The 81787-nt window shown below is 64.3% G+C and carries 72 protein-coding genes and 1 tRNA gene; 35 read left to right on the top strand and 38 right to left on the bottom strand.

Annotated elements, in window-relative coordinates; genetic code table 11:
* The first annotated feature begins 1131 nt into the window (after positions 1–1131).
* A complete protein-coding gene (locus ACS5Q0_RS04980; RefSeq protein ID WP_473125493.1) occupies positions 1132–1887 on the top strand; it encodes an outer membrane protein in 756 nt (251 codons plus the stop codon).
* Positions 1888–1966: 79 nt separating this feature from the next.
* On the opposite strand, the gene ACS5Q0_RS04975 is transcribed toward ACS5Q0_RS04980, so the two are convergent.
* Positions 1967–2179, bottom strand: coding sequence for a sugar phosphorylase (locus ACS5Q0_RS04975; protein ID WP_473125492.1), 213 nt, complete (start codon positions 2177–2179; stop codon positions 1967–1969).
* Between the two features lie 146 nt (positions 2180–2325).
* Here ACS5Q0_RS04975 and ACS5Q0_RS04970 point away from each other — a divergent pair, with 146 nt between their 5' ends.
* Both ACS5Q0_RS04970 and ACS5Q0_RS04965 read left to right on the top strand, forming a co-directional pair.
* Positions 2326–2919 carry a hypothetical protein gene (locus ACS5Q0_RS04970; RefSeq protein WP_473125491.1) on the top strand — a complete coding sequence of 198 codons (594 nt, stop codon included), beginning with the start codon at positions 2326–2328 and terminating at the stop codon, positions 2917–2919.
* Between the two features lie 263 nt (positions 2920–3182).
* Positions 3183–3259, top strand: a tRNA-Arg gene (locus tag ACS5Q0_RS04965).
* A 166-nt stretch (positions 3260–3425) separates the two neighbouring features.
* On the opposite strand, the gene ACS5Q0_RS04960 is transcribed toward ACS5Q0_RS04965, so the two are convergent.
* The 6 genes from ACS5Q0_RS04960 to ACS5Q0_RS04935 form a co-directional block, all read right to left on the bottom strand.
* On the bottom strand, positions 3426–6125 hold the full coding sequence (locus ACS5Q0_RS04960) for an AMP-binding protein (RefSeq protein WP_473125490.1): 2700 nt from the start codon (positions 6123–6125) through the stop codon (positions 3426–3428).
* A 298-nt stretch (positions 6126–6423) separates the two neighbouring features.
* Positions 6424–8664, bottom strand: a complete 2241-nt coding sequence (locus ACS5Q0_RS04955; protein ID WP_473125489.1) for a PAS domain-containing sensor histidine kinase — start codon at positions 8662–8664, stop codon at positions 6424–6426.
* Positions 8665–8896: 232 nt separating this feature from the next.
* Positions 8897–9727 (bottom strand): TonB family protein, encoded by an 831-nt coding sequence (locus tag ACS5Q0_RS04950; RefSeq protein ID WP_473125488.1) that lies wholly within the window; start codon positions 9725–9727, stop codon positions 8897–8899.
* Between the two features lie 39 nt (positions 9728–9766).
* Positions 9767–10210 carry an ExbD/TolR family protein gene (locus ACS5Q0_RS04945; RefSeq protein ID WP_473125487.1) on the bottom strand — a complete coding sequence of 148 codons (444 nt, stop codon included), beginning with the start codon at positions 10208–10210 and terminating at the stop codon, positions 9767–9769.
* The gene (locus ACS5Q0_RS04940; protein ID WP_473125486.1) at positions 10210–10896 is read right to left on the bottom strand and encodes a MotA/TolQ/ExbB proton channel family protein; all 687 of its coding nucleotides are present in this window, start codon (positions 10894–10896) and stop codon (positions 10210–10212) included. The genes ACS5Q0_RS04945 and ACS5Q0_RS04940 overlap by 1 nt, the downstream gene beginning before the upstream one ends.
* 10 nt (positions 10897–10906) lie before the next feature.
* Positions 10907–11371, bottom strand: a complete 465-nt coding sequence (locus ACS5Q0_RS04935) for a Tat pathway signal protein (RefSeq protein WP_473125485.1) — start codon at positions 11369–11371, stop codon at positions 10907–10909.
* A gap of 638 nt (positions 11372–12009) precedes the next feature.
* Here ACS5Q0_RS04935 and ACS5Q0_RS04930 point away from each other — a divergent pair.
* A complete protein-coding gene (locus tag ACS5Q0_RS04930) occupies positions 12010–12207 on the top strand; it encodes a hypothetical protein (protein ID WP_473125484.1) in 198 nt (65 codons plus the stop codon).
* 150 nt (positions 12208–12357) lie between these two features.
* Here the strand turns inward: ACS5Q0_RS04930 and ACS5Q0_RS04925 are convergent, their stop codons facing one another.
* Positions 12358–13320, bottom strand: a complete 963-nt coding sequence (locus ACS5Q0_RS04925; RefSeq protein WP_473125483.1) for a catechol 2,3-dioxygenase — start codon at positions 13318–13320, stop codon at positions 12358–12360.
* A gap of 237 nt (positions 13321–13557) precedes the next feature.
* Complete coding sequence (locus tag ACS5Q0_RS04920; RefSeq protein WP_473125482.1) at positions 13558–14445, bottom strand: LysR family transcriptional regulator; 888 nt, start codon at positions 14443–14445, stop codon at positions 13558–13560.
* Between the two features lie 549 nt (positions 14446–14994).
* Between ACS5Q0_RS04920 and ACS5Q0_RS04915 the strand changes: the two genes are divergently transcribed.
* From ACS5Q0_RS04915 to ACS5Q0_RS04890, 6 genes are all read left to right on the top strand, one after another.
* Positions 14995–16170, top strand: a complete 1176-nt coding sequence (locus ACS5Q0_RS04915) for an ABC transporter substrate-binding protein (protein ID WP_473125481.1) — start codon at positions 14995–14997, stop codon at positions 16168–16170.
* Between the two features lie 64 nt (positions 16171–16234).
* The gene (locus ACS5Q0_RS04910) at positions 16235–17089 is read left to right on the top strand and encodes a branched-chain amino acid ABC transporter permease (protein ID WP_473125480.1); all 855 of its coding nucleotides are present in this window, start codon (positions 16235–16237) and stop codon (positions 17087–17089) included.
* Between the two features lie 31 nt (positions 17090–17120).
* Positions 17121–18143 carry a branched-chain amino acid ABC transporter permease gene (locus ACS5Q0_RS04905; protein ID WP_473125504.1) on the top strand — a complete coding sequence of 341 codons (1023 nt, stop codon included), beginning with the start codon at positions 17121–17123 and terminating at the stop codon, positions 18141–18143.
* 1 nt (position 18144) lies between these two features.
* Entirely contained in the window at positions 18145–18897 is a 753-nt protein-coding gene (locus ACS5Q0_RS04900) for an ABC transporter ATP-binding protein (protein WP_473125479.1), read from the top strand.
* Positions 18890–19624: an ABC transporter ATP-binding protein gene (locus ACS5Q0_RS04895; protein WP_473125478.1), complete on the top strand. Its 735-nt coding sequence runs from the start codon at positions 18890–18892 to the stop codon at positions 19622–19624. The genes ACS5Q0_RS04900 and ACS5Q0_RS04895 overlap by 8 nt, the downstream gene beginning before the upstream one ends.
* Before the next feature lie 24 nt (positions 19625–19648).
* Positions 19649–20749 (top strand): 5-methyltetrahydropteroyltriglutamate--homocysteine S-methyltransferase, encoded by a 1101-nt coding sequence (locus ACS5Q0_RS04890; protein WP_473125477.1) that lies wholly within the window; start codon positions 19649–19651, stop codon positions 20747–20749.
* Between the two features lie 79 nt (positions 20750–20828).
* On the opposite strand, the gene ACS5Q0_RS04885 is transcribed toward ACS5Q0_RS04890, so the two are convergent.
* The 4 genes from ACS5Q0_RS04885 to bglX all read right to left on the bottom strand — a co-directional run bounded on the left by ACS5Q0_RS04885 (position 20829) and on the right by bglX (position 26049).
* A complete protein-coding gene (locus ACS5Q0_RS04885; RefSeq protein WP_473125476.1) occupies positions 20829–21668 on the bottom strand; it encodes a DUF1206 domain-containing protein in 840 nt (279 codons plus the stop codon).
* A gap of 82 nt (positions 21669–21750) precedes the next feature.
* Positions 21751–22848 carry an AI-2E family transporter gene (locus ACS5Q0_RS04880; RefSeq protein ID WP_473125475.1) on the bottom strand — a complete coding sequence of 366 codons (1098 nt, stop codon included), beginning with the start codon at positions 22846–22848 and terminating at the stop codon, positions 21751–21753.
* An 84-nt stretch (positions 22849–22932) separates the two neighbouring features.
* Positions 22933–23733 carry a YoaK family protein gene (locus ACS5Q0_RS04875; RefSeq protein WP_473125474.1) on the bottom strand — a complete coding sequence of 267 codons (801 nt, stop codon included), beginning with the start codon at positions 23731–23733 and terminating at the stop codon, positions 22933–22935.
* A gap of 81 nt (positions 23734–23814) precedes the next feature.
* Positions 23815–26049, bottom strand: coding sequence for a beta-glucosidase BglX (gene bglX, locus ACS5Q0_RS04870; RefSeq protein ID WP_473125473.1), 2235 nt, complete (start codon positions 26047–26049; stop codon positions 23815–23817).
* A 142-nt stretch (positions 26050–26191) separates the two neighbouring features.
* On the opposite strand from bglX, the gene ACS5Q0_RS04865 reads away from it, so the two are divergent.
* The gene (locus ACS5Q0_RS04865) at positions 26192–27664 is read left to right on the top strand and encodes a response regulator (protein WP_473125472.1); all 1473 of its coding nucleotides are present in this window, start codon (positions 26192–26194) and stop codon (positions 27662–27664) included.
* Positions 27665–27670: 6 nt separating this feature from the next.
* Here the strand turns inward: ACS5Q0_RS04865 and ACS5Q0_RS04860 are convergent, their stop codons facing one another.
* Both ACS5Q0_RS04860 and ACS5Q0_RS04855 read right to left on the bottom strand, forming a co-directional pair.
* Positions 27671–28372 (bottom strand): gamma-glutamyl-gamma-aminobutyrate hydrolase family protein, encoded by a 702-nt coding sequence (locus ACS5Q0_RS04860; RefSeq protein ID WP_473125471.1) that lies wholly within the window; start codon positions 28370–28372, stop codon positions 27671–27673.
* Entirely contained in the window at positions 28369–29346 is a 978-nt protein-coding gene (locus ACS5Q0_RS04855) for an amidoligase family protein (RefSeq protein WP_473125470.1), read from the bottom strand. The genes ACS5Q0_RS04860 and ACS5Q0_RS04855 overlap by 4 nt, the downstream gene beginning before the upstream one ends.
* A 141-nt stretch (positions 29347–29487) precedes the next feature.
* Between ACS5Q0_RS04855 and ACS5Q0_RS04850 the strand changes: the two genes are divergently transcribed.
* Positions 29488–30909, top strand: a complete 1422-nt coding sequence (locus ACS5Q0_RS04850) for an MATE family efflux transporter (protein WP_473125469.1) — start codon at positions 29488–29490, stop codon at positions 30907–30909.
* On the opposite strand, the gene ispH is transcribed toward ACS5Q0_RS04850, so the two are convergent.
* From ispH to crtI, 9 genes are all read right to left on the bottom strand, one after another.
* Complete coding sequence (gene ispH, locus ACS5Q0_RS04845) at positions 30888–31856, bottom strand: 4-hydroxy-3-methylbut-2-enyl diphosphate reductase (protein WP_473125468.1); 969 nt, start codon at positions 31854–31856, stop codon at positions 30888–30890. The genes ACS5Q0_RS04850 and ispH overlap by 22 nt on opposite strands.
* A complete protein-coding gene (locus tag ACS5Q0_RS04840; protein WP_473125467.1) occupies positions 31853–33142 on the bottom strand; it encodes a hydroxysqualene dehydroxylase in 1290 nt (429 codons plus the stop codon). The genes ispH and ACS5Q0_RS04840 overlap by 4 nt, the downstream gene beginning before the upstream one ends.
* Positions 33139–34797 (bottom strand): squalene/phytoene synthase family protein, encoded by a 1659-nt coding sequence (locus tag ACS5Q0_RS04835; protein ID WP_473125466.1) that lies wholly within the window; start codon positions 34795–34797, stop codon positions 33139–33141. Before ACS5Q0_RS04835 ends, ACS5Q0_RS04840 begins: the two co-directional genes overlap by 4 nt.
* A gap of 4 nt (positions 34798–34801) precedes the next feature.
* Positions 34802–35905: a glycosyltransferase family 2 protein gene (locus tag ACS5Q0_RS04830; RefSeq protein ID WP_473125465.1), complete on the bottom strand. Its 1104-nt coding sequence runs from the start codon at positions 35903–35905 to the stop codon at positions 34802–34804.
* A complete protein-coding gene (locus tag ACS5Q0_RS04825; protein ID WP_473125464.1) occupies positions 35902–36642 on the bottom strand; it encodes a lysophospholipid acyltransferase family protein in 741 nt (246 codons plus the stop codon). Before ACS5Q0_RS04825 ends, ACS5Q0_RS04830 begins: the two co-directional genes overlap by 4 nt.
* A 95-nt stretch (positions 36643–36737) precedes the next feature.
* Positions 36738–38273, bottom strand: a complete 1536-nt coding sequence (locus tag ACS5Q0_RS04820) for a phytoene desaturase family protein (RefSeq protein WP_473125463.1) — start codon at positions 38271–38273, stop codon at positions 36738–36740.
* A 114-nt stretch (positions 38274–38387) separates the two neighbouring features.
* The gene (locus tag ACS5Q0_RS04815) at positions 38388–39425 is read right to left on the bottom strand and encodes an SAM-dependent methyltransferase (RefSeq protein ID WP_473125462.1); all 1038 of its coding nucleotides are present in this window, start codon (positions 39423–39425) and stop codon (positions 38388–38390) included.
* A gap of 52 nt (positions 39426–39477) precedes the next feature.
* Positions 39478–39885: a DUF2141 domain-containing protein gene (locus ACS5Q0_RS04810; protein ID WP_473125461.1), complete on the bottom strand. Its 408-nt coding sequence runs from the start codon at positions 39883–39885 to the stop codon at positions 39478–39480.
* A 10-nt stretch (positions 39886–39895) separates the two neighbouring features.
* Positions 39896–41446 (bottom strand): phytoene desaturase family protein, encoded by a 1551-nt coding sequence (gene crtI / locus ACS5Q0_RS04805; protein ID WP_473125460.1) that lies wholly within the window; start codon positions 41444–41446, stop codon positions 39896–39898.
* Between the two features lie 395 nt (positions 41447–41841).
* Here crtI and ACS5Q0_RS04800 point away from each other — a divergent pair, with 395 nt between their 5' ends.
* The 7 genes from ACS5Q0_RS04800 (at position 41842) to ACS5Q0_RS04770 (ending at position 48301) form a co-directional block, all read left to right on the top strand.
* Positions 41842–42156, top strand: coding sequence for a septal ring lytic transglycosylase RlpA family protein (locus tag ACS5Q0_RS04800; RefSeq protein ID WP_473125503.1), 315 nt, complete (start codon positions 41842–41844; stop codon positions 42154–42156).
* 169 nt (positions 42157–42325) lie between these two features.
* Positions 42326–42592: a hypothetical protein gene (locus tag ACS5Q0_RS04795; protein ID WP_473125459.1), complete on the top strand. Its 267-nt coding sequence runs from the start codon at positions 42326–42328 to the stop codon at positions 42590–42592.
* 103 nt (positions 42593–42695) lie between these two features.
* Positions 42696–43001, top strand: a complete 306-nt coding sequence (locus ACS5Q0_RS04790) for a hypothetical protein (protein WP_473125458.1) — start codon at positions 42696–42698, stop codon at positions 42999–43001.
* A 171-nt stretch (positions 43002–43172) separates the two neighbouring features.
* Positions 43173–43484: a polyhydroxyalkanoic acid system family protein gene (locus tag ACS5Q0_RS04785; RefSeq protein WP_473125457.1), complete on the top strand. Its 312-nt coding sequence runs from the start codon at positions 43173–43175 to the stop codon at positions 43482–43484.
* 208 nt (positions 43485–43692) lie between these two features.
* Positions 43693–44895, top strand: a complete 1203-nt coding sequence (locus ACS5Q0_RS04780; RefSeq protein ID WP_473125456.1) for a glycosyltransferase family protein — start codon at positions 43693–43695, stop codon at positions 44893–44895.
* Positions 44896–44900: 5 nt separating this feature from the next.
* A complete protein-coding gene (gene glf, locus ACS5Q0_RS04775) occupies positions 44901–46055 on the top strand; it encodes a UDP-galactopyranose mutase (RefSeq protein WP_473125455.1) in 1155 nt (384 codons plus the stop codon).
* Between the two features lie 71 nt (positions 46056–46126).
* Positions 46127–48301 carry a family 1 glycosylhydrolase gene (locus ACS5Q0_RS04770; protein ID WP_473125454.1) on the top strand — a complete coding sequence of 725 codons (2175 nt, stop codon included), beginning with the start codon at positions 46127–46129 and terminating at the stop codon, positions 48299–48301.
* Between the two features lie 76 nt (positions 48302–48377).
* Here ACS5Q0_RS04770 and ACS5Q0_RS04765 read toward each other — a convergent pair whose 3' ends face one another.
* Complete coding sequence (locus ACS5Q0_RS04765; protein ID WP_473125453.1) at positions 48378–51128, bottom strand: glycoside hydrolase family 2 protein; 2751 nt, start codon at positions 51126–51128, stop codon at positions 48378–48380.
* Positions 51129–51474: 346 nt separating this feature from the next.
* Here ACS5Q0_RS04765 and ACS5Q0_RS04760 point away from each other — a divergent pair, with 346 nt between their 5' ends.
* From ACS5Q0_RS04760 to ACS5Q0_RS04735, 6 genes are all read left to right on the top strand, one after another.
* Complete coding sequence (locus ACS5Q0_RS04760) at positions 51475–51765, top strand: hypothetical protein (RefSeq protein WP_473125452.1); 291 nt, start codon at positions 51475–51477, stop codon at positions 51763–51765.
* A 141-nt stretch (positions 51766–51906) separates the two neighbouring features.
* Complete coding sequence (locus tag ACS5Q0_RS04755; RefSeq protein WP_473125451.1) at positions 51907–54459, top strand: DUF3772 domain-containing protein; 2553 nt, start codon at positions 51907–51909, stop codon at positions 54457–54459.
* Entirely contained in the window at positions 54456–54953 is a 498-nt protein-coding gene (locus ACS5Q0_RS04750) for a CAP domain-containing protein (RefSeq protein WP_473125450.1), read from the top strand. The genes ACS5Q0_RS04755 and ACS5Q0_RS04750 overlap by 4 nt, the downstream gene beginning before the upstream one ends.
* A 134-nt stretch (positions 54954–55087) precedes the next feature.
* Positions 55088–57034: an ABC transporter ATP-binding protein/permease gene (locus tag ACS5Q0_RS04745; RefSeq protein ID WP_473125449.1), complete on the top strand. Its 1947-nt coding sequence runs from the start codon at positions 55088–55090 to the stop codon at positions 57032–57034.
* A gap of 108 nt (positions 57035–57142) precedes the next feature.
* The gene (locus tag ACS5Q0_RS04740) at positions 57143–58945 is read left to right on the top strand and encodes a glucan ABC transporter ATP-binding protein/ permease (RefSeq protein ID WP_473125448.1); all 1803 of its coding nucleotides are present in this window, start codon (positions 57143–57145) and stop codon (positions 58943–58945) included.
* A complete protein-coding gene (locus tag ACS5Q0_RS04735; protein WP_473125447.1) occupies positions 58942–59844 on the top strand; it encodes an alpha/beta fold hydrolase in 903 nt (300 codons plus the stop codon). The genes ACS5Q0_RS04740 and ACS5Q0_RS04735 overlap by 4 nt, the downstream gene beginning before the upstream one ends.
* Positions 59845–59851: 7 nt before the next feature.
* Here ACS5Q0_RS04735 and ACS5Q0_RS04730 read toward each other — a convergent pair whose 3' ends face one another.
* Genes ACS5Q0_RS04730 through ACS5Q0_RS04720 form a run of 3 tightly spaced genes read right to left on the bottom strand, consistent with a single transcriptional unit; the run spans position 59852 to position 62924 of the window.
* A complete protein-coding gene (locus ACS5Q0_RS04730; protein ID WP_473125446.1) occupies positions 59852–61153 on the bottom strand; it encodes an HlyC/CorC family transporter in 1302 nt (433 codons plus the stop codon).
* Positions 61150–62298: a 3-dehydroquinate synthase gene (gene aroB, locus ACS5Q0_RS04725; protein ID WP_473125445.1), complete on the bottom strand. Its 1149-nt coding sequence runs from the start codon at positions 62296–62298 to the stop codon at positions 61150–61152. Before aroB ends, ACS5Q0_RS04730 begins: the two co-directional genes overlap by 4 nt.
* A complete protein-coding gene (locus ACS5Q0_RS04720; protein WP_473125444.1) occupies positions 62295–62924 on the bottom strand; it encodes a shikimate kinase in 630 nt (209 codons plus the stop codon). Before ACS5Q0_RS04720 ends, aroB begins: the two co-directional genes overlap by 4 nt.
* 134 nt (positions 62925–63058) lie before the next feature.
* Between ACS5Q0_RS04720 and ACS5Q0_RS04715 the strand changes: the two genes are divergently transcribed.
* Together ACS5Q0_RS04715 and xerD are read left to right on the top strand one after the other, a co-directional pair.
* Positions 63059–63208 (top strand): histidine kinase, encoded by a 150-nt coding sequence (locus ACS5Q0_RS04715; RefSeq protein ID WP_473125443.1) that lies wholly within the window; start codon positions 63059–63061, stop codon positions 63206–63208.
* On the top strand, positions 63205–64134 hold the full coding sequence (gene xerD / locus ACS5Q0_RS04710; RefSeq protein ID WP_473125442.1) for a site-specific tyrosine recombinase XerD: 930 nt from the start codon (positions 63205–63207) through the stop codon (positions 64132–64134). Before ACS5Q0_RS04715 ends, xerD begins: the two co-directional genes overlap by 4 nt.
* A 6-nt stretch (positions 64135–64140) precedes the next feature.
* Here the strand turns inward: xerD and metW are convergent, their stop codons facing one another.
* The gene (metW, locus tag ACS5Q0_RS04705; RefSeq protein WP_473125441.1) at positions 64141–64785 is read right to left on the bottom strand and encodes a methionine biosynthesis protein MetW; all 645 of its coding nucleotides are present in this window, start codon (positions 64783–64785) and stop codon (positions 64141–64143) included.
* Entirely contained in the window at positions 64785–65954 is a 1170-nt protein-coding gene (gene metX, locus ACS5Q0_RS04700; RefSeq protein ID WP_473125440.1) for a homoserine O-acetyltransferase MetX, read from the bottom strand. Before metX ends, metW begins: the two co-directional genes overlap by 1 nt.
* 840 nt (positions 65955–66794) lie before the next feature.
* Between metX and ACS5Q0_RS04695 the strand changes: the two genes are divergently transcribed.
* The 3 genes from ACS5Q0_RS04695 (at position 66795) to ACS5Q0_RS04685 (ending at position 69794) form a co-directional block, all read left to right on the top strand.
* Positions 66795–67634: a chorismate mutase gene (locus ACS5Q0_RS04695; protein ID WP_473125439.1), complete on the top strand. Its 840-nt coding sequence runs from the start codon at positions 66795–66797 to the stop codon at positions 67632–67634.
* Positions 67635–67747: 113 nt separating this feature from the next.
* On the top strand, positions 67748–68851 hold the full coding sequence (gene hisC / locus ACS5Q0_RS04690) for a histidinol-phosphate transaminase (protein ID WP_473125438.1): 1104 nt from the start codon (positions 67748–67750) through the stop codon (positions 68849–68851).
* The gene (locus ACS5Q0_RS04685) at positions 68844–69794 is read left to right on the top strand and encodes a prephenate/arogenate dehydrogenase family protein (RefSeq protein WP_473125437.1); all 951 of its coding nucleotides are present in this window, start codon (positions 68844–68846) and stop codon (positions 69792–69794) included. Before hisC ends, ACS5Q0_RS04685 begins: the two co-directional genes overlap by 8 nt.
* Positions 69795–70021: 227 nt before the next feature.
* On the opposite strand, the gene ACS5Q0_RS04680 is transcribed toward ACS5Q0_RS04685, so the two are convergent.
* Together ACS5Q0_RS04680 and ACS5Q0_RS04675 are read right to left on the bottom strand one after the other, a co-directional pair.
* Complete coding sequence (locus ACS5Q0_RS04680) at positions 70022–70321, bottom strand: hypothetical protein (RefSeq protein ID WP_473125436.1); 300 nt, start codon at positions 70319–70321, stop codon at positions 70022–70024.
* A gap of 20 nt (positions 70322–70341) precedes the next feature.
* Entirely contained in the window at positions 70342–71391 is a 1050-nt protein-coding gene (locus ACS5Q0_RS04675; RefSeq protein WP_473125435.1) for a DUF2125 domain-containing protein, read from the bottom strand.
* Positions 71392–71514: 123 nt separating this feature from the next.
* Here ACS5Q0_RS04675 and ACS5Q0_RS04670 point away from each other — a divergent pair, with 123 nt between their 5' ends.
* On the top strand, positions 71515–72051 hold the full coding sequence (locus tag ACS5Q0_RS04670; RefSeq protein WP_473125434.1) for a gamma-glutamylcyclotransferase: 537 nt from the start codon (positions 71515–71517) through the stop codon (positions 72049–72051).
* On the opposite strand, the gene ACS5Q0_RS04665 is transcribed toward ACS5Q0_RS04670, so the two are convergent.
* From ACS5Q0_RS04665 to ACS5Q0_RS04645, 5 genes are all read right to left on the bottom strand, one after another.
* The gene (locus ACS5Q0_RS04665) at positions 72039–72437 is read right to left on the bottom strand and encodes a hypothetical protein (protein ID WP_473125433.1); all 399 of its coding nucleotides are present in this window, start codon (positions 72435–72437) and stop codon (positions 72039–72041) included. The two genes, ACS5Q0_RS04670 and ACS5Q0_RS04665, sit on opposite strands and share 13 nt — an antisense overlap.
* A 95-nt stretch (positions 72438–72532) precedes the next feature.
* Positions 72533–73297, bottom strand: a complete 765-nt coding sequence (locus tag ACS5Q0_RS04660; RefSeq protein WP_473125432.1) for a lysophospholipid acyltransferase family protein — start codon at positions 73295–73297, stop codon at positions 72533–72535.
* A gap of 230 nt (positions 73298–73527) precedes the next feature.
* Positions 73528–74319 carry a YdcF family protein gene (locus ACS5Q0_RS04655; RefSeq protein ID WP_473125431.1) on the bottom strand — a complete coding sequence of 264 codons (792 nt, stop codon included), beginning with the start codon at positions 74317–74319 and terminating at the stop codon, positions 73528–73530.
* Positions 74320–74400: 81 nt separating this feature from the next.
* Positions 74401–75381, bottom strand: coding sequence for a cell division protein FtsX (locus ACS5Q0_RS04650; protein WP_473125430.1), 981 nt, complete (start codon positions 75379–75381; stop codon positions 74401–74403).
* Between the two features lie 5 nt (positions 75382–75386).
* On the bottom strand, positions 75387–76010 hold the full coding sequence (locus tag ACS5Q0_RS04645; RefSeq protein ID WP_473125502.1) for a cell division ATP-binding protein FtsE: 624 nt from the start codon (positions 76008–76010) through the stop codon (positions 75387–75389).
* Between the two features lie 371 nt (positions 76011–76381).
* On the opposite strand from ACS5Q0_RS04645, the gene hpt reads away from it, so the two are divergent.
* Complete coding sequence (gene hpt / locus ACS5Q0_RS04640) at positions 76382–76951, top strand: hypoxanthine phosphoribosyltransferase (protein WP_473125429.1); 570 nt, start codon at positions 76382–76384, stop codon at positions 76949–76951.
* Here the strand turns inward: hpt and ACS5Q0_RS04635 are convergent, their stop codons facing one another.
* Positions 76952–77461, bottom strand: a complete 510-nt coding sequence (locus ACS5Q0_RS04635; protein WP_473125428.1) for a TspO/MBR family protein — start codon at positions 77459–77461, stop codon at positions 76952–76954.
* Between the two features lie 71 nt (positions 77462–77532).
* On the opposite strand from ACS5Q0_RS04635, the gene ACS5Q0_RS04630 reads away from it, so the two are divergent.
* From ACS5Q0_RS04630 to ACS5Q0_RS04620, 3 genes are all read left to right on the top strand, one after another.
* Positions 77533–78687, top strand: coding sequence for a trans-sulfuration enzyme family protein (locus ACS5Q0_RS04630; protein WP_473125427.1), 1155 nt, complete (start codon positions 77533–77535; stop codon positions 78685–78687).
* 158 nt (positions 78688–78845) lie between these two features.
* Entirely contained in the window at positions 78846–80789 is a 1944-nt protein-coding gene (locus tag ACS5Q0_RS04625) for a bifunctional 2',3'-cyclic-nucleotide 2'-phosphodiesterase/3'-nucleotidase (RefSeq protein ID WP_473125426.1), read from the top strand.
* A gap of 268 nt (positions 80790–81057) precedes the next feature.
* Positions 81058–81780 (top strand): hypothetical protein, encoded by a 723-nt coding sequence (locus tag ACS5Q0_RS04620; RefSeq protein ID WP_473125425.1) that lies wholly within the window; start codon positions 81058–81060, stop codon positions 81778–81780.
* Positions 81781–81787 lie beyond the last annotated feature (7 nt).

Here is an 81787-nt window from a genome sequence, read left to right as displayed (position 1 = left end):
AGGTCAGTGCGCTCGCGGCGGGTGAGATCGACAAGATAGCGCTTGAGCATGGGAGAGCCCTCCCTCAGATCCGCTCAGTTTACACCCCCTCGAACCATCCCGCAGCTCCCCTGTGGCAAAGGACTAGCGATTGACGATTTTCTTGGGGGCATTGCTCTGCTCCGGCTTCAGGTTGACGATATGCCCGTAGGGGCCGGCGACGCCCGTTCCATCGATGAAGCGGCGCTGCATGTCGCTGCTGACCTCCAGGTTGCCGAGCAGGAAGAACTCCGCATCGTTGCTGGGCTTCGCGGCATCGAGCGGTGTGCGCAGAGGCTGCCCTGGCTTCGCGGGGCGAACCAGATGGGGCGTGACCTATACGCATGGTCTTCTCCAGTGCTTGTGCATGGGGGCGATCGCAATGCAGCCGGCGAGCGGGCTTGGACTTCGTGAGCCGGTCCACGCTCAACGGCGCTTAGAGATCGTTCTGCGATTACAATGATATAATGTTATGATGTGTCGAGGCTAAAAACAAGCATCCCTCGGCCAAGTACGCGGCAGAAAAGGTCCAGATTCCAAGGTGATTAGATCGGCTCGCAGACTGGAATAGTGTAGTGCTTGTTACAAACTCGCCTTATATGCACCTTGAACTAAATTGCGTTACAAATGGACTTGGAAAAAGCCTAAGCCGCATCAATCGCTTAGAAGGGTTAGCCGAGAAGGACCCCCAAAGGACGATATTAAAATCCTAGGAATATTCCGTAACGAGAGAATGGCCATAACGCGTCACAATATTTGCAATCTTGCACGTTTCCTATTGCTGAAACGCACAAGCTTCGCATCGATCATGGCTCCGCGGCACCTCGTTAGGAGCGCCTGAGGCGTCCCAGACCTGAACTCTTTCTTTTGAGCGAAGAGGCCTGCGTCGGAAGCATTCCTGGCTTTTGTGCAAACTGAGAGAGAAAATGCCTAAAACATTGCCTTCAGCCGGGCTTCAAGCGCTGGACATCGAGCAGGGAGCGCTTCGCCTTCGAGCAATCTGCGCGCCTGAGCATTAAGCTTAACGTTCTCTTTACATCAATAGACACATCATAACGTTGCTGTCCAATGTCGCAGCAGCATGTGTGTTTCGTTGAGTAAAGAAGAACTTCCATGAATGTGATCAGGATCGTGGCCTTGACCGGCCTTTTCGCAGCAACGGGTTCGGCTGCCTCGGCCGCTGACCTGACCCGGGCTTTCCTCCCCTCGACGTCGGTCGTCATGCGGGACACGAGGGAGAGCCCCCTCGGCTGGTATCTGCGAGGCGAAGTCGGCTATGCCGGCTACAAGCGTCCTGACGCAGACTTCGCCATCCAACCTTTCACCGACAGTTTCAGCCATGAGAACCTGGGCAATGCCGCTGTGGTCGGTGCCGGCCTGGGGTATCGCTTCAATCCGAATGTCCGGATGGATTTGACGCTGGATCATACCTTCGATGCCCGCTTCAAGGGGATTGTCCCTGCCACTGCCGCGGCACCGATGATGGATCGGGCGGCGTTCGAAACCTCAACCTTCATGGTGAACGGTTATCTGGATTTCAGGCCCGTCATGGGCTTTACGCCCTATGTCGGCGCCGGTATCGGAATAGCGCACAACGTGCTCTCCCACCATGTGCTGACGACCTATGATCCGGTGACGGGAGACGAGGTGTCGGAGCGTTTTGCCGGCGGTGATGCCTTCAACTTCGCCTGGGCGCTCATGGCGGGCTTGGGATACCAGATGTCGTCGAACTTCACGCTCGATCTCGGCTACCGCTATGTCAACCTCGGGGATGTGAAAACGCGCTCCTACGGGGATGGCACCGGGGTCGATGTGGGTTCGATCGGCGCACACGAAGTCCGGATGGGCGTCCGCTATACCTTCAGGTGAGGATGTCGGCGTCCTCGCTTCAGCCTTGGCCCGCAGCCCCTGCTGCGGGACCAATGCGTGGTCGAGCAGGGTTGATCCGCTACCAGCGGATCACCACGACCGTCTGATTTCCGTTGCCGAGCTCGACGGCTTCCAGCCCTTCGGATCTTTTGCTCTGCCGCTTGGCGTTCTCGACGACCTCGAACTCTTCCACATGGGTGGCAAAAGCCTCGTCCACCTCCGCAACGCAGAGCAGGGTGTCGGGGGGAAGATTCTCAACCTTCCTGAGAAAATCGCGCAGGGTCTGAGCCATGGAATGCCTCCGGTTCCTGTCACAAACCGATCCGCAGGGAGGGAGTTCCGGCAAGCGTGGCGCTTTCACGCTCAATCGGCCATTCTCTGGGTCGACGGAGAGGAGTAGACTGGGCGGGCCGGTCGCGCAGCAATAGGAGGTGAGCCATGAAAAGGCATCACACTCTCGCGTGGTTTGCGTGCAGCATCACGACCTTCTCCTGCATCGGCATGGCATCGGCGCAGCACCAGCATGCGACAGGCTCCATGAGCGACGAGGATCTCATCAAGAGCGCCATGGCGGCGGCCCCTCCGGCCGTGGCAAAGGATGCGACCATCGTAGTCATTTCCGAGAATGGCCAGACGCGGGTCCTGCGGAAGGGCACCAACGGCTTCACGTGCCTTCCGGACAATCCGAGCACGCCGGGCCCTGACCCCATGTGCGGCGATCAGAATGCCATGGAATGGGCCAAGGCCTGGATCGAGAGGAAGGATCCGCCGCAGAACAAGGTCGGCTTCCTCTACATGCTCTCGGGCGGCACGGATGCCAGCAATACCGACCCTTATGCCCAAAAGCCCGAGGCTAACAACAATTGGATCGAAACGGGTCCGCATGTCATGATCGTGGGGGCCAAGGGGATGATGGAAGGCTATCCCAGGACCCCGAAGCCCGACACGTCGCAGCCCTATGTCATGTGGCCGGACACGCCCTACGAGCACCTCATGCTCCCGGTTCACATGCCGGAGGCCACAAATCGCTGACGTCCCGATCCCGCCGTGTCGGCGACCGGTGCACGGCGGCTCCTCGGCTTCGTCCCAGGGCGCCTCAAGGCCTGCCCCTCGGTCCATCGAGGCGGTGACGCCTGTCGCCTCGATGCAGGCGGCTTTTGGGCAGAGGGCCGAGCGTACTGCCGGGCAGAGTTGAGCAGCATGCCGCCAGCCCGGACACCGGGTCTCCCGTAGAGGGCATTCCGCCACAAAGATCTGGTCGCTTGGGAATGACCGTGCTATCTGAACCCGAGTGCGGTCCCGTAGCTCAGCAGGACAGAGCAGCGGTTTCCTAAACCGAAGGTCGGAAGTTCGAGTCTTCCCGGGATCGCCAGCCCTTCTCGGGCGTCGCAATTGGCATTGGCTGTTTACTGGAACGGCTGCGGCAGGTGCTGTCGACAAGGCTCGGCTTTATGCTGTCGGAGATAGCGCTCGAGCATGGCCATGGCATCCACTCGGAAAGCCTCCATTGCCGTCATCGAAAAGCAGGACGGTTCAGTTCAGCGCTCGTCCTTTGGGGCCAAAGGGAGCAACCTGGCATTGTTCGCTGCGGCCGGGCCCCGTCGGGAAAGAGCGCCGAACCGCCGTCGCAGATCTTCCGCCAGGACTTCGGCCCCCACTGAGACGCAGGAATTGTGCTCGCCTGGCAGCTGAACGACCGCAAGGTCGGGGCTGAGCCGACGCCATCTACGTCCGTCGAATTCCGCTGCGTAGAAGACCACCGGTGCGGCGAAAGGACGAGGCCTGTAGCGCGCCATGATCGGCGTGTAGATTTCGTTGAGCGCGGACCATGGAATGTCGACGCCGTCGCGAATTTTGGCCATCAGTGACTTCGCTTTGTTCAGTCGCTGTTTCCAAGGTATCTTCGGCAGCTTCTCATACCGGTTCAGCTGCTCGTAGACCCATGCCAAGCCAGCAGAGGGCGTGACATGGTCGACCAGCGAGAGGATGAGGCGCTGGAACGTGTGCGCGCTGGTGGTGGGGACATCGACCAGTCCCATGAACTCGACCCTTCGGCCCGCCCGCGTCAAAAGATGAGCCACTTCAAACGCGACCAGTGCTCCCTTGCACGAACCGATGATCCGGTATGGTCCGGCGGGTTGCCGCTCGAGAATCAGCTTCAGGCGATCCGCCGCCATTGCCTCGATCGATTGAGGAGCAGGCTCTCCGCGCGAGCCATGGGGCTCGATCAGGACGATGGGCTGATCCGGGGGCAGCAGATGCACCAGCCTGCGGACCAGCAGGCTGCCCATGTCCAGATCGCCATGGAGGAAGAAGAACAGCGGAGGCTGGCTCCCCTCGGCGTTGAAGACAGCGCAAGGCCCTTCAGGGAGGCTGGCCTGCTGGGCGATCTTCGGCGCGAGGAGGCGGATGGTTTCCCCCTGAAACAGGAGTGAGGCTGGAAGCGGGTGGCCTATCGTTTTCTCAGCCTCCAGCAGCATCTCGATGGCCAACAGGGAGTCGCCGCCGCGCTCGAAGAAGTCGTCATCGATCGTCAAGCTCTCTAGCCTCAGCACCTTTCGCCATATTCCCAGCAATTCGCGTTCGATCTGCTGAATATGCGCGCCGAGGGACGGAGCATGGGAGCCTTTGGCCGCATCCAGGTTTGCTGCGAGAATGCTCGCCAGGTGCCGGCGCTGAACCTTGCCCGTTATGCCCTTCGGCAAATGTTCCAGGATGAGGATGTTGCGTGGAATCTTGTAGGGCGTCAGTTTGTCTTCAAGGAACTGGCGCAGGTTCGACGGCGTAGCGGATGCGCCGGGATGGAGCACGACGGCCGCCGCGACATCCTCACCGTAACGGGGGTGGGAGACCGCGAAGGCTGCTGCTTCCGCCACCGCCGGATGGCGCAGGAGCGCATGATCGATCTCAACGGGCGAGACTTTCTCGCCGCCGCGATTGATCAATTCCGTCATACGCCCATGGAGGGAGAAGAAGCCGTCCTCGTCGACGCTGCCGAGGTCGCCCGTGCGCAGCCAGCCGTCAACGAAAGCGCGCTGGTTGAGTTCGGGATCATCGAGATAGCCGGCCGCCACCGTGGGGCCGCGGACCCAAACCTCACCTTGCTCGCCGTGCGGCAGCGGACGCCCCTCTTCATCGACGATGGCAACGGTTCCTGGCCATGGCATGCCACAGGTCCCCGGCTTGTTCGGGCCCGGTGGCGGGAGATTGGCGGCGATCTGCGCGGCTTCACTGGAGCCGTAATGCTCCAGGACCGGCACCTTCAGGATCGCCTCCAGCTCCTCGCGCACGGCCTGGGGAAGTGGCGCGCCGCCCGACGTAATGAACCGCAGGGTATGCCTCGTCGCGACATTCGCCATCGTTTTGGCCCTGTCCAGCACGGCACGGTGGAGCGTTGGCCCTGCCGAGTACCAGGTCGGACGGAGTCGCTCGAACCACTCTGTCAGATCGACTGCGGAGGCATCGGATGGAAGTGCGATGCTCCCGCCGGTGAGCAGGGGCGTAAACGCCGTCACCTTCAGGCCGTGCGAGTAGTAGGGTGGCGATACGCTGAGGCAGCGGTCCTGGGGCGTCAGCCCGAACCAAGCCTGGAGCCGGGCCGCCGCTGCCAGCATATTGGCGTGACTGAACGGGATCAGCTTCTGGCGCGCGGTCGTTCCGGAGCTCTGCAGGATGAAGGCCGGGTCGTAGGGCGTAGGCTCGTCATCGATCGGGGAGGCGAGCGAAGCCGGAACGTTCAGCTCCAGACCGAGCTGGCCACCTCCTTTGGGGGAAACCTCGATGATGGCAACTTTGCGCCGCTCTGCCGCAAGCCGCAGTTCGGGGCTGCCGCCTTGCAGCATCAAGAGCGCATTCAATCGCAGGGCCTCGATGAGGCGATCGAATTCGGCGGTTGTTTGCCTTGGATCGAGCGGCACTGCCACGGCCGTACAGGCAACGGCGACAATGGTGAGGACTGCCTCCGGCCCGTTCGGCAGCAGCACTCCGACCCGGGCGTGGTGGGACAGGCCGCCTTCACGCAATTGTCTATGGATCTCGTCGATCTGGCTTTGCAGGTCGAGGTAGCTCAAGGGGGCCAAGCCCGGGGCGAGAATGGCCGGATTATGTGGTTGCAGGGCGGCAAAACCGCTAATGACTTGGCGCAATGTAAGCTGCGTCTTCGCGGCAGCCACGCCACTCGATTGAGATAGGGTAGAGGACGCCAGGGCGGCCTGCAGGTTGTGGTTTTCGCTTGTCACCGAGGCCGTCCTTGAAGGTTACACGCATGCACGCGGCAGATCACGGATACGTGAAGAACGTCCTAGGGCAAGGTTTTCTTCTGGGGATACTTCCAAAGAGATGATCGCCACCCCAAAAGGCTATGATCATTTCACAGGAGCATGGAGTGCGTCGTCGTCCGATCCTGCATGAGGCTCCCTTGGACCCGGCCGGTTCGCTCGTCCTCAGGCTTATGGTTCCAGTTGCGTCCGCGACGCATTCGCCTTCGACAGCGCAGGCCAAGCGGCCTCTCGCCGTGCTCTCGATTGGGCAGCCGGATCACGAGGGCTTGGGAGAGGAGCTCAAGGGAAAATCGATGCAGCAGACGACGCCCGTGGGTTCATAGCAAAGGCGAACTTCGCCGTTCAATTCGCGGGCCAGACCGCGCTCGAGCAGGCGGGTCCCGAAGCCGCTGCGGAGAGGCGGCGATACGACAGGACCATCGTGCTCCTCCCAGCGGATCGTAAGGAATGAACGATCTGCGGACAGGCGCTCGGTCCAAGTAATCCCGACGCGCCCCCTAGGCCTGCTCAAGGCACCGTGTTTGACGGCATTGGTGCTGAGTTCGTGAAAGGCCATGGAAAGGCTGAGCGCGGTTTGAGGTGGCAGGCGGATGTCCGCGCCCGACAATTGGAAAGGATCGCAGCCTGTCATTCTCCCCTGATAGGGAGCGATCGCCTGCCTGAGAAGGTCGGCGAGGCTGACCGTGTCCCAGTTTTCCCGCGTCAGAATGTCGTGAGCCCTGGCCAGCGCGAAGAGACGCTCCTCGAATGCGCTCTTTGCGGCGAGCGCCGCTCCTTCGTCGGACAGCCGGACCTCGCGGAGGCTTTGGGCGGCGAGCGACTGGACCGTCGCGAGGGTGTTTTTGACGCGATGGTTCAGCTCGTTGATCAGCAGGCGTTGGTGCTCCTCGGCGCGGGTTCGCTCCGTGACGTCGTAGAACGTGCTCATGGCCAGGGTTTCGTTGCCGATGCCTTCGACCGGTGTGGAATTGACAACGAGGCTGATGGCCCGACCGTCCGCCCGGTGATAGATGACCTCATCCTGATCCACGCATTCCCCGCACAGGATGGCCTGCGTGATAATTTCCTTTCCCTCGCCGAAAGACTCGTTGCCACGCAATGCTTCGAACCTTGCCTCTCCCGGATCCTGAATGAACGCCGTCCTCTGCCCGAGAAGGTCGACGGCCATCGCGTTCTGGAAGAGAATTTCACCCGATGGAATTCTCGCCAGGGTCACACCGACAGGCATGCGCTCCAGCAATCGCCTGAGGCGCTCTTCGCTGGCTCTGACCGCGTCCTCGGCGCGTCTATGCTCGGTCACATCGATCTGCACCCCGTCCCAGATCACTTCGTCCTCGGATGAGAGGCGCGGGGCCCAGATGAGCCGGCACCAGCGGATTTCGCCGCTTTGGGCATGCCGGATGGCGATCTCGACATCCAGCGGCTTCAGATCGCGCAGAGCCGCAATTTCCGCCGCTGCGAGCACTGAGACGTATTCGGGCAGAACCAGCTTGTAGAGCAGGGATGGGTCCATCAGGACGTCTTCCGGCGCCACGCCGTTCACGGGCAGGCAGCTGCGCGAGATATAGACGAACTTGCGCTGGGTCCCGTCTCGGGAGCTCACGATCTGGTAGATCATCGTCAGCGGGATGTTATCGGCCACGGCCATCAGCCTTGCTTCGCTCTCGCGAAGAGCATCCTCCACCGCTTTGCGATCCGTGATGTCCAGGAGCACGCCGAGAATCCGGACCGGCATGGCCTTCTCGAAGAGGATCTCCGCCCGCAGGAGGAACCACCTCCACACGCCGTCCCCGCAGCAGAACCGGAATTCGGCGTCGAAGTGCCTTTCGCCGCGAGAGACTGCCTCCTCGGCGATGGCATGAAGGCGTTCCCGATCCTCCGGATTGTAGCGGCTCTGGAGCTCCTGGGTGGTGAGGTCCTGGTCGGGGCGAAATCCCAGGAGCACTCGGAGCTCCCGCGAGGGGTGAAGAATCCTCCCCACGACATCGTATTCCCAGACAGCAAGGCGACCCGCATTGATGGCCAGGCGCAGCCGGGTCTCGCTATGGCGCAGAGCCTCTTCCGCCCGGCTTTCGCCGGTCTTGTCCCTGAATTGGACTCCAAGGCCGTCGCCATATCGGAATAGGCGGACCTCGCAGATCCTGTCCGGAAGCCGGGTGGATGCCGTCGTGAACGTGGCGGGGATGCCTGTCTCGAGAACCTGCACGCAGCGGGTTCTCAGATCGGATCCATCGGTCCAAGGGACAGCCTCCCAGATCACCTTTCCCAGAATCGCGTCCCGCGGCGTGCCGCAATAGGCTTCGGCGGCTCGGTTGACATAAATGGAGCGCCAATTCCGATCGAGGGCGCAAAAGGCGTCGCCCATTCCTTCGAGCATGTCGGCGAGGCACGTCTCCGCTGTACTGCGCCCTGAAGGCGTCCCGCGCATCTCAGACGCCGCCGGTTCAGCGCCGATCGCGCTCTCGTCGTCTACGCGCTCGTAAGAGTTTAGGGTCACGGCCGATCCAGACGTCATTGCCATTCAGATGACAGGAGTGAATCTGGTTGAGCCATGATCACTCCGGACTCATTGTGAATCCGCTTTATATAACGATACAACAAATCTGGCTATATCGAGCCGGGCCTAAAGCGCTCAGGAACAGACCAGGGCCAGTGTGTTCACCTCACGAGGGAAAGAAGGCCTTGAAACGGAGCAGGGTGGTAGCCTCTGGAGGCCTTGGGGCTCTCACTCAACGAACGTCGAAGCGCAGTGGCACCGCCAAGGTGAATTGCTGCTGCGGGAGAGAATCCGGCGCTGCGGGAAGGGATGAGCCCGGACGTGCCGCCGCCAGTGCGGCGTCGTCGAGCATGGGATGACCGGCGCTGCGGACGATGGCGGCGCTGGCGATCCGCCCGGAGCGATCCATGAAGACCTGGATGGTCGCGACTCCTGAGATGCCCTGGCTTCGCGCCGCATGGGGATAGCGGAGGCGGTTGCGAAGGGCAGCCGCCAGACGCGCCTTATAGCGGTTGAGCACCGTCAGGTCCGCCGACGCGGCCGCCCCTTGCATGTTCTCGCGAGAGGACGATGCCTGTCCCTGGCGAGGATTTGCGGGCGGCGGGCTGCGCTCGGCCGTTACGCGGCGGGGCTTGGGCGGGAGCTTGCGGGCCACCTCCTTCGGCGCGGACTTCACGGGTTTCGGCGCAGGCGCCGCCTCGACCGGCTGGGCGATAACGGCATCCGAGGGATCCAGGGCCGGCACGGCGTCGGGTGCGAGGCTCTCCTCCACAGGCTCGGCCTCGGCCTGCGCCGCCTCCGTCATCTCCAGGGAAGTGTCCTCGGTCCTGTCCTCAATGGGCAGCGCCTCGGCCTCGACCGGCGGGACCTCCGGCGCGGAGACTTCGGCGGGTGCGACCGAGTCGATGATCTCCATGGCGGGAGCAAGATCAATCGTGATCTGTTGCTCGCCGGGCGGATGCGTGGTGTCCTGCGACCGCCAAAGCGTCGCCGCCAGCAGAACCCCCGCATGGAGGGCAAGCGCCGTCAGAAACGCCACTCCCACGCGGCCCGATTCCCGCATCGATCCTATGCTCTGTGCAAACATGAGAAAGGCGGCCGCTTACCGAGTGGACCCACTGGGGGCCTGCGCGATCAGCGAGACTTTCTGAAAGCCCGCCGCGTTGATCTGGCCCACGATTTCGACGATGCGCCCGTAAGGCACGGCCGTGTCTCCGCGCACCAGAACCACTTGCGTGGGATCGGCGCCAGCAAGCTCCCGCAGACGAGGCATGACGGCATCGGCGGCCAGCGGCTCCTTGTCGAGGAAAGGCTGACCCTGAGCGTCGATGGTGACGACGACGGGCTGCTTCGGCTGCGAAACCTTCGGTGCGGCGGTCTTCGGCAGTTGCACCGGAACGCCGACCGTCATGAGGGGCGCCGCGACCATGAAGATGATCAGCAGCACGAGCATCACGTCGACCATGGGCGTGACGTTGATCTCGGACAGGGGGGCTGCGGTGAACTCGTCCCCGGAATCCGTCGTGCGGAGCGGTCCCATGCCCATTATTCGGCCGCCTCCGACCGGACGTGAAGCTGGCGGTCGCGCGCCAGGCGGTCGCCGAGCGCTGCGATGCCCGCTGCGAAGGATTGTTGAAGGCGCCCGAGATCGGTCGTGAGCTTGTTGTAGGCGATCACGGCGGGAATGGCCGCCACGAGCCCGATGGCGGTGGCGAAGAGAGCTTCCGCAATGCCCGGAGCGACCACGGAGAGGCTCGTGTCCTGGCTCGAAGCGATGGCCGAGAACGAGTTCATGATGCCCCAGACCGTGCCGAACAGACCGATGAAGGGAGCAGCCGAACCGGTGGTCGCAAGGAATGCGAGGCCGGTCTGAAGTTGCCTCAGATCCCCGGAAAGCGCCGCGCGCATGGCGCGCTCGATCCGCTCGCGGCGCTCCGCGCGGGTTTCCGAGGGGTCCTGATCGCGCCATGCCTCGTAGCCCGCCGCCACGATGCGCCCGTTGGTGCCTGGCGTCTGCGGATCGAGCTTGCCGCTCGTGCGGGCGGCCAGCTCGAAGGCGCGGGCCTGGCGGCGAATGGTCATGAAGCGCAGGCCCTTGTCCAGAATGATGGTCCAGCAGCCCAGGGATGCGAGAACGAGCAGGATCATCACTCCTTTGACGATGGGATCCGCCTGCAGAAACAGGCTCAGGAAGGAAAGATCATGCGATGGAGCGGCGGCAATCTGATCCATGGTGCGGTCCTCACTTGGCAAAGGTGACGGCTTCGATCTTCGACGCCATTTCGATCGCAGCGAGGCACTCCTCTCGTGACGCGGTCGCGCCGTCGCAGGCCACGACGTCGTTGAGGAGGACGCTCCCGATCTGGGGGCAACTCAGGTCTGGGAAGTCGAAGAGCTTGATGAGCGTCTTGCCGGCCGGCACAGGACCCATTTCCACGGCAAGCCGCTTGACGGCGACGCCGCCCTTGTCGATGGCGAAAAGATCGAGCTTGAGGGAGCGCCAGGCTTCCTGACGCCGGTTGCCGATCAGGAAATAGGTGCGGCAGTTTTCTCCGGCCGCCTCGATCTTGTTCAGCTCGATGCGCAGGGGCGCGACGATTGTCGCGGCTTCCTGAGCGATACTCATGGCGCTGAAAGAGATGATCGCGGAGAGGCAGGCCGCGCCCTCGATGACCGACTTCAGGGCATTCCGCCTGTTCCAGCGCATGGACACAATCTCCTTGGACCTTCAAGCATTTCGGATGCGGCATGCGCTGGATCGGCGTCCAATAAAGACGCTGATCACACGAGCACGTCGGCAGCTTCGATGAATCGCAGGTTGCCTGACCGAGATCAGGTGGCGACAATCGGGAGATATCTGAAAGAAGACGGTAAGATCAAGGGTTTGAATATAGGTCAGATATATTCTAAAAGAGCTTCTATTGCTTTGATATTTGACTAATAATGGCCTCTTTATAAAATCTTCAAAGTATTTTTCTTCTCTGTTCGAGGCAATTTGCTGTGCAGATGACGTCCTTTCGATCGTAAGCGCTCGCCGCCTTCAGTCGTGAAGGTGGCCGAACAAGGCCGCCGAGTGCCTGAGAGCACCGCCATGAAAGAACCGATCCATTACAGATCCGTAATGCGATCGTAAGCATGGCGTTGCCTGGGTGCGCCTAGGCTCATGACGAAGCCGTGGAGCCTTCGAACGACCGGTTCATATGCTGATGGGCGACGAGGGCTCGGGCGGCTGGCGAGATCGGCGGTCCGAAAGCCTCTCGATCATCCACCGGGCGCTTTCAGGATGGGCACGATAGCCTTGAACCAAGTGGAGCCTTGCAGATGGTTGTGGAACGGAGTTCGCTCATGGACGAAGCCCGGCCCGTCGCGGCTCATTCCATGAGCGATATCAAGGATGCGGTGCGGGAGCTGAGAAACGCGATGCCCGACAGCGTTCTGGCCGAGTTGGCGGAGCAGAAGATCGAGCGGATCGAACGGGACCGGTCGAGGGACCCTGGCCCCGGCATCGGTGATGGGAGTGGGGCCGGTCTGCGCAACCTGTGAAGCGCACCCGTCGGATGGGTCCTGGAGGGAGGCCTATCTCGTTCCGGGAGATTCTTGGGACCCGTGGTCATCATGAACTCTCGCGGCGTCCCGCTCGATCCTGCGAGCAGGCCCCGCCCTGCCCACCGATCGACGGATGCCGGCGACTGATCACTCCATCGCCTCGATGGGAGGAGTTCCATAGGTGTGGAAGGATTCTACCGTCTTCATGCCCCAGGCCTGCCCCTTCTTCCGCTCCTCCTCCGTCCAGACGATCGGCTTCCAATCCGGGGCGAGGATCAGGCGTGCGCCCGCGTTGCACACCTCGACGCGGTTGCCGCCCGGCTCGTAGACATACAGGAAGAACGTCTGCTGCACGGCATGCTTGTGCGGGCCGGACTCGATCGGAACGCCGGCTTCCAGGAAGATGTCGGCCGCCCGCAGGACGTCCTCGCGGCTGTCGAGGGCATAGGTCAGGTGGTGAAAGCGCCCCTTGGTCCCCGTGTGATCGCGCGTATATGCGAAATCGTAGCTCTTGTTGGTGACCGTCATCCACATGCCGGCTTCGGTGCCGTCATTCATAACAATCTGTTCGGTGAGGCGGCATCCCAGATACTCTTCGAAAAAGAGGCGGTTTGCCCGAACGTCGGCGGCAAGGCAGTTCAGATGATCGAGCCTGCGCACGTTGATGCCGCGAGCCGGGAAACGTTGGGCTTGGTTTTTCAGGGCCGGCTTCAGCTCGGGCGGCGCGACATACCATTCGGTTTCGTAATAGAGCTCGATCACGTGTCCGTCTGGATCCTGGCAGCGGAACGCGGGCCCATGGCCGAGATCGCCGTCAGTCCACCCGATGTCGTAACCAGACCCTTTGAGGGCGGCGACCCGCCGTTCCAGCGCCTGCGGGCTGCGCGTGCGGAAGGCCATGTGTCCCATGCCGGGCTTCTTCGCCGCCGTGAGCTTCAAGGTATGGTGCTCGTAATCGTCCCAGCCGCGAAGATAGACGGAATCGCCCTGGCGGCCGCTTTCCGTCATGCCCATGACATCGATGAAGAAACGCAGGCTCTCCTCCGGTTTGGGCGTGAGCATCTCGAGGTGGCTCAGATGGGCAAGATCGAGGATGGGTTCGGGCTGCATTCTCAAAGTCCTTCGCGGAAGACTTCGTAAGGCTCCACGCTTTCACCAATGCCGAGGGGCAGAATGGGAAGGTGGAGCGCGGTTTTCCGCACCTCTCCGGGGATGACGTGAGCCGCCTGGGGCGCGATCGTCGAACGTCCTCACCCTGCCTGATCCCGCAAGATGCAACAAATGGCTTTTTTGGCGCTTTGCGTGAATTCAATTCATAAATGATCGGCGTCGCGGCGGGCGGCGTCCTCACGCGAAAGTGCGGACGATGATCCTTCGAAACTCATCGGCGAGTGGGGACAGGGGAACGCCGCGCTTTGACACGATGCCGAGCTGGCGGGTCACGCTCGGATTCTTCAGCGGAATCAGCTTGAGGCCCCGGTCGTCGATCGTATCGACGGAGAGGCGCGGCACCACCGTCAATGCAACGCCGGTCCGAACCAGGGCGACGGCCGTTTGGATGTGTTGGACCTCGAAGCGCCAGCGCTGTGCCTCGCGCCGGCTCCCCAGGGCATCGTCGATGATGATCCTGTTGCCCGCCCGCGCACTGATCCGGATCAACGGCTCATCGGCGAGATCCGACCAGCTCAGCGAGGCGTGCGAGGCCAGGGGATGATCCTCCGGGCACACCAGCACGAAGGAATCCTTGATCAGCAGCTCGATGTCGAAGTCCCAGCGATGGGCCGCCACCATGGTGATGCCGAATTCGACCGCGCCCGACTGCACGAGTTCGGCGATCTCGGAGGCGGAGTTGTCGTAGATACGGACGAAGACATCCGGGTGCTGCTCCTGAAAGACTTGCAGCGCATGCGGCAGCCGCCCGGACGCGACCGTGGGAAGGCAGCCGATCGCGAGGGTCTCCTGGCGGCTGCGGCCCGTCCGGCGGAGCTCTTCCAGCGAGCCCGCCAGCCCCTCGATGGTTTCCTTCACCTTGGGCAGGAGAGTCAGGCCTGCCTGTGTCAGCGAAACCTCCCGTGTCGTCCTGGACAGGAGCTTGACGCCGAGGTCTTCTTCGAGCTTGCGGATCCGATGGCTGAGGGCCGTCTGCGACAGGTTGAGATGCGCCGCCGCGTGCTGAAAGCTGCCGCGCTCCGCGATGGCGACGAAAGCATGAAGACCCAGAAAATCGATGCGCATTCCAAGATCCACCGGCGGCTGCTCCCGATGCGCCGGATGGCCGGGCCTCGCCGAATGCATGATTTATATTCATAAATAGCGCAAAATAAACCATTTGCTTCAGGTCCTTTTTGCTGGCGTCCTGACGCTGAAACCATGCCGCCATGACCCCGCGCAAAGACGGGGGCGGGGGGAGGGGACTTGGAATGACAGATAGCCTGCCTGAAGGACCGATCCGTCCGGGCGTCACGCGCGGTGACACCTGCTCGAGAGTGACGGCCTGCGCCGACGGCCGCTCTCGGAATCGCCGAAAGATTGTCTCTTGAAGGCGCTGAAGTCCGGACCAATACTCCAGAGGAGTTCCGGCAGCACATCACCATGGACATGGCGCGCTGCGGGCTTGTGAAGCGGATCGGCATCGGCCTGAGGGCCTGGAGGGGAGGCTGGGGAGAGAACATGTCCCGACCGGGACCGAAGAGCTTTTCGCTCGGCCCCCGATGATTGCAGATCGCGAGATGCTGCGGAATTTAAAAGAGAAGGCAGAAAATGCCGAAGAGGGAAGGAAGAACCATGCGACGTAGAACCGTTCTGAGTGCGGCGGGTGCTGCTCTGGCCTTGATGGCTCTCGGGGGCGCGGCATCGGCCCAGGAGGCGATGAAGATCGGCCTGATCCTGCCGATGACCGGCCCCTTCGCCTCGACCGGGCGGCAGATCGAGGCCGCCGCCAAACTCTACATGCAGCAGAATGGCGATACGGTCGCCGGCAAGAAGATCCAGCTCATCGTCAAGGACGACACCGGCGTCGCCGACGTCACCAAGCGCCTGGCGCAGGAGCTGATCGTCAACGAGAAGATCTCCGTCATGGCGGGTTTCGGCCTCACGCCGCTGGCTCTGGCCCCCGCGCCGCTCGCCACCCAGGCGAAGGTGCCCGCCGTCGTCATGGCGGCCGCGACCGCCACGATCACCGAGGCGTCTCCCTACATCGTGCGCACGAGCTTCACGCTGCCGCAGGCCACCGTGCCGATGGCGGAATGGGCTTTGGAAAACGGCATCAAGAAGGTCGTCACCCTCGTCTCCGATTACGGTCCGGGCATCGACGCCGAGAAGGCATTTTCCGGAGCTTTCTCGGCCAAGGGTGGACAGGTGGAGAGCCTGCGCGTGCCGCTCGCCAATCCCGACTTCTCGCCCTTCCTGCAGAAGGTCGCCGATGCGAAGCCTGACGCGCTCTTCGTGTTCGTGCCCTCCGGCGTCGGCGCGCAGTTCATGAAGCAGTTCGTCGAACGCGGCCTCGACAAGAGCGGTGTCAAGCTCATTGGCCCCGGCGATGTGACGGACGACGATATCCTCAACGGGATGGGCGATGTCGCTCTCGGGGCCATCACCACCCAGCATTATTCCGCGGCGCATGACAGCCCCGAGAACAAGGCCTTCGTCGAGGCGTTCAAGAAGGCCAACAACGGCATGCGGCCCAACTTCATGGCGGTGGGCGGCTACGACGGCATGCACCTGATCTACGAGGGCCTGAAGAAGACCAACGGCGCCGGTGGCGAGGCGCTGATGACCGCCATGAAGGGCATGAGCTGGACCAGTCCGCGCGGTCCGGTCAGCATCGACCCGCAGACCCGCGACATCGTCCAGAACATCTATGTGCGCAAGGTCGAGCGGGTGAACGGCGAGCTCTACAATGTCGAGTTCGCCACGATCCCGAACGTCAAGGACCCGGTCAAGGCCGCCAAGTCCAACTGATCGCTCCAAGGTATGGAAGCGCCGCCCCGGTGGTGGCGCTTCCGTCAGTATTTCCGGAGACGCCGTGCTCACTATTCTCTTCGACGGCATCGCCTATGGCATGCTGCTCTTCGTCTTGGCCTGCGGGTTGGCCGTGACGCTCGGGCTGATGAACTTCATCAATCTGGCCCATGGCGCTTTCGCCATGGCGGGCGGTTACGTGACGGCCGTTCTGATGAATCGCTACGGCGTGCCGTTCCCGGCAACGCTGCCGCTCGCCTTCATCGTGCCGGCGCTTGCAGGCCTCGTGCTCGAGCGGGCTCTCTACAGGCAGCTCTATGCGCGCAGCCACCTCGACCAGGTTCTGTTCTCGATCGGCCTGGTCTTCATGGCCGTGGCCGCCGTCGATTTCGCCATGGGTTCCCAGCAGCAGTTGATCCAGTTGCCCTCCTGGCTTCAGGGGCGTGTCGAGGTGTCCGGCGTTCAGGTCGGGCTCTATCGCAGCTTCATCATCGCCGTTTGCGGAATCCTCGTCGTCTCGTTGCAGCTCATCCTGACCAGAACGCGCTTCGGCAGCCGCCTGCGGGCGGCCGTGGACGATCCTCGGGTGGCGCGCGGGCTTGGGATCAATGTGAGCCTGATCTTTGCCACGACCTTCGCGGTCGGCTCAGGCCTCGCAGGGCTCGGCGGCGCGCTTGGCGCGGAAATCCTGGGGCTGGATCCCACCTTCCCGCTGAAATTCATGATCTACTTTCTGATCGTCGTCACGGTTGGCGGGACAACGAGCATCACCGGTCCGTTCCTGGCTTCTCTCATTCTCGGCATCGCCGACGTGGCGGGCAAATATTACGTCCCGAGCCTGGGAGCCTTCGTCATTTACACGCTCATGATCGTCGTTCTCATTCTTCGACCGCAAGGACTCTTCGCCCGTGCCCGCTGATCCGACTGCAAAGGCCGCGCCATCGCCGGAACTGGCCGATTTCGTCCGCAGGAGCCTGGTCCGGAAAGGTCGATGGGGGGCTACCGAGATCGCCTTCTGGGCCGTGGCGGCCGCGACTCTGTTCTTCCTGCCCGAGCGCCATCTCATCCTCAACGAGATCGCCATCATCGGCCTGTTCGCGGTCTCCCTCGATCTCATCCTGGGTTATGCCGGCATCGTGTCCCTGGGCCATGCGGCCTTCTTTGGGCTGGGCGCCTACGTGGCCGGCATCGTGGCGAAGCATGGATGGACCGATCCATTGCTGGGATTGGCGGCCGCTGCGGCCGCCGCTGCCGTTCTCGGCTTCGTCACGAGTTTTCTCGTCCTTCGCGGAACCGACCTCACGAAGCTCATGGTGACACTCGGTGTCGCGCTACTGCTTGGGGAGATCGCTAATCAGGCCTCATGGCTGACCGGCGGCGCCGACGGCCTCCAGGGGATCACCATGGGGCCCGTTCTCGGGCGGTTCGAGTTCGACATCTTCGGAACGACGGCCTATGCCTACAGCCTCGCGGTGACCTTCGTGCTCTTCGTCATCGCGCGGCGGATCGTCGTCTCGCCGTTCGGACTGTCGCTGCGCTCGATCCGCGACAACCCGCTTCGCGCCCGCGCGGTCGGCATCCCGGTCAATCGACGCCTCGTGGCGGTTTATACGCTCGCGGCCGCCTATGCAGGCGTTGCCGGGGCGCTCCTGGCGCAGACCACTCAGTTCGTGTCGCTGGACGTGCTCGCCTTCCACCGCTCCGCCGACATCATGCTCGTTCTGGTGATCGGGGGCGCCGGATATCTGTACGGCGGACTGCTCGGCGCCATCGGCTTCAAGGTGCTGCAGGACATCCTCTCCGCCTGGACGCCGCAATATTGGCAGTTCTGGATCGGGCTGATTCTCGTGGTGCTCGTGCTCGTGGGCCGCGAGCGCCTGACTGACACCGTCAAAGGCCTATGGCCGCGAGCAAGGGCGCGCCGCTCCGAACAGGCCCAGGCCCTGCCGGCACCAACGGCACGGGAGGTGTGAGATGGCAGCCGCTCTCGAAACCCGTGGCCTCGTGAAGCGCTTCGGCGGGCTCGTAGCCACCGACAACGTCACGTTCCGGCTGGAGCAGGGCGCGCGCCATGCTCTGATCGGCCCGAACGGCGCGGGCAAGACGACGTTCATCAATCTGCTCACGGGAGTCCTGACGCCGACATCGGGGCAGATCCTGCTGGCGGGATCCGACATCACGCGCGTGAGGCCCGAGAGACGGGTCCAGCAGGGCCTTGCCCGCACGTTCCAGATCAACCAGCTCTTTCCGGCGATGACGCCCCTGGAGACCATCGGTCTCGCCGTGTCGGAGCGCATGGGAGGAGGGCGCGACTGGTGGCGCGTCACCGGCAGCAGGCACGAGATCGTGGATGAGATCGTCGAAATCGCTCAGCGCTTCCGTCTGACGGACGTGCTCGACGAGCGCACGTCGAATCTGGCCTATGGCAAGCAGCGCCTGCTCGAAATCGCCGTCGCCTTCGCATGCCGCCCGCGGGTGCTGCTTCTCGACGAGCCGGCCGCCGGCGTGCCGGAGGCGGAGCGCCAGGAACTGCTCGCCACGGTGGCGGCCCTGCCGCGCGACGTCTCCGTACTTCTCATCGAGCACGACATGGACCTCGTCTTCAGCTTCGCCGACCGGATCTCCGTTCTCGTCAATGGAGCGCTCTTTACCGAAGGCACCGTCGAGGAAGTCTCGTCCGATCCGCGCGTGCGGGCAGTCTATCTCGGGGAAAGCGTCGATGAGTGACCTTCTCAATCTGCAGCAGGTATCGGCGGGCTATGGCGAGGCCATCGTCATCTCGGCGATCGACCTGCGTTTGCAGCCCGGTGAATCCCTCGCGGTTCTCGGGCGCAACGGAACCGGCAAGACCACATTGCTCAACACCATCATCGGCGTGACGCGCCGGAGAGGCGGCACCATCACGCTGGCGGGCCGGAACGTGACGGCGCTCCGCCCCGACCTGCGGGCACTCGCGGGGATCGGCTGGGTGCCGCAGGAGCGCAACATCTTCAAATCGCTGACTGTCGAGGAGAACCTGACCGCCGTGGCCCGCCCGGGCCCATGGATGGTAGCCCGCGTCTACGAGATGTTTCCGCGCCTCAAGGAGCGCCGCGCGAACATGGGCAACCAGCTCTCGGGCGGCGAGCAGCAGATGCTGGCGATCGCGCGGGCGCTCGTGCTCAACCCGAAGCTCCTGTTGCTCGACGAGCCCACGGAAGGGCTTGCTCCCATCATCATCGAGGAGTTGCTGGCGGCCCTGAAGCGCATCATCCGGGACGAGGGCATGTCGGCGATCGTGGTGGAGCAGCATGCCCAGAAAGTCCTAGGCGTGACGGATAGCGCTGTCATCCTCGATCGCGGTACGATCGTTCATGCCGGATCGAGCCGCTCCCTGATCGAGGATCCCGCGCCCCTCGAACAGCACCTTGGGGTCACGGCCAAGAAAAAGCCTCGCCAAACCGCCCGTCATTGACAACCACCATTGGAGGATCATTCCATGCAGCGCACCAAGCCACCTTTTCGAGCCGATATGGTCGGCAGCCTTCTGCGGACGGGAGCGCTGAAGGATGCGCGGCATCGGCACCACGAGGGCCAGCTTTCGGATGCAGGCCTGAAAGAGGTCGAGGATCAGGAGATCCGTAAGATCATCAAGCGTCAGGAAGAGATCGGCCTTCAGGCCGTCACCGACGGCGAGTTCCGCCGGGCCTTCTGGCATTTCGACTTTCTGGAGCATCTCGACGGCGTCACCTCGATCGAGGCCGATTCCGGCATGAACTTCAAGGGCGGCGTCGGCATCAGCAAAGCCCTGCGGATCACCGGCAAGGTAGGGTTTTCCGACCATCCCATGATCGATCACTTCCGCTTCGTGAAAGACAACACGAGCCGCGTGGCCAAGATGACGATCCCCGGCCCGAGCATGCTCCATTATCGCGGCGGCCGGAAAATGATGAATATCGGTGTCTATCCTGAGATGGACCAGTTCTACGCGGATGTGGGCGCGGCCTACAACAAGGCGGTTCATGCCTTCTACGATGCGGGTTGCCGCTATCTTCAGTTCGACGACATCTCCTTCGCCTATCTGTGCGATCCCGACCAGCGCGAGATGTTGCGCCAGCGCGGCGACGATCCGGAAAAGCAGCCGGAGATCTATGCGGGCATGGTGCGCGAGGCGCTCAAGGACAAGCCCGAGGATCTCACGATCACCATGCATCTGTGCCGGGGCAATTTCCGCTCCACCTTCATCGCCTCGGGCGGCTACGAGCCCGTGGCCGAGACTCTGTTCAACGCCATGCCGGTCGACGGCTACTTCATGGAGTGGGACACGGACCGGGCGGGTGGTTTCGAGCCCCTGCGTTTCCTGCCTAAAGGTAAGACCGTGGTTCTCGGCCTCGTCACCTCCAAGACGGGCACGCTGGAGAGCAAGGACGACATCAAGCGCCGGATCGACGAGGCCACGAAATATGTCGGTATCGATCAGCTCTGTCTTTCACCCCAATGCGGCTTCGCCTCGACCGAGGAGGGCAACGTCCTCGCGGAGGACGAGCAATGGGCGAAGCTGCGCATGATCGTGGAGATCGCCCAGGAAGTGTGGGGATAAGAACTCCGATCCAGCCCTGCTGTGCGACTGCTTGCGCAGCAGGGCAGCCGTGATCTGAAAGCACTTTCTCCGCGCCCCGTCAGGGCTTCATCTGCGCCACGGCCGCCTTCGCATCATCGAGATCCGGCGCGTCGATATGGCGGTAGCGGGCCTGCACCAGTCCATAGAGGCCGAAAGCAAAGAGGCCGATGGCCGTGAGCGCCAGAAGGATCCAGCCATAGGGCTGCTGCTGGAGAGCCTTCAGAGCCCCACCCAGGCCGTGGACCTCCGCGGACGAGCTGTGGAGCGCGGCCAGGATCAGAAAGCCGCCGATGATCACGAAGACGATGCCGCGGGCTGCGAAACCCATGCGTCCGAGGGAGACGATCCAGTCTCTTTTGTCGCCGGGCAGAGCGAGATGGGCTGCGACATCGCCGCGCCACGCCTTCCAGGCAAAGCCGAGGCCGACGGCCGCGACGACAGCCCCAAGGAGCCCTACGAGCCAGAGGCCGAAGGGCTTGCTCATGAGCCAGGCCGTCCAGTCCTGAGCGGCCTGATCCTCTCCGCCGCCGGAGCCCTGGCCCAGAGCGAGGTTCAACGCGGAAAGCGCAAGGCCGGCATAGATTGCGCCGCTGACCAGGTGGGCGCCTCTGATCGCCCAGCCTTTCATGTCGGATCCACGATGGTCGGCGTCGGTCAAGGCCTCCACCACGCGCCAGGTGCAGAATCCGAAGAGGCCGATCGCGATCAGAAACAGCCAGACCTGGCCGAAGGGTTGCGCGAGCAGCGTCTGCAATGCGGACCGGCTGCCGCCGGTCTGGCCACCCGAGCCGATGGCGGCGAGCAGGGCCAGACCGCCGACGAGGCCGTAGACCACGCCACGCGCGCCATAGCCGATCCGGGCCAACGTCTCGAGGGGATTGAGGGTAGGGTTCGACATTCCATGCGGCTCCGCTTTCAAGAGCATGAACCGACGAGGCGCGCCCGATGTTCCTTGCCCAGAACCGGATGGGCTGGCTCCTTCAGGACGGGCCGGTTGGAGGACGGGTCTGCTGCCGTACGATCGTCAGGATCGCGGTTATCACGACGGGGCCGACAAACAATCCGATCAGGCCGAACGTTTCCAGGCCGCCCAGAATCCCGAGCAGGGTCCAGAGGAAGGGCAGGCGTACCGCGCTGCCGATCAATGCCGGCTGGACCACGTTGTCGCCGATCAGCATGATCGCGGCGCCCCACCCGAAAACCGCCAATGCGGCCACGAGCCCGCCGCCACTCAGAACCAGGACGATGGCTGCGGTCCCGAAGGCGACCCAGGCTCCCATGGGGAGCATCGCGAAAGCTATGGTGAGGATGGCGAACAGGGCCGCATTCGGAACGCCCGCCACGACGAAGCCGATGCCGATCAGAATGCCTTCGCCGATGGCGACGAGAATCGTGCCGTTCACCGTCGCCCGCACGGCCTGCGCCAGGGTCTCGGCTAGCCTTTCCCCGGGCGTGCCGAACCATCGGTCGATCGCGTCCAGAACGCGATCTCCCGTCTGCTCTCCGTCGCGCAGGAGCAGGAACAGCGTCACGAAGGTCAGGAAGGCCTCCAGAAGCCGCGTTAGGAGCGCGCCTCCCAATGTCTCTGACCATCCTGTCAGCGTCTGGGTATCGAAGCCGCTGAAGAGCTGCGCGACGGATTGCGGCTGAGCCAGGTGCGTCTGCCACCAGGCATCGAGCTGCCGGCCGAGGAACGGCAGGCTCTGAACCCAGGGCGGAACCGGCATTCCGTTCTGCTCAAGGCGCGTGAGCCACGCCATTGCCGTCTGGCCCTCGCGTCCGATCTCGGTGAGGGCCAGAGCCAGTGGAGCGACCAGGATCACGGCGAGCGCGATGGTCACGAGCAAGGGCGCTGCCACGCGTGAACCGTCGAGATGGGCCCGTATGCGGCGGTAGAGCGGCCAGACGCTGATGGCGATGATCACGGCCCAGCACAGAGCCGTCAGATAGGACCGCAGCATCCAGAGCGCGAGGCCGAGAAGAAACGCCCCGCCGACCAGACGGGCGATCCGGCGGAGACGGGCATCTGGGGCCGAGCTTTCCGGCTGTTGCGATGACGAGACGGGGCGCTGGCGCATAGTCCGATTCTAGAGAGCCGGAGACGCGCGCCAATCCCGGGTCACCCATTTTACCCCTACCATGCGAAGGGGCCTTTTGAAGGGCTACAAGTCGCGCGAGCGCCTGGCGCGATCGATCAGGTCGTCGGCCAATGCCGGTCCTGCAAGCAGCACGAGCAGAAGGGCGAAGGGCAGGGAGAACAGGAAGCCGATATGGCTGAAGCCGATGGCTCCCGTGATGCCGCCGACGAAGAACGAGCCGAGCAGCAGGAGAAGGAGGCGAAGCTTCTCCCGGTCAGCCATGACGATCTCGCCCTTATGGCGGCTGCGGTTCCAGTAGAAGAGTTTTCCGAGCTCGATACCGATATCGGTCACGATGCCGGTGACGTGGGTGGTGCGCATGCGTGCGCCGGAGATCTTGGTGACGGTCGCGTTCTGCAGACCCATGATGAAGCACAGCAGCGGCACTGCGCCTGCCACGAATGCCGGCGAGGGATAGGCCAGCCAGCCGAGCACGCCGAAGAGGCAGAGGAGAGCGGCCTCCAGCATGAGCGGGAGGGCATAGCGGCTGCCGAGGTGATGCCTTCTGCCCCAGTTGATGAGGATGGCCGAACAGGCGGCTCCCGCGACGAAGGGGGCAAAGGCGGCAAGGCCCAGGGTGACGAGGGCGGCGCTGCCCACGGCGAGATTGTCTGCCATGGACGAGAGAATGCCCGACATGTGGGAGGTATATTGCCCGACGGCGAGAAAGCCGCCTGCATTGATCGCCCCGGCGATGAACGTGAGCGCCATGCCGAGCAGCGTGTCCGTGACGCTGGTGCGCTCCGAGGCGGCAATCGCCTTCACCGATCCCAAGGTGCGGGCGGCGATGGTGCGATGCTTCACGGGTGTACGCTTGACGTCCATTTCGGAGAGATTACTGCGGCAATCTGCCAGGGTCATCAGCCAAAAGGCCGCTCGAGGGATATCGAGCGGCCTGATCGTCGATCATTGCGCGACGCTTGTCGAGGCCGAGGCGCGCCGCTCATCGGGCGGCATTCTGATCGTCTTCGCGATTTCCGCCTCGCCGATCTTTTCGGCAAGAGAATTCCCGCCGACGAATACCTGGATCGCACCGGCCTCGACGACATAGCTGCCGTCGTCGAGATGGAAACCGAGGGATTCGACGGGAACCCGCAGAGCTACCCGCTTCGTCTCGCCGGGGGCCAGATCGATCTTCTCGAACGCCTTCAGCTCGCGCAGAGGGCGGCTGCGGCTTGCCACCGGATCGCGCGTATAGAGCTGCACGACCTCCTGGCCCGCACGGGAGCCCTTGTTCGTCACGTTCACGGAGACGTCGAGCGACTCGCCCGCATCGAGCGTCCGCTTCGCGATGGCGGCGTCCGAATAGGCGAACTGCGTGTAGCTGAGGCCCCAGCCGAAGGGATAGAGCGGCGCGATCGCCTCGTCGATATATTGCAGTGTGAAGCGGTTGTTCGCGAGCGTCGGCCGGCCGGTGGGCAAGCGGTTGTAGTACAGGGGCAGCTGGCCGGTCGCACGCGGCCAGGTGAGCGGGAGCTTGCCGCTCGGGTTGACATCGCCGAACAGCACGTCCGCCACGGCGTTTCCTCCCTCTGTGCCCGGATACCAGGCCATGAGGACCGACGGAACGTGCTCCGCCACCGGCCCCAGGACCTGCGGGCGACCGCCCATGATCACGAGCGCGACCGGCTTTCCGGTCGCAGCCAGCGCCTCCAGGATCTCGACCTGCTTCCCGTTGAGCGCGAGATCGGCGCGGGAGGCCGCTTCGCCCGAAAGCTCCTGCGGTTCGCCGAAGACCGCGATTACGAGATCAGCCTTCTTCGCCGCATCGAGGGCTGCGGGCAATTGATCGGTCGAGCGGCACATGAGATCGCAGGCGGGGACGTGGCTCACCGTCATGCCGGCGGATTGCGCGCGCCGCCGGATGCCCTCGAGAATCGTGACGCCGTCTTCCTTGTGACCGCGAGCCGCATGCGGGCCCATCTGATCCTGAGGCGCATCGGCCAGGGGGCCGATGACGGCGATCGAGCGCGTGCCGGGTTTCACGGGCAGAAGGTCACCCTTGTTCTGCAGCAGCACGAGGGTTTCGCGCGCAACCTCGCGCGCGGCCCGGCGCGCCTCCTTCGAGGGGAAATCGTCGTCCGTGCGTGCGGGGTCGATAGGAGCCTGATCGAAGAGGCCCAGGCGGAACTTGGTGCGCAGGACCCGGCGCACGGATTCGTCGATCACGCTTTCGGGCACGCGTCCTGCGCGGACCTCGTCGGGCAGGTGCTTGATGTAGAGCTGCCCCATCATGTCCATGTCGACGCCCGCGAGAACGGCCTTGCGCGCGGCTTCGGCGCCGTCCGCCGCGATGCCGTGGTTGATCAGCTCGCCGATGCCGACCCAATCCGAGGTGACGAAGCCGTCGAAGCCCCATTGGTTGCGCAGAACGTCGGTCAGCAGCCAGGCATTGGCCGTGGAAGGCTCACCGTTGAGCGCATTGAAGGCAGCCATGAAGCTCGCCGAACCGGCCTCGGCCGCCGCCCGGAAAGAGGGCAGGTAGGTATCGTACATCTCCGCGCGAGGGATGTAGGTGGTGTCGTAGTCGCGGCCGCCCTGCGGCGCGCCATAGCCCGCGAAATGTTTCGTCGAGGCCGCAAGCCCGCCCTTACGGAAACCTTCCACCCGGGCGGCGGTCAGGACCGAGCCGAGATAGGGATCTTCTCCGAAACCTTCGACAATCCGGCCCCACCGGCTGTCCCGCGAGAGATCCGCCATCGGGGCGAAAGTCCAGTTCACGCCCACATGCGACGCTTCCTTCGCAGCCCATTCCGAGGCGAGAAAGGAAATGCGCGGGCTGAAGGCCGCAGCCTCTCCCAAGGGAAGTGGGAACTGGGTGCGGAAGCCGTGCAGAACATCGAGGCCGAAGAGCAGCGGGATCTTGAGGCGCGATTGCCGGACAAGAGCCTGAGCCCGGGCCACGTCTCCGGCATTGTTGAAGTTCAGAACCGCCCCGGCCTTGCCTTCGGAAATATCTTCCCAGCGCAAGGGCGGACCATGGGAAACGAGGTTCAGCTGCCCGACCTTCTCCTCGAGCGTCATCTGCCCCAGAAGCTCGTTCACGCGTCGCTCGGTGGTATCCTGCGCCGAGGCCCCGGCCTGTGGCAGGCTCGACGCGGCCAAGGCGGAAAAAAGGCCAAGGACATAAGAAAGCCGCACATTCGTCTCCATAAAACGTCACGAAAACATGATCGCGAGAGCCATCTCGCTTGGTATTCCTTCGTGCTACACAAGACAGCGTCCCGAAGTGGCGTCTTGCGGCCCTGAGGTCAATGGATTTGTGAGAATACGCGAGTAACCCGTGCCGACAATCCTGAGGCTGCCCTTTCTGGCTTTGTCCTGCGCCCTGATTTTGTCAGGTCTGGCGCTGGCTGCCGCTGCTTATACGCGCAACGCCGAAGCGCTCGTCGCGTCCCTGGCCTTTTTCCTCACGGTGGCGGCTGGCGCCCCCCTGCTGGTCGGCCGGCAGATCGGCCAGCTTTTCGAGGAGCAGTCCATCGAGGACGCATCCGTGTTCACGGCGATCCCCGTCGAGCCCGCGGCGGAGCCGGAAGCCCCCCCCGTGATCGAGGAGCCTGCGCCGGAAGAGGACGAGGAAGCCCTGCGTCGCCTCCAGAAGGCCGAGGCCATCGAGCATCTCCGGGACGGCATCACCCATGATCTCAACAACAAGCTCATGGTGATCAGCGCCAATATCGATGCGGTCGCCCGTCATATGAAGGATCAGCCGTCGATCCAGCGCAAGCTGCTTTCGGCCCTCGTCGCAGCCGACCAGGCGGCGAAGCTCATCGCGAAGTCCGCATCCTTCTCCCGCCAAAGCGAGCCGCGCGTCCAGTACCTCGACCTGTCCGAGAGAATCGGCTCGGTCGCGGCCCTCATGGGGCGCTCGCTCCTGCGCGATACGGTGGAACTGCAAGTCTCGCTCGCCGAGGATCTCTGGCCCGTGGAGGCCGACCCGGACGATATCGAAACGGCGATCGTCACGTTGAGCGCCTATGTCAGGGATACCCTGACACAGGGCGGCACGATTGCTCTCGAAGCGCAGAATACGTGGGTCGAGAGAAACGCTCTTCCCCAGCTGACCATCGAAGGGGATTTCGTCGAGCTCAAGATCTGCAGCACGCCGAGCGAGAGCGTGCAGAATGCCGATAGCGGCGTGGAGCAGGCGTTCGCGTTGCAGGAGATCGATGTCTCGTCCTGGCTTCGATTGAATCGGAGCCTGCATTTTCTCCAGGGCATCGGAGGCGCCTCGAAGGTGTCCCGGAACGGCGCTGAGATGGCGATCGCGCTGTACCTGCCGCGCGCAAGGGCCGCGACGATGCTGCCCTTCGGAACCCAAGGAGAAGACGAGCTGCTGGACGATGCCGGTCGGCAGAACGCCGAAATCCTCATCGTCGATGACGAGATCGAGGTGGCGCTGGCGCTGCAATCCACCTTGGAAGAGTTCGGCTATGTCACCAGCATCGCGACGGATGCCGGGCAGGCGATCAGAAATCTGAAGGCGCGCAGGCCAAGCCTCGTGCTGACGGATGTGGCCATGCCCGGAACCATGAACGGCGTCATGCTGGCCCGCGAGGTACGGGAGATCTTCCCCGGTCTCCCAGTGCTGCTGATCACCGGCAACCCCGTCATGGCCGATGAAATCGGCGAGTTCCCCCTGCTCCAGAAGCCCATCATCAGCCGTGATCTGCACGCTGCGATCCAGCGGCAGCTGACCCCTCGGGACGAGGGCAACAAGGTCGTTCCGCTGTTTCCGCGCTCACGCGCTTCGTGAGCGGGGTCATGTCGCCAAGGTTCCGGCGACCAGGGGAGAGGCCACCCGGCCGGCGGCCTGCGCGAGCGCCGCGAACAGCCGCTGCTGCGGCTGTTTCCAGACCAGAAGCTCGGGATGCCACTGAACGCCGATAAGGAAGGGCGCTCCATCGTTCTCGATGGCCTGAACGATCCCGCTCTCGTCACGGGCCGCGATTCTCAAGCCCTCGCCGAGCTTGTCCACTGACTGATGGTGCAGGGCATTCACGAGACAGGGATTGCAGCGCAAGATTCGATCGAGGCGGGAATCGGCCTCGATCGCCACGCGCTTTTTCGGCAGGACCGTGCGCATTTTCGGCGCCTGAACATAGACCTCGTAGATGTCCGTGTGGAGGGTGCCGCCCAAGGCCACGTTGATCATCTGCGATCCGCGGCAGATGCCGAGAATGGGAAGCTGCCGGGGCAGCGCGGCCCTCAGGAGCGAGAGTTCCATCTTGTCGCGGTCGGGGTCGATGCGCACGTCCGGAAGAACTTTGCCGCCATAGATCTCCGCGCCGATATCGTCGCCGCCGCCGATGACGAGGCCCTGGAGGGGCTCTTCCGGCAACGCCTCGCCGGGAACCAGTCGGACGGCGCGGGCGCCCACCCGGGCGAGCGCCAGCCAGTGCATGAGATAGCTGCGCCAGCCGCCCCGGCGGGACGTGGTGACGCCGATCAGCGGTGTTGTCATGACCGTACGACCTGCTCCACGATATTGGCCCAGCTTTTGTCCTCCCCCTTGAAGGCGAGGTAGGTGTTTCCGACCATATCGAGCGTTTCGCGGTTGGATGCCAGGCGCTCGACCGCGACCCAGCGGTTCCAGTCCGGCGCGATGCTCCAGCCGGGGTCGCTCACACGGGCATCGGGGAGCCGGTAATGGAAAGTCGGACGCCCGTTGATCTTCTCGTTCGGAAGCACGTCCCGGACGCGGTCCCTGTCGAGATGATGCAGCAGGGGCAGCAGGTCCAGGTCGCGGTTTCGGGTCGGATTGGCCGCCAGATAATCGTCGATAAAGCGCGGGATATCGGGCCAGTAACCGGGCGAGGCGATCAGGCGGACGTAATCGGGCGGGAACGGATCGGCAAACCCGAGAAAATCCCGGGTCCGGTCGGGCGAGACCTCCCGGCGCAGCCAGGGATTCAGGAGCACGAAGCTCTTCATGAAGGCGGTGACGGTATAGGCGTCCTGGCGCGGGATCTCCGGATTGAAGTGAAGGCCGAAGGCATAGAAGGGGGCGTCCTGAGTGCCTTTCGCGCCGAGACCGCGCAGAATATCGAGAATGCGGTCGAGCTTCTGCAGGCGGTCAATGGGCGTAGGCGCCGTCACCAGCTCGCAGGGAACGAGATAGCTCGCGGCGAAGCCGAAGAGGGCGGCAATCTTGGGCAGAACACCTTTCTGCCCACCTCCATTCTTGGCCGGATGCAGGATGCGGCTGTCGAGTTCCACCGTCAGCTCACCGATTGACGAACCCTTCAGGGCAAAGGAATGCGGGTCGACCTCGATGACACGGCCCCCGAGCGCCTCCTGCAAGGCCTGCACCGTTCTTTCGGCCGAGGGTCCGACGAACTCGATCTCGACCCCGACGGTGCGCACGTCGCCGTGCTCGTTGCACAGGACGGGCGGGGACAGGAATTCGATCGAGGTCGGAAGGGCCGACTGCGCCATTCAGGACTCCGGCAGAACGCAAGAATGCGAGGCATTTGAGGAACGGGCGCGGTGTGGCTGAGTTCCTTGGAGCGGTCTTCCCCCTTCTTTTCGAAAGCCTGCTGTGGCTTTCCGAATGCCCTTTGGTTACAAGCCGCCATCATGATCGCGAACCATCGGAACTTCGACAAATCCGCCTGGACGGCGGAGCTGCGCGCCACCATTGCCCTGGGCTGGCCCCTGGTCCTGACCAATGTGGCCCAGAACGCGCTGATGACATCGGACGTCATCCTCATGGGATGGCTCGGCTCCGATGCGCTGGCGGCGGGAGCGCTCGGCACGAATCTCTACTTCGCCTTCCTGATTTTCGGCATCGGCCTCATGAGCGCGACCTCCCCCCTGATCGCGGAGGAGCTGGGCCGCCGGCGTCATTCGGTTCGGGAGGTGCGCCGCACGGTCCGGCAGGGGTTCTGGGCCGCCATCACCGTCGCTGTGCCGATCTGGATCGTGTCCTGGAACGGGGAGATCATCCTCCTCGCCATGGGGCAGGAGCCCGGGCTCGCCCATACGGCGGGCCAGTACATGCGTGCGCTCCAATGGAGCCTGTTGCCCTTTCTGCTCTACCTGGTCCTGCGGTCGTTCCTGGCGGCCCTGGAGCGTCCCGGCTGGCCGCTCATCATCGGCGTCCTCGCGGTGCCGGTGAACCTGGGCGCAGCCTATTGCTTCATGTTCGGCAAGCTCGGCATGCCTCATCTCGGGCTGATCGGGGCAGGGGTCGGCACAGTCCTGTCCAGCACCTTCATGTTCTTTGGCCTGGCCCTCATCATCTGCCTGGATCCGAAGCTCAGGCGCTATCACATCTTCGGCCGTTTCTGGCGGTCCGACTGGCCGCGCTATCGCACCCTGTGGCGCATCGGCGTGCCCATCGGCCTGACCCTCGCCTTCGAGGTGACGATCTTCAACGCGGCCGCCCTGCTCATGGGGCGCATCGGCGCCAATGAACTGGCGGCTCACGCGATCGCCCTTCAGATCGCCTCGTTCTGCTTCATGGTGCCCTTCGGCCTCAGCCAGGCGGCGACCGTGCGGGTGGGCAGGGCCTATGGGGCTCAGGATGCGTCGGGAGTGACCCGGGCAGGCTGGACGGCCTTTGCGCTGGCCACGAGCTTCATGATCGTGACCGCCTCGCTCATGCTCTTCGCGCCGCGCCTGCTGCTCAGCGCTTTCCTCGATCTCGACGATCCGAAGAACGCACCGGTGATCGGCTTCGCCGTTTCGTTCCTGGTCATGGCGGCGGTCTTCCAGCTCGCCGATGCGTCGCAGGCTATCGGTGCGGGCATGTTGCGCGGATTGCAGGATACGCGGGTGCCGATGATCTATGCGGCCTTCGGCTATTGGGGAGTGGGCCTGCCGCTCGGCGTCGCTCTCGCCTTCGGCACGCCGCTTCGGGGCATCGGTATCTGGATTGGTTTGGCGACGGGCCTCGGGGTCGTTGCTGGCCTGATGCTCTGGCGCTGGGTGCGCCGCGACAGGCTGGGCCTTGTCACGGCCGTGCCGAAGGACGTTCAGGAGGCCTTCGCGAGCTGAGTGATCAGCCGCGAAAGATCGACAGGCGCGAATTGGGTGCCCTCCTGGGTCACGCGGACTTCCTCGACTGTGACCCGCCGCCATTGAGCGAGCCGGGCAAGCGCCTCCTGCACCAGCTCTTCCGGGGCGGAAGCGCCAGCGGTGAGGCCGATCACGGCCGCCCCGTCGATGAAGGAGAGCGTGAGATCCTTCGGATCCTGCATCAGAAGCGCGGGCCGGCCCGCGCTCTCCGCCACCTCGCAGAGGCGGTTGGTGTTCGATGAGTTACGGGCGCCGCAGACGATGACCCGCTCCGCCCGTTCGGCGATCACGCGGACGGCGAGCTGGCGGTTCTGCGTGGCATAGCAGATCGTCTTGATGTCGGGACCTTGGATGGCGGGAAAGCGAGTTTTCAGGGCAGCGATGATGTCCCGCGTGTCGTCTACCGACAGCGTGGTCTGGGTGACGTAGGCGATGTGCTCCGGATCGCCGACGGCGAGCGTCGCCACGTCCTGCAGGTTTTCGACGACGTGAACGACGCCCTCGATCTGGCCGATGGTGCCTTCCACCTCCACATGGCCGCGATGGCCGATGACGATCACCTCGCGGCCCGCTTTCGCGTGCCGCTGGCCTTCGAGGTGAACCCGCCGCACGAGAGGGCACGTGGCATCCAGAATCGCGAGCCTGCGGCTTCCTGCTTCCTGCTCCACGGCACGAGAGACGCCATGGGCGCTGAAGATGGCCACCGCTCCGTCCGGAACCTGTGAAACCTCTTCGACGAAACTGGCTCCATGTCGCTTCAGCTCGCTCACGACCCGGCCATTGTGAACGATTTCGTGGCGCACATAGACGGGCAGCTCCGTTTGCCGAAGGGCATCCTCAACGGCGCGGATGGCGCGTTCGACACCCGCGCAGAACCCACGCGGCGCGGCCAGGAGAACGGTCAGGGCGGGACGGTCCTGGATCATGCGGCGTCCTCCCGTCGGGGCGGATGGTGGCGGGCGGGGTGCGCTCCGGCTGCTGGCGCGTGCTGCAGCACCGCGGCGGCCTCCTGGCCGGAGATGACGGCACTCTCGATCGTGGCCGGGAGCGCGCCCATCCAGTCTCCGGCCAGCGCCAGATTCGCGAGAGGCCGCAGGGGGGGCTGGGGCAGGAAGGCCGTGTCCTGGCGGATCGTGGCGCGTTTTTCCTTCACGACATGGGCCTCGGGCTGTCGGGCGACGGATACGTCCATGCCGAGATGATGATGCAGAATCGGGGCAATCTCGTGCCAGACCGCGGATGCGAGATCCGACGCGCTCTCATTTGCCGCGGCATTGGCCGCCGAGATCGTGACGCTCACATGATCCCGGCGCACCAGGAGCCATTGAGCGCGCGCGCCGACGACGCCGATGAAGCGTGGCCTTTCCACGCCGGGCAAACGGAAATGCACGTTGAGAATGGCTTCGAACCGCTGCGGGACTGACAGGCCGGGCAGCAGCCTTCCGATTTCGTATGGGGGCAGAGCCAGGATCACCTGATCGTCGGACCCAAGGGCGACGGTGCGGTCCGTGAGGCTCAGGCCGATGACACGCTCGCCGCTGGCGACGAGGCTTCTCAGGCGTTGTCCCCCCAGAACGGGAACGCCTCGCGCTCGCAGGGTCTCGACCGCAGGCTGGACGAGATCCTCGCTCAGCCCGTGCCTGGCGACGAGCAGTCTGCTTGCATGCGGCCACATCAGACGCCGCAATGCCAAGCCGAGACGCCGGGCGGAGGCTACGTCGGGCGGCGTGTTGAGAACAGCGATGGTCAGGGGTCCGATGAGGCTGTCCATGATCGGCCTGTCGCCGATGATGGAGGCGACAGGACGCTCCTGTGCCGGAAAGGCGAGACGAAGGATACGGGTGAGGTCGGTGATGACCAGGCCCGAAGGACGCCGCGACGGCCATAGCCATGACAAAGGTGACAATCCGATCCGCCGCATCGTGCCGGTGCGCGACTCGTAGAGCGGAAGCCCCTTGCGCTCCGGCTCGATCCATCGGTCCCGCGCGCCGACTGCCTTGAGCAGATTCAAGGCATGCCGGTTGGCCGTGAACAGGACATGGGTGCCGTTGTCGTGCGCAAACCCGCCGACGGGATGGATCGTCCGGCAGCGGCCTCCGGGCTGGAAAGCGGCTTCGTAGAGGACGGCCTCGCCTCCTTCCCTGGTGATCGCGAGCGCGGCGCTCAGGCCGGCGATGCCGGCGCCGACGATATGAGTGCGCCGGGCCGTCATGCGTGCCTCATGGCGCGCGTGAGAAGGTGCAGTTTGTCTCCTGTGGTCAGCCGGAGCCTGCCCTGTCGTGTGCTCCAGCCGCGGGCCGTAAGCCGGTCAAGAACGCGGCGGTAATTCTCCATCATCAGGATCGCGGGCTTGAGCGAAGCCCGGTCAAGGCGCTCCAGAGCCTCGTCCGCCGCGGCAAAGCCTGCCCGCGCCTCCTCCGCCAAAGCTTCGCAGGCCCGGGCAAAGCGTGGATCGGCCACGAGAAGGGGAGCCGGCGCATCCTGAAGGCCGAGCTGGGCGAGGCGGGAAAGCGGGATGTAGACACGGTCGCGCGCCGCGTCCTCGTCCACGTCGCGCAGGATGTTCACGAGCTGCAGGGTGCGTCCGAGATCGAGGGCGAAGGCGCGGGCCTTCGGCACGCCGAAAATATGGACAGAGAGGGTGCCGACGGAACCGGCCACGCGCCGCCCGTAAAGCTGAAGGTCGTAATCGCTCGCCAGCCGCACCTGGTCGGCGCTGTCGATTTCCATGCCGTCGAGCAGCGCATGGCATTCGTCGAGCGGCAGCTTGAACAGGCTGGAGGCGCGCGAGAGTTCGCGGCCGATCGGCGTTTCAGGGGCGCGGTGCAGGCGGTCGATCTCCCGACGCCATTCGCGCAGGGCGTGAATCTTCTCCGAGGCAGGAGCGGCGCCGTCCGCGAGATCGTCCACGGCGCGGCAGAAGGCATAGACAGCGTGGATGGCGCGGCGGCGCTCCTGGCTCAGGCTCTGCATGCCGAGCCGGAACGAGGAGCCGGATTGGCGGACCGCCGCCGCCGTGACGTGCGGATCGCTCCCCATGGGCTTGCGGATAAGGCCGGACAGCCCGATCAGGAAGGCGCGGGTCACATCGAGCTTGCCGATCTCGGCGCGCTCGAGCACCGGGTCGATTCGGCGTAGGATCCGGCTCAGGCGCTCCGCAAGGGCGATGGTGGCCATGCTTTGAGCGCGCAAGCGCTTGTTCTGCAGCCGCTCGGGCAGGACTCGGGCCCGGTCGATCAACTCGTCGACCCGGTCGAGCATGGCGTCGAGAACCTTGCGTCGCGTCGTGGCCTGAGGCGGGGTGAAGAAGGCCTGCTCGCTTCCTGCGAGCATCGTCCATTGAAGAGGAATGTAGATGCGGCCCAGGCGCTCGTGGTCCTCGCGGCAATCCTGCAGGTGATTGAGGATCTGCAGAGCGGTGCACAGGGCGTCCGCAGGCGCCTGCGTCGAACTCAGTTCCCCATGCAGCTGCAGCAGGAAGCGTCCGGCCGGATTGGCCGAGTGGCGGCAATAGTCGAGAAGATCCGCCCAGTCGTTGTAGCGCGACTTGATCGCATCCTGCCGGAAGGCCCGCAGCATCTCGCGCGCCTGCGCGATTCCGGTGCTGTATGTACTCTCGACCCGAAAGAGCTTTTCCGCTTCGGGAACACGCGCATCGCCCGTGACGAGCGCCTGTTCGACGGCTTCCAGCCGCGACAGCTTCTCGGCTGCGGTGAGATCCGGTGCATCGGCAATGTCGTCGGCGGCCCGCACGAAGCCATAGAAGGCGAGAACGGCCTCTCGATGATCCGGCGAAAGCACGAGGGACGCAACGGGAAAGTTCTCGTCCTTCGGCTGCTTCGTTGCATCCTTGGCCAGCGTGATCATGGCATCACCCCACCGGATAAAGCCTGCCCTTCCACCCTGTCCGGCCCGCGCGGCCGATCCGCAGGAGAACGCTCCATTGGAGTGCGAGGCTCACGAGAATCGTGAAAGGGTGAAAAGGAATGGAGACGGGAGTCTCGCGCGTCGCGACCGTCACCATGGCGCGTGTCGCGAGCGACAGCAGCGCGGCCCATGCGACGGGCCATGTCGGCGCGAAGGGCAACAACAGGAACGGCAGGATGTGCCCGCCGAAGAGCAGGACGGTCCAGACCGGCAGCGCCAGGGGCTTCGCCATTCCCTCATGGGCATTCTTCGCGAAACCGTTCCAGGCATCCCCAAACCGTGAGTACATGCGGCATACGGCGAGCCTCTCTCCCGGTACGAGATCGGTCATGAAGCCGTTGCGCCGGAACTGGCGGGCGAGCTGGATGCCGTCGTGGATCAGAGAGCGGATCGCGGCATGCCCCCCGCTTGCGTGATACGCCTTCCTCTCCACGAGCATCAATTGTCCGCAGGCCGCGCCGAAGCCCGGATGCGCCGAGGCGCGCATGAGGTTCATGGGCAGGTAGCCGAGGAGCAGCAGATTGATCGCCGGTACGGTCAGCCACTCGCCGGGCGTCCTCATGATCTGCCGCGGGACCGCGCTGACGAGGCGGGCGCCCGTCGCCTGTGCGTGGCCCGCCAGAAGAGACGCAGCGCAAGGCGCGATCCGCACGTCGGCATCGACGAAGAGGAGGTGAGTTCCGCGCGCGTGCCGTGCGAGATGATGGCAGGCGTGAACCTTGCCGGTCCAGCCCTCCGTCAAAGGAGGTGCGTTCAGCAGTCTCACGCGTGGGTCGCGGGCGGCGATCGTCCGAACGATCTCGGCCGTGGCGTCCGTCGAACCGTCATCCATGACCAGCACTTCGGTTTCGATGCCACTGCTTGCGAGGGCCGCCTCGACGGCGGGTCCGATATTCTCTGCCTCATTGCGGGCGGGGATCAGGATCGAAACGAGCATTTGCCCATGCGCGGGAGCGCGGAGCGTCCTGCCCAGAACGAGAAGGTTGATGACGGCGAGCGCCATTGGGATGGCCGCGAGCGCGAGAAGGATGACGCCGATCGCGGTCATGACTGGTGGCCCTCATGCGAGGGATCGAAGGCCCGCCCACGCAGGGCCGATGTCAGGCGGCGCCAGCCGTCGTAGAACCCGCCGACGCCCGCCCGACCCTCAAGCAATATCCGGAAGCGGGCGGGATCGCGGACCTTCACATCGTCGCCCAGCCGGTCGAGCACGGCCGCGAGCTCATTGTCGAGGCGCTGCAGGCGGGCGGGACGCGAGAGTTCGAGCAGGTCGCTGCCGCGCATGGGATTTCCGAAGGCAATAAAGGCCTCCGCCCCCCGTTCGAGCCAGAAGCCGTACTCGATGCCGAGAGGGATGACCGTGCAGTCGGGCGAGATCTCGATCAGATGGGCGATGCCGGGCTTCAGGCCCAGCGGGCGCTCGCGGGCATCGGCGAAGCGGCCCTGCGCCGTCACCCAGAGCGCGCGGCTCGGGGACGACAGAATATCGGCGCTCGCCTTCATGAAATCAGCTGCGCCCTGCCTGCTCTGCAGGTCCACCCCGAAAGCCCCCATGCGCCCGAAGACGCCGTAGCGCTTCAGCATCTCGGCATCGATGGGAGCGTAGCTTTCGTAAGACGGAAAGAGACGATCGGCTGTAAGGATGTAGATGGCAGCATCCCACCACGACGGATGGTTGGAATAGACGATGAGCGGGCCCTTGTGCGGCACAACGGGCTGCCCCCATCCGGCGATCCGCAGCGCATTCATATGTCGCGTGAAATAGCGGCGGAATACCGAGACCATGAACCGGTGAATAGCCGGAGAGCGGCGCGCGACGGGAGATGTGCCTGCCTGCTGTCGGAAGAGTCGTTTTCCTATCGCGCTGCCTTGATCCTGCATCAGGAGACGTTCCGCAATTGATCGGACTTGAGGTCTGCGTCGAGAGCGTCGGCCGCGATCCAGCCTGACATCATCACCATCGGCATTCCGGGGCCCGGATGAGCCGCTCCGCCTGCGAGGTAGAGACCGCGGATCTGCCGGCTCCGGTTGCCGGGTTTGAAAGCTCCCATGAACTTGCCATGGCTCGCCAAGCCGTAAATGGCGCCATCCAGCACCTTGTAGCGATCATGAATATCCTGAGGGGTCAGGTGACGCTCGACGACGATGCGCTCCTCGATGTCGTGCATGCCTGCCGTGCGCTTGAGCTTGTCGATGATCACCTGCCGATAGGCGGGAAACATCCGGGACCAATCGTGGTGTGGCCTCAGGAATGGCGTGTGCACCAGAACGTAGAGCGCCTCGCCGCCATCCGGAGCGACGGCGGGGTCGGTCGCGGCCGGAGCGGCGATGTAGCACGTCGGATCGGGTGCCGGCTCGCCGCGGCGATAGATGAATTCGAATTCCTCCTCCGGGTCGTGCGAGAACACGAAATCGTGATGAAGGATGTGGTCGTAGCGCCTGTTCAGGCCGAGATAGAGCACCACCCCCGAACACGCCGGCTCGAAATCCTTTCGCGCGTAATGCTCGCCGACCTCGCCGCCGACGAGCTCGCGGTATGTGCGGATGGAATCCATGTTGGAGATCACGCAGTCGTACGGTGCAGTCTCGCCGTTGGCGAGGACGAGACCCTTCACCGCGCCGCTCTCGATCCAAAGGGATGTCACGTCTGAGGAGGGCTTGAAGGTTGTGCCGAGTTCGCAGGCGAGCGTCGTCAGCGCTTCGGCGACCGCGCGCGTGCCGCCCATGGGATACCAGACGCCCTCCGCAGCCTGCATATGGGCGATGGCGCAGAGAACCGCAGGCGATCCATAGGGCGAGGAACCCACATATTGGGTGAAGTGATCGAGCATCTGCGCCAATCGCTCGTCCTTCACCTTGGAGCGGATGGTGCCTGCAACGGATGAGCCCATGCGCAGGGACAGCACGTCCCGCAAGGTCGATGGGTTCATGTTGGCGCGTAGATCGATCGTATCGAAAAGATCCTCAACCGGTTTCCAGAAGAAGAAGCGGTTGGAGATGTCGTGAAGATGAGCCGAAATTTCCTGAAAGCGCTTGTACCCGTCGCCGGCGCCCGTGCCGGGGGCGAAGCGGTCCATGACGGCTGCCATCGCGTCGATGTTCTCTTGCAGGTCGATGTGGGTGCCGTCGTCGAAGAAGCAACGCCATTGTGGATCGAGCCGCACGAGATCGAGATAGTCGGACAGGTTGCGTCCGGCTTCCGCGAAGATACGTTCCAGCACGCGCGGAACGGTGAGGATCGTCGGTCCCATATCGAAACGAAAGCCGCCCTCGTGCAGGACTGCCGCCTTGCCTCCGAGCCAGGCATTCTTCTCATAAAGTGTTACGGAGTGACCGCGCGCCGCCGCGACGCAGGCCGCCGCCAATCCCCCCAGACCTCCGCCGACCACGGCAACCGAAGCTCTTTGAGCGTTCAAGACGTTTCTCCCAAAGGGTCTGGACGGTGAAGTACGGGCCAGAAGGCCCGCAGGCCTCGTTTCCTGGTCATGCGCATCACTAACGTCTTGGTTGTAGGAGCGGTAAAACGCAGTTCAAGGTGACCTCCCGGCCAAGGGTCGGCGGGCGCAGATCATTCGGATGGTGCGCCCGCCCGGCGCCCGGATGACTGGATCGAACCCGGCGGCAACAAACGGCGGCTTGAGACTGTCCATGCTGTGGCTTCCGCCACCCCAGAGCAGATTCTTCAGGCGATTGACGGAAGAGGGAATGTCGGGCCCGCTATCCGCCAGCGCCGCCACGAGGAGCCAGCCGCCAGGGCGAAGGCTGCGATAGATCCGCTGGGCTGCTTCAGCCACAACGGCGTCCGGCAGGAACATTTGCGGCAGGAAGGCGAGATCGAACACAGCCTCGTCCTCCATCTGTTCCACGCGCTGGCGGCGCAGGGTGACGCGCGCGGCGAGTCCCGCCTCGCGCACGCGCCGTTCGCCGATCATGGCCGGGCGCTCCGCCGGCTCGAGAGCAATTGCCGTCAGGTGGGGAAAGGCTTGGCACAGGGTGATCGACAGTCCCGCCGCTCCCGCGCCGACATCGAGGAGGCCCGCACCTTGTCGTTCCAGGCATGCGACAAGGCCAGGCAGGAACTTGAGCTTCGGCAGGGCCTTTGCGGTCCAGAGTCGCGTCAGCGCGCCCTGAGCGTCGATGATCGCTTCGTCGGTGTGGGTCCAGCCTGCCAGCGCAAGTCGGCCCTCCCGGAGCTTGGTCCTGAAATCTTCCGTCTGCAGAAGCGGAGCCTGCAAGGCGGCTCTGAAGGTTTCTGCTCCCTCTGCGGAGGTGAAGGGCTGCAGGGCCGGGCCGGCCAGGACGCGGCCGCCTTCGCAGCTCGCAAAACCTGCGCCGACCAGGACATCCACGAGCGCCGCGACGAGCGCCGGATCGAGGGACAGGCTCTCGGCCATTCCCCCGACCGTCGCGGGTGTCTTGAGGCGGCGGATCACGCCTGAATCCGCGCAGGCCATGAGGGCGCTGGCAAGCCACAGGGCTTCGTCCGTCCGCTCCAGCAGTTCGAGCACCTCGTCGGAACGCTGCCGGAGACGCGGACGGGTGGGCTTTCGCCAGGGGCGCCATCCCATGCGATCTCCGCCGTGAGAGAGGAGAGCATAGGCGCGCCACAGCATAGCGGGCCTACCGGATCGGGACGACGATTGTCGTCGAAGGCTCTCTCACGACGATCCGCGCGGCCTCGAAATTCGGAGGCCCGCGGCGCCCCACGTCGTTCGAGAAGCCATAAGGCTCGCTCGGCAGGCCGAGGAAATTGCGGTCGAGCTTGCCGTTTCCGTTTGTGTCCTGGAACACGGCGATAGCATAGGAGCCTGGCTTCACGTTCCGCACACGCAGCTCGACAGTGCCGGCGCGTGCCACCTCCCGGTCCCTGTAGGGACAGCTCCTCTCGTCAAAGCTCGTGTCGCAGATTCCCGCATAAATCATGCCCTGCGCCGAAGCGACGCCCTCTGCGCGGATCGTGAGAGTAGCAGCCTGGGTCATCGAGGGGGCGATGAGGGCGAGACCGAGAATGCATCCAGGACGTCTCATGCGTGCTCCCTCACAACGTGGCTTCGCGGATCGCTTCGCTTTCCAATCCCGGCAGCCGCCATCCGGCGCGCCGTCGTTCCCGGTCTTCCATCAGAAGACGTGTCGTGATGCGCGCGCCCTCGTAGATCACGGGCAGGCCGCTGCCGGGATGAGTTCCGCCGCCGACGAGGTAGACATTGCGGCCGAACCGGTTGTGTGGCCGGAAATAGAGCATCTGCGCGAGATTGTGCGCGAGGTTGAAGGTCGCTCCTTCGAACACGGAGAATTCGCTCTGCCAGCCTTGTGGGGTAACCATGCGCTCGAAGCGGATGCGGCTTTCGATGTCGCCAAGCCCCAACAGCTTGAGGCGCTCAAGTGCAATTCTGCGATATCTCGGCGCCTCCGCCTGCCAATCGATTCCGCACCGCAGGTTCGGCACCGGGACGAGCACGTAGAGGCTCGTATGTCCCTGCGGGGCAAGAGTGGGATCCGTTGCACCCGCATGCTGGATGTAGATGGAAGGCTGTTCCGAGAGAATGCCTTCGGTGATCTCGCGAATGTTGCGTTCGTAATCCCGCGCAAGAAGAATCGTATGATGGGCGAGGTCGCCCACATCGCCCTCGATGCCGAGATAGAGCATGAAGGTCGAGCAGGAGAGCTTCGCTCGATCGAGCTTCGCGTTCGTCCAGCGTGGACGCATGGCTTCCGGAACGAGACGGCGCATCGCATGACCGAAATCGCCGTTGACGACAATAGAGCCTGCCGCGAACGTCTCTCCGCCGGCCTCCACGCCCACCGCTTCGCCCTTCTCGTAGAGAATGCGATCGACCGGCGTGCCGAGGCGAATCTCGACGCCTATCTTACGGGCGACTTTCGCCATGGCTTCCGACACGGCGCCGCAGCCGCCGACCGGATGATAAACTCCATGCTCGTATTCCAGGAACGAAAGAATCGTAAAGAGACTTGGGCACTGGAACGGTGACATCCCGAGGTATTTCGTCTGGAACGAGAAGGCCAGGCGCACACGCGGATCTGCGAAATAGCGCTTCAAATCTCCATCGACACTGGAGAACGGCCGGAGCTTCGGCAAAGCGGCCAGTATGGCGGGCGATACGAGATCGGCGGGGCTCGTGAATGCCCGCTCGAGAATGGGCCGAAAAGCTTCGAGTTTCGCGCGATTGTCGTCGAGGAAGCGACGGACGTTGCGTGCATCCGCCGGCGCAAGCCGCGCGATTTCCTGCTCGAGACGCGCAAGATCGGCCGTTGCGCGGATCTCGCCGCTGCCCTCGAAGACGAGATGGTATTGCGGGTCGAGCCGCTTGAGTTCGACGTGGTCTTCCAGGCGCTCGCCGCAGGCTTCGAAGATGTCTTTCAGGATGCGCGGATAGAGAAAAAACGTAGGGCCGATATCGAACTTGTAGCCGCCCGGCGTACGGATAGTCCGCGTGCGGCCGCCAACGTCTGGCTCGCTTTCGAATATTGTTACGGGGATGCCCTCGCTGGCCAGGAGCATGGCGGATGCGAGACCTCCGGGGCCTGCGCCGACGACAGCTACGCGCGGAGAGTGCGAGGCATTCGACATGAAACGGCCATCCCATTGCGTCGAAGGCAGCCAGAACCGGAATCAAGCCAAGTAGAACACTCTCCTTCGGCGACCAGAGGCAAGGCCGGACAAACGACGGAAAAATCGAAAATTCCTAGCGAACATGAAACCGTGTTCAGGCTATATGTTGCCTGAAAGAAACGGAAATAGGGTATAATTTCAGTTTATTCACAGTGCCAGAAGTATGGATTTATAAGGAGAAAATCAAGCCGCCTTATTCTTGCCTTTTTAAAGTTGAGCTTCACTTCCCATCGAAACGGAAGGGGAGACCATCTTTGAAGAATATCCTCACCCGCGTGTCGGCACTGGCACCACTTCTATTTGTTGCGGCGTGCAATACAACAGCGTCTAACGATCCTTCGACAACAGGATCCATCTCGCAAGCCAGTCTGGGTAAGGAATTTCAGCGTGGAACCGCCTCCTGGTACGGTCCTGGCTTCCAGGGCCGGAAGACCGCAAGCGGCGAGCGCTTCAGCTCCAGCGCCATGACGGCGGCCCACCGCTCCCTGCCTTTTGGGACGCGGTTGAAGGTCGTCAACGAGGAGAATGGCCGCTCGGTGATTGTTCGTGTGAACGACCGCGGGCCTTTCGCTCACCGGCGCATTATCGACCTGGCGCAAGGCCCCGCCCAGGCCCTGGGCCTGACCTCTGCCGGAACCGGATATGTCTCATTGCACATGGTCGAATGAGGCCAATCAGCCGGAGTTAGGCGCTTCTTAATCCCTTGCGGCGAATCTTGGCCCCGATTCGGGACCAAGGGTTGCTTACATGGAATCGAGATCGTCTCAGCCGACGAACGTCATTCGCTTTCCGGGCGCGCGCTCGTCAGCCAATTCCCGCCGTGATCAGAAGAGCCTAATGGATGCGGTTTATACCGCAGGCTCGCTTCCGATTGCGGCCGACGACCGGGCGACCAAGGATATGGCGACGCGCCTCCATATCTTCGGCTTCGTCGTTATCGACGAGGTTCTGTCCGACGGTACGGTTCGGCGCCTGCGTCCGTCGGAGTCGTTCCAGTCCTCCATGGTTCATCCATGGCGCGTCTCGAAGCCCTCGGGCCGATACCGGGTCGATGATGACTGGCCCGAGACGGATCAGGAGCTTTTCGCAGCTCTTCTGGCCTGATCATCCGGTCTCGCCTTTTCATTCGCCTGAACTATTTCCTGCCGCATGACGTTGAGGAGCTTGTGCAAGCTCTCCGGACACTCGCGATTGCAGGGACGAGACGATGCATCTGGTGCAGATTCTTCTGCCGCTGGCAGACAATGCCGGCCGCCGTTTCGACGGGAAGGCTTATGGCCGCGTCCGTACCGAATTGTCGGAGCGGTTCGGCGGCATCACCAGTTTCACCCGCGCCCCTGCCGAGGGCGTCTGGAAAGAAGGTGGCCATTCCACCCATGACGATATCGTGGTCTTCGAAGTGATGGCCCGGGAAATCGACCATACATGGTGGGAAAACTATCGCGCGGAGCTGGAGCGGCGCTTCCAGCAGGAAGCCATCGTGGTGCGCGCCATCAAGGTCGAAATGCTCTGAGGGCGGAACCCGGGCCGTGCCGCTTCGCTTGTCGTGTCAGTCAAGCGCATCCTTCGACAGGGTGGAGCCCGTTCTCCCTGCCGAAGGATGCGCACCGGTCAACGAGAGCCTCGGGCGGGGGCCCGGAAGCGGGACCCATGGTCAGGTCCGAGGCTCCAGCGGAGCATCGCCATGTCAAAGCCTCTCGTCGTTTCCATCCCCCACAATCTCGGCAAGGCCGAGGCTCTGCGCAGGCTTCAGAGCGGGATGAGCGGCCTCAAATCCCAATTCAGCGACAAGATTGCCGCCATCGATGAAAGCTGGACAGGGGACCGGATGGATTTTCGCGTCGGCGCCATGGGCCAGAATGTCAGCGGAAACGTCCAGGTGATGGAGGAGCAGGTGCGCGTGGAAGTGCAGCTTCCGTGGATCCTCGCCATGGTCGCCGAAAAGGCAAAGACCTTCATTCAAAAGCAGGGCACCTTGATGCTGGAGAAGAAGTGATTCAGCTGGTCATCATGAATAACTGTTCACGAACATGAATGTAGACGGAACCAAATAGCACCCAGGGCGTTGAATAAACGATTGCGCCCGTGACCCATCTCCGGTGCGCTTCATTAAAGACATCGCATAATTCGCCCCGGACCGTGATTTTCCGTCCGATCGTGACAACACATTTGTTTCTGAGGATCGCGCTATGCATGAGCGTTTGATGACGCAGCCGCATGCCTTTCGTTCTCCCTCCAAGACCGGTTCCGAAAAGCCTCTCCTCGTCTGTTTCTCGCACCTTCGTTGGGATTTTGTCTGGCAGCGCCCGCAGCATCTGCTCAGCCGTGCCGCCAAGCACTACGACGTGCTGATCGTTGAAGAGCCCATGTTCAAGCCGGGCATCAAGCCGCACATGGATGTGAGCACGCGCCCGCAAGGCGTCACAATTGCCGTCCCCATGCTCCCGGAAGGCCTTTTGCCGGAGGATATCGTCGCCGAGCAGCACGATCTCATTGAGACTCTGATCGGCCGTGAGTCCCATGGTTCGCGCGTGTTCTGGTACTATACGCCCATGGCGATGGCCTTTACCAGCGACTTCGAGTGCGACCTCTGCGTCTACGATAATATGGACGAGTTGTCGCTCTTCCGCGGCGCGTCGCAGGAACTGCTCGACCTGGAAACGGCGCTGTTCTCCCGCTGCGATCTTGTCTTCACCGGCGGCATGAGTCTCTACGAAGCCAAGAAGGGCCGCCATCGCAGCGTTCATGGTTTCCCATCCTCCATCGATTTCAGCCACTTCTCGCAGGCCCGCTCCATCGAGAAGGATCCTGCCGATCAGGCCCATATTCCGCATCCGCGACTCGGGTTCTTCGGCGTCGTGGATGAACGCATGGACGTGGATCTCCTGGCTCAAGTCGCGGAGTTGCGTCCTGACTGGCAGTTCGTCATGATCGGACCCGTCGTGAAGATCGACCCGGAAACGCTGCCCCGGCGCTCCAACATCCATTGGCTCGGCGGCAAGAATTACAGCGAGCTTCCTCATTATCTTTCCGGCTGGGACGTGGGATTCATGAATTTCGCGCTGAACGAGGCGACGAAGTTCATCAGCCCAACGAAGACGCCTGAATTCCTCGCCGCCGGCGTTCCCGTCGTCTCGACGCCCATCACCGACGTGGTGAAGCCCTATGGCGAGAAAGGGCTCGTTGAGATCGCCCGCAGCGCCGAGGAGGTCGTTGCAAAGGTCGAGACCGTCTTGATCCGGCCGAAGGAAGCCTGGCTCGCCAAAGTCGACCGTCATCTGGCGCAAGGCTCCTGGGACAAGACCTGGAGCGCGATGCACAAGCTTATGCTCGATGCGACCGGTGACATGGCCTCGAACCGTCCCGCCACATCCCTTCCCATCTATGCCACGACGCCCGCGGAGTAATATGTATGTACGATTGGCTGATTGTCGGCGCCGGCTTCGCGGGTAGTGTCCTGGCCGAACGCCTTGCAACCGAGCGCAATGAACGCGTCCTTCTCATCGACCGCCGCAACCATATCGGCGGAAACGCCTATGATCGTTATGACGACGACGGCCTGCTGATCCATCAGTACGGACCGCATATCTTTCATACCAATTCGAAGCAGATCTTCGATTATCTCTCCCGGTTCACCGATTGGCGCTTCTACGAGCATCGGGTCCTCGCGGAAGTAGACGGCATGCAGGTGCCGATTCCGATCAACCTCGATACCGTCAACAAGCTCTATGGGATGAACCTCAGTTCCGAGCAGTTGAAGGATTGGTTCGCCGACAGGGCCGAGAAGACCGGCGAGATCAAGACGTCGGAGGACGTGGTGGTCTCGGCTGTCGGACGTGAACTCTACGAGAAGTTCTTCCGCGGTTACACCCGCAAGCAATGGGGCCTCGATCCGTCCGAGCTCGATAAGTCCGTCACCTCGCGCGTTCCCACCCGCACGAACCGGGACGACCGCTATTTCACGGACGAGTTCCAGTTCATGCCCAAGCACGGGTATACCCGGATGTTCGAGAAGATGGTGAGCCATCCGAACATCCACGTCATGACCCAGACGGATTACGAGGACGTCAAGCACATCGTGCCGCATCGCCGCGTTATCTATACCGGTCCGATCGACGAGTATTTCAACTATCAGTTCGGCAAATTGCCATACCGCTCTCTGCGCTTCGAGCACGTGACGCTCGACAAGCCGTGGCATCAGTCGGTGGGCGTGGTGAATTATCCGCAGACGCACGAGTACACGCGCGTGACCGAATATAAGCACCTTACGGGTCAGGAGCACGCGAAGACCGCTCTCACCTATGAGTATCCGTCCGCTGAAGGCGATCCCTATTACCCGATCCCGAAGCCCGAAAATCAGGAGCTCTTCAAGAAGTACGAGCGTCTGGCTCTCGCGACGCCCGATGTTTGGTTCGTGGGCCGCTTGGCGACCTACCGCTACTACAACATGGATCAGATCGTCGGTCAGGCGCTCGCCACGTTCCGGCGCATCAACGAGGCCTTGCCGCTCGGGGCGGATACATCGAGCGTCACAGCCATGTCGTCACCGGCGGCGCTCGTGTCCTAAAGAGGTAACTTCATCGAACATTTCGCACTGAGCACAGTTTTTGAGTGCTTGATACAATAGCTCGGAGCTGAATGATGAGGCGACCCCTGGAACTGTGGGGCGGGATCGAATGTACCGTCGCGCGTGTTGGCGACGAGTATCGCGATCAAAGCCAGGAAACGGGATATAGCGACCGGAGCGAGGATCTCGACCGCATCGCCGAACTCGGAATCCGCACGCTGCGCCATCCGGTGCTCTGGGAGACGATCTCTCCCGAGAGCCCGGACCGCACGGATTTTTCGTGGCACGACGAACGGATCCGCCGGATGCGGATGCTCGGCATCCGCCCGATCGCGGGCCTCTGCCATCATGGCAGCGGACCGCGCTACACCCATATGCTGGATCCTGCCTGGCCCGAGCTTCTGGCGCGTCACGCGGCCAACGTGGCCACGCGCTACCCCCATATCGATCTTTACACGCCCGTGAACGAACCGCTCACCACGGCGCGGTTCTCGGGGCTTTACGGCCACTGGTATCCGCACGGAACGGATTACGAGTCCTTCCTCAAGATCCTGGTGAACGAATGCAAGGCGACGGTTCTGTCCATGCGTGCCATTCGCAGGGTTCAACCCCACGCGAAGCTCGTCCAGACCGACGACATGGGAAAGACCTTCTCCACGCCCTTGCTCGCCTATCAGGCGGAGCACGAGAACCAGCGGCGTTTCCTCGGCTTCGATCTGCTATGCGGGATGGTGGACCGCGAGCATCCCTGGTGGCCCATTTTCATCGAGTGCGGCGTCAGCGAAGCCGATCTCGAGTTGCTCCTCGAAGGCGATGCCGCACCGGATATCATCGGTATCAATCACTACCTCACGAGCGAGCGCTATCTCGACGAGAACATGAAGCGCTATCCCGAGCATCACTGGGGAGGGAACGGCAAGCACCGATATGCGGACGCGGAAGCGGTGCGCATGCCCTTGCCGCCTGGGGATCTCGGACCGGCCGCCCGGCTGCGGGAGGTGTGGGAGCGCTACAAGCGTCCGATCGCCGTGACGGAGGCCCATCACGGCAGCTCGCGCGACGATCAGTTGCGCTGGCTCAAGGAGGTGTGGAACGACGTCAATACGCTGCGGGGCGAAGGGGCCGATATTCGCGCCGTGACGGTCTGGTCGCTTTTCGGCGCCGTGGACTGGAACAGCCTGCTCACGCAGTGCAACGGCTTCTATGAGCCGGGTCCCTTCGACGTACGAGCTCCCGAGCCCCGGCGCACGGCCCTGGCTCATGCAGCCGAAGCATTGGCGAAGACCGGCACCTACGATCATCCGGTTCTCGACCGCGCCGGCTGGTGGAAGCGGGATATCCGCTTCTACAAGCGACCGGCCAAGCAATCCCAGTCCTGCTGGCTTGCCGACGAGCCGCGCCAGCTTCTGATCACGGGCGCCACCGGCACTTTGGGGCGAGCTTTCTCGCGCCTTGCCGAATTCCGTGGCCTCAACCATGCGCTGCTTTCGCGGGCCGGCATGGATATCGCCGACGCGAAGAGCGTCACCGAGGCTCTTGCCTGCCATCGTCCTTGGGCGGTGATCAACACGGCGGGCTATGTGCGCGTCTCGGAAGCCGAGAACGATGCGAAGGCCTGCTTCCGCGAGAACGCTGTCGGGGCCGAAGTGCTGGCGAAGGCCTGCGCGGATCTGGATATCCCGCTCGTCACCTTCTCGTCGGATCTCGTCTTCGATGGAACACTCGACCGGCCCTATGTGGAGAGCGACGAGGTCAATCCGACCACGGTCTATGGCGCCAGCAAGGCCGAAGCGGAGCGGCGGGTTCTGGCCGCGCACGACAGGGCCCTCATCATCCGAACGAGCGCCTTCTTCGGACCCTGGGACCGCAGCAACTTCGTCTGGTCCGTTCTCAACACCCTGAGCAAAGGCGAAGGGGTGCGGGCCAGTCTCGACGTGGTGTCGCCCACCTACGTGCCGGACCTCGTCAATACTTCCCTCGACCTGCTGATCGATGGCGGCACCGGCATATGGCACATGGCGAATGTCGGCGAGCTATCCTGGCGCGATCTGGCGGCGCAGGCCGCGGAGCGGGCCGGCTTCGATCCGTGTCTCGTGACGGATGCGGATGATCTTCCGGTGCTGAACACGGCTCTCTCGACCGAACGGGGCATTCTCATGCCACGGCTGGAGAGCGCCTTCGACCGCTTCTTCATCGACAGCGAGGTGGACTGGTCGGAGGAGAATCTGAAAGTGGCGGCCGAATAGCTTTTCGGCTCGGCGAGGGGCTCTCATGAAAACGGCGCGGATCTCTCCGCGCCGTTCGTTTTGATGATGCGGCCGATCACGCGGCTGCCTCCGCGGCACGCACCGCTTCCTCGATGCGGGCAGTCCGCGACTCGACCGCGAGCTCCACCAGGGCATCGGTCAGGATGGTGGCCGTCGGATCGGCGAGCGGCTCATCCCGCAGCAGGCGAAGGGTCGAAGCGACGAGCCGGCCGCGTCCGTAGGAGCGCTCGACGCCGAGTGCCACCGGCTTGTGAATCCAGCCGACCACGAGGCCTGCGAAGACGCGGGCCTGGAAGTCCAGCAGGTTGCAGCCCGAAATCACATAATCGGGCAGCACCCGGTCCATGGTCTCGTCGAGGAGCGGGCCGGAAGGGAACCGGGAGAAGTGGCCCGAGCGGCGCAACCACGCGAAGGAGGAGGCCCAGTCGCCCGACCACAGAGTTCCGTGACGGGTTTGCACCTTCACCGCCTGCCAATGCGGGAAGAAGGGGTAGAGGCTCATGTCCTCTTCCGGCAGAAGCAACAGCTTTGCTCCGGCGCGCACGTGGTCGGCGATGGCCTTGTTGTGCGTGCGGGAGACGACCAGCGTCGATTCCTCGAAGGCGCGCGCCATGGTGTAGCCCAGTGCGCTGAAGCGCTCACGGATGTCTTCGTCCGGAGACCACACCAGCTCCCGAACATGCACGGGACGTGCGCGAGCGGGGTGGATGGCGATGTCGTGGTGGTTCTGCGCGACGAGGCGCCCGTCGGGGGTGCGCAGCGCGAATCCGATGCGACGCAACGACGGTTCGTTCATCTCCGGCAGCCGGATCTCGACACGGCCGAGATCGAGCACATCCGGAGCTTCGATGCGCGGCAGGCTGATCTGCTGCGTCTCGTTGCAGATGCTGATCTCGAGCTTGCAATTCTCCAGAGCCGGTCCTGCGCCATGGGCGACAGCCAGCCCCAGCTCCACCGTCTCGCCGGACCAATAGGAGGCGCGCTCCCATTTCGGCACGATGACCGTATCGGAGTTGAAGATATGGAACAGCTCGTGGAAGACACGGGTGTTGCGGCGCATGTCGAGAAGGCCGTTCGACTCCCAGTGACAGTCGTGCAGCTCGGTGATCACATAGCCGGCGAGGTTGGGCTTCCGGCGCATGGCCTCGATCTCGTACTTGAAAGCACGGAACTGCTGCCATTGCGCCGCAATCACGAAGCGGCGGAGGTCGCCGAAAACGCGGTCCATGCTCCAGTCGGAGAAACGGTTCTCGACACCATGGGCGTACATCACGCCCTCGCCCCAGTCGTGGCCAGTCTCGAACCACCAGGGCTCCTCGCCCTTGGAATCGCGCAGGTCCTTCGGATAAGGCAGGCCCCAGTTGCCGAACTCGGAGCACATGAGAGGCTCCCGACCCGTGATCACCGCATCGCCATGGGGCGAATAGAGCCAGGAGGCGCGGTTCGAGAGTTCGTCCACGAACTGGTCCCACTGCGCCCGGTGGTCGGGGTAGGCGGCATAGAAGTGATAATCCGCGATGTCGGATTCCACGTGGAAGCTCGGAGCGAGAGGCGAGTTGTCGACGACGAGACGCGTCGGATCGTAGGCCTTCAGCCAAGCGAAGGTTCGCTTGAGCCAATCGCGGTGGTCCGCATCGTTGACGAGATCGACGCCCCAGTTCTCGTTGATGATCGTCCAGATGATGATGGACGGGTGGTTGCCGTCGCGATCGACGATGCCTTTCAGGAGCTTTTCCTTGCGCCCGCGTGAGCGGTCGGTGGCCATGCCGCCGTTGGGCAGCTCCGTCCAGATCAGCATGCCCATGCGATCGGCCGTTTCGTAATAGCGCGGATCCGCCGCCTTGATGTGGCAGCGCAGGCAGTTGAGGCCGAGCTCCTTCGCCTTTCGGAACTGATCCTCCAGGAACTCCACGGAGGGCACGGTGCAGATCGTGTCCGGATAGTAATCCTGGTCGAGCGCCGCGCGCAGGTAGAGCGGCTCGCCGTTGAGGTAGAACTTGCCGTTGCGCGTTTCGATGGTGCGGAAGCCGAAATTGTCGGCGATCTCGTCCTTCACGTCGCCGCCGCGCATGAGCTGCAGGCGAATGCGATACAGGTTCGGATGGTCGGGCGACCAGGGCTGCACGTCCGGCACCGTCAGCTCGAAGGGCATGCTGGTCACGCCCACCTGCGTCTCGTGCATCTCGTCGACGACGATGCTGCCGGACGGATCGGTCACTTCGATGCGGATCTGCGTGGCATCCGTGAGCGGACGTGCGAAGAAGACGCCTGACGTCACGCGGCCCGTGGCGAGCTGCGGAACGAGCCGGACGCGGTTCATGTGGTCGGGAATGCGGCGCTCCAGGTAGACCGACTGCCAGATCCCGGAGAGCGGGCCGTACCAGCTCTGCTTGCCGAAGGGAATTTCGGCGAAGGGCGAATCCGGGAACTCGGCCGGGTTGTCAGTGGGCGAGTCGACGCGCACCTTGATCTCGTTCGGACCGGGCCTGAGATAGGGCGTCACATCGAACGAGAAGGGCAGGAACCCACCCTCATTGTGGCCCACGGGCTCGCCGTTGATGAAGACCTTCGTGTTGTGGAAGACGGCGCCGAAACGGATCCAGATGCTGTCGTGCAGCCACGCTTCGTCGATGTCGACCGTCCTGCGATAGATCCCGATCCCCGCCCGCATGCGCAGATCCGAGAACTGGGCCTGCCAGGGACTTGGCACAACAATCTGGCGAACTTCTGCCGGGCCCGACAAACGGTCGTCGGCCACGTGCAAAAATTCCCAAGTCCCATCCAGACTGATGCGATTGTCCTGCATGATTTCTCCTTGAATCAGAGATTACCCAAGGGTCCCCAAGACGGCGAAAAAAAGGCTGCGGACCGGGAGACGCAAGCCTTGCCGGCGGGTGCGACAATCGATGCCCTCTAATCCGGTCCGAACCATCGGTCCTCGTCTCAGGCTCTGGTGAATGGCCCGTCTCGAACAACGGCGGAGTCCAGCATTGGATCCAGGCAGGCAGGCCTCTGCATGAAAGGTCACGCCGCCGTCCTGGCTTGGCAGGAACCTTGGCTTGGCAGGAACCGGCCCCTGGATCCGGCGTTGCCCTGTCAACGCCGAGCCTTGCTGCTCGCCCGACTGTCCCTGCTTTTCAATGAGGCTTCAGATGGCTCAACAAATTCCCGACGATCGAGTCCGCCAGGGTCCCTCCGGCCGCCCGGTTCTCGGCGTTCTGATCGGCTCTCTGCTCCTGCTCGCGATCGCGGCGGGCGGATACATGATCTGGGCGGGCGCGCAATCGCCCGACGATCCGGGCACGGACGCCGCCCGCTCGGCGACGACAGGTTCCACGACCGGCTCCTCGAATGCAAACCCGACGAACCGGATTACGCCTGCCAACCCGGCCTATCCCGCTCCAGAGGCCCAGCCCTCCGCAAACGAGCCGGCGAAGCGTTAAGGGATCGCCTTCTCGCCAAAGGCCTGGATGGTGCCCAGCCGTCCAGGCTTTTTTGTTGCACTTCGTTCAACCGGCGGCGAGTTTTTGCCTTATTGATTCGCAATCAACCGGCCCGCAAGGGAATGCGATAAGGCAAACTGAATGACCGGGATTGGACTGAAGCGGCTGTTGTCGGCCGCAATCGTTGCGTGCAGCCTCGCCTCGGGCGGCTTGGCTTTCGCTCAGCAGGCGCAGATGCCGGCCCAGCCGCAGGCTCCCGCACCTCAGGCTCCCGCTCCCGCTCCCGGAGCGCCGGCAAAGCCTGCCGCGCCGCCCGATGGCCCCGCCGCCAACGTGTCGGCGGAAACGAAGGCGGCCCGCGCCAAGCTCGACGGTTACAAGGCGGATCTCGACCAGAAGGAAATGGCGCTCCAGGGACGCGTCCTGTCCGATCTGGAGCTGCAGAACCTGCGCCAGCAGATCGAGCCGATCATCGCCGATATCCGTACGGTCATCGAGGAGCAGGCCCCGCGGCTCGAGGCGAGCCGCCAGCGCCTTTCCCAGCTCGGACCGAAGCCTGCCAGCGGTCAGCCCGAAGAAAGCGCCGACGTGGCCCGGGACCGGGCGGACCGGGAGGCCGCCGTGGCGGAACTCGACGAAACGCAGCGCCTCGGGCGCGCGCTTCTGGTCCAGGCCGAGCAGCTGAGCGCCCAGATCGGCGACCTGCGCCGGTCTGGCTTCACGCGCGCGCTGTTCGAGCAGAGCGACGGGCTCCTCAGCCCCAATCTCTGGATGAGAGTCATCCAGGCGATTCCACGCGAGCTGCGGGCTCAAAGGATCGTGCTGTCGGACAATCTCGAACAGATGCAGCGCACCACGACTCTGGGCGTGCTGCTGCTTCTGGGCCTTGCGATCGGCGTCGCCGTGGCGCTTTATGTCGGCCGCCGCTCCATCGCACCCCGTCTCGTCCGGCGCGACCCGGCGATCACGGATCCTTCGCGCCGCAGCCGCCTCATGGCCGCCGTCGCCGTTCTCGTCCTCGGTGCCGGTCCGGCCATTGCCGGAAGCTGGCTCGTCTGGGTGGCCTTCGATTCGGTGGACATCGTCACTCCCCGCCTTGAGGCCGTGGTGCGATCGTTTCTCGGCGGCCTGGCCTTCATCGCCTGCGTGCGTGCCCTCATCGACGCCATTCTTGCGCCGGACCACCCGTCCTGGCGTTTGATCCCCCTACGGGATGCATCCGCCGCGCGCATCATGAACTTCTCGGTCGCCCTCGCGACGGTCCTGATCGCCGGAAAGGTCATCGAATCGTTCAACAAGGCCATCGCCGCGGCCCTGCCGATCACGGTCATCACCCGGGCGGTTTTCGCCCTGGCCATGGCGCTCATCTTTGCCGATCTCCTCCGCCGCTTCGCGGCGCGGGAGAACGAGGAGAACTGCCTCGGCCCTTATGTCGCGCAGGAAGTCGATATCGGCGGACCGGTGCGCGGACTGGGGTGGTTCGTGGTGGCTGTCGTGATCTGCGGCGTGCTCGGCGGATACACGGCGCTCGCCTCGTTCGTGATCGACCAGGCGGTGTCGATTTCCCTCATCATCGCCATGCTCATTCTCTGCATTACGCTCGCGGACGAGTTCATCGCAGGTTCGCTGCGGGCCCAAAGCAGGCTCGCCACGACGCTGCAGGCCAATACGGGCATCCGCCGGCGCTCGCTGGAGCAGATCGGCGTGCTTGCGAGCGGCGTTGCGCGACTGGCGCTGATCGTCATCGCCATCCTGCTGATCCTGCTGCCCTGGGGCATCGAATCCACGGATGTGGCGAGTTCGCTGCGGGCGCTGTTCTTCGGCTTCAGCGTCGGCGACGTCACCATCTCCCTGTCGTCGGTCCTCATCGCGGCGCTGCTCTTCGCTGCGGGCTTCACGGTCACGCGCATTATCCAGCGCTGGCTCGACAACACCTTCCTGCCGGCGACCGATCTCGATGCGGGCCTGCGCAACTCGATCCGCACGGCGGCGGGCTATGTGGGCATCATCACGGCGGGCGTCATCGCTTTCACCTATCTCGGCCTGAGCCTGGAGCGGCTGACCATCGTGGCCGGTGCCCTGTCGGTGGGTATCGGTTTCGGCCTGCAATCCATCGTCAACAACTTCATCTCGGGCCTGATTCTGCTGTGGGAGCGCCCGATCCGCGTGGGCGATCTCGTGGTCGTAGGCGATGGCGAAGGCTATGTGCGCCGGATCAATGTGCGTTCGACCGAGATCCAGACCTTCGACCGTTCGACGCTGATCGTCCCGAACTCGAACCTGATCTCGGGGATCGTCCGCAACCGCGTGCGCAACGATCGCGTCGGGCGCGTCATCGTTTCCGTCCCCGTGCCGCGCGCGACGGACCCCGATCTGATGGCCGATATCATGCGCAGCGCCGCGCTGGCGCATCGCGAGGTCATGAGCGAGCCCCATCCGCGCGTCCTCTTCAAGAAAGTGACGGAGAATACGATCGATTTCGATCTCGTCTGCTTCGTGGATGACATCGATGCCGCCGGCCGAGTGTCGAGCGATCTCTATTTCGAGGTCTTCCGGGGCCTGCGGAAAGCCGGGGTCGGGGTGCCTGGGCCCGTTGCTCCGGAACCCGAGGAGGAACCGAAATCCGAGACATCCAAAAAGGAGGGAGACGAGGATGAAACCTTAACCCTTCTCAAGGATAAATCGCCGGCATGAAGAGCCTCATCTGTCTAAGCCTTTCCGCCCTTGCCCTTGCAGGCTGCCAGTCCGAGCAGCGTCAGGCCCCTTCGCAGACGCCGAGCTTCTATGCCTCCATGGCCGGCGCCGGGGCCGTGGTCGATGCGGCCATGGCGCGGGACATGATCGGCGCTTATCGCCGCAACAACGGCTTGGGCCTGCTCACGCTCGATCCCGATCTGCAGGCGGCGGCGCAGGCCGAGGCCGACGCGATGGCGAGGGCTGACAAGCCCAGCTCGGCGGAAGCCTTCAAGCGCCGGCTGGCTTCCGAGGGCTTCGCCGCACCGGCCGTCAATCTCTCCGCCGGTTATCACACCCTCGCCGAAGCCTTCTCCGGCTGGCGCGAGAGTCCGCAGCACAACAGGGTGCTGCTCGACTCCAAAGCGACGCGGATCGGCATAGCCACGGCCTATACGCCCAGCTCCAAGTACAAGGTCTATTGGGCTCTGGTCGTCGCGGCGGACCGACCCTGAGCCGGAACTGGGCATTTCCAAGGCATCTGGAACCTAAATCGAAGCGTAGCTCTTTAGCATTGGCCCCTGTGTCGGCGGTGTAAGAGCGTGTCTCGATTCCAATGCCTGATTTCGATCCCAAGTTGGGTAAACAGATGCCCCCGCCCCCTGCGACTGGAAGCGCTCAGGAGGTCGGGCCGGGTCAGGATACGACGCTCGCGAAAGAGGCGGATCATGCCGCCGCTCACCAGTCCGAACCTCAGAACGCGGGTGTCCACCGCGAATTAGCGCCCAGCATCGGTCGGGAACTGCTCCTCCTGTTCCGGGACATGGTCCGGAACCGGAAAGGCTGGCCGATGACGCGGCTCGCCATCGCGATCGTCGTCGTTCTCATCGGCAACATGGTGGGTCAGGTCCGGCTGAACCAATGGAACGGCGCATTCTTCGATGCGGTGGAGAAGCGCAACACGGCGGCCTTCTTCGACCAGCTTCTCGTCTTCGCGGTCATTGTTGCCGCGCTGCTGGCCCTCGTCGTGGGGCAGACCTGGCTGCAGGAACGGCTGAAGATCCGCCTGAGGCAGAGATTGACGCAGGTGCTGCTCGATCTCTGGCTGAAGCCCAATCATGCCTACCAGCTCGGTTTCATGGGGGAGGCCGGCCATCAACCCGATCAGCGGCTGCAGGAGGATTGCCGTCTCTTTTCCGAGCTTTCGACCGAACTCGGGGTCGGCATGCTGCAGGCTTTCCTCCTCCTCATCAGTTTCATCGGCGTCCTGTGGACGCTCTCGGGCGCGACCACTTTCGTCATCCATGGGGACGAGATCACGATTCCCGGTTACATGGTGTGGGTCGCCATCGGCTATGCAGGCATCGGCTCCGGACTGACCTGGCTGGTCGGGCGTCCGCTGATCCGGCTCAACACGGTCCGTTATGCCCGCGAGGCCGATCTGCGCTTCGCTCTCGTGCGCGTCAACGAAAGCGCGGAGAGCGTCTCTCTGTACAACGGCGAAGACGACGAGCGGCGCAATCTCGACGAATTCGTGGAGGCGGTTCTCAAGGCGACGCGTCGCCTGTCCGGCGCCCTTGCTCGCCTGACCTGGATCACGTCAGGCTACGGCTGGCTCGCCATCGTCGTGCCGATCCTGGCGGCGGCGCCGGGCTATTTCAGCGGACGGCTGTCCTTCGGCGGCATGATGATGGTCGTCGGTGCGTTCAATCAGGTGCAGGCGGCCCTGCGCTACTTCGTTGACAACTTTCCGAAGATTGCGGATTGGCGCTCGGCAGTGCTGCGCGTCGCCACCTTCCGGCAGGCTGCGATCGATCTCGAGGAAGTCACGGCCGAGAACGGCAAGATCGACATCCAGTCCCATCCCAAGGGGTGGCTCAGCTTCGAGGGCCTTTCCATCGCCTTGAGCGACGGCAGCATTCTCATCGAAGATGCGACGGCGGAGATCCGGCCCGGCGAGCGGGTGCTGATCATGGGCGAATCCGGAGCCGGCAAGAGCACGCTGTTCAGGGCGATTGCGGAGCTCTGGCCCTGGGGTTCGGGCACGATCCGCGTGCCTCCGGGAAACGAGATGATGTTCCTGCCGCAGCGACCGTACCTCCCCCTCGGCACGCTCAGAGCAGCGCTCAGCTATCCGGCTTCGCCCACTACCTTCGACGACGCCGATACTCGCGCCGCCCTGGAGCGCTGCGGGTTGGGCGAGTTCGTGGACATGCTCGACAAGGATGAGCGCTGGGACAGGACCATGTCGCTCGGCCAGCAGCAGCGCGTCGCCTTCGCCCGGGTCCTCCTGCACAAGCCGCGCTGGGTGTTCATGGACGAGGCGACCTCCGCCCTGGACGAGGAAAACCAGGCGTCCATGCTGTCTCTGTTTGAGAACGAGCTGAAAGGTGCAACGGTGATGTCCATCGGCCATCGGCCGGGCCTCGAGGAGTTCCACACCCGCACGCTTCACATCCGCAAGACGGAGGAGGGCGCCATCCTTCTGGCGAAGCCCCGCCATCAGCGGACCACGCCTCCGCGGCGGAGATGGATGGCAAGTCTTCGCAAGCGCCTCAAGAAGGCCAGCCACGGCCACGAGGCCAGTCAATCATGAGGCGTCGATGGAGCGCGGTCTTGGCAGCGCAAGCGAACAGGATTACGAAACTCCCTGCGGCGAGAGGAGTTCTCCCCTTGAATTTCGCCGTGCTGGCAGGTTGATCCCATGCGGTTGATCAGGCTTTACGTACGCGTTCTGGGCCAACTCGGGTCGGACCTGAGGATTGGCGCATTGCTTGCCCTGGCGAATGTCGCGCTCGCCATATCGGCCTTTGCCGAGCCGATCCTCTTCGGCCGCATCATCGACGTTCTGACCCGCGCACAGATCCCGGGCTCGGCGCCCGTCACCTTCCCGGTGCTGATGCCCCTGATCCTGGCGTGGGTGGCCTTCGGCCTCTTCTCCATCGGCGCGGGCGCTCTCGTAGCGCTCCATGCGGACCGGCTGGCTCATCGCCGCCGTCTCGCGGTGGTGGCCAATTACTTCGAGCATGTCCTCGAACTCCCGCTGGCCTTTCACACCACCACCCATTCAGGCCGTGTACTGAAGGTCATGCTGGAAGGCTCGGGTGGCATGTCCTGGCTCTGGCTCGGCTTCTTCCGCGAGCACTTCTCGGCGCTCATCGCTCTTGTGGTGCTCCTGCCGCTCACCGTCTTCCTGAACTGGCGGCTGGGGCTGCTCCTCGTGGTGCTCGTCGGCGTCTTTGCGGTGCTCACCGCCGTCGTGCTGCGCAAGACCGAGACCCTGCAGGGCACTGTCGAGCGCTATCACTCCAATCTCGCCGAGCACGCCTCCGACGCCCTCGGAAACGTGCCGGTCATTCAATCGTTCACGCGCATCGAGGCCGAGAGCCGGTCGCTGCGCGTGATCATCCAGCAGTTGCTGCAGGCGCAAAATCCCGTTCTGTCCTGGTGGGCGCTCGCCTCCGTGGCCTCCCGCGCCTCGGCGACGATCACGGTCACGGCCATTTTCCTGCTCGGCACCTGGCTGCATCTCAGCGGCCTGGCGACCATCGGCGAGATCGTCATGTTCATGAGCATGGCCACGATGCTGATCGGGCGCCTGGAGCAGGCGGTGAGCTTCGTCAACCAGCTCTTCATGCAGGCGCCGAAGCTGCAGGAGTTCTTCGAAATTCTCGATACGACGCCCGCCGTTCACGATCGTCCGAACGCCAAGGCCGTGGATCGCTTCCACGGTGAGGTCGTGTTCGACGATGTGAGCTTCTCCTATGATGGAAAGCGTTCCGCCGTGCAGGACGTGTCATTCGCGATCCGGCCGGGCGAGAACGTGGCGCTGGTCGGCGCGACCGGCTCGGGCAAATCGACGACGCTCGGTCTCCTGCACAGGGCTTTCGACCCGCAATCCGGCTGCATCCGCATCGACGGCGACGACATCCGCGACCTGTCTCTCGCTTCCCTTCGGCGCAACATCGGGGTTGTGTTCCAGGAGCCGATGCTCTTTGCCCGCACGATCCGGGAGAACCTCCAGGTCGGACGTCCCGATGCGACGGATGCCGAGATGATCGAAGCCCTGAAGCGCGCACAGGCCATCGAGTTCATTTCCCGTCAGGCGGAAGGGCTCGACACGGTCGTCGGCGAACGCGGGCGCTCCCTGTCGGGCGGCGAGCGACAGCGCCTCTCCATCGCGCGCGCCTTGTTGAAGAATCCGCCGATCCTGATCCTCGACGAAGCGACGAGCGCCCTCGACGCGGCGACCGAACAGAAGCTGCAGCGGGCTCTCGACGAGGTCATGAAGGGGCGCACGACCTTCGTCATCGCCCATCGGCTCGCCACCATCCGGAATGCCGACCGGATCCTGGTTTTCGACCAGGGACGCGTTGTCGAGACGGGGACTTTCGACGAGCTCGTGGCCAGGGGCGGACGCTTCGCGGAGCTTGCCCGTGCGCAGTTCATGGCCACGGAAGAGCCAGCAGGGCAGGTGGTGCGGGAGGCCGCAGCCGCGCCCGCATGAACGTGGTTTCAACGTCTCGGGAAAGCATCGTGCACGCGATCGATCCTCACACACCAGGCATCCGTCTCGAGGTCAACGGAATCACGCTTCACGGCATCGATGCCGGTCCGAAGGATGGTCCCCTGGTTATCCTGCTGCACGGATTTCCCGAATTCTGGTGGGCCTGGCGCTATCAGATCGAGCCACTGGCGAAGGCGGGCTTTCGCGTCTTCGCGCCGGATCAGCGCGGTTACAATCTCAGCGACAAGCCGGAAGGCCGCGGCGCGTACGATCTCGATACGCTCGCTCGGGACGTCGTCGGCCTGAGCGATGCGCTGGGATACGGCAGATGCTCTCTCGTCGGTCACGATTGGGGCGGCCTCGTGGCCTGGTGGGCGGCTTCGCGTCACCCGGACAGGATCGAGCGGCTCGTGGCGATCAACGCGCCGCATCCGGCTATCGCCGGCGATTATATGCGCCGTCATCCGAGCCAAATGCTGAGGAGTTCGTATATCGGGCTCTTTCAGTTGCCCTCTCTGCCCGAGATGCTGTTTTCGGCATGGGACCACGGGGTTCTCAAGCGAACGCTCCGGCGCACCAGCCGGCCCGGCACGTTCTCGGAACCGGATCTCGCCGAATATGAAAAAGCCTGGAGCCGCCCCACTGCGCTCACGAGCATGCTGAACTGGTACCGGGCGCTGCCGCTCAGGCCGCCGGATCGCTCACCCGGCGCCCTCGCGATGCCGGTTCTGGCGATCTGGGGCATGCGCGACCGGTTCCTGGAGTTCGGTCTCTGCGAGCGGAGCCTGGCGCTCTGCGCTCACGGCAGGGCGATGCCGGTCCGGCAGGCGACCCATTGGGTTCATCTGGAGGAGTCCGAGACAGTCAACGAGGCGCTGATCGGCTTCCTGAAGCCGTGAGTGACCCTCAGCTTTCCCGGGCACGGGCGAGAGCGAGAGGCGTGATCCTGAGCGCCGTGATGCGGTTCCGCGATTTGCGCAGGACCTGGAAGCGGAAGCCGTGGAAGGTGAAGATCTGCCCCGTGTCGGGGATCGTCTGCGCCTCGTGGATCACGAGACCGGCGATGGTGGTGGCCTCCTCGTCCGGCAGGTTCCAGTCCATGGCGCGGTTGAGGTCGCGGATCGGCACCGATCCGTCCACGTTCACCGAGCCGTTCGGCTGGGGGCGTACGCCCTGCACCGAGAGATCGTGCTCGTCCTTGATGTCGCCGACGATCTCTTCGAGGATGTCCTCCAGGGTCACGAGGCCCATCACCTCGCCGTATTCGTCCACCACCAGGGCGAAGTGGGTTTTCTTGGCGAGAAAGGCCTTGAGCTGATCGCGCAGCGACGTGGTGTCCGGCACGAACCAGCTCTCCAGCGCAATCGCATCCACCTTCAGCTTGCTGGCATCGCCGCCGACGGCGTCGAGGGCGCGCAGCAGGTCCTTGGCATGGAGAACGCCGACGATGTTCTCCTGGCTGCCGCGCCAGAGGGGCATGCGCGTATAGGGCGAGGAGAGAACCTCGCGCACGATCTCCTCCGAGGAGAGATCGGCATTGATGGTGCGCATCTTGGTGCGGTGGACCATGACTTCCGAGACGGTGAGGTCCTCGAGATCGAGCAGGCCGCCCAGCATGTCGCGCTGCACTTTCGCGACGCCGCCTTCCTTGTGCAGGAGCGCGACCTGGCCGCGGATTTCCTCCGATGCGGAGAGGATCGGCGTGTTCTCGCCGATCCGGATGCCGAAGGGACGCAGCATCAGGCGCACCAGCCGCTCGATGGCGATGGCGATTGGGCCGAGGAACGCCACGACCCATGACATGGGTCGCGAGAGAAACAACGAGACACTGTCGGGAGACGAAATGGCGATGGTCTTGGGCAGCACCTCGGCGAACACGATCACCAGCGCCGACATGATCGCGGTCGCATAAAGGGCGCCGCCATCCCCGAAGATCGCCACGAGCACGCTGGTGGCGAAGGCCGACACGCCGATATTGACGATGTTGTTGCCGATCAGAACCGTGCCGATGAAGCGCTCGCGCATCTCCAGGAGGCGGTTCACCAAGCGGGCGCGCTTGTCGCCGCCTTTTTCCAGCATGAGCATGCGGGAGCGGGATGCGCCGGTGAAGGCCGTCTCGCCCGCCGAGAAAAAGCCCGACAGCAGAAGACAGAAGATGACGACAAGGGCGGCAAACCAGAGGTCGCCGGAAGAGGATGCCTCGGTCATGATGACGGCGCGTCGATTTCACTCGTCAGGAAGGAGCGGACCTTCTCGGCCTCGATGCCCGGAGCGATGAAGCTCCGTCCGATCCCCCTCGCGAGAATGAACGTGAGGGATCCGCCTTTCACTTTCTTGTCCTGTGCCATGGCGTCCAGAAGCTCGTCGACCGTGCCGCATCCGCCCGGTACATGGGACAGCCGCGTGGGAAGTCCAACGCTCGTCAGATGCGCCTCGACGCGCTCGGCCTCCGACAGGGCGCAGAGCCCGAGAGCGGCTGAGAAACGGAAGGCGAGGTTGAGGCCGATGGCGACGCCCTCGCCGTGGACGAGGCGGGCGGAGTTGTAACGCGTGATCCGCTCCAGGGCGTGGCCGAAGGTATGGCCGAGATTGAGCAGCGCACGGTCGCAGGTCTCGTGCTCGTCGCGCACCACGACGGCAGCCTTGGCGCGGCAGCTCTGCGCGACGGCCTCGTCACGTTCCGGGCCGCCCTCGAAGATGCCCTTCCAGTTCGCTTCGCACCAGGCGAAGAAACGCGCATCGTCGATGAGGCCGTATTTCGCCACCTCCGCGTAGCCCGCGCGCATCTCGCGGACGGGAAGCGTGTCGAGGAGGGCCGTATCGGCCAGAACGAGGCTCGGCTGGTGGAAGGAGCCGACGAGGTTCTTGCCGTGGCGCGAATTGATTCCGGTCTTGCCGCCGACGGAGGAATCGACCTGCGAGAGCAGGGTGGTGGGCACCTGGACGAAGCGCACGCCGCGACGCACCACGGCGGCGGCGAAGCCCGCGAGATCCCCGATCACGCCGCCGCCCAGCGCAATCACGAGGTCGCCGCGCTCGATCCGGGCTTCGAGCACGGCGTCGCAGACGCGCTCCAGATTGGCATAGGACTTCGTCGCTTCTCCCGGCGGAAGGGTGAGTACGGAGCTGCGCAAGCCATGGGCCGCGAGAGACTGGCTCAGGGCCTGGGCATAGAGGGGACCCACATGCTCGTCGGTCACGATCGCCGCGGCGCGGGCGCCGAGGGCCGCGATGCGCGGGCCCGCGCTCTCGATCAGGCCGCGCCCGACCAGGATGTCATAGGCCCTGTCGCCGAGGGGAACCGGCACTGTGATCATCGATGCGCTGCTGGCGTGAGCCGGTACGCTGCTCATTCGGCATTCCCCTGCTTTTCTCTGTCGAACCAGCCGCTCAGGGCCCTGATGATGTCGGCCACCACGCGATCGTGCGGCGCCTCATGGGAATCGATGGTGAGATCGGCCAGGGCATAGACCGGATGGCGGATGTCCATGAGCCGGCGCATGGTCCCTTCCGGGTCGGGATTGCGCAGGAGAGGCCGGGTGTCGCGCTTGCGCACCCGCCGCATGAGGATATCGAGGTCGGCTTTCAGCCAAACGGAAATGCCGCGCTCGGCGATGTTCCGGCGGGTCTCCTCGTTCATGAAGGCGCCGCCGCCGGTCGCCAGCACCATGGGGCCCTCCTGGAGCAGGCGCGCGATGACCCGGCGCTCTCCGTCGCGGAAATGCTCCTCGCCGTGAATGGCGAAAATGTCGGGGATCGTCATGCCGGCCGCAGCCTCGATCTCATGATCGGCATCGCGGAACGGCAGTTTGAGCGTCTGGGCCAGTCTGCGGCCCACCGTGCTCTTTCCGGCGCCCATGAGGCCGACGAGCACGATCGACCGCGTGCCGAGCTGGCGACCGAGGGGGTGGCCGCGTCGGCGAGTGTCCGTCTGCCCGCCGGCTTCATCGAGCGGATTGAAGCGGCTGATTTCGTTCATGGCCCTGTCCTAGCACGGGTCCCGGCTCTGTCACAGGGGCTTATCGGTCTCCCGCGAAAGGCCCAACTCAAGGTTAGGTCTTGCCTTTGCGGCCTATGCGTGTTTCTACCGGAGGAACGCTCAAAGAGGATCCATTGCCTACGCTCTTCCGGTTTCTCCTCGTCGTCGCCATTCTCGCGGGCCTCGGATTCGCGGCGATGTACGCGCTGGCGACCCTCGTTCATCCGGATCCCCGCGAGATCACGGTGCCGGTTCCCACCCCGCGAGCCCCCTCGTCCTCATGACCGGGGCGCGCCAGGCCAGTCTTTTCCTGGACATGCTCGCCGCCGAGCGCGGCGCTTCCAAGAATACGCTCGAGGCCTACCGGCGCGATCTCGACGATTATCTCGCCTATCTCCGTGAAGCAGGCGCTCAGCCCGATACGGCCTCCGCCGCCACGATCCGCGGCTTCATGGCAAGCCTCGAGGAGAGGGGACTGAAGGCCTCCTCCGCCGCCCGCAGGCTCTCCGCCATCCGCCAATTCCACAAGTTTTTATACGTGGAGGGCTATGCCCCCGCCGACCCGACGGCAGCCGTCTCGGCTCCCAAGCGGGGCAGGGCCCTGCCCAAGGTTCTCTCGGTCGATCAGGTCGACCGCCTGCTGCGGGCGGCCCACGAGGGCGTTACCCGACCGGAAGCCTCGCCCGCCGAGCGGCTGCGGGCGGCCCGCATGGCCTGCCTGCTCGAGCTCCTTTACGCCACGGGCCTGCGCGTCTCGGAGCTGGTGTCTCTGCCCCGCAGCGCGGCCAGGACCCGCGACCGCTTCCTCGTGGTTCGCGGCAAGGGCGCCAAGGAGCGCCTCGTGCCTCTCACGGACGCGGCCCGGGACGCGGCCCGGGCCTACCTCGCGCTGCTGGAGGAGCAGGGGAAGGGGACGGGCCCCTGGCTGTTTCCCGCTGACAGCGAAACCGGCTACCTGACCCGGCAGTCCTTCGCGCGGGACCTGAAGGTCGCCGCCTCGGGCGCGGGGCTGCGCGCCGACATGATCAGCCCCCACGTGCTGCGCCATGCCTTCGCGAGCCATCTGCTCCAGAACGGCGCGGATCTGCGCATCGTGCAGGAGCTTCTGGGCCATTCCGACATCTCGACCACGCAGATCTACACGCATGTGCTGGACGAGCGCCTGAAGAGCATGGTCCGCGACCTGCACCCGCTGTCGTCGGGGGAGTGACGCGCCTTACTTCCGCTTGAGCAGGAACACGCCCTGGTCGCCGAGCAGGTTCCACACCCACCAGGGCAGGCTCACCTGCATGGGCGTGCCGCCCGCGTTGAGGGCGACCGCCTTTTCCATCTGCGCGCCGACGTCCCGGCACAACTCCACGAAATCGCGGATGGTGCAGAAGTGGATATTGGGCGTGTCGTACCAGGAATAGGGCAGGTTCTCCGTCACCGGCATCCGGCCACGCAGCGCCAGATCCACGCGCACGCGCCAATGGCCGAAATTCGGAAACGACACGATGGCCCGGCGGCCGATGCGCAGAAGATGTTCGAGCACCACGCGCGGCTGGCGCGTCGCCTGGATCGTCTGCGAGAGGATCACGTAGTCGAAGGCGTCGTCCGGGTAATCGGCGAGGTCCGTATCCGCATCGCCCTGGATCACCGGCAGGCCCTTGGCGAGGCAGGCGTTCACCCCTTCGCGGGACAGCTCGATGCCGCGTCCGTCCACGTTCTTGCTGTCCCTCAGGAGGGAGAGCAATGCGCCGTCGCCGCAGCCCACGTCCAGCACGCGGGAGCCGGGCTCCACCATCTCGGCGACGAGCAGGAAGTCGAGGCGGTGGCCGGTGATGCTGTCGGTGGCTGGCACGGCGAGGCTCGATGCCATCACGCGATCCCCCGCACCCGGGCCGCGGCGTCGATGAAGCCGCACGCGGCCGCGAACATCTCGGGCTCGTCGAGCAGGAAGGCGTCGTGGCCCTTGTCGCTTTCCACTTCCACGAAGGCGACCGATGCGGCCGCCGCGTTGAGCGCATGGACGATGGCGCGCGAGTCCGATGTCGGGAACAGCCAGTCGGAGGTGAAGGAGATCACGCAGAAGCGCGTGGCCGTGCCCTTGAAGGCTTTGGCGAGCGAGCCGCCCTGCTCGGCGGCGAGATCGAAATAATCCATCGCGCGCGTCATGTAGAGGTAGGAATTGGCGTCGAACCGCTCGACGAAGGAGATGCCCTGATAGCGCAGGTAGCTCTCGATCTGGAAATCGGCGTCGAAGGAAAAGGTCGGCGCGCTGCGGTCCTGGAAGTTGCGGCCGAATTTACGGTGCAGAGCGACTTCGGAGAGATAGGTGATATGCGCGCCCATGCGGGCCACCGCGAGGCCCTTGGAGGGGCGCGTGCCTTCGAGCAGGTAGCGTCCGCCGCGCCAGTCGGGATCGGCCATCACGGCCTGGCGCCCGACCTCGTGGAAGGCGATGTTTTGCGCGGAATGGCGCGCGGCGGTGGCGATGGGCAGGGCCGCGAAGACCCGTGTCGGATAGCTCGCCGCCCATTGCAGCACCTGCATGCCGCCCATGGACCCGCCGATGACGCAGAACAGGGTCTCGATGCCGAGCTTGTCGATCAGGGCCGCCTGCGCGCGCACCATGTCGCGGATGGTGACCACCGGAAAATCGAGCGCGTAGGGCTGGCCCGAAGCGGGGTCGGTGGAGGCCGGGCCCGTGGTGCCCATGCAGCCGCCGATCACGTTGGCGCAGATCACGAAGAAGCGGTTCGTGTCGACCGGCCGGCCCGGGCCGACCATGGTCCGCCACCAGCCGGGCTTGCCCGTCACCGGATTGTCGTTCGCCGCATGCTGGTCGCCGGTGAGCGCATGGCAGATCAGCACCGCGTTCGACCTTTCGGCGTTCAGCGTGCCGTAGGTCTGGTAGGCGATCTGCCAGGGGGCGAGCGCGATCCCGGCGTCCATCATCAAGGGCTCGTCCGCGCCAAAGCGCATGACAAGGCTCGACGGGTCGTCGGCTTGGCTTCGCGCTTCGAGGGAGAGAGAGGACAAGGTCATGGATGAACCGCTGCTGCGTTCGGTTTGCCGAACAAGCCGTAATTCGAACAGGTCCGGCCGTCAACGAACATGACGTCCGATGCGGTGTATTCGCCCGAGGGCAGGGCAAGATTGTCAAAGAGCGGACGGCATGGAGGATCGGCCTCGGGGCTGGTCGGCACCGAGGGGGAGCAGTCGAGGGGTCGCGCGAGGAGCGGTCCGGCTCGATGGAGAATGGTGATGGCTGGGGAACCCGACGGCTCCTCGCGCACGGTTCTTTTAGGCGGACTGTCGACGCAGGCTCCGGGATGCCGTTGGCGAGCGCGCCTGCCGTTGCGTCCTGCGACGCGCCGGAGCAGGCGGGCGGCTGTGCATGCCCGGACCCCTGGGCCGAGCCAGGGCCTCCCGTCAGCTCAGGCTGCGTGGCCTGGAGCGCGGGACCGTGTCCCGGCTCCACAACCTGCGACGCCTCGCGAGCGCGCCCCTCGGTGAGCCGGGACAGGTCACGATATAGCTTAGCTTGCCGAGCCTGTCAAGAACAAAGATGGAACATGCCGCCACGCCATCCCTCGGCCACTCTGCCGCTTCCGCCGCTCTCCGTCATGGCCGTCCCCGGACTTGATCCGGGGATCAGACCCGGCCACCCACGTCTTGAGAACCGCAACCGGAGAAAGACGGGGATCCCCGGCTCAAGGCCGGGGATGACGAGAAGAAGTCCTAAACGACGGAAGATCCAAACGACGGGAAGAGTCGTCACGAGGGAGGACCCGAGGAAGGGGGAATGGGTGTCATGCTCGGCGAGGGATGACAAAGGGCGGCAAAATGGTCAAAGAAGAGCGCACGTTCCGAGAGATTGAAGCCATGACCCGCGAGAAGCCCGTTCCGTCCCTTGCCGAGCTGCGCCAGGAGATCGACCGCATCGACGAGGCGATGCACCGGCTGCTCATGGAGCGCGGCACCATCATCGACCGGCTGATCGAGTCCAAGAAGGCTTCCGAGACGGGCCTCAGCTCGGCTTTCCGTCCGGGCCGCGAGGCCTCGATGATGAAGGCGCTGGCCGAGCGCCACCAGGGCCTGCTGCCCCTCGACACGGTGGAGAGCATCTGGCGGGTGATCATCGGCACGTTCACTTATGTGCAGTCCAACTATTCGGTCCATGCCGACGTCTCGGGCGGCGATGCGCCGATGCGCGACTCGGCCCGGTTCCATTTCGGCTTCACGGTGCCCTACATCACCCATCCGAGCGCGGCGGCCGTCATCGAGGCGGTGGCGGGCTCGAAGGGTGATCTCGGCATCTTCCGGCTCGACCAGGGAGCCACCAGCGGCGCCTGGTGGCGGACGCTTGCCGAGAAGGACCGTCCGAAGGTCATCGCGCGCCTGCCCTTCATCGAACGCCCGGACCATCCGGCGGGCACCCCGGTCTTCGTCATCTCCAAGCCTCTCACCGACGCCGCCGTGCGCGACGTGGTGCTCTATGCGGCCCAGTTCGAGCGCTGGCACAAGGGAGCGAACGAGGCGCTGACGCGGCTCGGGGGTGAGGTGGTGGCGAGCGCCGCCGACGCCAACGGCCTGTCGGAGCTGATCGCCGTTCCCGGGACCGTGGAGGCCGCCCGCCTCCAGCACGAGCTGACGGAAGCAGGCGCCAGCCTCGCCCAGCTCGCCGAGATCGGCAGCCACGCCGAACGTTTCCGCGTGAATTGATCGCGAAGCTGCGCTAGAGCATGTCCCGGCGAAGTGGGCGCCGGTTCGCCGATGAGGACATGCTCCGAAATCGAAGAATCCCCGTTCGCCATTGATCGTTTAGGAAGTTGCCCATGTCCGCCCGTCCCGAACCCCGTCCCGGCGTGATGCAGATCGACGCCTATGTGCCCGGCAAGAGCAAGGCCGCAGGGGTCTCGAAAATCTACAAGCTCTCCTCCAACGAGACGCCGCTCGGCCCCTCGCCGAAGGCGATGGAGGCGGTCAGAACGTTCGACCATCTGGAGCTTTACCCGGACGGCTCGGCCACACGCTTACGCGAGGCAATCGCCGCGAAGTATGGCCTCGATCCCGCCCGCATCGTCTGCGGCGCGGGTTCGGACGAGCTGCTCACGCTCATCACCCACGCTTATGTCGGTCCGGGCGACGAGGGCATCTACAGCGAGCACGGCTTTCTCGTCTATCGCATCGCGATCCTCGCCGCCGGCGGCACGCCGGTCGTGGCGAAGGAGAAGGATTACCGTACGGATGTGGACGCGATCCTCGCGAAGGTCACGGACAGGACGAAGATCGTCTTTCTGACCAATCCCAACAACCCGACCGGCACCTACATTCCCTTCGACGAGGTGAAGCGCCTGCATGCGGGCCTCCCTTCCCATGTGGTGCTGGTGCTGGATGCGGCTTACGCGGAATACGTGCGCCGCAACGATTACGAGGCAGGCCTCGAACTCGTGGCCACCGCGGAGAACGTGGTGATGACGCGCACGTTCTCGAAGATCTACGGCCTTGCGAACCTGCGCATCGGCTGGATGGTGGCGCCCCCGCACATCGTCGATGCGGTGAACCGCATTCGCGGACCTTTCAACATGAACGGGCCCGCCATGGAGGCCGGCATCGCCGCGATCCAGGACGAGGAGCACGTGGCGAAGGCTTGCGCGCACAACGAGCAATGGCTCGCCTGGCTGACGAAGGAAATCGAGGCGCTGGGGCTGAAGGTGACGCCGAGCGTCGCCAACTTCCTGATGATCCATTTCCCGGATGAGCCGGGCAGGACCGCGAAGGACGCGGACGCCTTCCTGTCCGGCCGTGGCCTGATCCTGCGCCGGATCGAGGCTTATGGCCTGCCGCACGCCCTGCGCCTGACCGTGGGCAGCGAGGAGGCGAACCGCCTCGTCGTCGAGGCCCTGCGCGATTTCGTGAATGGGGGCAAGAATGCCTGAGCGTCTCGGACCTCCCCATAAGACGCCGTTGTTCGACCGCATCGCGCTGATCGGCCTCGGGCTGATCGGCTCGTCCATTGCGCGCGCGGCGAAGCATCTCAACCTTGCGGGCACAGTCGTCGCCATCGACCGCAGCGAGGAGGTGGTGGCGCGGGTGCGCGAACTGGCCATCGCCGACGAGGCGACGACCGATCTCGTGGCGGGCGTGCAGGGCGCCGATCTCGTCATCCTGTGCGTGCCCGTGGGCGTCTGCGGCGCTGTTGCCGAGGCCATGAGGCCGGGGCTGAAGCCCGGCTGCATCGTGTCCGACGTGGGCTCGGTGAAAGGCTCCGTGGTCGCGCAGGTCCAGCCGCACCTGCCCGAGGGCGTTCATTTCGTGCCGGCGCATCCGGTGGCGGGCACGGAGCATTCGGGCCCGGACGCGGGCTTCGCGACGCTCTTCCACAATCGCTGGTGCATTCTCACGCCGCCGGAGGGCGCGGACGAGAGCGCCGTCGAGCGCATGCGCGCCTTCTGGACCGCCATGGGCTCGAACGTGGAGATCATGAGCGCGCAGCACCACGATCTCGTGCTCGCCATCACGAGCCACGTGCCGCATCTGATCGCCTACAACATCGTGGGCACGGCGGCGGATCTGGAGACCGTCACGCAAGGCGAAGTGATCAAGTTCTCCGCCGGCGGCTTCCGCGACTTCACGCGCATCGCCGCGTCCGATCCCACCATGTGGCGCGACATCTTCCTGCACAACAAGGACGCGGTGCTCGAAATGCTCGGCCGCCTCAACGAGGACATCGCGCTGCTCGCCCGCGCCATCCGCTGGGGCGAGGGCGACAAGCTGTTCGACCTCTTCACCCGCACCCGGGCCATCCGCCGCGGCATCATCTCGTCGGGCCAGGAAACGCCGGAGCCCGATTTCGGGCGGCGGCGCGAGGACAAGGCGTAATCCGTCGAGCCGCAGGCTGCTCCTTCGTCGTCATGGCCGGACTTGATCCGGCCATCCACGTCTTGGGAAACACCGCGCTTTCAAGGCGTGGATCCCCGGGACAAGCCCGGGGATGACGGAGTCGGGAATTGGAGGGACGCCCTCGATACAGCGGCTGCAGCCCGGCATTCCGGATCCTGGCAGGACCCATCATAAGAGCGCCGTTGTTGAGGATCGGTGGCGGGCGGTTAGCTTTCACTCAGCCATGATTCATAACCGGCTCCAATGAGCCGGTTTTTCACCTGGATAAGAACGACGGCGTCCGCCTTGTCTGTCGTCACGGACCGCATCACGTCATTCCATGCCTGCTCCTCGTCCACGCCGTAGGCCAGACTCATGACCTGCGACAGGTTGCGATCAGATAGATCTTCGTAGAGCAAGGACAGAAGAGCCATGTACTCGGCTTGCGCAGGCAATACCGGAAATGCCTGCTTCACCATGGTGAGTGTGCTGCGCAGATGCTCCGGGACAGACTGATCCGTCTTCATGCAGGCCCTCCTGTCAGATCTCAATAAAGCGGCTGCAGCCTGAAGTTCGGGATCACGAACGGGCCCATGGCCAGAAAGCCGTTGCTGAGGGTGAGCGGCGGCAGCTGGGCCAGCTGCGGCTGCCCGTTGGCCTTGGCTGGCGCGCGCGGGTTCTGCCCGAGCAATGCGCCCAGGAGAGCGCCGCCCGTGCGATTGCCCGTGATGTTGCCGATGAGGCCGTCGAGGCCCGCGGCGGCGACATTGAGCTGGCCCGCGGGGCGGTGTTCCGCGTCGAGGCTGAGCTGGCCCTTCGCCTCCAGGCGGCGCGGCCCCTTGGCCACGGACAACATCAGCACGTCGAGCACGCCGCCGGCGCCGCGCCAGCGCTCGAGTTCCTCGGCGAGGGGGCGTCCCTGAAAATCCGCCGTCTGGGTCGCCGTGACATCCGCGTTCAGGTCCGTGAGTTCCGTGCCGCCGATCAGCGCATCGAGCTGGGGGATGCTCGCCTGCTTCACCGACAGGGCGGCGTCGTAGGCCTTTTCCGAGGCGCGGGCGGGGTTGGGCCTCAGATGCAGCTCCAGATGCTGTCCGGAGGTTGCGATCTCCTGGGGCAGGAGCCCCGCCAGCGTGAATTTCGGCGCATTCGCAGCGATTGAAAGACGCTGGAGCCCGGTCTGAGAGGCATGAATGCTCGCCTGCAGCAGATCCCACCGGCCCTGCAGCGTCACCTTGCCGTCGCTCACGCGCAAAGGTCCCGCGATCTCGGCGATCACGAGGCGCGGCTGGTAGACCTGCGCGATGGCTTCCGTGCGCCCGAAGGACGCGGTCACCGCGCCCTGCTTCAGGGAGAGGGTATTGCAGATCAGCTCGATGCGGAACGGATAGCCCGCGATGGTGCGGTCGGTGCAGGTCCATTGCCGCCCGATGCGCTTCTCCGCCTCGAGCCAGGCGTCGAGCGTCTCGGCCGCGCGGTTGCGGATCACGAACCACGCCACGCTCCAGGCGACGGCGACGAGAAGCAGCAGGATGAAGGGCGTGTAGAGCCAGAAGCGGCTGTGACGCCTGCTTTCCGCTGGGATGGCCTCGGCCATGCAAGATCTCCTGTTGTGCGGCTGCTTGGTAACTGGTAGCGCCCCGGAGGAAAAGTGGTCTCCGCTTTTCCGCGGGAGCAGGCGGCTTAAAAAGCAAAACGGGCAAGGTTCAGGCAGAGAACGATGATGGACGGCTCGGAGGATCTGTGGGTTTTCGGCTACGGCTCCCTCATGTGGAGGCCGGGATTCCCCTTTGTCGAACGCCGCCACGCGCATCTCTACGGCTATCACCGGGCGCTATGCGTTCTCTCTCATGTCCATCGCGGGACGCCCGACAATCCGGGCCTCGTGCTCGGCCTCGACCGGGGTGGGCGCTGCCACGGCGTCGCCTTCCGGGTCGCGCGGGAGGAGGCCCGGACCACTGTGCATTACCTGCGCGAGCGGGAGCAGGCCACGAGCGTCTATCTGGAGCGGCATCTGCCCGTCCGGCTCGATGACGGGCGCGCGGTCGCGGCCCTGGGCTACGTGGCCGACCGCAAGCACGAGCAATATGCCGGGACGCGCTCCTTCGAGGAGGTGCTGGCCCTGGTCCGGCAGGGGGTGGGGATCTCGGGGGCCAATCCCGATTACGTGCGCTCGACCCACGAGCATCTTCTGGGCATGGGCGTGGTCGATCCGCTGATGCAGCGGCTCGTCGCGGCGCTCGATCAGGAAGCCTGATCCGCGTTCTCGCGCAGGTCGGCGAGAATTTCGCGGCGGCGTGCTTCCGTATCGGCAAGGCGATGGATGTGGAGTTCGGACGCGCCGCGCTCCCGCGCCCGGTCGAGCCACCGGGAACGCGTGTCCAGCCCCGGTGCGCTGCCCGCCAGGACGGAATCGATCACGTGCGCCGTGCCCGTCTCGTCACGGCCGACGGCGAGGATCACCGCATCGGTGACCTCCATCAGTTCCGTCAGGTCGAGGGGATGCACGCCGACGATGTAGCGGCGGCCCGACAGGCCGCGCCAGGAGCTCAAGGTGGCGGAGGAGCGAAGTCCCGCCGTTGCTCTCAACCGTTCCTCGCGCACGCCAGCCCTCCGCATCCGGTCGTTGCGGAGATCCCGCATGGCCGTGTTCCAGGATATGGTCCGTTTGTTCGCCATTTGTTCTTATATATAGGAAGGGCGAAGCCGGCCGTCAAGATTTCGAAAGCTTAGCAGTATCAGATATTTGAGGTCGCGGGCGACGGAGCCGGATCGGGGAGGCCGAGCTCACGCCGTCCTTCCGCCAGCAGCCTGTTGGAGGCATCCTCGATGCCCGACTGCACGCGCTGGAAGAACTCCTCGCGGGGCAGGCCGGGAGCGATGGGGTCGAGGATCTCGACCCGGATCGTGCCCGGGCGGCGGATGAACTGGCGGCGGGGCCAATAGAGGCCGGAATTCAGCGCGACCGGAATGCAGGGGAATCCCAAATTCTGATAGAGATGCGCCACGCCGTATTTGTAGGCCGGGGGCGCTCCCGGCGGGCGGCGCGTGCCCTCGGGGAAGATGATGATCTGACGGCCGTGCCGGGCTTCCTCCTTCGCGCGGGCCGTCATCTGCACGAGCGCCTGGGAGCCTGCCTTGCGGTTCACCGGCACGCATTGCGCCTTGCGCAGATACCAGCCGAAGAAGGGAATCCACATCAGCTCGCGCTTCAGGATGAAGGTCGGGTCGTCGAAAATCGTCAGCAGCGCGAAGGTTTCCCAGAGAGACTGATGCTTGGCCGCGACGAGAGCTCCGCCCGCCGGGACCTTCTCGGCCCCGCGAACCTCGATCTTCGTGCCGGCGAGAACCCGCAGCAGCCAGAGGGACACGCGCGCCCAGAGCTGGACCAGCCGCAGGAAAACCCGGCGCGGGACCAGAGAGGCCGGAATCAGGATGATCAGCCAGAGGACGAGGTTGGCGTAGAAGGCGAGGTTGAACAGCAGGGAGCGGGCGAACAGCATGGCTTCGTGAAAAGGAAAAAGCGGAGCATGAGGCTCCGCGGGCGGAGCACCTTAGCGCATCGCGCGAAAAAGTGGACCCGTTTTCCGGCGGGGCGAACGCGGCAGGGGCGGGGCTTCTTCCCCCATCGTCATCCCCGCCTTGGGCCGGGGCTCCACGTCTTTACCCGGTGCAGCTCGTGAAGACGTGGATGGCCGGGTCAAGCCCGGCCACGACGAAGGTGGAGCGGCCTTCAGCGCACAGTCGTTTCGGCATTCGCCCGCAGGCTGGGAGCGCCGCCGCTGATGAGGTGGGCGACCGACGAGCGTTCCGGGTCGTCCTCGAAGCGGGTGCGAAGCCAGACGGCCAGGAACTTCAGATATTCGGTGGCCAGGATCTTGGCCGTCGTCGGATTGCGCCACCATTCGTGCGGATCGATGGTCGCCGCGACCGGATAGGGGATTTTCTGCAGGTTCGGCAGCGCGTGATCGAGTTCCACCATGGTGCGGGGCATGTGGTAGTTCGAGGTCACGATGATGATCGTGTCGAACCCGTTCGCTTCGGCCCAGCGGCGCGTCTCGATGGCGTTGCCGATGGTGTTGCGGGCCCGGTAATCCAGGTCGACGCAGCACTCGAAGAGCTGCCGCTGGCCGGGGTTGAGCCGTGAGATCTGGTCGCGGCTGGTCTTCTCGTTGACGCCGGAGATCAGGAGGCGCTTCGCATAGCCTTTCGCCAGGAGGTCGATGGCGTCGCCGATGCGCTGCGCGCCGCCCGTCAGGGCCACGATGCCGTCGGCTCGTGTTTCCGGCCGCTGCTCGAACCGGTCGAGGCTGTAGACGAAGGCGAGAAAGCCGAAAAAGCCCATGAGGCAACAGGCGAGGAAGCCCCAGGCTCCGATGCCGAGGAGGCGCCGGGTCAAGGACCGTCTGGCGGGTGGCGCGTGATCGCCGTGCATCGTCCAGCGCCAGCCTAGGGCTTCAGCGGGTTCCATCGTGTCCGGCGTCGCCCAGTTCTGCGTCGGCCAAGTCTGCGTTCGCGAGGTCATCCTGGGCGATGATAGGGGTGAATGCGGCAATGGAGAGGCAGCTCTCTTTATCCACGGAAGATGATCACAGGTAACTGAGGATCAACCATTTCCGTTAAGAAAACGTCTCACCGTGAGCCGCGACACGATGCCTGTGATCAGCGCCACCAGGAGCGCGATCAGGACCACGACCGCATAGCCGGTCCAGCTGATGCTGAAGGCGCCGAACAGGGCTTCGATCTGGTCGCCCGCCGGGCTGGCGCGCCAGGAGCGGGTGATCAGCCCGAGAACGACGATCAGGACCAGGGCCGCGCCTGATCCGACGGCGCTGCCGCGCAGGCCGAGTTTGAAGAAGCGGCGCTGGAACTCCTTGGCGATGAAGTCGTCGTTCGCGCCCACGAAATGGAGCACCTCCACCACCTCCTTGTTGCCCGCCATCGCTCCCCGCGTGGCGAAGATGACGGCAAGCCCCGCCGCGACGAGAACGAGCGCGACCAGGAAGATGCCGGTGCCGATGATCGTGTTGGCCATGGTCGAGAGGCGGGAGACCCAGAGCGCGTGATCGTCGAGAGTCGCGCCCGGAACCTGCTTCTGGAGGCTCAGGCGCAAGGGGGCGAAATCGGGCCGCGCATCCCCTTTGAGCTTGATGACGATGAGGCGCGGGACGGGCAGGTCCTTGAAGTCGAGGCCGCTTCCGAGCCACGGCTCGAGCAGGCGCTCCGATTCCTCCTTCGTGAAGGCCTGCGCCTGCTCGACTCCCGCCGTCTGGCGTGCCAGCGCAACGGCCCGTGCGACGTCGTCGTCGATGGCGCGCTGGGGATTGGGGCGGATCTGGATGGTCACCTCGCGGGCGATCTCCGAACGCCATTGCGCGGAGCTGGTGGCGATGAGTTCCGCGCCGCCCGCGCAGAGGGCAGCGAGAAACGTGAGGATCGCGATGACGGCGGCGAGCGCCTGCCCCCCCGCCGAGTCGACGGGAACGAGAGGCGCGTTGCGGCTCAGCGAGGCGGGCACGGAGCGTTTCTCGCTCCCCTTCGCTTTGTCCCGGGCGGCTTTCCTCAGGTGGGGCTGGGGCGCGTTCATCCGGCTCACTCGTCGATATGCAGCCTGCCGTCGCCGAGCACGAGGCGGCGGACGTTGAGCTGATCCATGAGGCTGAAATCGTGGGTGGCGATCACCACCGAGGTTCCGAGCCGGTTGAGCTCGATGAACAGGCGCAGCAGCCGCCGGGCGAGAGAGGGATCCACGTTGCCGGTGGGTTCGTCCGCGAGCAAAAGGTCGGGCCGCACGATGAGGGCGCGGGCGATGGCCGCGCGCTGCTTCTCGCCGCCCGAGAGCACGGGCGGCAGCATGTGCATTCGGTCCCCGAGGCCAACCCAGCGCAGAAGTTCCACGACCTCGGCGCGGTAGCTCGATTCCTCCTTGCCCTGGACACGCAAGGGAAGGGCGACGTTCTCGTAGGTCGTCAGATGATCGAGCAGACGGAAATCCTGGAACACCACGCCCATGCGCCGGCGAAGCCCGGTCAGCTCGTCCTTGGAAATCCTGGCGACGTCCTCGCCGAACAGGGAGATTAGGCCGCGCGTCGGCTTGACCGAGAGCAGGATGAGGCGAAGCAGCGTGGTCTTGCCCGCGCCGGAAGGGCCCGTGAGGAACTGGAAGGAGTTCGGCTCGATGGAGAAGGTCAGGTCGCGCAGGACCTCGGGCCCCATGCCGTAACGCACGCCCACATTCTCGAAATGCACGGACGGAGCCGCCGTGCCCTCATCGAATTCCTCGTCGTAATAGGCTCTCACGCGCGCCTGAATCCTCCGGAGAAGCTGACGAAATGATGGACCCGAGATGTCGGTCGCGGGCGATTCGTCCCGTTATCGCCCCGTTATGGTTAGCAAGCCATAAACTTGCCGGTTGAGGACGCAAAGCGAAGCGGTCGTGGAACATTGACGCAGGATCGGGGTGAGGGGACTTCGAAGGCCCGGATTCGCCTGGAAAATCGCGAAGTCCGTTTGACTTCCGCGCTCCGCCATGGTCGACAAGCGAGAGACATTTGAATTTTTCTGCGAATTTTCTGGACTGACCGACGATGACCGCTGCTCACCGTATCCGGGTTCTCTTCGACGAAGACACCATCGCCAAGCGCATCGAGACGCTGGCGCAGGCCATCGCGGATTCCAAGCCCGAGAACCTGCTCGTCGTCGCCATCCTCAAGGGCAGCTTCATGTTCGCGGCGGACCTGATCCGTGCGTTGCACAGGGCGGGTCTCGCGCCGCAGGTGGAGTTCGTGCACCTGTCCAGCTATCTCGACGGAACCGTTTCAACGGGCCAGGTCACCATTCTTCGCGATGTCGAAAGCGACGTGCGCGGCCGCGACGTGCTGCTCGTGGACGACATCCTCGAATCCGGCCGCACGGTCACCTTCGCCAAGGACCTGCTGATGGCCCGCGGCGCGAAGAGCGTGAAGACCACCGTTCTCCTGGAAAAGCCCGGCAAGCGCGCCGTGAGCATCGATCCGGATTATGTCGGCTTCACCTGCCCCGACGTGTTCGTCATCGGCTACGGCATGGATGTGGCCCACTCGTACCGTCAGCTCCCGTTCGTCGGCGTCCTCGACCGCCACGACACCAATCCGGACCTGTTCGACAAGCGGGATTGATCAGCCGTTCATCTGCCAGACCGCTCCGTTCAGGGCCGTCGCGAACAGCACCCAGGCGAGATACGGCGCGAGCAGCAGGGCCGCAGTTCGGTCGAGGGCCCAGAAGGCGCGCATCGTCGCCAGGATCGCGACGATCAGGGCGAGGATGACGATAAGGCCCGCGATCGGGCTGTGCGCGCCGAAGAAGGCGAAGGACCACAGGCAGTTCAAGGCCAGTTGCACGAAGAACGTCCCGATCGCACCGGAGCGGTCGGGGCTGTCCTTGGGCAGGGACAGGATGCGCCAGAGCGAATAGGCCATCAGCGCGTAGAGCAGGGTCCACGCGACCGGAAAGGCCCAGTTCGGCGGCGTGAATCCCGGCTTTTGCAGGCCGGCATACCAGTTCGGGATATTCGGGGAGGTGACGAGGCTTCCCGCGATCCCGACGGCCACGACCGGCAGCACGGCGATCAGGAGCCGCTGGAGCGGCGGTGTTGCATGGCTGCCCGGCATGGTTTGATCTGTCCGCATCCCGAAAGTTCCTTTATGTCGGCTGCATGATTTCCAGGTGACGAAACCTGTCACGCTTCCGGAGGTTCCTCATGTCGTCGTCCCGTCTCCCCTGGTCGAAGCGCAGCCTGACCGCCCAGGCCATGGGCCATGTGGATCCCATCACCAAAGCCGTGGTGCCGCCGATTCATATAGCCACCACCTATATCCGCGACGAGGACAATGCCTATTCCTCCGGCTACGTCTATGGCCGCCCCGACAACGCCACGATCCGCGAGGCGGAGGAAGTGCTGGCCATGCTGGAGGACGCGCAGGCCGGTGCCCTGCTGTTCTCCTCCGGGATGGCGGCGGCCACCGCCGTGTTCCAGGCGCTCAATCCCGGCGATCACATCGTCGCCTCCAAGGTGATGTATTGGGCCCTGCGCAGCTGGCTGATGACGGAAGCCGTGCGCTGGGGGCTTTCGGTCGATTTCGTGGAGACGGATGATCTCGATGCCGTGCGCGCCGCCATGATCCCGGGTCGCACCAAGCTGGTCTGGGCCGAGACGCCGTCCAACCCCCTCTGGACCATCACCGACATCGCCGCCGTGGCCGAGATCGCCCATGCGGCGGGGGCGCGGCTCGCGGTCGATTCCACCACCGCCTCGCCGATCCATACGCGGCCGCTGACCCTTGGCGCGGACATCGTCATGCATGCGGCGACCAAGGTGCTCAACGGCCACTCGGACGTGGTGGCGGGCGCGCTCGTGGGCGCCAAGGCCGACGAGTTTTGGGCGAAGGTCGCCTCCATCCGGAAGATGCAGGGGGCGATCCTCGGTCCCTTCGAGGCCTATCTGCTCATACGCGGCATGCGCACGCTCCATGTGCGCGCGGCCGCTCAGGCGAAAAGCGCGCTCGACCTCGCGCAGCGCTTCTCCGCCCACCCGAAGGTGGCGCGGGTTCTCTATCCCGGCCTGCCGCAGCATCCTGGCCACGACATCGCCGCGCGGCAGATGGAGGGGGGCTTCGGCTACATGCTCTCCATTCAGGTGACCGACGGAGAGGCCTCCGCGATCCGGACCGCCGCGAAGGTGCGCCTGTGGAAAAGGGCCACGTCGCTCGGTGGCGTCGAGAGCCTCATCGAGCATCGCGCGTCCATTGAAGGCCCCGGAACGCCGTGCCCGCCGGACCTGCTGCGCCTGTCCACTGGCATCGAGGACGTGGAGGACCTGTTCTCCGACCTCGACGAGGCGCTCAGGGCGTCCTGAGGGCATTCTTCGCGTCATGGCCTCCCCGGCACAAGGCCGGGGATGACGGAGGTAGATCCTCGTCCCGCGGGGATCCCTCAGCCGGCTCTCTTGATCCTGTCATAAAAGGTGTGCTCTCCTCCGATTAAGGAACATCGTTCCATAAGGGGAAGCCGTCCATGACATCGTCGATCACCCGCCGCCGCGTCCTTCAAACCGGCGTGGCCGCCGCCGCCCTCACGGGCCTCCCGCACTTCGCCTGGGCGGCCGGCCCGGTGGTGAAGCTCCGCATCCTGGAGACCACCGATCTCCACGTGAACATCTTCCCTTACGATTATTACCGCGATGCTCCCGACGACACGGTCGGCCTGGCGCGCACGGCGACTCTCGTGAAGGCGGCGCGGGGCGAGGCGAAGAACAGCCTGCTCTTCGACAATGGCGACATCATCCAGGGTTCGCCGCTCGGCGATTACGTCTCCTACCGCAAGGGCATGAAGAAGGGCGACGTCCATCCCATCGTGGCCGCCATGAACACCCTGAACTATGATTGCGGCACGCTCGGCAACCACGAGTTCAATTACGGCCTCGAATTCCTGCAGAACTCCCTCGGCGCTGCGAAATTCCCGGTCGTCTGCGCCAACGCGATCAAGGCGGACGGCGAGACCCTCTACAAGCCCTGGCTCGTCCTCGACCGCGAATTCACCGACGAATCCGGCGCCAAGCAGAAACTGAAGATCGGCGTGATCGGCTTCGTGCCGCCGCAGATCGTGCAATGGGACAAGGCCAATCTCGACGGCCGGGTGACCACGATCGACATCGTCGATGCGGCGAACAAGCATGTGCCCGATCTGAAGAAGGCAGGCGCCGACATCGTCGTCGCGCTCTGCCACTCCGGCATCGCGGGCGGCGAGCGCAAGGGCGGCGAGGAGAATGCGGCGCTGCATCTGGCCAAGGTCGACGGCATCGACGTGATCCTCACCGGCCACCAGCATTTCGTGTTCCCGGGCGGCAAGGAGTTCAACAACATCGAAGGCGTCGACGTGCAGAAGGGCACGCTGCACGGCAAGCCCGCCGTCATGGCGGGCTTCTGGGGCAGCCATCTCGGCCTCGTCGACCTCGATCTCGTGAAGGATGGCGACGCCTGGAAGGTCGCGCAGTTCCGCACCGAGGCGCGTCCGATCTACGATCGCGTCGACCGCAAGGTGGTGGCGAAGGTGGATTCGGAAGCGGGCGTGATCGCCGCCGTCCAAGCCGACCATGACGCCACGCTCAAATACGTGCGCGAGCCCGTCGGCTCCACGGCGGTTCCGATCCATTCCTACTTCTCGCTCGTTTCCGACGATGCTTCCGTGAAGCTCGTCGCCGAGGCGCAGGCCTGGTACGTGGCGGATCAGCTCAAGACCTCGGCCTTCAAGGACCTGCCGATCCTCTCGGCGGCGGCTCCCTTCAAGGCGGGCGGCCGCGGCGGCCCGAACTACTTCACCGACATCAAGCCCGGCCCGCTCGCCATCAAGGACATGGCGGACATCTACATTTATCCGAACACGATCCGCGTGGTGAAGGTGACGGGCGCGCAGGTGCGCGAATGGCTGGAGCGGTCCGCCGGGATCTACAACCAGATCGATCCGGCAAAGGGCGGCGAGCAGGAGCTCGTCAACGCGAAGTTCCCCGCCTACAACTTCGACGTCATCGCGGGGGTGCAGTACAAGATCGATCCGACGCAGGCCTCCCGTTACGACGACAACGGCAAGGTCGTGAACGCCGATGCGCACCGCATCAAGGACCTGACCTACAACGGCAAGCCGGTGGCGGACGATCAGCAATTCCTCGTCGTCACGAACAATTACCGCGCGGGCGGCGGCGGCAACTTTCCCGGCAACGACGGCACCACCATCGTGTTCGAGGCGCCCGACCTCACCCGCGACGCGATCATGCGCTACATCGTCGAGAAGAAGGAAGTCGCGCCCAAGGCCGACGGATCCTGGTCGCTCGCCGTGCCGGCGGGCGTCACCATGACCTTCACCACCGGCCCGAACGCCGCCGCCTACCAGCCGGCGGGCATCAAGGTCGAGAAGATGGGCGATGCTCCGGAAGGATTCGTCAAATACCGCATTGCCGGGTGATTCTTCTGCACGGGCGATGGGGAGCGGCCGGGTTCAGCCCGGCCGTTTTCGTTGGGGCCCGCTGCGTCCTTATGTCCGTCGCACATATTCGAGGCAAATCTGCCCGTGTGCGAACGGATTTTCGGGATTTGTTCGCACGTCCGAATCGGCTTTGATGAATATTTGTTCATCGTCAAGGCTATAATGAGGTTTGTCTCTTTGTTAAACGAATTGAATTCGAATGAATTACGTACATTGTCGGTTTTAAGATTATATTCTTTGTTGATCCATGCCTTTTCAATCTCGGAACATCGCTGCCTTCCTCGTTTGTCTTCTCGGGCTCGTCTCCGCGGCCCAGGCGCTTGAGGACAGCGGGGGAAGCACGGCCGAAAGTCAGGTGTGGGACATCGGCAACGTCGTTGCGCGCCGCGCGGAGCCTCCGAGAACAGCCTTTTCCCTGAGCCGCACCCAGACATGGGCGAATGGTCTCGCCTCGTCGCGCATCCCCGCCTTTGCGCCGTCTCCCGTCGACCGGACGCTGGGAGCGAAGATGCAGCCTTTTCAGGACTGGAATGTCCTGATCGGCACGGAGCTGACCCGCAGCGGCGGGGAGGGCGGGTTCCTCTCGTCGAAAGCCATGTGGGAATCGTCCTGGTCGCAGGCAGTGGAGAGGCTCGGAGGCCTCACGTTCGGCCTCTCGACGACGGGTTCCGTCGACAACGCCCAGGCCGATTATCTCCAATCGTTCAGCGGAAGCCTGAACGTGCCGCTGGATCTGCCCCTGAACGCATGGAACCTGGAGCTCCGGTTTTCGCCCAATATGAATGTGGACGTTTCGAAGGGCGCTCTCAGCTCGAACCTGACGTCGGAACTCGTCGGGCAGACGGTGCTCAGCCCGCAGAATGCGGCCTTCCAATCGGTTCTCGACGTTTCGGTCGGGTATAATCTCGCTCCCGATGCGCGCCCGGCCGCAGCGGCGCGGCTGCAGCTCACGATATCGCCGAAGCTCTGAACGGAAA

It is taken from the genome of Microvirga sp. HS2 (genome assembly GCF_055792805.1).
Note: the sequence above shows the minus strand (reverse complement) of the source record. Positions and strands in the feature narration are given on the sequence as shown.

Excerpts from the sequence above, each read along its gene's own strand:
- ACS5Q0_RS04980 (WP_473125493.1), top strand. The coding sequence starts at position 1,132 with ATGAATGTGATCAGGATCGTGGCCTTGACCGGCCTTTTCGCAGCAACG.
- ACS5Q0_RS04975 (WP_473125492.1), bottom strand. The coding sequence starts at position 2,179 with ATGGCTCAGACCCTGCGCGATTTTCTCAGGAAGGTTGAGAATCTTCCC.
- ACS5Q0_RS04970 (WP_473125491.1), top strand. The coding sequence starts at position 2,326 with ATGAAAAGGCATCACACTCTCGCGTGGTTTGCGTGCAGCATCACGACC.
- ACS5Q0_RS04950 (WP_473125488.1), bottom strand. The coding sequence starts at position 9,727 with ATGCGGGAATCGGGCCGCGTGGGAGTGGCGTTTCTGACGGCGCTTGCC.
- ACS5Q0_RS04945 (WP_473125487.1), bottom strand. The coding sequence starts at position 10,210 with ATGGGCATGGGACCGCTCCGCACGACGGATTCCGGGGACGAGTTCACC.
- ACS5Q0_RS04940 (WP_473125486.1), bottom strand. The coding sequence starts at position 10,896 with ATGGATCAGATTGCCGCCGCTCCATCGCATGATCTTTCCTTCCTGAGC.
- ACS5Q0_RS04935 (WP_473125485.1), bottom strand. The coding sequence starts at position 11,371 with ATGCGCTGGAACAGGCGGAATGCCCTGAAGTCGGTCATCGAGGGCGCG.
- ACS5Q0_RS04930 (WP_473125484.1), top strand. The coding sequence starts at position 12,010 with ATGGACGAAGCCCGGCCCGTCGCGGCTCATTCCATGAGCGATATCAAG.
- ACS5Q0_RS04925 (WP_473125483.1), bottom strand. The coding sequence starts at position 13,320 with ATGCAGCCCGAACCCATCCTCGATCTTGCCCATCTGAGCCACCTCGAG.
- ACS5Q0_RS04920 (WP_473125482.1), bottom strand. The coding sequence starts at position 14,445 with ATGCGCATCGATTTTCTGGGTCTTCATGCTTTCGTCGCCATCGCGGAG.
- ACS5Q0_RS04915 (WP_473125481.1), top strand. The coding sequence starts at position 14,995 with ATGCGACGTAGAACCGTTCTGAGTGCGGCGGGTGCTGCTCTGGCCTTG.
- ACS5Q0_RS04900 (WP_473125479.1), top strand. The coding sequence starts at position 18,145 with ATGGCAGCCGCTCTCGAAACCCGTGGCCTCGTGAAGCGCTTCGGCGGG.
- ACS5Q0_RS04895 (WP_473125478.1), top strand. The coding sequence starts at position 18,890 with ATGAGTGACCTTCTCAATCTGCAGCAGGTATCGGCGGGCTATGGCGAG.
- ACS5Q0_RS04890 (WP_473125477.1), top strand. The coding sequence starts at position 19,649 with ATGCAGCGCACCAAGCCACCTTTTCGAGCCGATATGGTCGGCAGCCTT.
- ACS5Q0_RS04885 (WP_473125476.1), bottom strand. The coding sequence starts at position 21,668 with ATGTCGAACCCTACCCTCAATCCCCTCGAGACGTTGGCCCGGATCGGC.
- ACS5Q0_RS04880 (WP_473125475.1), bottom strand. The coding sequence starts at position 22,848 with ATGCGCCAGCGCCCCGTCTCGTCATCGCAACAGCCGGAAAGCTCGGCC.
- ACS5Q0_RS04875 (WP_473125474.1), bottom strand. The coding sequence starts at position 23,733 with ATGGACGTCAAGCGTACACCCGTGAAGCATCGCACCATCGCCGCCCGC.
- ACS5Q0_RS04860 (WP_473125471.1), bottom strand. The coding sequence starts at position 28,372 with ATGACAACACCGCTGATCGGCGTCACCACGTCCCGCCGGGGCGGCTGG.
- ACS5Q0_RS04855 (WP_473125470.1), bottom strand. The coding sequence starts at position 29,346 with ATGGCGCAGTCGGCCCTTCCGACCTCGATCGAATTCCTGTCCCCGCCC.
- ACS5Q0_RS04850 (WP_473125469.1), top strand. The coding sequence starts at position 29,488 with ATGATCGCGAACCATCGGAACTTCGACAAATCCGCCTGGACGGCGGAG.
- ispH (WP_473125468.1), bottom strand. The coding sequence starts at position 31,856 with ATGATCCAGGACCGTCCCGCCCTGACCGTTCTCCTGGCCGCGCCGCGT.
- ACS5Q0_RS04840 (WP_473125467.1), bottom strand. The coding sequence starts at position 33,142 with ATGACGGCCCGGCGCACTCATATCGTCGGCGCCGGCATCGCCGGCCTG.
- ACS5Q0_RS04835 (WP_473125466.1), bottom strand. The coding sequence starts at position 34,797 with ATGATCACGCTGGCCAAGGATGCAACGAAGCAGCCGAAGGACGAGAAC.
- ACS5Q0_RS04830 (WP_473125465.1), bottom strand. The coding sequence starts at position 35,905 with ATGACCGCGATCGGCGTCATCCTTCTCGCGCTCGCGGCCATCCCAATG.
- ACS5Q0_RS04825 (WP_473125464.1), bottom strand. The coding sequence starts at position 36,642 with ATGGTCTCGGTATTCCGCCGCTATTTCACGCGACATATGAATGCGCTG.
- ACS5Q0_RS04815 (WP_473125462.1), bottom strand. The coding sequence starts at position 39,425 with ATGGGATGGCGCCCCTGGCGAAAGCCCACCCGTCCGCGTCTCCGGCAG.
- ACS5Q0_RS04810 (WP_473125461.1), bottom strand. The coding sequence starts at position 39,885 with ATGAGACGTCCTGGATGCATTCTCGGTCTCGCCCTCATCGCCCCCTCG.
- crtI (WP_473125460.1), bottom strand. The coding sequence starts at position 41,446 with ATGTCGAATGCCTCGCACTCTCCGCGCGTAGCTGTCGTCGGCGCAGGC.
- ACS5Q0_RS04795 (WP_473125459.1), top strand. The coding sequence starts at position 42,326 with ATGGATGCGGTTTATACCGCAGGCTCGCTTCCGATTGCGGCCGACGAC.
- ACS5Q0_RS04790 (WP_473125458.1), top strand. The coding sequence starts at position 42,696 with ATGCATCTGGTGCAGATTCTTCTGCCGCTGGCAGACAATGCCGGCCGC.
- ACS5Q0_RS04785 (WP_473125457.1), top strand. The coding sequence starts at position 43,173 with ATGTCAAAGCCTCTCGTCGTTTCCATCCCCCACAATCTCGGCAAGGCC.
- ACS5Q0_RS04780 (WP_473125456.1), top strand. The coding sequence starts at position 43,693 with ATGACGCAGCCGCATGCCTTTCGTTCTCCCTCCAAGACCGGTTCCGAA.
- glf (WP_473125455.1), top strand. The coding sequence starts at position 44,901 with ATGTACGATTGGCTGATTGTCGGCGCCGGCTTCGCGGGTAGTGTCCTG.
- ACS5Q0_RS04770 (WP_473125454.1), top strand. The coding sequence starts at position 46,127 with ATGATGAGGCGACCCCTGGAACTGTGGGGCGGGATCGAATGTACCGTC.
- ACS5Q0_RS04765 (WP_473125453.1), bottom strand. The coding sequence starts at position 51,128 with ATGCAGGACAATCGCATCAGTCTGGATGGGACTTGGGAATTTTTGCAC.
- ACS5Q0_RS04760 (WP_473125452.1), top strand. The coding sequence starts at position 51,475 with ATGGCTCAACAAATTCCCGACGATCGAGTCCGCCAGGGTCCCTCCGGC.
- ACS5Q0_RS04755 (WP_473125451.1), top strand. The coding sequence starts at position 51,907 with ATGACCGGGATTGGACTGAAGCGGCTGTTGTCGGCCGCAATCGTTGCG.
- ACS5Q0_RS04750 (WP_473125450.1), top strand. The coding sequence starts at position 54,456 with ATGAAGAGCCTCATCTGTCTAAGCCTTTCCGCCCTTGCCCTTGCAGGC.
- ACS5Q0_RS04745 (WP_473125449.1), top strand. The coding sequence starts at position 55,088 with ATGCCCCCGCCCCCTGCGACTGGAAGCGCTCAGGAGGTCGGGCCGGGT.
- ACS5Q0_RS04740 (WP_473125448.1), top strand. The coding sequence starts at position 57,143 with ATGCGGTTGATCAGGCTTTACGTACGCGTTCTGGGCCAACTCGGGTCG.
- ACS5Q0_RS04735 (WP_473125447.1), top strand. The coding sequence starts at position 58,942 with ATGAACGTGGTTTCAACGTCTCGGGAAAGCATCGTGCACGCGATCGAT.
- ACS5Q0_RS04730 (WP_473125446.1), bottom strand. The coding sequence starts at position 61,153 with ATGACCGAGGCATCCTCTTCCGGCGACCTCTGGTTTGCCGCCCTTGTC.
- aroB (WP_473125445.1), bottom strand. The coding sequence starts at position 62,298 with ATGAGCAGCGTACCGGCTCACGCCAGCAGCGCATCGATGATCACAGTG.
- ACS5Q0_RS04720 (WP_473125444.1), bottom strand. The coding sequence starts at position 62,924 with ATGAACGAAATCAGCCGCTTCAATCCGCTCGATGAAGCCGGCGGGCAG.
- xerD (WP_473125442.1), top strand. The coding sequence starts at position 63,205 with ATGACCGGGGCGCGCCAGGCCAGTCTTTTCCTGGACATGCTCGCCGCC.
- metW (WP_473125441.1), bottom strand. The coding sequence starts at position 64,785 with ATGGCATCGAGCCTCGCCGTGCCAGCCACCGACAGCATCACCGGCCAC.
- metX (WP_473125440.1), bottom strand. The coding sequence starts at position 65,954 with ATGACCTTGTCCTCTCTCTCCCTCGAAGCGCGAAGCCAAGCCGACGAC.
- ACS5Q0_RS04695 (WP_473125439.1), top strand. The coding sequence starts at position 66,795 with ATGACCCGCGAGAAGCCCGTTCCGTCCCTTGCCGAGCTGCGCCAGGAG.
- hisC (WP_473125438.1), top strand. The coding sequence starts at position 67,748 with ATGTCCGCCCGTCCCGAACCCCGTCCCGGCGTGATGCAGATCGACGCC.
- ACS5Q0_RS04685 (WP_473125437.1), top strand. The coding sequence starts at position 68,844 with ATGCCTGAGCGTCTCGGACCTCCCCATAAGACGCCGTTGTTCGACCGC.
- ACS5Q0_RS04680 (WP_473125436.1), bottom strand. The coding sequence starts at position 70,321 with ATGAAGACGGATCAGTCTGTCCCGGAGCATCTGCGCAGCACACTCACC.
- ACS5Q0_RS04675 (WP_473125435.1), bottom strand. The coding sequence starts at position 71,391 with ATGGCCGAGGCCATCCCAGCGGAAAGCAGGCGTCACAGCCGCTTCTGG.
- ACS5Q0_RS04670 (WP_473125434.1), top strand. The coding sequence starts at position 71,515 with ATGATGGACGGCTCGGAGGATCTGTGGGTTTTCGGCTACGGCTCCCTC.
- ACS5Q0_RS04665 (WP_473125433.1), bottom strand. The coding sequence starts at position 72,437 with ATGCGGGATCTCCGCAACGACCGGATGCGGAGGGCTGGCGTGCGCGAG.
- ACS5Q0_RS04660 (WP_473125432.1), bottom strand. The coding sequence starts at position 73,297 with ATGCTGTTCGCCCGCTCCCTGCTGTTCAACCTCGCCTTCTACGCCAAC.
- ACS5Q0_RS04655 (WP_473125431.1), bottom strand. The coding sequence starts at position 74,319 with ATGACCTCGCGAACGCAGACTTGGCCGACGCAGAACTGGGCGACGCCG.
- ACS5Q0_RS04650 (WP_473125430.1), bottom strand. The coding sequence starts at position 75,381 with ATGAACGCGCCCCAGCCCCACCTGAGGAAAGCCGCCCGGGACAAAGCG.
- ACS5Q0_RS04645 (WP_473125502.1), bottom strand. The coding sequence starts at position 76,010 with ATGGGGCCCGAGGTCCTGCGCGACCTGACCTTCTCCATCGAGCCGAAC.
- hpt (WP_473125429.1), top strand. The coding sequence starts at position 76,382 with ATGACCGCTGCTCACCGTATCCGGGTTCTCTTCGACGAAGACACCATC.
- ACS5Q0_RS04635 (WP_473125428.1), bottom strand. The coding sequence starts at position 77,461 with ATGCGGACAGATCAAACCATGCCGGGCAGCCATGCAACACCGCCGCTC.
- ACS5Q0_RS04630 (WP_473125427.1), top strand. The coding sequence starts at position 77,533 with ATGTCGTCGTCCCGTCTCCCCTGGTCGAAGCGCAGCCTGACCGCCCAG.
- ACS5Q0_RS04625 (WP_473125426.1), top strand. The coding sequence starts at position 78,846 with ATGACATCGTCGATCACCCGCCGCCGCGTCCTTCAAACCGGCGTGGCC.
- ACS5Q0_RS04620 (WP_473125425.1), top strand. The coding sequence starts at position 81,058 with ATGCCTTTTCAATCTCGGAACATCGCTGCCTTCCTCGTTTGTCTTCTC.